Raw genomic sequence first — 114,762 nt, 5'->3', positions numbered from 1 at the left:
TCGATATTCATCGCGGCACCGGCGCGTTCGCGTGAAGCAGACCTTCGGCACGCAACGCGTCCCATAGCGCAGGCGGAATCGGCGTCGCGAACGATGCCGCGTTCTCGCGCACTTCATCCGGCGTGCGCGCGCCCATCAGCACCGTGGCCACGACTTTATGCGCATAAGGAAACTGGATGGCCGCGGTGGACAGCGCAACGCCATGCGCACGGCATACGCGCTCCAGCTTGCCGACGCGCTCGACGATGTCCTTCGGCGCATCGCCGTAGTTGAACTTGAGATCGCCGTGCGCGTTCGCATCGAGACCGCGCGCGAGAATGCCCGAATTGAACGCGCCGCCGAGCAGGATACTCACGCCGCGTTTTTCGCATTCGGGCAGAAGATCGTCGAGCGTGTTTTGTTCGAGCAGCGTGTAGCGGCCCGCGAGCAATGCGCAGTCGATGTCGAATTCGGCCATCGCTTCCATTACCGCCGCGCCTTCGTTCACGCCGAGGCCCACCGCCTTTACGCCGCGCGACTTCTTCAACTCTTCGAGCGCGCGAAAACCGCCTTCGTCGGTGAGTTGCTTCCAGTAATGGGCGTTCTTCTCGCCATGCGTGACGCGGCCGATGTCATGAATCAGCACGATGTCGATATCGATCATGCCGAGCCGCATCTGGCTGTCTTCGAACGAGCGGATGATGCCGTCGTAGGTGTAGTCGTAGATCGCCTGGAAGGGCAGCGGCGCGGCCCAACCTTCGCTGCCGTCGTCGGGCCTCGTGCGCGGGACGAAGCGCCGGCCGACTTTCGTCGAGATGACGAAATCGCCGCGCGGATGGCGCCGCAGGGCATCGCCCAGACGATGCTCCGCCTTCGTGTGACCATAGTGCGGCGCGGTATCGAAGCAGCGGATGCCGGCTTGCCACGCGGCATCGACAGTTGCGCGCGCCTCGCCTTCCGTCAGTTCGTGATATAGCCCGCCGAGCGGCGCGGTGCCGAGCGACAGCGCCGTGACTTCAAGCGCCGTGCGGCCGATCTTGCGCCGGCGCGAAACTGCCTGCGTGTCTCCAGTCATGTGTGCGACCCTCAGTCGATACGTTCAGTTTGAAACGATCTCCACGGTGCGAGACGCCACAGTAACGCGTCCCGCGCCGCCGGGCAAACACGCCGGGCCGACCGGTTCGAAGGTTTTGTAAGTCAGGATGAATTCCTGATGCCCGAGCGCCTCCGACTTCGACGCCGCGCCCGCCGCCACCGCAACCGTGACATCGAAAACTTCGCGCCCTACTTCGTCGAGCGTCGCGCGGCCTTCGAGGATTCGGCCGGCGTCGACGTCCATGTCGCCGGACAGATTGCGATACGTCGATGGATTCGCGCACACCTTGATGACCGGCGATATCGCCGAGCCGACCACCGAGCCGCGCCCCGTCGTGAAGAGGACGACGTGACAGCCGCACGCGATCAGTTCGCCGATCTCCGCGTTGTCGCTGATATTGGGAAAGCCGAAGCGCGGTTCGCCGTCTGGGACAACATCGAGCAGATAGAGTCCGCCCGTCGGCGGCACATCGCCCGGCTTGATGATGCCGACGATCGGCGACGCGCCGCTCTTCGAATACGCGCCGAGCGATTTCTCTTCCTGCGTCGTCAGCCCGCCGTCCGCGTTGCCGACGGAGAACGAGCCGTGGCCCATCGTCGTGTAATAGCGCGCGGCCTTCTGCACGCATTCGACGATCGCGTCGCCGAGTTCGGGCCGCGCCGCGCGACGCTTCATATGGAATTCGCAGCCGACGAGCTCGCCCGTTTCCTCGAAAACGCACGACGCGCCCGCATCGATGAACGCATCGAATGCGCGGCCCACCGCCGGATTCGCCGTGATGCCGCTCGTGCCGTCCGAGCCGCCGCAAATCGTGCCGACGATCAGTTCGTCGAGCGCCATTGGCACCTTCTGTTGCGCCGCGAGCGTCGCGCGCGCCTCGCGCACCCAGTCGAGTCCGTTCTGGATCGTGCTGCGCGTGCCGCCTTTTTCCTGGATCGTCAGCACGGCGGCGGGCCGCCCGCTCGCGCGCACGGCGTCGGCGAGATAGTGCTTGTTCATGCTCTCGCAACCGAGCGATACGAACAGCACCGCGCCGACGTTCGGATGCGTGCAGATGCGCTCCAGCATTTTTTCGGCGTAGCTGTTCGGGTAGCAACCCGGAAAGCCGATCAGATGCACGGGCGATTCGGCTTGCGGATCGAAGGAATCGAAATCATCGAACGATGGCCGGAAGTGCGTGACGATCTCGCGCGCGACGTGATGCGCGCATTCGACGAGATACGCCACCGCGACGACATTGCGGATGCCCTTCCTGCCATCCGCGCGGAGATAGCCTTGCAGTGCGGGACTGTTCATGAGTGTTCTTCAGTGCTGTACGTAGGCGTGCCCGGCGTCGTGCGTATATGTCGGGATGTAGTCGCTTTCCAGATTGTGCGTATGCAGATGCTCGCCGCACGCGACATCGGCATTCACGTGGCCGATGATCGCGCCGTAGCGCAGCACCTTTTCGTCCTTCGACAACGCCCGCCTCGCGAGCTTGTGCGCGAGCTCGATGGTCGTCGCGAGCGTGACGGACTCGCCTTCGATCATCAGCGTTTCGCCTGCTGGCAAACGCGCGCCGGCGATCAGGCAGTTGTCTTCCGGACTCAGCAGAATGAGGCGCGGGTCGGTGGTTTTTTGCATCGTCGATATCGTCAGTTTTGCGCTTCGCCGCCCGCGATTCGCGCGACCATCAGCGAGCCGAGGATGATCGCGCCGTAGATCGCCTGAATCCAGAACGAAGGAACTTGCGCAAGTGTCAGGAGGTTTTGCACGACGCCCAGCAGCAAAACGCCTGACAGTGCGCCGAGCATCGTGCCCTTGCCGCCATCGAGCGAAATGCCGCCGATGACCGCCGCGGCGAACACCGTGAAGATCATGCCGTTGCCCTGATTCGCGTTGATCGCGCCGACATAGCCCGTGACGACCAGCCCGCCGATCGACGCGAGCACGCTGCCGAGAACGAACACGCCCCACGTGATGCGCTCGACGCGAATGCCCGCCGCGCGCGCCGCTTCCGGATTGCCGCCGATCGCGTAGAGCGCGCGTCCGAGGCGGTGGTAGCGCAGCATGAACGCGGCGGCCGCGAACGCCGCCGCCGCGAGCCACACGGAAACGGGCAGGCCGAGCACGAGCGTCGTCGCGAGCGTGAAGAACGACGGCGGCATGTCGAACAGCGTGCCGCCCTTCGTCGCGCCGACGAGCATCCCGCGCAACACGATCAGCATCGCGAGCGTGACGATGAACGCGTTCAGTCGCAGCCGCACGACCAGAAAGCCGTTGACGAAGCCGATCAGCGCGCCGACCACCACGATCGCCGCGAGACCGGCCGCCGCCGGCCACTCGAGACCGAAGCCCGCCGATGCCGCGGGCATCACGAGCATCGCACCGACGGCGGGCGCGATGCCGACCGTCGATTCGAGCGACAAATCGAACTTGCCCGTCAGCACGATCAGCGATTCGGCCAGCACGACGAGCGCGAGCGCCGCCGACGCGCCGAGAATGCTGATCAGATTCGCCTGCGTCAGAAAGCTCGGGCTGACGAACGCGCCGATCGCGAGCAGCAGCGCGAGCGCGGGCAAGAGCGCGAGATCGCGAAACCGCGCGAGCTCGATGCGCGGACGCTGACGCTGCATCGGCAGGCCGGCCATCGCGGAACTGGAAACGTCATGCTTCATGGAGACTCACTCCTTCGACGGATGCGATGAGTTCATGGTCCTGCCAACCGGCAGGGAATTCGGCGGCGATCGCGCCGCGGAACATCACGAGGACGCGGTCGCAGGTGCGCAGATCATCGAGTTCGCCGGAGACGACGAGCACCGCCTTGCCTTCCTCGCGCACCCGTTCGACGACGCCGAGCAGCGCTTCCTTCGATTTCACGTCGACGCCCGCGGTCGGATCGATGAGCACGAGCACGTTCGGATCGGTCGCGAGCGCGCGCGCCATCACGACTTTTTGCTGATTGCCGCCCGACAGGCCCGACACGACATGCTCCGGCCCCTGCGTCTTGATGCCGAGCGACGCGATCATGCGGCGCCCGAACGCGTTCTTCTTCGCCGGCGACGCGATGCCGAAGCGCCCGAGCGTGCGCGCGATCGTCATCGACGCGTTCTCCGCGACGGACTGCGTGAGCACGAGACCTTCGCGATGCCGGTCCTTCGGCACGCAACCGAGGCCGCTCGCCAAGGCGCCGGGCACGTCGCCGGGCGTGAGCGTGCGGCCGTCGACGGCGATCGTGCCGCTGCGTTGCGCCTTCAATCCGGCGATGGCTTCCGCGACGCTCGTGCGACCGCTCGTCGTCGCGCCCGTCAGGCCGATGACTTCGCCGCGTCGCACGTCGAAGCTGACGTCGTCGTAGTCGCCGCCCGAGAGCGCGGACACGGAAAGCGCGATCGGTGCATCGGCGGGCAACGGCGCGCGCGTTGCGGCATCGGTGACGGCGAGACCGCCTTTTTCGCCCGTCATCGCTTCGATCAGCTTGTCGCGCGGCAACGCCGAAACCGGCGCGCTGACGATATGCCGCGCATCGCGCAGAACGGTCACCGCCTGACAGATTTCGTACACCTCCTGCAAGTGATGGGAAATGAACAGGAAAGTGACACCTTCTGTCTGCAACTCTTCGATACGCCTGAAGAGACGCTTGATTTCGTCGCCGTCCAACTGTGCAGTAGGCTCGTCGAGGATGATGAAGCGCGCGCCATACGACAGCGCCCGCGCGATCTCGACGAGTTGCCGCGCCTCGACGGTCAGATCGCCGGCGCGCGCGTCCTCGCGCACATCGATCTTCCAGTGATCGAGCAAGGCACGAGCGTCACGGCGCATCGTGCGCCAGTCGATCACGCCGCCGCGCCGATGCTGCCGGTTGATGAACAGGTTCTCGGCGACCGACAACTCGCGGATGATCGTCGAATGCTGATAGACGCACGCGACGCGCTCGCGCCATCCATCGCGATCCGCAAGCGGCGGCGCGGGCTCGCCGCCGAAACGGATCTCGCCGGCGTCGGGACGGCGCAAGCCGGTGATCATCGAGACGAGCGTCGACTTGCCGGCGCCGTTGCGCCCGACGAGCGCGTGCGACTCGCCGGGCAGAACGCGCATCGTGACGTCCGACAGCGCCGCCGTCGAACCGTAGCGCTTGGTCAGCCCAAGCGCTTCCACCACGGGCGCGCTCATTTGATGTTGTTGCCCCAGAGGGACTTGTCGTCGACGTTGGCTTTCGTCACAAGCGGCGCGGGCAACTGGTCTTCCAGAATGCCGGGCGCGCGCTGGACGATCGTGCTGCCGTGATCCGTCGGGCCGGGCTTGAAGGTCTGTCCGGCGAGCGCCGCCTTGATATAGAAGAGGCCGTACTTCGCGTACAGATCGGCGGGCTGCGAGATGGTCGCGTCGATTTCACCGCGGCGGATCGCATCGTACTCCTGCGGGATGCCGTCATTGCTCACGATCACGATGTGCTTCGGATCGCCCGCCTTGACGAGCAGTTGCTTGCGCCGCAGCGTCTGGAGCGTCGGCGACAGATAGACGCCGCCCGCCTGCATGTAGATCGCCTTCACATCGGGATTCGCCGTCAGCAGGCTGTCGAGCGCGGTCGCGGCGGCGTCGCCCTTCCATGCGGCCGGGATTTCCAGAAGACTCAGCGACGGATATTTCTTCAGGCACTCGCGAAACGCCTCGGACCGGTCGCGGCCGTTCACCGACGCCAGATCGCCCATGATCTGCACGACCTTGCCCGATTTCACGTGCTCGCCGATGTACTCGCACGACTTCGAGCCGTACGCGCGGTTGTCGGCGCGCACGACCATCGCGACCTTGCCCTGCGTCGGCGCGACGTCCACCGCGACGACCGGCACGCTCTTCGCCGACGATGCATCGAGCGCCCGGCTGATCGCCGCCGAATCCAGCGGCCCGACGACGATGCCCTTCGCGCCGAGGTTCAGCAGGCTGTTCATGTCGGTGATCTGCTGCGCGGGGTCGCCGTTCGAATTGACGGGCGCGAGGATGTCGAGGCCCATCTCCTTCGCGTATTTCGGCAGGTAGTTGTTGTACGACTGCCAGAACGGCGATGTCAGCAGCGGCAGGCCGAGGCCGACTTTGCCGCTCTCGGCTGCCTGCGCCAAGCCGATGGTGCCGATCGCGGCGATGGCGACGGCGAGTGTCTTCGTGAATCTCATGCGTTTGTCTCCTGATGTGTGCGGTTCTTCGTGACTGCGACGTGGGGCTTCGGGAAACTGCCGGTGCATCTATTCATCAGTGAACGTATTATTCATATACGCACAAACCGAAGTCAAGGACGACGCGCGGCGAAACCGGTCGGTAATTTCCCTAGCCGGTTTTCGTCGGCTGACAGAAGGCTTAAACTCGCGCGAATTCATGAACCGACCCAGACCGCCCATGGACGTGGAAGACAACGACGCCGACCGCTATCGCGCGCCCGCCCTCGACAAGGGGCTCGATATCCTGGAACTGCTTTCGGAGCAGAAGTCGGGACTCACGCGCGCGGAAATCACGAAGATGCTCGGGCGCAATGCGAGCGAGATGTATCGGATGCTGGAGCGGCTCGTCGCGCGGCAGTACGTCGTGCGTTCGCCCGAGGGCGATCGCTATTCGCTGAGCCTCAAGCTCTATGCGCTCGCGCATCGTCATCCGCCGATGAACCGGCTGATTGCCGAAGCGTTGCCGGTGATGCAGCGTTTCGCCGATGCGGCGGAGCAGTCGGTGCATCTCGCCGTCTACGATCGCGGCAATCTGCTCGTCATCGCGCAGGTGGATGGCCCCGGCACGTGGGGCATTTCGGTGCGGCTCGGCTCGCGCGTCGGCCTGATCGACACCGGCTCGGGCCGCGTGATGCTCGCGTTCCAGACCGAGGAGCAGCGCGAGCACATGCTCGCGGAGCACACCAAGGTCAAAGGCGAGCTTGCGCTGGATCGCGCCGTGCTCGACGCCGACTACGAACGGATTTGCGAACTCGGCTATTCGCAGAAGGAAAGTCAGCAGACCTTCGGCGTGACGGACGTGACCTTTCCGCTGCTCGGGCCGTCGGGCCAGGCGATCGCCGCCCTCACCTGCCCGTATATGCGACGCATCGATGAGTACGTGGCGCCGTCGATCGACGACGTCACGGCATTGCTGAGAGACGCCGCGGCATCGCTTTCGATGATGCACGACTGAACGGTGCGGGCGCCGCGCGTTAGAATGGCGGCCCTCTCAAAAAGCCGGCGCGCTGCGTTCAGCGTGCCGGCGTGTTCAATTCGACGCACTCCCGATGGCGAAACTCCTTTCCGATTCCGAATTCCTCCGATTCACCGAACTTCAGCAAAAGCAGGCGAACTTCACGATCTCGTCCGACGAAGCCGATGAGCTACGCGAGATCGTCGCGCGTGCGCAGAAAACGCGCGACGACCGCGCGGCCGCGATGCAGGCGATCGAAACGTATATCGCGCAATTCGACATCACGCCCGACGAGCTTTTCTCGGCCGAGCAGATCGGCGATGCGGCGCGCACCTTCGGCCTGATTCCCGCCGCGAAGAAGGAGCGCACGCTGCCACCGCAACTGACGCACAACGGCAAGCCCTATCAGTGGACGTCGCGCGCGCTGCCCGATGACATCCGCGTGCCGCTCTTCGACGCGTTCACGTCGGGTCAATCGGTCAAGCCGTTCATCGCGACATTGAAGGACACGTCGCGCTGCGCTTTGACGATCGCGCGGCTCGAAAAGGAAACGGGAAGTACGTACGCCGAAGCATTGCTCGACGAGCTTTCGCTGTCGCGCGCACAGATCGAGGAAGCGCTGACGAAGCTCGCGGCCTAATCCGCGCGCGGCTGTGCTGGTGCATCGCACAGTCGCATCCTGAAACCGACGACGCCCGGATCTTCCGTCTTCGTCAACTCGAAGCCGCTATTGCGTGCGAGCGCGATCATGCCGGCGTTCTCGCGCAAGGCTTCCCCGACCATCCAGCGCGTGCCGCGCTTCTTCGCGTAGTCGATGATGCGCGACAACAGCAGCGATCCCAATCCCCTCCCCTTCATATCCGAGCGTGCGGCGACGGCGAACTCGGCGGTCTCGTTGTCGGGATCGGCAATCGCGCGCGCGACGCCGAGCGTCTCGCCCGTGCCTTCGCCATTCGCCCGCGTGACGATCAGCGCCATCTCGCGGTCGTAGTCGATCTGCGTCATGCGCGCGAGTTGCGAGTGATCGAAGCTGCGGACGGCGCCGAAGAAACGCAGACGCAAATCTTCGGCCGTATTGGCGGCGACGAACGCCGCATGCGCTTCTTCGTCTTCGGGGCGAATCGGCCGCACGGTGACGCGCATGCCGCGCCAGTCGAGCGTCTCTTCGAGGCAGCGCGGATACGGCACGATCGCAAGCGGCTTGCGATGCGCGCCGAGTGTGAGTTGCGGCTCGTGAACCGCAACCGAATCGCGGGTGACGCGCAGGGTGAGCCGCAGCGCGACGATTTCCTCGACATAGCAAACCAGTTGCGATAGCGCGGTCAGCGCGTTGAGCAGCGTCTCGGCGGGCAGCTCGCGCGAGCGCGGCGAACGCATGACGAGATCGCGCGCCAGCACGGGATTGAGCGGCGGTAACGCGAACTCGTGAAGCGCGTCCGCGAGTCCCAGCGCGCCCTCGGCCCTGAATTCGAACACCGGACCGAACACGCGATGATTGAGCAGCCGCGTCTGAATTTCGACGGCATCGCTCGTGAGCGAGTCGGGCGGTCCCGGCTTAACCGTGATGCCGAAGCGACCGAACACGCGCGCCGCACGTTCGCCATTCAATTCGGCGATGCCGTTTTCGAGTGCGCTTCGAATCTCGCATTGCGCGGCGTCGATCTCTTCCGGAATGTCGACGGGGAGGCCGTCGGGGGTTTGCATCAACAGTTCGCGGCCTTGCCGGAAATCGACGAGGCGCGCGAAGCCGCGTGCAAGCCGATGCGGCGTCGTGTGCACCGGAATGCCGTTCGCGTGCAATTCGTCGCGTGTGGCCGCATCGACGCAGCCGAAAAAGCACGCCAGCAATCCGCGATAGGCGTGACGCCGCTCGGCGATCAATATGCGCGCGACGTCCGCGACGGGCGCGCTGTGCGTCGGCGCATGCACGACGAACACGGTGCCGGTTTCGCGATGCGATGCGAGCGCTTCGAGCGCGGCGCCGAAGTCGGCGGGCGTGGCATCATCGCCGAGAAGAAGCGGGTTGCCCGCACGGGCGCGAGGCAGCGCGGCGGCAACGGCATCGCGCGCAGCGGTCGGCCAATGCGCGAGGTCATCGCCCGAGGCGCTGAACGCGTCCTGCGCGAGCGTCGCGACGCCACGGTCGCTCGTGATGACGGTCGCGACATCGCTCGCCGCCACACGGCCGATGCCGAGCGTTTCGATTTCGTCGAGCAGGTCGTCGAGCGAGTCGACACGGACGAGTCCGGCACGACGGAACGCCGCGCCGTAGAGACGATCGAACGGATCGTCGCGGCCGGTGCGAAGCACGAGCACAGGTTTGTTTCGCGCGGCGGCGCGCGCGGCGGACATGAACTTGCGCGCCGAGCGGACGGTTTCTATGGCGAGCAGGATTGCACGCGTCGATGCATCGCTCGCGAGGAAGTCGAGGATGTCACCGGAATCGACATCGGCTTCATCACCGAGCGCGACGATGCGCGAGAATCCGAGCCCACGCGCGCGCGCCCAGCCCAGCACGCCGTTCGTCAGCGCGTTCGATCCGGATACCCACGCGACGCCGCCTGATTTGACGCTGCATGCGGGCGCGCCGAGACATGCGCCGATCGCGGGCGTCACCACACCGAGACTGGCAGGCCCGATGATGCGCACGAGGAAAGGACGCGCGGCCGCCAGCGTACGAACGGTCCATTCATCCGCTTCGGCGGCGAACGATTGCTGCTTGTCCGGCGATGATGACGCCCTTCCTCGCTGCGTCGCTTCGCCGACGATCACCACCGCTTTCGTTCCACGCCGGCCCAGACGCTCGACCAGGTCCGGCCACGTGCGCGGGCGTGTGCAGAGTACGGCGACGCTCGGCGCTTCGGGCAGCGCATCGATGTCCGCGTACACGACTTCGCCACCCAGCGAGTCATGCTTCGGATTGACCGGCCAAAGAGCGCCTTTGAATCCCGCGCACTGAGTCCGCGTCCATACCATCTCGCCGATGCTGCCCACGCGCGACGAGGCCCCCACGATAGCGATCGATTTCGGCGCGAACAGGATATCCAGGTTGCGAACGGTCATGACGGCTCCGGCGCGAGCGGCAGTTGGGTCAGCGCTTAGGATAGGCGATTTTGTTTTGGGGGTGATGGCTGAGATTGGGTTCCTGGGGGGCGACTTTATGCGCATAAAGTCTGGCGGGCACGGAGGGGAATTCCCGGTTGATCCTTCGAGGCTCCGTCGCCGTCGACACGGCTGCGACGACTTTATGCGCATAAACCTCGGCCGAATGGCTAACGAAGTTCATTGGTTGCGTTTATCACTGGAAAAATAACTACGCCAATGTAGAATTCAACGAACTTCAAAATTCGGAGCAAAACGTGGCGGCGGAAATCATAGCGATCACGCAGCAGAAGGGCGGTGTCGGCAAAAGCACGATTGCGATGCACCTCGGTGCGGCCTTTCACGAAAAGAAGAAGCGTGTGCTGGTGGTCGACGCGGATGGTCAGAACACCTTGATACATTGGTCGAGCGCCGCATCGGATGGGTCGAGCGGCATCCCGTTTCCGGTGGTCAATCTGTCTGAAGCGGGAGGGCAGATCCACCGCGAGATCAAGAAGTTCGTCAACGACTACGACATCATCGTAGTGGATTGCCCACCGTCGATTACCGAGAAGGTGTCCGGTGTCGTGCTGCTGGCGGCGAGCGTCGCGGTGATTCCGACTTCTTCGTCGCCGGCGGACTACTGGTCGAGCGTCGGTCTCGTCAAGCTCGTACAACAAGCACAGGTCATGAACGAAGACCTACGCGCTGTCTTCCTTCTCAACAAGACGGAAGAGAAGCGCATGCTCACACGCGAACTCAAAGTCGCGCTCGAAGAGCTCGGCTTCCCATTGCTCAAAACCCAGATCCCCACACGCGAGTGCTACAAGCAGGCGATGGCGCTCGGAGTGACCGTCCTTCAAATGAGCGATCGCGGGTCGCGCCTAGCGGCGGCGGAAATCCGCGCCGTGGCGGATGAAATCCTCGGCATGCTCGCCTGACTTTATGCGCATAAAGGACCCTGTATGAAACCATCCCAGTTTGCGAAGGGCTTCAAGGCTCGCCCCGATTCGACAAGCAGCGAGAAGCGCACGGCGCTTGATCGTCTCAATGCGATCGATGGCATCGTCGACATTCAGCACGCAGGGCAGGCTGCGGCGAATGGTCGATCGAGCGCCTTCGTCGGTGAAGATCCCGCCGACGTCAACTCTGGGCCGGAATCCGACGAATATCGGACCTGGAGGCGCGCCAACCGTTATACGAGCGGCCAAGTGATCGAGTTGCCGCTCAAGTCGATCAAGCCCAGCCCGTTCAACCCGCGCCATTTTTATCTCAAGACTTCCATTGCGGAACTGGCCGTCAACCTCGCAAAGCAGGGACAGCAGCAGGCGATTCACGTCATCCCCGACTATGAAAGTCCGGGAACGTTTTTCGTCAGCGATGGCGGCCGGCGCGTGCGAGCGCTGAAAGAGGCGAATAAGGATACGGTCAAGGCGGTGGTCGTCGATCTGCCGATCGGCATTCAGAGCTACAAGCTGGGTTATGACCTGAACGTCCAGCGCGACTCGCAGACCGTGTTCGACAACGCGGTAGTCTGGCGGCGCTTCCTCGACGAACAGCACTTCCAGAGCCAGCGCGAACTGGCCGATCACCTGGGCCTTGACGAATCCACGATCGCCGTAGCGTTGTCCATCGCGAAGCTTCCGGAAAACGTCATGCACGAGATGGTCGCGCGACCAGATCGATTCGGCTCGAACATGGCCTATCAGATCGCCCGCTATCACACGGCCCGCGGCAGCGACGCCACGCTGCGGCTTATCAACAAGATCACCTCGGACGACCTGAGTACGCGTCAGGTCGCCGACATCGTCAAGGGTCGCGCGAGCGCTCAGGAAACACCGAAGACGCCGAGCCGCCAACGCTATGCGCAACGTCTCGAGATCAAGCTGGATGGCATTGCGGTCGGCGATCTGAAGTCATACGGTGAAGATCGTCTCGAACTGCGCTTGCGGGGTTTGTCGCGGGAGAAGCGGGACGCGCTCCTGCATCAGATCGAACTCATGCTTCAACCGGTCGATGCCGAGAAGTGATGTAACGATGGCCGCGGAGATGATTCTCTAGCGGCCTTTTCTGGTTTAGGGGTCCGCCCTCGGAACGTTCCGGCAGCAGCAGTCCTTACGCGATGAGATCAGCGCGACTGACTCAGCGTAAATGCCAGCAAGTCGCCGTCTGTCGGCTCACCCCATGTCCTTCGGGCCAGCCAGTCGAAAAAGGACGTCTCGGCGAGCTTTGAATCCAGTCCGCGCTTGCGCCAATCGTCGCGCATGTGCGTGCCCAGGCCCGGCAGCACATCTTCCTCGAATGACTGGCGCGCGATCTCCCGTTCTTCCTCACCTTGCTCGTCGTACAGCACGCGCGCTTCCTTGCGACGGTAAGCGGAAAATTCGCTCAGCAATCGGGCTTTGAGATCGTCGGCGCCGGAAACGGTCGCTGGGGTGCGCGTCGCCGTACCGCTCGTTGCCGGAGGCAGCGCCTCGACCGGCGGCGCGTAACCCTTCTTGAGCGCGTCTTTGAAAAGTGCGGCCGCGCTGCGAACCGGCGGCAAGGTCGTGCTGCGCATCCGCTGCTCCGTCATCTGCAAGGCGGCGCGGATACGGTTTTCCTCGCTGTCCGCGTAGAGCGTCTGCGCATCCTTCAGCGGAATGCCGATCTTCACCATCCGATCCACGAGCGTGCTGTCGAAAACATTCGGATGTTCGTCGAGCGCGAGCATCGGCTGCTTGCGTTCGGTCACGCGGAACTGAATTTCAGCGACTCGCCGTCCTTCACGATGTTCGACCAGTTCGACGAAGATGTTCGTCACCGCATTCACTTCAGCAATCGCGGGGCGAAGATAATCGCGCTTGAAGTATTTGTACTCGCGCTTGGCTTCGTCGCCGGCTTCGGTGTCAGGGGTGCCGGAAAGAATGGGCCGCCACCACTCCCACGTTTCGCGCATCGTCAGATGACTGGGGTTGGTCAGATAGCGAACGCAGATCTCGTAGAGCGCGAGGCCAGCGCTGCTACGCAACTGGCTTTGGAATTGCAGGCTCAGCCGCGCATATTGGACGGGGTCCAACAGCTTCTTCTTGATCTTGGGCGCGAACGAGAATTCGACCCACACCCGGCGTGTCGTTGGATCCTCGAGAATTTCGGCGTCGGCGATCAGCGTAGAAATTCCCCATTTCCGACCGGGCTTCTGGCTCGATGTGCCAGTACTCCACTCGACCTGCACTGACACCATGCGACGCAAATGCTCTTTGACGAGTGCAGTATCGTTCGAATCGAACGCAGAGTTCGCGACAATATCGGATAGCAGCGCGCGATACGTATCACCGGCGTCGTCGGCTTGCTGAGCAACCGCGAGGAGCACGTTGAAGAGCTTTCTCGTGAGCAGCGTAATCTTGCCGCTCTTCGGTTGAATCGCAATGGCCTCGACCGCCTTGCGCAATTCCGCCGAACTCGGGCTGACTACGTCGGTTTTCTTCGCGCGCTTGGTGGCCATGAAATGGTCAGAATCGATGTTGCGAGCAAGGATACCGACCGGGGTGAACCACGTCTATAGGGGAGTCTTCACCTTAGCGGGGTGATGGTGGACCGAGCGATTCGACTCACTGCGGTGCGCTCCCGTAAACCCTCACCGCTCACCAATCGGAGTCTTCTCATACCTGCAGATTCCACGCGGGTAAACGAATTGCGGCGATCCTGGTGCGTTTTCGGAACGGTCAAATCAGGATCCCGAAAGCCCTCACCTGAAAAATTTTTTGCGTGTTGTTGACTGTGGTGCGCCGGAGACAGCACCGCCGTCGACTGCGCTTTCGCTCGACATTGTGACCCTCGCGGTGCACATCTTGCGACGCGAGCACTCACTTTTAGTTGGAAACGGAGGAAACTCCCGAAAATCCTCACCTTTGCACAACTCCGTTCAGTCCCGTACGGCATTTCGGGCCTTGATCCAAGGCGCGTCCCAACGAAATAGCTCCCGAAAAACCTCACCTTGACGGGTTTCAATACTGTACCGCGTCACCTGAAGGAAAGGGCCACGGCTCCTGAAAACGCTCACCTTTGCGCGTGGCCTCTTAAAAAGGCACACCATTCCAGGCACTTATCTCGCTTTCTTCACGTAATTAGAAGCAAGCACACTCCCGCAAACTCTCACCAATCGAAGCGTCGTCACACGCCGCGCCGATGTTTGCTTCTCCCGAATTTGCTCACCTTATCTCGAGGCATGTACGCTGACGTTCGGCTATATCATTGATTTCAAGTGATTTTTAGCATCGAAACGTCGTAGAGGTTATCGCTCCCGACCCGCCGTCTCCAAAACTCTTCCCGCATCTCCTCACCGTCGAACTGCGGCACCTTCATAAGGAAACCACGAAAGAACCTTCCGTCAGCTCCTGAAAACGCTCACCTCAGTGACAAACATCGACGAATCTTGGCTTCGACGTGCAGTCCTGAAAGTCAGCCCGGCCCATAGTCCGGCTTTTCGCTCCCGCAAACTCTCACCTTGGGGCCACAATGCGCAGAGATTTCGGGCCAAAGGCACGTAGGCGCCCGAAAATACTCACCTTCATCCCCGTTTGTCCCCCGCAAACGCTCACCGATCGGTAAAAAAGACCCAATCTGATGGGCGAACACTGTCGTTTGCATGCTCCCGTGAATCCTCACCTTTCCACATCAACTCATCGCGAGAGAGATACCGAACATCAATGCTGCCATGGAAGTTTTCTCCCGTATCCGCTCACCTGCGGGTTTACGCGCTTCCCTGAACCCGCTCACGATCCTTCCTGCGGCTACTCACCGAGAATCCCGAAGCCCGTCACCAATCCCTCCCGAAGAGCTTCACCATAGTTCCCGTACAATCTCACCTGACCACCGGCAAAGCCTTATCCCATAAGGCTTTGCCTTGGCGTTAACAGGGTTAACAAGGGTTCAAGGGTGTTTACTTCTAATACTCTCAAGCGTTACTGAGTTTCCGCGAATAGAGCAACCAAACCGAAATCGCGTGAAACAACGACAGAAAGCGATATACGAGCTAGAATCGTTGATAAATCATGTGTTTGCAGAGATAAGCTCAGGATGTTTCACGATAGGCCTCGCGGCATATAGGCCGAATCCATCTGAACGCAGAAAGTCGTCAATCTGAAGCGCGGCTGCACATCAATCAACGAAATCGATCACGTACGACACGTAAAACGTTATGATCGTCACGTTGAACTGCCTCTTTCTCCGCCATGAATCAATACACTCGCGACAGTCTGCGTCAAGAAATCGAAGCGATGCGAACCGCAGGCGCCCGCCGCCAGGATCTTTCTCAACACGCGTGCAAGCGACTTTTTTTCGACCTCGGCATCCGTCCGTCGGTGATGACGGTCCGCGAACTCACTCAAACGGGTAGCGCGAGCGACATCCCTAAAGACATCGAAGCTTTCTGGGACAGCCTTCGCTCGGCGCTGCGCGTGCGCATCGATGCCGGCGCGATGCCGGAGTCGTTGCAGCAACGCGCGGGTGAACTGCTGGCGGCGCTCTATGACGAGGCCCAGAAACTTGCACTTTCCGCTCTCGACGACGACAAAGCCCGTCTCGACGCCGCCGTGCAAGCGGCCCAGGCGCAGGTTCGAGATGCCAACGTGCGCCGCGAAGCGATCGAGCAAGCCCATCAGCGTGCCGAGGCGCGAGCCGAAGCAAGCGCTGCGCAGATTGCCGCGCTGGAAGCCGACCTGAAGGCGCTGCGCAATCAGGGATCGGGCGCTCAGGCGGGCTTACGCGAAGTCATCGCGCGTTGCGAAAAGGAAAATGAGACGCTGTCGGAACGTCTGCAGAACGAGCAGGAGTCTGCTGCGCGGCTTCGCGATCGTATCGACGAACTGCAGGACGAGCTGCGCCACAATACGGAGCACTACGCCCAGCAGATCAAGGACGCGATCAAGGAAGCCGAGCGACGCGTTCATCCGATGCTGGTCGAGCTCGACTCTTTGCGTGGCATGGCAGCGACCTATCAGGCAGGCGCCCGCGAGGCGAGCCAGAAAGAATTCGATTTTATTCAACAACTTAGCGCCGCGAGGAGTCGCGCCGATCGGCTTGAATCTCAAGTGCGGACACAGTCCGACGAAATCGACGCACTCGTTCTCGAGCGCGATGCGCAGCGCGTCCAGTCCGGGGCCAGCGCGGAAGTCGGTGCGCTGATCGCATCGCTGGTGGCCGAGGGCCGCTTAAGTAACGCCGAAATCGCCGCGCTTGGAACGCAAATGGATGGGCATATCGTTGCGCCGACCGCCTGTCCCGCATGCGAGGCCGGCGAGCCGGAACTCCAGCGGCACGAAGACGAGTACGAACTTTCCTGCCCAAACTGCGAGCGGACGTCGGGCGCGGCGTCATCCAAGCTCGCTGCCATCGACGGCTTCCTCCGATCAGCGCGTGTCGGCGCAACGGATCAAAGGTGAGAGTTTTCGGGATCTGTGGTTAGTCCCTGCGAACCCTCGTCCGGCGTGCCGCTGGCGCGCGCCTGAGCGATATCCCGCTCCCGTATTTGCTCACCCATCCATTCCTGCCACGCGCGAAGCAGGCGGTGAACGGAGATCGTCTGCTGAAATCCGAGCCATTGCCCGACGCGATCGGGGTCCGTTCCGTCCTCGAAATGTTCCGCGGCGTAGGTGTTGCGCAAAGTCTGCGGACTCGCCCGCGCGACGCGTGACGCAGCGATGCCGGACGCGGCCACGACTGCGTCGATCGCGCGCAGCATCGTCGCCTTGTGCATGGAGCGGCCCGACGGCGCCGCCGGGAACAGCAACTCGCCCGCGAGATCCGCCGTCTTGCGCTCGCTGATCCAGTTGTCCAGCAATTCGATGGCGAACGGCGCAAGCCGCGCTTGCCGGATCAGCAGCGGATTCGCCGCATCGACGGTGATGTACGGCGCGCCCGCCGCGTAGCAATCGACGGTCAACTGCGCCGCCTCGCCCGTTTTCACGCCTCCGCCCAGAAATACGGCGACCAGCGCTCGATCGCGCCGCTCGCGCCAGCGCTGCGCGCCTGGCAATGCGCCCATCGGCGAAAACAGATGCGCGACGAGCAGCGCGCGCTCGTCGTGAGTCAGAAATCCGGTCGGCTCGTTGTCGCGAGCCTTGCGCCATGCCGCGTCGCCGTCCTGGGCGATGAATCGCGCCGGGTTCGTTGCCGCCGATTCCACTTCCCGCACGTGATCCAGCACGCGCTCGATCAGCCTCAGGTAGCGCATCCGCTGCGGACGGCGAATGTCCAGTTGCGCGACGAACTGCTCGATGACGGGACGTTGCACCGTATGCAGCGTCGCGCGCTTCGCGGCCAGCCATTCGAGAAAGTTGCCCCACTGCGCGCGATACACATCGGCCGACGACGCCCGGAACGACTGTTGGGCGAGCCATGCATCGAATGCGGCGTGCGGATCGGCCTGCCAGTCAGCGCGCTGTTGGTCGAAGAGATCGGAAGTGTTCGGCATGGTGTCAGAAGGCGCAGTGCGCGCTGTGTTGCACTGCGCACAGGGTCGGGCTTCGAGCGCCGAACGTCAAGCGGAGGTGTTCGCCGAAGTGTCAATCACTGTCTTGCCGCGGATGCGTTTTGTCCTCTACTGTCATCCATACGGCTTCCTTCGACCCGCAAGCACAAGAGCAAAAAGGAGTGAGCGATGGCCCGACAATCCTGGCAGGAACGCCGCGCGTTGGGACGCGCCGCGCGTGAGCGCACGCCGCGCGGCGCGCACGATGCGATTGGCGATGTCGATCGCGATCCCATCGAACTATTGCGGATGAGCAGCAAAGGTCGTGTCGATGCGCTGATTCCCTTGCGCTACGGCCGGATGCTGGTTTCGCCGTTCACTTTCTATCGCGGGAGCGCCATCCTCCAGGCGCATGATCTGGCCACCACGCCTGACAGCGGCATCGCGATCCAGATTTGCGGCGACTGTCATTTGTCCAACTTCGGCGGCTTCGCGACACCCGAGCGCGCGCTCATCTTCGATCTCAACGACTTCGACGAAACCGCGCTCGGCCCCTGGGAGTGGGATTTGAAACGACTCGTCGCGAGCTTCACGATCGCCGGCCGCCATCTCGGCCACGGCGATCTCGCCGCCGACGAGTTCGCGTTTCTCGCCGCGCGCAGCTATCAGACGCATCTGCGCGAATACGCCGAAATGAGCGTGCTCGATCTCTGGTACGAGCGCATCACGTTCGATCGCATGTACGACGCCGTGCAGAGCGAAGACGCGCGGCGGCGCATCAAGCGCGGCATCGAACGGGCTTCGCGCCGTACGCACGAGTCGATGCTGCCGAAACTCGCCGAGCGAACCGGCGACGCGTGGCGCATCCGCGATGCGCCGCCTGCCGTGTTCCACATTCGCGGCAAAAGCACGCTGATCGACAAGAACGATGGCTGGATGACGCTGAAAGGCAGCCCACAGGAGATTTTCGGGGCGCTCATTCTGAAGTATGTGGCCACGCTGACGCCGGAACGGGCGAGGCTGCTATCGCAATTCACGTTGCAGGACGTCGCGTTCAAGGTGGTGGGCGTGGGCAGTGTCGGCACGCGTTGCCTCGTTTTATTGCTCACCGATCACCACGACAAACCGCTTTTCCTGCAGATGAAGGAAGCATCGACATCGGTTGTCGCGAGATACGCGAACCATGCGAGAGACGCCGACGATTCCGGCCACGACGGTCAGCGCGTCGTCTCGCCGCGTGCCGGGCGTGTGCGCGTCAGTGCGCGGCGATGACGGCCTGCGGTTGTCGCTGTCGGGCCGCTCGCTCGTAGGCGTCCACGGCGAAGCCGAAAACGGCGGGCAAGGCATCGGACGCTGCGACGTCGACTACGTCGTCAGTTTCGGGAAAATGGAAGTCGTCGGGACGCGCGAACAGTTCGCGCAATGCGGCTTCGTGCCGTCCGGCAAATCCGAGGTCCGCCACAGCCTCGGCCTCGATCGCATGCAGCAGCCGCCAGGTCAACGGCACGCCTTTGTCGATGTAACGCCCCGCTATCTGACGCGTGATCTGCTCCAGATCACGCACAGCGCGGGCAAACTGCCGCCTGCTGAGATTCTCGCCATTCGACTCCATGATTCACCCCCTTCGCCAACTGGTCTTATTGTACTGTATAAACATACAGTACTTGTTGCAATGAAACTAGCGTCGCGCTACTCGACCCGGGTGTATGTGCGATTCCGCCTACGTGCGTTTCAGACATCCACTGCTATGCGTGCCGGCCAACGAAGCGCATCGTAGAACCATGCTTAGGAAATCCCCTGAGCGGAACGCGCAGGCACTACTGCGTACGTTCGACGGCACTGCGCGGCCAACAGCGCTGCAAACCACGGGAGAACTGACATGAACAAGGATCAAGTCGAAGGCGTCGGCAAGCAGGTGAAGGGCAAGATCAACGAGGGCGTCGGGAAAGTGACCGGCGACACGGCTCAGGAAGCCAAGGGCGATCTGCAACAGGCTGCGGGCAAGGTCCAGAAGGGCGTGGGCGATGCGCGCGAAGATCTGAAGGACGCAGTGAAGAAGCCGTAAGCCAGGCGTTGAGCGCCGCGACGGCGGCGCTGCTTAAAGCGGGACGCACTCGACGTGCGTCCCGCTTTTCATTTGAGGTGGCAAGACTTTGTGCGCATAAAGTTGCGCTCGCGCCCCTACGTCAGCCGTGAATCACCACCAGAAGCGCCTTGGCGTCGGCGCGTCCTACATTGCGGATCGCGTGCGATTCGTCCGCTGCGTAACGTGCCGTTTCTCCCGCCTTGAGTCGCCGCGTCGCCCCCGATGCATCCACTTCGATCGATCCGTTCAGCACCGTGAGATGCTCGCGCGTTCCCGGTTCGTGCGCATTCGATGTGAGCGCAGCGCCCGATTGCAGCGTGAGTTCGTACCATTCGAACTTGCCGGCGAGTTCTATCGGTCCCCACACACGCAGTTGATAGCCACCGTTATCGCCGGTCAACGTCGGTATTTCATGCGGACCTGCGACCCGGATCGCTTCAACGGGCCGTTGTTGCGCGAACAATTGATCCAGGCTGATGCCAAGCGCGTTGGTCAATCGCCACGCGACCGCGATCGTCGGATTCGCCTTGTCGCGTTCGATTTCCGAAAGCATCGACTTCGACACACCTGCTGCCCGCGATAGATCGTCCAGCGTCAGTTTTCGTTCACTGCGCAGGCGTTGAATGATCTCGCCGACGCGCGGCGGCGTTGCGCCCGCTCCCGCGAGATCGCCCGCTTTGCCTTCTGAACCCGTGCTTGCCATGAATCGATCAATCCCTTAAAGTGTTCGGCATATCGGAAATGCGTTCGAAATATCGAACATGTCCGATGCGATGAATGCACTATAACAGGGCTATGGGCCGCTTGCGGGCGCCGCGCGGCCGAACACTACGATCAGCCTAAAACAAGGATTGCGATGAAAGACCGGTATCTCTCCCATCTGCGTTCGACACTCGACGAAATCCGCGCTGCGGGCTTCTACAAAACGGAGCGCGTCATCGCGAGCCCGCAGTCATCGGCTATCCGGCTCGCGAACGGAAGCGGTGTGCTGAACTTCTGCGCGAACAATTATCTCGGTCTTGCGGACGATCGCCGTCTCGTCGAAGCCGCGAAGGCCGGTCTCGATGCCGACGGCTTCGGCATGGCGTCCGTTCGGTTTATTTGCGGCACGCAGACCGTACACAAGGAACTCGAGCAGTCGATCGCGAAATTTCTCGGCACCGACGACTCAATTCTCTATTCGAGCTGCTTCGACGCGAACTGCGGCCTTTTCGAGACGCTGTTGACCGAGGAAGACGCGATCATCAGCGACGAGCTGAATCACGCCAGCATCATCGACGGCGTGCGGCTCTCGAAGGCGCGGCGTCTGCGCTACAAGAACAACGATCTCGCCGATCTCGAAGCGCGCCTTCAAGAAGCCGACGCCGCCGGCGCGCGCTTCAAACTGATCGCGACTGATGGCGTCTTCTCGATGGACGGCATCATCGCGAATCTTGCCGGCATCTGCGATCTCGCCGACCGTTACGGCGCGCTCGTGATGGTCGACGATTCGCACGCCGTGGGCTTCATCGGGGAAAACGGACGCGGAACGCCGGAGCATTGCGGCGTACTGGATCGCGTGGACATCATCACCGGGACGCTCGGCAAGGCGCTCGGCGGCGCATCGGGCGGTTATGTCGCCGCGCATAAGGAAGTGATCGATTTGCTGCGTCAGCGCAGTCGTCCGTATCTGTTCTCGAACACTTTGGCGCCGAGTATCGCGGCGGCATCGTTGAAGGTGCTCGAACTGCTCGACAGCGACGAAGGCGCGACCCTGCGCCGGCGTGTCCGCGAAAACGGCGCGCACTTCCGCAGCGCGATGTCCTCGCTAGGCTTCGATCTCGTCCCCGGCGAACATCCGATCATTCCGGTCATGCTCCGCGACGCGCAACTCGCCTCGAAGATGGCGGATGCATTGCTCGAAGAAGGCGTCTATGTGATCGGCTTCTCCTACCCTGTCGTGCCCAAGGGACGCGCACGTATCCGCACACAGATGAGCGCGGCCCATACGCCGGAACAGATCGATCGCGCAGTCGATGCATTTGCGCGCGTCGGCCGGTCGCTTGGCGTGATCCGCTGAGCAGCACCGCCGACTTTATGCGCATAAACCCAGGGACCGGACCACGAGCCCGCGACCGTCGAAGCAGCACCACGAAGACCAAACGTCAGGATCAACGCAATGAAAGCCCTCGCCAAACTCGAACGTGCACCTGGCCTTACCTTGACGCGCGTGAAGCGGCCTGAAGTCGGCCACAACGACGTTCTCATCCGTATCCGCAAGACAGCGATTTGCGGCACCGACATCCACATCTGGAAATGGGACGACTGGGCGCAGAAGACGATTCCTGTGCCGATGCATGTCGGGCACGAATACGTCGGCGAGATCGTCGAGATGGGTCAGGAAGTGCGCGGGTTCGCAATCGGCGATCGCGTGTCCGGTGAAGGCCATATTACGTGCGGCTTCTGTCGCAACTGTCGCGCGGGCCGTCGTCATCTGTGCCGCAACACGGTCGGCGTCGGCGTGGACCGTGAAGGCGCCTTTGCGGAATTTCTCGTGATTCCGGCGTTCAACGCGTTCAAGATTCCGCCCGATATCTCCGACGACCTCGCCGCTATCTTCGATCCGTTCGGCAACGCAACGCACACAGCCCTTTCGTTCAATCTCGTCGGCGAGGATGTGCTGATCACCGGCGCAGGGCCGATCGGCGTGATGGCCGCCGCGATCGCGCGGCATGTCGGCGCACGCAACGTCGTCATCACCGACGTCAACGACTATCGCCTCGAGCTCGCCCGCAAGATGGGCGCGACGCGCGCAGTCAACGTGGCGAACGAAGACCTGCGCGACGTGATGAGCGAACTCGGAATGACCGAGGGCTTCGACGTAGGTTTGGAAATGTCCGGCGTGCCGAGCGCGTTCACGGCGATGCTCGAATCGATGAATCACGGCGGCAAGGTCGCGCTGCTCGGCATTCCGCCCGCGCAGACCGCGATCGACTGGAATCAGGTGATCTTCAAGGGTCTCGAAATCAAGGGGATCTACGGACGGGAGATGTTCGAGACCTGGTACAAGATGGTCGCGATGCTGCAAAGCGGCCTCGACCTATCGCCAATCCTCACGCACACGTTTCCCGTCGACGACTATCAGCAGGCGTTCGACACGATGCTGTCCGGAAACAGCGGCAAGGTCGTACTCGACTGGACCGCGGCCTGAACGCCGCACGTCATTGAGCGGAATCAGCCGGCGCTTTCGAAAACTCGGCCTGAATGGCGACGTGCACATCGTCGCCGACGGCCGGATACCACGTCGTCAATCCGAACTGCGCGCGGCTGAAATGTCCGTCGGCGGAAAAGCCCAGGGTTTCCTGCTTCGTTAGCGGATTGACCGCGTGGCCGTTGAAGGTCACGTTCAGCGTCACCGGCTTCGTCGTGCCGCGTATCGTCAGATCGCCGGTCAATACGCCTTTGTCGTCGCCCGTGCGCTGAAAAGCCGTGCTGACGAACACGATGCTCGGATAACGCTCGACATCGAACATGTCGGGCCCTTTCACCATGCGATCGAGCAGCGGCACATTGGTATTGACGCTCGACGCATCGATGGTCGCTCGCACCGAGCTTCCGGACATTCCGTCCGCATTCCAGTCCAGTTGCGCAGTCGTCTTGTCGAATCGGATGACGAAACGCGAGTAGCGAAAATGATCGACGTCGAAGCTCACGTTCCAGTGATGCGGATCGAGTTGATAACGCCCCGGCGGCACGCTCGATTCGCTCGACGACACATGATGCGTGACGACCTGCAGCGGCGTGCACGCCGTCAATGCAACCGTCGCCAGAAAAGGAACGAGACGCTTATAGACGTTCATCGGGCTTTGCCTCGAGTACAAGAAAAACTTCGACAAGTTTCGCCGAGATTGCAAAAACTTGCGCAAGCCGTCACGCGCTTTTCGTCAGCACACACGAAAATCGCGCGATCAGGTAGAGTTCGCCTCGACCTCCATCTCAAAAAAAGGCGCCATCGTAGACGCGCGATGGCGGAGAACCCATGCGCACATGGCTGTCCCGTTTTCGAACCTTCCGCGCGAACCTGTTGACCGTTGCCGCCATCGCCGCGTCGGCCTGGGCGCCCGCCGCGCACGCGAGCTGGTGTGGCGACGGTTTCTGGCTCGATGCGATGGTCGCATCGCATCACTTTCACCCGGACAAGGATTTCGAGCAGTTCAATCCAGGCATCGGCGCGGAATGCTGGGTCGCGCCGCAATGGGCGGTGACGGGCGGCTACTTTCGCAACTCGCTGTCGAAGCCGTCGTTCTATGGCGGCGGCGTTTGGGGCCCGGACTTTCTTCACTGGCACTACATCAGGCTCGCCGTCATGGCCGGCCTCATCTCCGGCTACGACTACGGCAGTTATGGCATCGGGCACAACCATACGGTCGGACCCGTGGCCGCGCCGCTCATCATGCTCGAATACAAGCGCGTGGGTGCGAACATCATCCTGATTCCGCCGATTCCTTCGAGCGATCTTCCATTCACGCTCGGCTTCATGCTCAGATTGAAATTCTAGGGAATCCGAACTAAATCGATAAGAGTTGTTCGGCGCATGTCATTTCGAACGCGCCGCGTGTTGCAGGCATTCCAGCAACACCGTCGCTGCGGGCGTCAACGGACTATCTCGCCGCGTCACGACTCTCACCGACACCGCGGGCAACGGATCGGCGATCGGAAAAATGGCGAGCCCTTCGCTAACCCACGAATGTTCGAGCAAGGCGGCAGGCAGCGCGGCCAACACATCCGATCCGCGCAACAAGCCATGCGCGATGATGAAGCTCGGGCACTCGATCACGCGGTTCGGCACCGTCAGACCGCGCTCGGCATACGAGTGAAGCAGCGCCTGCGTCGAGCTTTCCGGCGACGGGTTCAGCAGCCACTCCGCATCCGATAGCTCCGCCAGCGACGTGCAGTGCCGCAACGGATGATCCGCGCGCCCGACGATAGCCGAGCGGCTCTCATACAGTTCGATGTGATCGAACTCCGGCGCGAGATGCTCGGGCACGACGACCGCGACGACGAAGTCGAGCGTGCCGTCGCGCAAACGCGGCATGGCGACACCCGGAAAGCCTTCGATGAAACTCACGCGCGCGTTCGGCATCTGCCGCCGGAACGCGCGATACGCCTGCGGCAGTATCGATAGCGCGGCCATTGGCGTGATCGCCGCGCTTACGCTTCCCGAACCCGCGCTTTTCATCTGCGTGATGTCGTCTTCGGCGCGGCGCATCTCGCTCAAGATCAGATGCGCGCGCACGCGCAATTGCTGGCCGAACGCGGTCAACTGCACGCCGCGCGCGGTGCGCAGAACCAGCGGCACGCCGAGATCCTGCTCCAGTTCCTTTATCGCCTTCGTCAGCGCCGCCTGCGACAGATGCAGGCTGCGCGCAGCCGCACGGATGCTGCCCTGCTCGGCGGTCGTCAGGAATGCGCGTATCTGATGAATCTTCATGCTCATGAGCGACACCTAAGGGTTAGCACCGACGACTGATGGTAGTCACGCAATAAATTTACCGTCTTTTGGTTTGCTTTTCGGCTTTATATGCTTGGATCACGTTGATCACGCATCGAGCAAGGAGTGTCTACATGTTGTCAGTCGAGCCCGTCATCCCCGGCATTGCCGCCATCGCATCGGAATTCGTGGATGTGCGTCGTCGCATTCATGCGCATCCGGAACTCGCGTATGAAGAAACGCAAACGAGCGATCTCGTCGCCGGATTGCTTGCGCAATGGGGCTACGAAGTGCATCGCGGGCTCGGCAAGACGGGCGTCGTCGGCGTATTGAAGGAGGGCACGGGTGGCAAGCGCATCGGCCTGCGCGCGGACATGGATGCATTGCCGATCGAGGAAGCGACCGGCCTGCCATATGCCAGCAAGCACGCGCGCACGATGCACGCGTGCGGCCACGACGGCCACACCGCGATGCTTCTGTGCGCCGCGCGCTATCTCGCCGAAAGCCGCCAGTTCTCGGGCACGCTGATCGTGATCTTCCAGCCCGCCGAGGAAGGCGAGGCGGGCGCGCGCGCGATGATCGAAGACGGCCTCTTCGAAAAGTTTCCGTGCGATGCCGTGTTCGGCCTGCACAACATGCCCGGCTTGCCCGCGGGCGACATGTTCTTCACGCCGGGCCCGGGCATGGCCTCGTCGGACCGCGTGAACATCACGGTGCGCGGCGTCGGCGGTCATGGCGCAATGCCGCATGTCGCATGCGATCCGATGCCCGCCGTCGCGTCGATCATGCTGGGCCTGAACAGCATCGTCGCGCGCGAAGTGGATGCGCAAAAGCCCGCCGTCGTCACTGTCGGCAGCGTGCAGGCGGGCGAGGCGTGCAACGTGATTCCCGAGACCGCGCTGATGAAGCTCTCGGTGCGCGCGCTCGACGCGGGCGTGCGCAAGCAGCTCCAGGAACGCATCACGGCGCTCGTGAACGCGCAGGCGCTCGCATTCGGCTGCACGGCGGAGATCGATTACGAACTCGGTTATCCGGTGCTCGTGAATCACGAAGGGCCGACCGCCTTCGCCACCGATGTCGCGACGAAAATGCTCGGCGCGCAACGCATCGATCCGGCCGCGCGGCCGCTCATGGGCAGCGAGGATTTCGCGTTCATGCTCGAAGCCTGTCCGGGCACGTATGCGTGGATCGGCAACGGCGTCGGCTCGAAGGGCGGCTGCATGGTCCACAACCCGGCCTACGATTTCAACGACGACATCCTCGCAGTCGGTGCGAGCTACTGGGTGCGCCTGGCCGAAGCCTGGCTCGCCGACTGATCCCTTCGGAGCACATCATGAACGCACCCACGATCGCCAGCGCGCCGGCGAATGCATCGACGCAGACCAGCCGCGCAGCGCGCACGCGGCTCGTGATGGCGGCCGCCGTCGGCAACGCGCTCGAGTTCTACGACTTCACGGTCTATGCGTTCTTCGCGCTCGTCATCGGCAAGCTGTTCTTTCCGGTGCACGATCCGGTCGGCCAGTTGTTGCTCGCGGTGGCGAGCTTCGGCGTCGGCTTTTTCACGCGGCCCGTGGGCGGCCTCGTGATCGGCATGTACGCCGACCGCGCCGGCCGCAAGAAGGCGATGCTGCTCACGCTCGGCCTGATGGCGCTCGGCACCGCGATGATCGCGGCCGCGCCGACGTTCGCGCAGGTCGGTATCGCCGCGCCGGTCATCCTCGTGATCGCGCGGCTGATTCAAGGCTTTTCGGCGGGCGGTGAAGTGGGTGCATCGACGACGCTTCTGCTCGAACAGGCGCCGTCGAATCGTCGCGGCTTCTACGCTTCGTGGCAGTTCGCGAGTCAGGGACTCTCGGCGCTCGCGGGCGCGTTGACGGGCGTCGCGCTGACGGCGACGCTCACGATCTCGGAACTCGAAAGCTGGGGCTGGCGCGTGCCGTTCATCATCGGCACCGCGATCGTGCCGGTCGGCTGGTGGCTGCGCCGCACGATGGAAGAAGCGCCGCGCGAAAGCATCGAAGCCGCGCCGAAAGCGCCGAAGCTGCCGCTCGTTACCGTGCTTCGCGAGCATGGCCGCGCGGTGCTCAACGGTCTCGGTCTCACGATTGGCGGCACGTCGGCGCACTTCATCATCGTGTTCTATCTGTCGATCTACGGCGTGAAGACGCTCGGCCTGCCGGGCTGGACGGCGATGCTCTCCGGCTGCGTATCGGGCGCGATTCTCTTTATCGTCGCGCCGATCGGCGGCTATCTGTCCGATCGCATCGGCCGCAACAAGCTCGCGCAGACGACGCGCATCCTGCTCATGCTCGCGATCTGGCCGGCCTTCGCGCTCCTGAACAAGTCGCCGACGGCAGGCACGCTGCTCGCGGTCGTCACGGCGCTCTCGATCGTGCATTCGCTCAACGTCGGCCCGACCGGCGCGATGCTCGGCGAACTGTTCCCGCGTTCGGTACGGGCGACAGGCGCGGCGATCGTCTACAGTCTGGGCGTCGCGATCTTCGGCGGTTTTGCGCAGTTTTTCGTGACGTCGCTGATCGTCATCACGAAGAGCGTAATGGCGCCCGCGTGGTATGTGATCGGCTGCGGCGTGTTCTCCGTGATCGCCGTGGCGTGCATGCGCGACAGATCGAAGGAAATGCTCGACTGATCGTGAAATCGCGCGCGCCGGATGCGATGCGAGGTGTATAACTCGACGTATCCGGGTTTCGAAAAGGCCGCCCATGCGGCCTTTTTTCACTGGATCCCACACTATGAAGAACGCGCGATAAAAGGGGACGTCCATGCGCAAGCTACGCTCGCAAAGCTGGTTCGGCGGCAACGATAAAGACGCCTTCATCCACCGTTCGTGGATGAAAAATCAGGGCATCCCTCACGATCAGTTCGATGGCCGGCCGGTCATCGGCATCTGCAATACATGGTCGGAGCTCACGCCCTGCAACGCGCATTTCCGCGAGCTCGCCGAGTACGTGAAGCGCGGCGTGCGCGAGTCGGGCGGCCTGCCGCTCGAATTCCCGGTGATGTCGCTCGGCGAATCGAATCTGCGGCCCACGGCGATGCTGTTTCGCAATCTCGCGTCGATGGATGTGGAAGAGTCGATTCGCGGCAATCCTATCGATGGCGTCATTCTGCTCGTCGGCTGCGACAAGACCACGCCCGCCTTGCTGATGGGCGCGGCGTCGTGCAATCTGCCCGCGCTCGCGGTATCGGGCGGACCGATGCTGAATGGGCGCTTTCGCGGCGGCACGATCGGCTCGGGCACGGGCGTATGGCAGATGTCGGAGGAAGTGCGCGCGGGCAAGATGACGCAGGCAGAGTTCGTCGAAGCCGAGTCGTGCATGAACCGCTCGCGCGGCCATTGCATGACGATGGGCACCGCTTCCACGATGGCGTCGATGGTCGAATCGCTCGGCATCGGCTTGCCGCACAACGCCGCGATTCCCGCCGTCGATGCGCGCCGTCAGGTGCTCGCGCATATGGCGGGGCGGCGCATCGTCGACATGGTCAAAGACGATCTCACGATGGACAAGATCCTCACGCGCGAGGCCTTCGAGAACGCTATCCGCACGAACGCGGCCATCGGCGGATCGACGAATGCGGTCGTGCATCTGATCGCGCTGGCGAAGCGTATCGGCGTGGAACTGAAGCTCGAAGACTGGGAGCTCGGCTCCGACGTGCCGTGCCTCGTGAACCTGCAACCATCGGGCGAATACCTGATGGAAGACTTCTACTACGCGGGCGGTTTGCCCGCTGTGCTGCGTCAGCTCGGCGAGCAGGGCTTGCTGCATCGCGACGCGCTCACGGTGAATGGCCGCACGCTGTGGGACAACGTGAGTGACGCGCCGAACTACGACGAGAAGGTCATCACCCGCTTCGAGCAGCCGTTCAAGCCGCATGCGGGCATCGCGGTGCTGAAGGGCAATCTCGCGCCGAACGGCGCGGTCATCAAGCCATCGGCGGCGACGCAATCCTTGCTGAAGCATCGCGGGCGCGCGGTCGTGTTCGAGAACGTCGAGGAGTTGCACGCGAAAGTCGACGACGATTCGCTCGATATCGACGAGCACTGCATCATGGTGTTGAAGGGCGCGGGACCGAAGGGTTATCCGGGATTCGCGGAAGTCGGCAACATGCCGCTGCCGAAGAAGGTGCTGCAAAAAGGCATCACCGACATGGTCCGCATTTCCGATGGCCGCATGAGCGGCACGGCATACGGCGCGGTCGTGCTGCATGTGTCGCCGGAAGCGGCGGCGGGCGGTCCGCTCGCGCTCGTGCAGACAGGCGACATGATCGAACTCGATGTCGAGGCGCGCCGTCTCAATCTCGAAGTCTCCGACGAAGAACTGGCGAAGCGCCGCGCCGCGTGGCAAGCGCCCGAGTTGCCGAAGCGCGGCTATTATCGCCTGTATGTGGAGCACGTCTTGCAGGCGGATCAGGGCGCGGACCTCGATTTCCTCGTCGGTTCCAGCGGCGCGCCCGTGCCGCGCGACTCGCACTGAACGGAGGCGTCGATGTCCGATCATCAAACGCCGCCATCCGGCATGTGGCCGGTGCTCTACGCCTACTTCGACACGCTGAACCGGCTCGACAGCGACGCCACGCGCAGACAGATCGACGCGACCATCGCGGCGGGCGCGCCCGCCATTGTCACGCTCGGTCTCGCCACCGAAGTGAATCGCCTGTCCGATACCGAAAAGCGCACGATGATCGACGACTGCGCCGCGCACATCGCGGGCCGCGTGCCGCTCGCGGTCACGATCACCGGCGACAGCATCGAGTCGCAAGTCGCGCTCGCTGATTACGCGCTCGAACGCGGCGCGTCGTGGCTCATCCTTCAGCCGCCATCGATGCGCGGCGAGCCCGAAGCCTTCTACTACGACTTCTTCGCGTCAGTGCTCGAACGGACCGGCGCGAACGCGGGCATTCAGAACGCGCCGGAATATCTCGGCGTCGGTCTGTCCGCGGAATCGATCGCCGCGCTCGCTGCCGAGCAGCCCAACTTTCGCTTGCTCAAAGGCGAAGGCCCGGCCGTGACGATCCGCGCGACCATCGAACGTCTGCGCGCGCTCGAACAGACGCTCGCGGTGTTCAACGGGCGCGGCGGTCAGGAGCTCATCGACAATCTGCGCGCGGGTTGTGATGGCCTCATCGTCGCGCCGGATGCGTACGATCGTCAGGTCGCGATTCATCAGGCGTTCGCCGACGGGCGCGAGCACGACGCCGAATCGCTGTATGCGGAAACGCTGCCGGAAATCGTCTTCGTGATGCAGTCCCTGGAAACGCTCACCTGTTACGGCAAGCGCATCGCGGCATGGCGCATGGGCTTCGATGTCCTGCACGATCGCGGCGCGCGTCCGAGCCCGTTCGGCATCGAATGCGCGCGGCGTTTCGCGCAACGCCTCGGGCCGACGTCGCGCGCTCTGCGTCGATGAATCATCGAACCGGGCGGCGCGTGAAGCGCTGCTCGGTCACCGAGGTGCCCCATTGCGTGCCTTCGGCTTCATCGGTCAATGTGAAACCGAAGGATTCGTACAAGTGGCGCGCGGCATCGAGACTCTTGAAGGTCCAGAGATACGTCTCGTCGTAATGCGCATCGACGAATTCCATCGCGCGCGCCATCAATTGCCTTCCCATGCCGCTGCCACGCAAGGCATCGTCGATGATGAACCAGCGCAGATGCGCGACGCGCGTCGCAGCGTCGCCGTCGATCGCAAGCGAGCCGAGCGTGCGCTCGCCGTCCATGACGAGCCACAACGCCTTGTCTGGCGCGGGCAGGCTTTCGGCGAACGCGGCCAGCTCGGTGGCGACTCTGCGCTCGAAGAACACGCCGAAGCCCGCATGATGCGCGTAGAAGCGCGCGTGCAGGCTCGCCACGTCGCCGATGCAGCCCGGCCGATATCCCTCGACGATGCGCGCGCTGTGCGTATGCGCGGCGTGCTGCGTCTTGTGGTCGTGACCGTGCGCGAGCGCATCGGCGTAGAGCGCGAGCGAGCGCACGAGCGTCTGCTGATCTTCGGGCACCATGCGGCGCAGCGCGTCGGAAACCTGATCGGTCGCGAACTTGTCGATCTTTCTGCGCAGCTTCTGACCTGACGTAGTGAGGTAAAGCTCGGAAGAGCGCGCATCCTCGCTCGATGTCTGCCGCGTGATGAGTCCAGCCGCTTCGAGCCGCGCGATCTGCCGGCTCGCGTTGGACTTGTCAAGCCGCAAAGTCTGCGCGATATCGCGCGCTTGAATGCCGGGCGTCGCGCCGATCTCGATGATCGCGTGCACCGCCGACGGCGCGAGGCCGCTATCCGCGAGCGTGTTGCGCATGAAGCCCAGTTCGCGCACGAGCTTGCGCGAGAACTCACGCAGTTCGAGGATGGTTTTGTCGCGCGATTGAACGGGTGTGTCGATGAAATCCATGACGTCTCCATCGGTTGCGAAGTGCAACCACATCCGTTCAATTTAGTTGCGTATTGCAACTTTCGCAAGAAAAATCGTGCTCCCGAAAGTTCTCACCTTCAACCGCGATCGCGTGCGAATGTCTCCGCGCGTTCCGGTTCCGCGGCGCGCAGCAGCAAGAGCGCGATGCCGCCCCACACGAACTCGCGCACGCGCCGCAGCAGCGCGAAGGACAGCGCGGCCTGTCGATCGACGCCGAACGCCGACGCGATCGCGACGATCGTCGCTTCCTGCACGCCGAGCCCCGCGGGCGCGATGAACACTGCGTTGCGCACGGCCTGCGTGAGCGTTTCGATCGCAATCGCGCCAGCGATGGAAACCGGATGGCCGAGCATATCGAACGCCGCAAAGACTTCGATCGCGCCGAGCACGTATCCCGCGAACTGCCACGCGAACGCGCGCGCGAGCAGCGGCGTGCGATGCAACAACGCGCGGATGTCATGGTCGAGCCGTTTGCCGTCGAGCTTCGCTGCGAGCGCGTGAGCGGGATCGAGCCAGCGCCGCGCCATCGCTTCGAGCCGATGAAACGGCGCGCCCTTGTGCGCGACGACGAACGCCGCCACGCAGATCGGCAGCGACGCCACCAGACCCGCCCCGATCACGTTGCCGATGCCGCCGCCCGAATCGCTCGCATGAAAGCGCAGCAGGAAGAGGCCGAGCATCGCGAGCGTGTATTGCACCGCGATCGTCACGAGCATCTCGACGATCACGGATGCGCTTACGCGACTCACATCCGGCAGATAGCGCGTGCCGAGCCGGATGCCCGCGAGCTCGCCGCCGATGCCGAGCACCGGCAGCAGGCGTCCGACAGCTTCGCGCACGACCGCGATCCACCAGAGCGCGAGCAGATCGATACGCTTGTCGAGCAGAAGCTGCCATGCGCGCGCATCGAGCAGCAACGGCAATGCGTGCAGCGGCACGAGCCACAGAAGCACCGGCCCCGTATGCGCGATGAGCGTGAACGCATCCGCGATGCCTTCGTGCAACGCGAGCGCAATCAGCAGCGCGATGGCCGCCGGCCAGCGCAGCCACGCGATGCGTTTGAGCCATGTCGTCACGTAGTTGGCTCCGGCATGCGGGCGTGTCCGAACACATCCGCGAAGCCGCCGTGCATCGCCCCTGTCGATTCGATGGCGCGCGCGACGCGCGGCGAGCACAAGGCCTCCAGTTCATCCACATGACGATAATCGTGCATCGATGGCGTCAAGGGCGCGCCTTCCGTCGCGGGATGACTATAGATTTCGAGCACGCCTTCGCGCGGTTTTGCGAGCGCCGCGAGCAAAGCGGATTCGTCCATGCGACCCGTCGCGGCGATTCCCGCGACCCAGTCGTTATGAGCGATGCCCGCATCGTCGAGCCGCTTTTTCATCAGCGCGACCCACGGCCTGAGAAAGAGCGAGCCGTGCATCTCGCGCGGCAGGCGCATCGCGCGCATGCCGAACTGCGGCCCGATTTCGAGGATCAGCGCGAGGATCGTCGGATGCAGATGAAAATGCTTGTGCACGTTGACGTGATCGAGTTCGAGACCGGTCGCGGCGAATGCCTTGAACTGCGCGTAGATCTCGATGGCGAGCTGCCGCCGCACGCGTTGCAAAAAGAAGAAGCGCACGCCGTTCTCGAACATCGAGCCTTCGAACGAGCCGCGCGCATCGACGAGATCCGGGATCGACCAACGCGGCAGCGTCGCGGCGCCATCGGTCAATACGAGGTGCAGGCCGACGCGCAACGACGGCAGATCGCGCGCGATCTTCACGGCGTGGTGAGCGGCGTTCGCGCCGACCATCAGGCTCGCGCACGTGAGCACGCCTTCGCGATGCGCGCGCGCGACCGCATGGTTCACGCGTTCGTGCAGCCCGAAGTCGTCGGCGGTGACGATGATTCCACGCACGGCATCATGCCTCGTGTGCGCGCAGGAAGCGGAAGAACTCGACGCCTTCGCGCAGGCGCCGCGTCATCATTTCCCAGCTCGTGAGCATTTCGCGCACGATCTCCCAGATCTTCGACGGACGGAAATAGAAGCGTTTGTAGAAGCGTTCGAGATCATGATAGATCTCTTCGCGCGACAGATGCGGATAGCCGATAGCGGCCAGTTGCACGCCTTCCTTGCTCACGAGATTGATGACCTTGTTCTCCGCGAGCCAGCCGTTCTCCACCGCCTGGTTATAGAGCGTCGTGCCGGGATAGGGCGCCGCGAGCGAGACCTGGATCGTATGCGGGTTGATCTCCTTCGCGTATCGAATGGTCTTTTCGATCGTCTCTTTCGTTTCACCCGGCAAGCCGAGGATGAACGTGCCGTGCACCTTGATGCCGAGCTTGCGGCAATCGTCCGCGAAGCGCCGCGCGATATCCGTGCGCAGGCCCTTCTTGATGTTCAGGAGGATTTGATCGTCGCCGGATTCATAGCCCACGAGCAGAAGCCGCAAGCCGTTTTCCTTCATGATCTTGAGCGTCGCATAAGGCACGTTCGCCTTCGCGTTGCATGACCATGTGACGCCGAGCTTGCCGAGCCCGCGCGCGATCTCTTCGACGCGCGGCTTGAAGTCCGTGAAGGTGTCGTCGTCGAACATGATCTCTTTCACCTCGGGCATGTTGTCGCGTATCCACTTCACTTCGGCGAGCACGTTTTCGACCGAGCGCACGCGATAGCGATGTCCGCCGACCGTCTGTGGCCACAGGCAGAATGTGCAGCGCGAACGGCAGCCGCGTCCGGTGTAGATCGACACATACGGATGCTTCAGATAGCCGATGAAATAGTTGTCGATCTTGAGATCGCGCTTGTAGACCGGCGCGACGAACGGCAGCTCGTCCATGTTTTCGAGGATCGGGCGCGCTTCGTTGTGTTCGATCGAGCCATCGGGCAGGCGATAGCTGAGTCCCTTGATATCGGCGAACGCGCGGCCCTCGGCAATCTCCTTGCAGGTGAAATCGAATTCCTCGCGGCACACGAAGTCGATCGCTTCGCTCGCGGCGAGCGAGTTGCGCGCATCGACGGCCACCTTCGCGCCCACCATGCCGATCATGACGCCCGGCGCGCGCGCCTTCAGTTTCTCGGCGAACAGCGCATCCGTGGGAAACGAAGGCGTGCTCGTATGGATGATCACGAGCTCGTGCTGCGCGGCGATATCGAGCGTGGCTTCGACGGACACGCCGTCGGCGGGCGCGTCGAGCACGCGTGAACCGGGCACGAGCGCGGCAGGCTGCGCGAGCCACGTCGGATACCAGAATGAGCGGATTTCGCGCTTCGCCTGATATCGCGAGCCGGCGCCGCCGTCGAAGCCGTCGAAAGAGGGCGCCTGAAGGAAAAGCGTGTGCTTCATGGTGCGAGGTCCGGTGAATAGGTTATTGACTGTCGGAGGCGTTGGCGTCGTAGCGCTCGCGTGCGTCGTCGAGCGGAATGCGCACGCCGCGCCACATGACGCTCGATCCGAACGATGCGGCGAGCCATTGCAGCCACATCAGCAGGTCGCGCAACGGAATGAACGGGAGATCGCGCCAGAACGCGCGCCATGAGCGTGCGGCGCGCCAGTGCAGCAGAAGCCGCGCGGAAAGACCGAGCGACGTGCTCAGATCGACGATGGTGTCCGCGATGCTTTGCGCGGTCTCGGTGCCGTGCTCGAAGCCGAGTCCGAGGATTGCGCTCGTCAGAAGCCAGGGCGTGGTGAACGTGACGCACAGGCACGCGAAGCCGAGCGGATTGACCGAGCGGATCGTGCGCAGCCAGCGCGTTTCGCGGCGCCAGAGCGAGGCCAGATCGTGTTCGATCACGTCGGTGGTGACAACCACGTCGGACAGCAGCGTGCGCAAGCCGAGCGCGCGCACGTGCTCCGCGAGCCAGTAATCGTCCGCGAGACAGTCGCGCACGGCCTCGAAGCCGCCGCTCTTCACGAGCGTGTCGCGCCTGAGCGCGAGCGTCGCGCCGAAGCCGAAGCGATTCTGTCCGAGCACATTGGCCACATGCACCGAAGGCGCGAACCATTCGTCGATGAACAGCGCGCCGATGCGCGACCAGAAGCCGCCCACGCGCCGCGCGCGATACAGGCAGGTGACGACGCCCACGTTGGCATCGGCGAGCGGCCCGGTCACGCGCACGAGATAGTCCGGCTCGACGGCGATGTCGCTGTCCGCGATCACGATGAGATCGTGCTTCGCGCGCGCGGCGAGATTGATGAGATTGCCCACCTTGCGATTGCTGCCGTGCGCGGTGCCGTCGATCACGAGTTCGATGTCGAGCTTCGGGAAGGCGCGCGCGAGCCGCTCGACCACGCCCGCCGCCGGATCGGACGCGCTCGCCACGCCGAACAGCAGTTGGTATGACGGATGCGTTTGCGTGCAGAAGGTTTCGAGGTTGGAGTACAGGCGCGGCTCGGTGCCGCACAGCGGTTTCAGCACGCTGACGGAGCCGGGCGTGTCGTCGCCGCGCCGCGCGCCGGCCGCGCCGCGCAAGCCGGGAAACACGAGCGCGGCGAATGTCGCGTGGCACGTCGCGGCGCAGCACAGCGCGATGACGAGCCATACGAACAAAGGAACCGAATGCGCCATCATGATCGTCGCGTCCGGATGCAGCACATGAACCACGGCATGAGGATCTCCACAGTTGCCCTGCACATCGCAAGGATTCGAATGCGTGTCGAGAACCCGAAGCCTGCCTTCGCGAACCTTAAGAGATGCTTAGATAAGCGAACGAATGCACATTGAAATACGCGTGAAAGCGGCTTGTATCGCCGCGCTAAGAAACGGCCGTGGGCAAAAAAAACCCGGCGGAGAGGCCGGGTGAAGGGGATCGGGCGAGATCCGAGGTCACGCCCGACCGCGTGGCACTCTGCAGGACGCCACTGCGCGCGGACAGGCTCGCGCGGCGGCGTTTAGCCGGGAGCTGGCGGGATGAAGTTCTGCATGAAGCTGCACCAGCCAGTCGCCGGGGGAGGTTCCGTCGATCACGAGCCTGTCGGCGGCCCATGCGATGCGACGCGCCGTTCGGGCGGCATCGAATGCGAGCTTCGCGATGTGCCGCACGACGAGCACGATGCCTACCGCGCTCGCGAGCGTCGCGAGGCGCACCGCGGTGTTTTCGAGCGCATGCACGTGACCCGTGCAGCCGCAGACCGTGAGCCACGCTGCATCCGACGCGGCGATGCACAACGCGATCAGCACCGTGTTCGCACGCAGGGAAACAAGAGTGGACGATCGCATCGGCATCTCCGGGCCGCGCGCCCGCGAATCGGCGCGCTCGACGGTATAGTGCGGGGACGAAGCTTATGCAATGCTTAAGCAGGACGCGCGCAATGCCGATAACGGGGCCACCATGTGCGGCAGCGCGCAAAGCTTAAGTGGCGCTTAAGCATGCAGGCCGGAGAATCGGTGAGCCCCTGTTCGAGCCTGGAGAAAGCGCATGCGCCTGTTATTGGTGGAGGACGACGAGATGATCGCGGAGACCGTGCTCGCCGCGTTGCGTCGCGCGAGTTACACCGTGGACTGGGCGCAGGACGGCCGGGCCGCGGAGCTTTCGCTCGGCAATGGCGTATATGACCTCGTGCTGCTCGATTTGAATCTGCCTAAGCGCGACGGCCTCGACGTGCTCGGTACTTATCGCAAGAACGGCGGCAATGCGCCCGTGATGATCCTGACCGCGCGCGATGCCGTCGATGACCGCATCCGTGGCCTCGATGCCGGCGCGGACGACTACCTGATGAAGCCCTTCGATCTCGATGAGCTCGCGGCACGCGTGCGCGCGCTTCTGCGACGCCGCACGGGTCACAAGCATCCGGTGTATTCGCACGGCGAGCTGTCCCTCGATCCCGCCGCGCACGAAGCGAGCAAGGGTGGTGTCGCGCTCAATCTCGTGCCGCGCGAGTTCGCGCTGCTCCAGGCGCTGATCGAAGAGCCGTCGCGTGTGTTTCGCCGCTCGGAGCTGGAAGAGAAGCTGTACGGCTGGGGCGAGGAAGTGGGCAGCAACGCGATCGAAGTCCACGTGCACAGCTTGCGGCGCAAGATCGGCGCGGAGGAAATCGTGACGGTGCGCGGCGTGGGTTATCGCCTGAAGAGGATCGGATGACATCCATTCGCCGATGGCTGCTCGGATGGCTTATTTGCGGCCTCGGCGTCGCGTGTCTGATCGCGGGCGTCGGCATATTCAGCACCGCGCGGCTGGAAGCGGGCGAGCTCTTCGATTACGAGCTGCGCACCGTCGCGCTTTCGCTGCCGCACAACATCAACGCCGACGACGTCGCGCAAGGGCGCGATCACGAGTTGCACGGCATTTCGGACGACAGGCTCGTCATCGACATATGGGACCGCTCGGGCCGGCTCATTTATCACTCGCCGCGCGAGCCGGCGCTGCCGCGCTTTGGCGTCGGCTTCGAATCCGCCGAGCGCGAAGGCTTTCGCTGGCGCGCGTTCGGTGTCGCGCAGCCGGACCGCTTCGTGCAGGTGGCTCAGCCTTATTACATCCGCGACGACCTCGCCATCTCGCTCGCGCTGCGCACGATCTGGCCGCTTACCTTGCTCATACCCGTGATCGTCGTGATCGTGCTTTTCGTCGTCGCGCGCGGGCTCTCGCCGGTGCGCTGGCTGTCGGAATCGCTCGCCGCGCGCTCTCCGGAGTCGCTCGAACCCATTGCATTCGACAAGCCGATGCCCGTCGAACTGCATTCCCTCGTCAATGCATTGAATGACCTGCTCGCGCGCCTGGGCGACGCATCGCAGGCGCAACGAACGTTCGTCGCGGACGCCGCGCACGAGCTGCGCACGCCGCTCACGGCGCTCAAGCTGCAAATCCAGGGCGCAATCGGCGACGGTTCGCTTCAGGTCGATGCCGCGACGCTCGCGAAAATCGATGGCCGCCTGAACCGGCTGATCCACCTCGCGCAGCAACTGCTCAGCATGGCGCGAGAAGATGCCGCGCGCGAGGCGGCCATCGCGCCGATGAGCCTGCGCACGCTGTGCGAGCTACGCGTGAGCGATTTCTCCTTGCTGGCCGAAGCCCGCTCGATCGACCTCGGCCTCGAACTCGAACAGGCGCGGGACGAACACGACGCGTTCACCGTGATGGGCGATGTGCAGGCGCTCTCCGTGCTCGTGAACAACCTGCTCGACAACGCGATCCGCCATACGCCGCACGGCGGCCGCGTCGACGTGACCTTGCGGCGCGAAACGGAAGGCATCGCGCTGACCGTGCTGGACTCCGGCCCGGGCATTCCGGAGAGCGAGATCGGCCGCGTATGCGACCGCTTCTATCGCTGCGTCGGCACCTCGGGGCACGGCAGCGGCCTCGGGCTCGCAATCGCGCTGCGCGTCGCGCAACGGCATCACGCGACGCTCGAAATCACGAATCGTGACGATGCGAGCGGGCTGATCGTTCGGGTGCGCGGCTTGCGCGCGGTTGCATCGACGGCGCACGCGAAGGATATCGTCAGCGGAATGCATGCGTGAATGAAAGCGCAAGAAGCGGGGCGTCGCATGTCTCGTGCGCGACGAAGCTTGTCGTTTCCTCCCTTCATGCCGGGCCTATCATGAAGAAGTTTGTCCTCTTGTGCGCATGTCTCGCGTGGACCGGCACCGCGCTTGCAGCCGATGCAGCCGCGCCCGCTGCCGCCCCGGCTGCGGCATCCGAGCCCAAGACCCTGAAAGAGCGCCTGGGCGACAAGGCGAGCGATGAGCAACGCGTCGACAATTGCCATGTGCCCGCCGACCGGCGCGGCACGAAGGTTCGCCCCGACCGGTGCCCGCCCTGACGCATGGGCGAATGTGTTACCTTTCGAGGATGAACCATTTGGTACAAACTCAAGGAGCCCGCCTTGTCTTCCACTCAAGCTTCATCCGTCCTGCGCCTCGGCATTCTCGGCGCCGCGAACATCGCAAAGCAATTCACGCGTGATGTCAGGCCGAGCGAGCGCGTGCGCGTCGTCGCCGTCGCGAGCCGCAGCGACGATAACGCGAAAGCCTACGCGGAAGCGAACGGCATCGAAACATGGTTCGGCAGCTATGACGCGCTGCTCGCGAGTCCGGATATCGATGCCGTCTATATTCCGCTGCCCAACAGCCTGCATGCCGAATGGGCGATCAAGGCCGCCGATCACGGCAAGCACATCCTGTGCGAAAAGCCGCTCGCGCTCGATCGCGACGAAGCCGTGCGCATGTTCGAGGCCGCCGATCGCAACGGCGTGATGCTGCTCGAATCGTTCCCGTATTACTTCCAGCCGCAGACCGCCGCGATGATGACGCTGATCGGCGAAGGCGCGATCGGCGAGGTGCGCGCGATTCAGGCGAGCTTCGGCTTCACGGTGGGCAATCCCGGCGCGAATATCCGCATGAAGCCCGAGCTCGGCGGCGGCGCGCTGCTCGACGCGGGCAGCTATCCGCTGAGCCTCATTCGGCTCGTGATGGGCAGCGCGCCGCAGCGCGTCGATGCGGTCGCGACGTGGGCGGACAGCAAGGTCGACATCAGCCTCATGGCGACGCTCGTCTATGCCGATGGCCGTCGCGCGCAGGTCTCGTGCTCGATGGATGCGGCGAATCATCGATACGCGACGATCATCGGCTCGAAGGGCACGATCGACACCGAGTATCTCAATCACACGAGCGCGCAGACGGCCGGCGATCAATACGGCTATCTGCCGAGCCAGATGCGCGTGCGTCGCGGCATTCCTAATTCGGTGCCGTTCGAGCCGGTCGCGTCCGATGTGGGCAGCGGTTTCCTCTTCGCGGCGGAAAGCTTCGCGCGCATGATCGAGACGCGCGACGCCGCCGCGATCGAGTACTACGCGCAGGTGAGCCTCGACAATGCCGCGACGCTTGCGGCGATCATCGAAAGCGCGCGCAGTGAAAAGCCTGTCACGCTGTGAAGTGAATTCGGATTGACGTCGGCCAATTCTCTGACTAGAGTCAGAGATATGAACCCGACCGACATCAACCAGATTCGCAGCTTCAACCGCACCGTTGCCGAGGGCATCGGTGCGCTCAACGATCATTTCCTCGGGCGTGGCCGTCCGATGGGCGAGTCGCGGCTCGTCTGGGAGATCGGGGCTCAGGGTGTCGATCTTCGCGTGCTGCGCGAGCGCCTCGGCCTCGACTCGGGCTATCTGAGCCGCACGCTCGCCGCGCTGGAGCGGCAGGGTCTCGTCGCGATCGAGTCTCGTCCCGAAGACCGAAGGGTGCGCCGCGCCAGCCTCACCGAAGCGGGCCGCGCCGAACGCGAGGAACTCGAACGGCTTTCCGATGCCGTCGCGGGCGGCATGCTGGCGCCGTTGAACGAGGCGCAGCGCCAGCGGCTGATCGCGGCGATGGCCGAAGTCGAGCGCTTGCTGCTGCCGTCGCTGATACGTTTCGAGATCGAAGATCCGACGAGCGTCGATGCGCAATGGTGCATCGATCAATACTTCGCCGAGTTGAACGCGCGCTTCGATGGGGGCTTCGATCCGTCACTCAGCCTCTCAGCCGACGCGCGTGAACTGACCGCGCCGCAGGGCGCGCTGATCGTGGCGAGGCTTCGCGGCGCGGCGGTAGGCTGCGTCGCCCTCAAGTTTCACGGCACGGCTCCCGCCGAGTTGAAGCGAATGTGGGTGAGCGCCGACGCTCGCGGACTGGGCGTAGGACGCCGATTGCTCGAAGAGGCCGAAAGGCACGCGCGGCAGAGCGGCGCGAAACTCCTGCGCCTCGAAACGAACAAGGCGCTCGCGGAGGCGGTCGCACTGTATCGGCGATCGGGTTATGTCGAGGTCGCCGCGTTCAGCGACGAGCCTTATGCCGATCACTGGTTCGAGAAAGCATTGAACTGAAGCGTTTCGTTCAACTCGCGCCCGTCAGCGCGATGACGAGATCGAGAAACGCGCGCGTCTTCGCAGGCGGATGATGCCGCGACGGATAAAACGCATAGAGCGGAAAGCGCTCGTCGGGCCAGTCGGGGAAAAGGTCGACGAGCTTGCCATCGGTAAGCAGGTGTTCGTGGCCGAGCAGCAGAATCTGCGCGATGCCATAGCCCGAGAGAATCGTGCTGAGCATCGTGCCGGGATCGTTGAGCGTAAGCCGGCCGCGCGTCTGCACGGTCAGACGCTTCTTCTTGCGATGAAACTCCCACGCGAACGGCCGCGCCGTCTCGGGATCGCGAAACTCAATGCAGGTGTGCGTATCGTCGGCGAGCGCCTGCGGCGTCGCGGGCTTGCCGTGCCGTTCGATGTACGAGGGCGTGGCGACGGTGCGCACCGGCGTATCGAGCAGCTTGCGCGCGATAAGGCTCGAATCGCGCGGCTCGCCGAAGCGCACGGCGAGGTCGAAACCATCCGCGATGATGTCGCCGAGACGATCGCTCGTGATGAGCTCAAGTTGCAGATCGGGATGCGCGTTCAGGAACGCGTCGAGCTTCGGGCCGAGCAATAACCGCGAGAAGATCGGATCGACGTTCACGCGCAGGCGGCCGCGCACGGCCGTCGCGCCCTCCGATGCAGTGGCCGCGGCTTCCTCCAGTCCCGCGAGATGCGGCATGACGTGCTCGAAGAAACGCCGGCCATCGTCGGTGAGAGCAACGCTGCGCGTGGTGCGATCGAACAGACGGATCTTCAGGCGCGCTTCGAGACGCGCGATCGCACGGCTCACGCCGGGCTGCGACATGCCGAGCCGATCGCCGGCTGCGGCGAACGTGCCCGCATCGACGATCGCGGCGAACACGCTGATGCCGTTGAGGATGCGTTCGTTGAAGGCGGGCATTCGTGCCTCTGCGTCATCGATGAGAGGGCATTCATGTTATCGCGATGCGGGGTGAAGATGCGATTGCCAGCCGCGCGCAAAAAAAACGGGCCCCGAAGGGCCCGGCAAATCACTCCAACACGGTCACCTTTACGCGTGGCGCGCCTTCGCCACCTTGTCCACGGAAATCGAATCGGCACGCAGACGCTCGTATTCCTGCTCGCTCATCGGCACGGCGTCCTTCTTGCCCAGATCGTTCAGGCGGATGCGATACGTCTCACGCGCCGAGTAAGCCGCGATCGCCGCGATGATCGTCACGCCGAAGGCAATCGCGCCGACCGTCACCGGAATGTTGTTCGATCCCGGGGGCGCAACCGCTGCGAACAGGGCGGGCAGGAGCGCGGTGATCGTCGTGCCGATGTTCTGCGCAATCGCCATCGCCGAGACACGCGAGCGGGTCGGGAACAGTTCCGGATAGAAGCTCGGGAAGATCGCGTTGTAGCCTTGATACACGACGCCCCACATCAGAAGCGACATCAGGAACGCGAGCGGGACGCTGTGGATGCTGATCGCATAGAGATAGGCGAAGGCCAGCATGCCCGAGATCAGCGAGCCGCCGATCATCATCGGGCGACGGCCGATCTTGTCCGACAGGTTGCCGACGAACGGAATCACCAGCACGGCGACGATGTTGCCGACCACCGGAATCCACAGGTACACGCTCTTGTGAAAGCCGATGCCATACGAAGACTGCACCGCATACGCCGCACCGAAGATCGTCGCGACGACGGGAATCACGTTCATCAGCGCCATGCAGACGACGCGGATCATGTCGGGCGTGCTGTTGGCGAAGGCTTCCTTGATCGGCGACTTCGGCAGATCGCCGTGCGACTCTTCGGACGTGAACGCCGGCGTTTCATGCACTTCCTTCCGGATGATGTAGCCCGCGACCAGCACGAACGCCGACAGCAGGAACGGGATGCGCCAGCCCCAGGAATTGAACATGTCTTCCGGCATGAACGTGGCGAGCGGCAGGAACACGGCGGCGGCGAGAATCTGGCCGGCCTGCACGCCCTGCAACGTGAAGCTCGCGTAGTAGCCGCGGCGTCCGAACGGCGCATGCTCCAGAATCATCGAGCTTGCGCCGGAGATTTCACCCGCCACCGCGAAGCCCTGAACCAGACGCAGCACGACGAGCAACGCCGGAGCCAGCATGCCGACGCTGTGATACGTCGGCAGGAGACCGACGGCCATCGTCGAGAAACCCATCAGGAACATGCAGATGAGCAGCACGTTCTTCCGGCCGTGCGTATCGCCCAGATGGCCGAGCACGAATGCGCCGATCGGACGTGCAACGTAACCCACGCCGTACGTCGCGAGCGACGCGATGATCGCCACCTTCGGATTGCCCGACGGGAAGAACAATTGCGGGAAAATGAGTGCTGCTGCCTGGGCGTAAATGAAGAAGTCGTAATACTCCAGCGCCGAGCCGATCCAGCCGCTCGCGGTGGCCTTCTTCGCCTGGCGTCCGCTGTGCGCGTCTTCCTTGGGGCTAGCCATAGAGATGTCTCCGAACAATGGGTTTATGGAGTTGAGCCTGAAACCTGGTCGAGCGGCGGGGCGTTTGAAACACCCGAATTTCGCGTCGCTCTGAAAGTGATTGGAGAATAAGAGCGCAACCCCTTTGGATCAACGCTTTATGATAAATTTTGCGCGATTATCGTACGCGTGTGTCCGATAATCGATCACTTTGGGGGTTAGCACTAGCAAAAGGCTTTGCTTGAGCGCCGAAACACTTGGCGATCCATAACTAAACAAGCATGTCAGCATGACTAAACCGGAACTCGACAAACGCGACTGGATTGCCGGTGTGGAGAAGGGTCTCGCGATCCTCGAAGCCTTCGACGATCAGCACGCGCGCATGACGCCCACGCAAGCCGCGATGCGCACCGGCCTCACGCGCACGGCGGCGCGCCGCTATCTGCTGACGCTCGCGCATCTCGGCTACGTGCAGACCGACGGCAAGCTCTTCAACCTGACGCCGCGCGTGCTGCGCATGGGCTGGTCGTATTTCGAGTCGGCGCGGCTGCCGCGCATCGTGCAGCCGTACCTGCAGCAGTTGAGCGCGTTGATTCACGAGTCGGTGTACGTGAGCGTGCTCGATGACTGGGATCTCGTGATCATCGCGCGCAACGGTTCGACGCGCGTGATGACGACGGGCTTCGTGCTCGGCGCGCGCGTGCCGGCCGCGCTGATGTCGGGCGGCATCGCGATGCTCGCGTACATGAACGAGACAGCGGTGCGCGGCTGGCTCGACGCGACCGAGTTCAAGCCCTTCACGCCGCTCACGATCACCAACAAGGAAAGGCTCTACGAAAAGATCCGGCAGGCGCGGATCGATGGCTATGTCGCGATCGAGCAGCAATTGCAGATGGGCGTGCGCGGTATCGCAGTGCCGATGAAGAACCGGCACGGTGAAGTGGTGGCGGCGTTGTCGGCGAACATGCCGATCGGAAAGGAAACGGGCGAGGCCGCGCTCGCTCGCGTGTTGCAGCCGTTGCAGGAGACGGCGTTGTCGATGTTGAACGTGATCTAGCTGCGTCGGGTTGAGGGTTGAGGTGAGGGTTTTCGGGATCGTGTGGTCTGGACGCTGCCGACGCCCGTATTCAAAGGCTTTGCGGCGGGTGTCAACGGCTCAGAGGTGAGGATTTTCGGGAGCGCCGCACGGCGGACGAACGCCCTCACTTTCACCTAATTCCCCCTCCCTACACTCCTTTCCATGGTTGCGGCGACACACCCGGTCAACCACATCCGCACATCGACAAAAGGAAAGGGGAAGGACATGACCCAGCTCAACGCATCGGCGAACGCGCGCAAGGCACGAAGCACCGGCTTGCTTCTCAAGCTCTCGGCGTTATCCGTCGTCACCGCGCTTTCGCTCGGGCTCGGCTCCGCGCCGGTCTACGCGCAGGCACTGCCGATGGATAACGCCGCGGCCGCCCGCGTGCGGCCATTCGACGTGCGCACGCTCCACGATCGATTGAATCTCACCGCCGATCAGGAAGTGCAGTGGCAGGCCGCGCTCGACGCGATGCGCGAGAGCCATTCGTCGGAGCGCATGAACGCGGACCAGATGCAGGCGCGCATCCAGACGATGCTCAAGCAGCCGATACTCGATCTCCCCGCGCTGCACGCGCTGGACCAGAAAATCCGGCAGCAGGACGCGCCCCTGTCCGAGCAATCGGCGAAAGCCTGGCTCAAGTTCTACGGCAGCCTGAACGATCAGCAGAAGACCACCTTCAGCGATGCGATCCGGCCGCAGTTCGAGAACATCGCGCATCATCCGGCGCGTCCCTACGATCCGCGCACCGGACTCTGACGCGAACAAGCTCAGGACGCGCCCGTGAAGATCGGACCTTGTCCGCCCGGCACGAACGTGCGCGGTGCATGGTCGATGCTCGTGCCGGACTGATCGCGCCCGGCCGACGACGGCGCGGGATCGCGCAACGTGACGGCGGTCTCCGATGTGATCGGCACGCTCGGTTGCGCGAGCAGTTCGGTCTTGCGCATCGAGCCCGCCGACGTCCCGAAGTAATACCCGATGATGCTGATCCATGCGGTCCCGAGCGCGCCGACCACGACGTTCACGAGATCGCGGTTCGGCTCGGGCAACGCGCGCAGCGCCATCAACAGCAGAATGCCGAAGAAGCCGGCCGTGACGCACATCGCGAGAACCTTCGGCACCCAGTCCTTGTTCGCGATGCCCATTGCGCGCGCATCGGCGCGATCGCCCGCCGCGATGCGCGCCATGTCCGCTTCGAACGACAGGCGCGCCTGCGCCGCCGCCACCACCAGTTGCTGCAACTGCAACGAGTTCGCGTTCTCCGCCTGACTGATCTTGTCGAGCGCGGCGGGATCGTTGAGCGCGGTCTCGACGACATCCGGATCGCTCGGCGTACCGAGCGCATGCGAGATGATCGCGGCCGCCGTGCTCACGCCGAGCCCGACCGGCCCGCCGATGAGACCCGCCAGAAGAGGCGCCTTCGCGCCGATGGTTGCCGCCACTTTCGTCCAGTCCATCATGCTGCTCCCAGAAGAAGATTCGTCGCCATGCGATCGGTCCAGCCGCGGCTGAACGTCGGCCAGGCATGCAGGCCCTTCAGATAACGCAATCGATATGCGATGAAACGCAGGACGAAGCGCATCGGATCGGCGGCTTTCACGGCATCGACGGTATCGGGGCCGAACTTGCCGTCTTCCTTCGCGCCCGATGCCTTCTGCATCCACAGCACGACGAGACCGCCGTTGTAGTTCGCATCGAAGATCTGGAACGCGACGCGCGGATCGAATTCGTCGAGATGCAGCGGATCCCAGTACTTCTGCTTCGCGATGCGCTTCGCGAGTTCGAGCGGCAGGTCCTTCATCGCGCCGGCATAACCGTAGCCACGCGCGACGCGCGCCGTCACGCCCCACATCGTTTCGCCGCCCGGGTCCGCGGGATGAAACGAGTAACCGCCTTCGCTGCCGATCAGCGCTTCGAAGGCGTCATCGAAATTGTTCATGGTTGTCTCCTTGGCGCCTGCGCGTGCCGCCGGTAACTCGCGATACGAAAGCCGCGGCGCCGGAAGAAACGGGCCGGCGCACGAGGCGGCCGGCCCGGTCGCGTCAAACAGTGGCAGGCAGTCATGACGCGACGGCAATGCCTTATGCATCGGCTATGCCAGGCGACGGGCGAAACGCGTCGGAGCCTTGTCCGGCAAGGATCTGACAGCGCTTGGACACGGACGGCGAAAATTGAACTGTCGTGCGTTGGCCAACGATTTTCAGTGCGATTGTTCGGTGCGCCCAGACATCGACTGCACACCGCACGCTCATTCGATGCTCATTGTCCGCGCCTACGATGCGAAGCATCCAGGCGGCGCGGTCCCGATCGAAACCATCGCACTGCCTTTCGTTGACGACGTTTCATCGAGGAGAAATGCCATGCGTCACTACCCATCGGACAGTCCCCGCGCGGCCGCGCGCATCGTCGTGATGTCGCTCATCGCGGACGGACATATCGGCAGTGCGGAAATCGAAGAGCTCGAAAAGCGCGGCTTCTATGCGCGGCTCGGGCTTCATGCAGGCGAGTTGCACGAGGTCGTGCGCGAAGTCTGCGAAGACCTCACGCGATGCTCCTATCTCACGTGGGACGACGCGTGTCGAGTCGATTCAGGCATCGTGCAGCAGCTCGCGGAAGAAGTGCGCGACGAGCGCATGAGACGCGACGTGCTCACGCTCTGCGAATCGGCGGTGGTCGCGGACGGCATGATGACCTGCACCGAAGCCGCCGTGATCGATGCCGTGAAGCGCACGTGGCGCATGCATTGAAGCGCGCGAACCATCGAACGGAGACGACATCATGCAAAAGCACATTCTCGTCGCAGTGGGCCCGGGATACAGCCACGCCGCGCTCGCGCTCGGCATCGCGCGGGCCCGCGAATGCAACGCGCGCCTTACCGCGCTTCATGTGGTGGACCGTACGCCGTTCTGGGCGATATCGTCCGCGCAGTACGACTGCGGCGCGGCGCTCGCGCATGTCGATGAACTCGCGCGCGGCGTCGAGAAGCGCACGCTTCAGGCGATACGCGCGTCGAGCATCAACGGCGTGTGCGTGACGATGGACCTGCCCGCGCGCACGACGCTCGGGCGCGTGATCGCGCAGGCGGCGCGCGAGTTCGATGCCGATCTCATCGTGATCGGCCGCACGACGGCGACGAACTGGCGCTTCTGGGAAGAGCGCGTGTCAGACGCGGTGAGCCGTTACAGCAATCGCCGCGTGCTGATCGCATCGAATCATGCGGGTCATGCAGCGTCCGTTGAAACAAAAGCGACACCGTTAAGATTTACCATCGTCGATTCGACGCAGCGCGTCACTACTCCATCGTAAAGTCCAATAGGAAGCTCGCCATGCCGGATCGCATCGTCAAGCCGTCCCGACGCACCTTGTTGAAGGGTCTCGTTTCCGGCACGGGACTCGCGCTTACGGGCGCGGGTCTCGCCGATGCCCTCGCGCAAGGCGTCGCGCCCGCCGTCGTCACCGCGGACAGGTTGCGTCCGCAACTGCCCGGCGGCGTGATGAGCGGCGATGTCACGGCGACGAGCGGCATCGTCTGGAGCCGCACGGACCGGCCGGCGCGCATGATCGTCGAGTATTCGACGAGCGAGCGCTTCGATACCTTCCAGCGACGCATCGGGCCGGCCGCGCTCGACAGCAGCGGCTTCACGGCACGCGTCGATCTGACCGGCCTGCCGCCTGCCGCCGACGTGTTCTATCGCGTGCGCTTTCAGGATCTCGTCGATGGCAAGGCATACAGCGAGCCGGTGACGGGACGCCTGCGCACGGCATCGCTCGATGCGAACAAGCCGGTCACGTTCGTCTTCTCCGGCGATGAAGCGGGGCAGGGCTGGGGCATCAACGAGCGCTTCGGCGGCTATCGCATCTATGAGGCGATGCGCCGCGAAGCGCCGGACTTCTTCATCCATCAGGGCGACCAGATTTACGCGGACAGCGTGATCGAATCGGAAGTGAAGCTGCCCGACGGTTCCATGTGGACCAACATCGTCACCGAAGGCAAGTCGCATGTCGCGCAGACGCTCGACGATTACCGCGCGGCCTTCGCCTACAACCAGCTCGACAGGAACAAGCGCCGCTTCGCCGCGGAAGTGCCGTTCCTCGTGCAATGGGACGATCACGAAGTGCGCAACAACTGGTATCCGGGCCAGAGAATCGGCGACGCGGAGAAGCGCTATCAGGTGCGCTCGATCAATTTGCTCGAAGCGCGCGCGAAGCAGGCGATGTTCGAATACAACCCGTATCGCATCAATCAGCTCGATCCGGAGCAGGTCTATCGCGGCTTTCAGTTCGGTCCGCTGCTCGATGTGTTCATGCTCGACGAGCGGTCGTATCGCGGCGCGAACTCGCCGAACAGACAGACCCGTCTCAATGCGGATTCGGCGTTTCTCGGCTCGCCGCAGACGGCGTGGCTGAAGGCATCGCTGAAGGCGTCGCGCGCGACGTGGAAGGTGATCGCGAGCGACATGCCGATCTCGCTCGTCGTCCCCGATGCGAACCCCGACGTGCCGAAGGGCACGTTCGAGGCGTGGGCCAACGCCGAAAACGGCGCGCCGCTCGGGCGCGAACTGGAGCTCGCGGAGATCCTGCGCTTCATCAAGCAGGAGGACATCAGGAACGTCGTGTGGATCACGGCCGACGTGCACTACGCACAGGCAACGCATTACGATCCGTCGCGCGCGAAGTTCACCGAGTTCAAGCCGTTCTGGGAATTCGTCGGCGGGCCGATCAACGCGGGCACCTTCGGACCCAACGATCTCGACACGACGTTCGGTCCGGAACTGCGCTACGTGAGCGTGCCGAAGGACAATCCGCAGAACCGCTCGCCCGCGTCCCTGCAACAGTTTTACGGCCGCGCGAAGATCGATCCCGCCAGCCGCGCGATGACGGTCTCGCTGCACGACCTGGACGGCAAGTCGCTTTACGAAGTGAAGCTCGACGTCGAAGCGTGAGCGCGGCGTCGATCGCTATCCGGCGAGCTTCGTCGCCAGTTCGGCGACATGCTTGCCCTGATAGCGCGCGATATCGAGTTCGTTCTGCGTAGGCTGGCGGCTGCCGTCGGCGGATGCCATCGTCGTCGCGCCATAGGGCGTGCCGCCTGAAATCTCGCTCATGTTCGTGAGTCCGGCGCAGGCATACGGCACGCCGACGATCACCATGCCGTGATGCAGCAGCGTGTTATGAAACGACGTGATCGTGGTTTCCTGTCCGCCATGCTGCGAAGCGGTCGATGAAAACACGCTGCCGATCTTGCCGACGAGCGCGCCCTTCACCCACAGCCCGCCGGTCTGGTCGAGAAAGGTGCGCATCTGGCCCGCCATGTTGCCGAAGCGCGTCGGCGTGCCGAAGATGATCGCGTCGTAATCCGCGAGTTCGTCGACTGTGGCGACGCTCGCCTGCTGATCGAGCTTCACGCCGATCTTCGCGGCCTAGTCGGCGGGAATCGTCTCGGGCACGCGTTTGACCGTGACTTCCGCGCCCGCGACGCCGCTTGCACCTTCGGCTATCGCCTGCGCCATCGTTTCGACGTGGCCGTACATCGAATAGTAGAGAACCAGTACCTTCGCCATGATGTGTCCTTGTGTGAGGGTGCATCGGATGGAGACGTGCGGCGCCTTGCGCGCCTTCAAAGATAGCACCGCCGCGCCGGTTCGCAAGGAACTGGCCTGCCCGCGCGAATGCCAGCCGTTCATGGACGCGCGCGCGTTTCTCCGGTCAGAATGTCGATAAATCGAATCGGAGACGCCAACGCCATGAACGGCCACGCCTTGCTCAGCGCCAATCTGCTCCTTGCCTACTCGGCTTATTTCGTCGGCACCGCGAGTCCCGGGCCGAGCAATCTCGCGATCATGTCGATTGCCAGCACGTCGGGGCGGCGCGCGGCATTCGCATTCGCGGCGGGCGTGATGTCCGGCTCGTTCTTCTGGGCGATGCTCGCGGCGCTCGGCCTGTCCGCCGCGCTGACCGCGTACTCGGGCTTTCTCATCGGCGTGAAGATTTGCGGCGGGTTATATCTGCTGTGGCTCGCGTTCAAATCGGGTCGCGCGGCGCTGAAGCCTCCGGTGCGGACTTCATCGGCGGATGCGCAGGGGCAAAGCGTGCGCAGGCTCTACGCGCGCGGCGCGCTCTTGCATCTCACCAACCCGAAGGCGATTCTCGTGTGGATGTCGGTGGCGGCGCTCGGCTCGTCGGCGGGGGAAGGGCCGGGACATATGCTCGTGGTCGTCGCGGGCTGTCTGTGCATCGGGGCGTGCGTGTTCGGCGGCTATGCCGCGCTCTTCTCGATGGCCTCCGCAAGGCGCATCTACACGCGCATCCAGCGCGGCCTCGATGCGTGCCTTGCGCTCGTGTTCGGCGCGGCGGGCATTCGCCTGCTGACTTCGCGTGTGTGATGCATGAACCGGCTTGCGCGGGCGTCGGCGCTTTCGGGTGAAACGGCGATCGCGTTTTTGACGCGACTGCCGACGGCGATGTTCATCGAGCAGGAAAAGCGCGGCTCGCCATTCTGGGTCGTGACGACCGTTCATGCGTTCTACAACCTCATCGCGCTGTTCGCACTTTCGCAGCTCGTGTAGCGGATTTGCCGCATCGCGTGCGGTTCGGCTTTGCATCTGGACGATCGGCGGCTACGCTCAAACAGACGCCCGATATCACCAGAACGATGCCGACCGACGATTCCTCCCGCAGCGCCCGCACGATCCCGCCCGAAAGCGCCGCGGCCGTGGGCGCTTTCGTCCACATCGTCGGCGATGCATTTGCCGCGCTCGGGCGCGAACTCATTGCGATCAGACCGACGCCCGCCCGCGCGCTCTTCGCCACGCAGGCGATGCTGTCCGTCGGGCTCGCCGTGGCGCTCGCCTATGCGTTCCACCTGAGCAACATCTGGTGGGCGGCGATCAGCGGCTTCGCGGTGATGCAGTCGAAGTTCTCCGCGTGCGCGCAGCGCGGCGTGCAGCGCGTGGTCGGCACGGTCGCGGGCGCGATCATCGGCGCGGTGGCTGGCGCGATGATCGGCGACGTGCCGTGGATCTTCGTGCCGTTCCTCGGCGTGATCGTGGGTGTGTCGGTGTATCGCGCGCTCGTGTCCGATGCGGGTTACGCGTGGGTGCTGGGCGCGGTGACGGCGCTGATGGTGACGTTCGAGGCGCATCGGCTCGTCTCCGCGGCGGCGACGGCGTCGTTCGCACTGTTGCGGGTCGCGGAAGTGGTGGTCGGAACGGTCGCGTGCGTGGCCGTGTCGGCGCTCTTTCATGCGGGCGTGCAGCACTATCGCAAGTCGCGCGGCGCGCCGCCGGTGCCGCGCGCGCAGGCGGCATCCACGGTCGATCGTGTCGATGGCGTCAACGCGCAGGCCGTCACCGTGATCCCGTCCGATGCGGCGCAGGCCGTGCAGGCGCTCGATGCGACGCACATCGCGCGCGCCGAGCAGATCGCGCTCGCGATGCGCAAGCGCCTCGCGTGGCAGAGCGCGTGGTCGGTGATGATCCTGGCGTCGCTCGCGTACACATGGAACCTGTCCGGCTTCGCGCAGGCGATGGTGACGGCGGTCGCCGTGCTGATTCTGCCGGCATCGGCGCTCGGCAAGCCGACGCACAAGCCGATCGCCGAGCGCATGATCCAGCGCTTCATCGGCTGCCTGCTGGCGGGTGCGGTGAGTCTCGCGCTTCTGCCGTTACTGGGCGATAACGCGTTCGCCTGCATGGCGGCGCTGTGCGCGGGCGTGTGGATCGGCTGTCACGTGCAGACGGGCACGCAAGGCGCGAGCTATGTCGGGCGGCAGTTCGGCATCGCGTTCATCATGGTGTTCGTGCAGGACCATCACTGGTCGTCGGACCCGATGCCGGCGCTGATGCGGCTCGTGGGGATTCTGGGCGGGATCGTGGTGTTGTCGGGCGTGATGGCGCTGGGCGCGGCGTGGGCCGCGAGACGGACATCGCACGTCGCGATGCGGTGAACGAACGTCACCGCATCGCGCGATGCCTTAAGCCTCTTCCGCCCAGGCCTGATTCTCCCGCGCCATCAACGCACTCGACGCCGCCGGTCCAAACGTCCCCGCCGTGTACCCGCGCGGCCGGTCGCCCAGCTCCTTCCAGCCGTTGAGAATCGGCTCGACCCACGTCCACGCCGCTTCCAGTTCATCGCGACGCATGAAGTGCGTGAGCCTGCCGCGAATCACGTCGATCAACAGACGCTCGTAGGCCTCGGCGCGGCGTTGCGTCATGGCCTGCTGGAGATCGAGATTGAGCGTGACCGGCTGCATGTGCATGCCGCTGCCCGGCTCCTTCGCCATCATCTGCAACTGGATCGACTCTTCCGGCTGCAACGTGATCGTCAGCCGGTTGCCGTAGTGACGCGGACCATCCGGAATGATCGAGAACGGCAGATCCGCGAAATCGATGACGATCTCCGAGCGGCGATTCTGCATGCGCTTACCGGTGCGCAGGAAGAACGGCACATTCGCCCAGCGCCAGTTGTTGATATGCGCGCGCACGGCGACGAACGTTTCCGCGCGGCTGTCAGGAGGCACGTTCTGTTCTTCGAGATAACCCTTCACCGCCTCGCCGCCCACCGCGCCCGCCGTGTACTGACCGCGCACGGTGTCGCGGGCGGTATCGGCGACGGTCATCGGCCGCAGCGATTTCAGCACCTTCAGCTTCTCGTCGCGCACGGCGTCCGGATCGAGGGATACCGGCGGCTCCATCGCGACGATGCACAGCAGTTGCAGCAAGTGGTTCTGCACCATGTCGCGCAATGCGCCGGTGTGATCGTAGAAGCCCGCGCGGCTGCCCACGCCGACCGTCTCCGACACCGTGATCTGCACGCTCTTGATGTACGGCGCCTGCCACAGCGGCCCGAAGATCGCATTGCCGAAGCGCAGCACCATCAGGTTCTGCACGGTTTCCTTGCCGAGGTAATGGTCGATGCGATAGATCTGCTCTTCCTTGAAATGCTTGCCGACGGCATCGTTGATCGCGCGCGCGGAGGCGAGATCGTGGCCGAGCGGCTTTTCCAGCACGACACGCGCGTGGTCGTCGAGAATGCCGGCGTTGTCGAGGTTCTCGCAGATGGTCACGAAAAGCTCCGGCGACGTCGACAGATAAAGCACGCGCTGCGAGCCGGGACGCACGGCTTGCGCGAGACGCTGGAAGTCGCCGGGATTCTCGACGTCGACGCGCACGTAGTCGAAGAGCGCGAGAAATTTGTCCCACGACTGCGCGTCGAACGCTTTCGCGTCGATGAACGGACGCGCCTGTTCTTCCATGAAATTCTTGAGGTAATCCTCGCGCGCCCAGTCCTTGCGGCCGATCGCGAGAATGCGCGTGTCGGCGGGCAGGTTGCAGTGCATATGCGCCATATAAAGCGCGGGCAGCAGCTTGCGCGCCGCCAGGTCTCCGCCGCCGCCGAAGATGATCATGTCGAGCGGGCGTTCATTCGAGGGAGCAGTTGGATTCGTCATGGTGCGTGAGCCGGTAAAGGTTCAGAAAAGCCGAAAGCGCGCCGATCGGTGCGATCGTTCGAGACAGCTATGTTGCATGTTTTGCCGCTACTTTGCACGGCAGTCGTGCTAACGCCCGTTCGATTCGCCGGACGATGGACGAAATGTCACTCGCGGCGCGTATGTTTAGCGCGCTTCAGCGCAACGAATCGTCCGCGCGCAGCGTCGACACGGCGAGATCGAGGAACGCGCGCACCTTCTGCGTGACATGGCGTCCCTCGCGATGCACGAGATGGATAGGCAAGGGCGGCGGTTCGAATTCGGGCAGCACGATCACGAGACGCCCTTCGCTGACATCCTGCGCGACCTGATACGACATGAGCCGCGCGATGCCGAAGTCCGCGAGCGCGGCGGCAATCGCGGAATCGTTGGTGGTCGTCGAGATGCGCGGATGAGCGCGCACGAGAAACTGCCGCTCGCCGTCCTGCAGGCGCCATTCCGGCGACGACGACGAGCCCGTCGACGCGATGATCACATGCTCCGCGAGATCGTCGGGATGACGCGGCGTGCCGTGCGCCTCGAGATAAGCGGGCGATGCGCACAGCACGCGCCGCACGCGTCCGACGTTGATCGCCTGCAGCGAGGAATCCGGCAATTGCGCGATGCGCACCGCCACGTCGATACCCTCATCGACGAGATTCACCACGCGGTCGACGAACCAGCAGCTCGCGTCGGCTTCGGGATAACGGCGCAGATAGTCGAGCACGACCGGCGTGACGTGCAGCCGGCCGAACATCACCGGCGCGGTGATCGAGAGCAGGCCGCGCGGCGACGAATGCGTGCCCGTCGCGGAAAGCTCGGCGGTATCGATCTCGCCGAGAATGCGCCGGCAGTCTTCGAAATAGCCGCTGCCGGCGTCGGTGAGACGCACGACGCGCGTCGTGCGCGTGAGCAGGCGCACGCCGAGATGCTCTTCGAGCTCCGTCACGACGCGGCTCACGACCGACGGCGAGACATCGAGCTTGCGCGCCGCCGATGCGAAGCCACCGGTTTCGACCACCGTGACGAAGGTCGTCATTGCCTGTAAACGGTCCATGGGAGAGCCCGAGGCATGCAAGCATGAAGGATGCCGTGCATTCTCGGGGATATATGCGCGGGGCACAATCCACGACCGCTTCACACAGGAATCAAAGATCGAGTTCCAGCTTGCCGCCGTCGTCCGCGGCGGGCACTGCGCAACAGATCAGCGCTTCGTCGTCGCCGACATGGAAAGCCGGCTCGCTTTCATACGACACCGCCCCCTGCGCGATGCGCGTCCTGCACGTGCCGCACGTGCCGCCCCGGCAGTTGAACTCCGGCGAAAGGCCGCTCGCTTCCGCGAGTTCCAGCAAGGTGCCGCTGCCGGGTTTCCATTGCGCGCTCGTGCCCGACTTCAGGAATTCGATTTTCACCGGCTCGGTCGCGGCGGGGCGCATCGGCTTCACGTCGGCGCCCCGATCGGCGGTGCGCTTCAGCGCCGAAGGACCGAACGCCTCCGCGTGAATGCGTCCGTCGGAGACATTGAGCGCGCGCAGGCCGTCGTAGATCGACTGCATGAACGTGCCCGGACCGCAAAGATAAAAGTCGTAGTCGTTGAAGGGCAGGCGGCTCGTCAGCAGATCGATGTCGATGCGCCCCGATGCATCGTAATCGCGCCCGAGTCGCGCGCCGTTCGTATCGCTCAGCACGCGGATCACATTCACCGCGCCGCCCGCGCTTTGCTCGAGCGCATCGATTTCCTGCGCGAACGCGCGGCTCGCGAGCGAATGCGACGACACGATCATCCACACCGGACGAACGCGGCGCTTTCTCAGGCCTTCATAGACCACGTGCCGGAGCATCGCGAGCATCGGCGTGATGCCGACGCCCGCGGCCATCAGCACGGCCGGGCGATGCTCCAGCGCATCGATCGTGAAGTCGCCGGCGGGCGCGCGCGCTTCGATCACGTCGCCGACTTTCAGCGTGTCGTGCAGATGCGCCGATACACGTCCGTCACGCTTCACGCTGATGCGATACAGCCCGTCCGATGGCGCGACCGACAGCGTGTACGTGCGAATCACCGGTTTCGCGTCGCCCGGCAGCGTGATGCGGATCGGCAGATGCTGGCCGGCCTTGTGAGGGACGATGCCCGCGCCATCGGCCGGTTCGAGATGGAAGGAACGGATCGCATCGCTTTCATCGACGATCTTGCTCACGCGGAACGTCCGCCATACGTTCGCGAGCGCGGCCGCCTTGAGGCGCTCGGCCACCTGATCCCAGTCGCCGGTCATCAGCGAATTGGGCGACGCGCCCTCGCTGCGCGCCTTCCATCGCAACGGCAGCGCGCCCGCGCGATACACGATGCGGCGCGGCGTGAAGCGCCACAGCCGTTCCGCGCCCTGGAACGCGGCGGTTTCCCGGGAATCGAGCAGCACTTCGGCGTCGCCTGCGAGTTGCAGCACGTCGCCGGTGTCGAAGTCCGCGAACACGAGTCCCGCGCGGCCGTTCACGAGGATATTGCCGAGCGTGTTGAAGAAGAGATTGCCCGCGAAATCCGGAATGGTGAGCGTGCCGTCGTCCGCGAGGCGCACGAATCCCGGCTTGCCGCCGCGATGCGACACGTCCACTTGCCGATGCCCGTCCTTGCGATCGAAATACGACGCGACGAAGAACGTGTCCGCGCCCGTGATCATCGCCTTTGCGCGCGGCGAAAGCGCGTCGAGCATGACCGGCTGCACGGACGAAGACACGGCCGGATCGCGCACGAATTCGAAGTCGCGCAACTGGATGTATTGCGGGCAATTGCCGTAACTCTGCTCGACGGCCACGTCGAATGCGACGTTCGCGCCATCGCGACGAATCACGCCGTTCATGCGGTTGCGGCGGCGCGTGTGCATCTCGATGCCGAGCAGGCCGATCGACGCGCCGTCGTTCATGCCGGCATCGGCGGGATCGAGCGGATCGCGCGCGCGGCTCATCGACAGGGTTTTCGAATCGGGCGTGCGCATGAAGCCGGGACGCCCGGCGAGCAGCGTCGCCCACGGATCGCCGTGTTCATCGACCGCGCCCGCCACGATGAACGGCAACTGCGCGAAGAACTGGCGATGCTGATCCGGCATGTGATCGCGCACGACGCGCCGCCCGACGCTGTCCATGCGCTCATCGACGCCGAAAGCCTTCTGGATGGCGATTTCGCCGGGATGCCACGGCGAGGGCGTGGCGACTCTTGGAACATTGGCGAGCGCGGAAGCGGACATGATCGTATGCCTCTTCGATTCAGGCGCGGCGGCGGAAGCCGCCGCGCTTACTTTACGCCGCGAGACCCGCGGCTGTCTTTTGGAACGGCACGAAGCCGGGCAACGCTTCGACGCGCGCAAGCCACGCGTTCACGTTCGCGTAGCCGGAGATATCGACGTTGCCTTCGGGGGCGCTCGAGATATAGCTGTAGAGCGCGATATCCGCGATGGTCGGATGCGCGGCGCCGGTATCCGCGATCCACTCGCGCTGCGCCAGTTCCGCATCGATCACCTTGAGCACGCCGTGCGCGCGGGCGATGACTTCCTCCGCGTTGAATTTCGCGCCGAACACGGTGATGAGACGAGCAGCGCCGGGCCCGAACGCGATCTGACCGGCCGCGACCGAGAGCCAGCGCTGCACGGCGGCGGCTTCGGCCGGGGTGTCGGGCAGCCATTTCGTGGCGCCTGCCTTCTTCGCGAGATAGACGAGGATCGCGTTCGAATCGGCGATGACGGCATCGCCGTCGATGAGCACGGGAATCTGGCCGAAGCGATTCAGCTTGAGGTACTCGGGCGTCTTGTGCGCGGCAGCCGCGAGATCGACGAATTCTGCTTCGTGATCGATTCCGAGCAGATTCAGAAAGAGACGCGCGCGGTGCGCATGCCCGGACAGCGGATGGTAGTAGATCTTCACGGCAGATTCCCTGATTCGGTTGGCGGCCGGGAGAAGTCCCGTCCTCTGAATCAAGTATCGGTTTTTGCCGTGAGAAGGAGAATAGCGGCGGAATTCAAATCACCATTCTCGAAACGAGAATGGTGATCGCGAGTTTCGTTGCTTCGCTCACGCGATATCTATTCGCCGCGCGGCACGTTCGCCTTGTTGCCCGCGAGCGGTGAGCCGTAGCCGCCGCTGTTGGCATTGTTCGGGAGACCGTTGACGAGCTGCGCGCGCGGATCGCTCGGATTGAGATTGAGCTCGCCCGCCTGCGCGTTGCCGTGCGTCGGATATTGACTGCCGAGCGGCGCGTTCGGCATGAGCTTCGTGCTGTTCTGCGGCGCGTTCATGTCGGTTTCGACGCTCGGATGCAACTGCGCGAAAGCCGATGTGGCGGCAAAGGCGGATACGAAAACGAATGCGGCACAAGTCACTGTCATGGTCGACTCCCTGCAAAGTCTGATTCAGTGTAGTCCGCGCGCGGGAAGAAACGCGGCATCACCCTTTCGCCGACCAGTCCAGCCTTTGTTCTTTCGCGATGCCTACTTCCGGTGCTTCTTGAGCTTGGCCCGGCGCCTGGGTCTTTCGTCGATGATGCGCGCGCGATGCTTGTCCTTCATCTTCTTCCATTGCCTGCATTCGTCCTTCGTGCGCAGACAGCCGATACAGAGACCGGTTTTCTCGTCGAACTTGCAGATGCTGATGCAGGGTGAATCGACTGCCATGATGTCCTTTTCCAAGAGCGGCGGCGAAAAGCCAATGTCGCACGCGCGCGGTTCGCGCATCCAACTGATTGTTTCGATCATGTCGATAGAGCACGGCGCGGACCCGCTTCGTTCCCGTATCGCCTCACCGTTGAACCGATTGCAGTAGAATTCGGCTCCCGAATAGACTCACCTCAACGGCGACGGGCGCTGTCGCGACGGCATGCGCCTTGCTTGACCGTTGCTTGCTCCGCACAGTCGTGCGCCGCCGGACTTCCTATAGAAAGCGAGCCATTCCCCATGCCGCAAGCACCCGGGCCGCGCCGGCCACCCGCGAAGATCCTGCCGCCCGAAGCGCCCGGCGTGCGCGCGCTGGCGTCGCTGGTGACGGGCGTCATCATCATTTGCGCGCTGTATTTTGGCCGCGCGGTGATGATCCCGATCATCCTCGCGATTCTGCTGAGCTTTCTGCTCGCGCCTTTCGTCGATTTGCTACGGCGGCTGCGCCTGGGTCAGGTGCCGTCGGTGATCGTGGCGGTGTTGATCGCGCTGTCCGTGCTGACCGCGGTCGGCGCGTTGATCGGCGCACAGGTCGCGCAGCTCGCGGGCGATCTGCCGAAGTATCAGGTCGCGGTCGAGCGCAAGATCGATTCCGTGCAGCGCGTGACGGTGGGCCGTGCCGACGAGTTTCTCGGCCGCGCGTCGCGTGCGTTGAAGCGGCTTTCGCCCGCGGCGCGCGAGCAGGAGCAGAAGAAGGAGGACAACCCGACCTCATCGCCGATCGATCAGCCGATGCCCGTCGAAGTCCACGAGCCCACGCCGACGCCGCTGGAACTGGCGCAGCGCTTTCTGTCGCCCATCATCAGTCCGCTGGAAACCACGGGCATCGTGCTCGTCGTCGCGGTGTTCATCCTTTTGCAGCGCGAAGATCTGCGCGACCGCCTGATACGGCTTTTCGGCTCGCGCGATCTGCATCGCGCCACTACCGCGATGGACGAGGCCGCCCGGCGTCTGTCGCGCTACTTCCTCGCGCAGCTCGGCATCAATGCGAGCGTGGGCATCATCATCGCGATCGGGCTTGCGATCATCGGCGTGCCGGGCGCGCTCCTGTTCGGCGTGATGACCGCGCTGCTGCGCTTCGTGCCCTACGTCGGCACGTGGATCGCGGCGATCGTCGCGGTCGTGTTCGCGGCGGCGGTCGGTCCGGGCTGGGCGATGCTCGTGTGGACCGTCATCCTCTTCGGCGTCACCGATATCCTCGCGGGTCAGGTCGTCGAGCCGCTGCTTTACGGGCACAGCACGGGGCTTTCGCCGTTCGCCGTGATCGTCGCGGCGATCTTCTGGAGCTGGATCTGGGGGCCGATCGGCCTCGTGCTCTCGACGCCGCTTACCTTGTGCCTCGTGATTCTGGGCCGTCATGTCGATCGCCTCGAGTTTCTCGACGTGCTGTTCGGCGACCGGCCCGCGCTCACGCCCGCCGAGAACTTCTATCAGCGCCTGCTCGCGAACGATCCCGACGAAGCGCTCGTGCAGGCCGAGACGCTGCTCAAGGAGCGTTCGCTGATTGCGTATTACGACGAAGTCGCGCTGGAAGGCCTGCGCTACGCCCACAACGACGTGCTGCGCGGCGTCGTGACGGCGGAACAGTTGAGGCGCATCAACGAATCCGCGCTCGACATCATCGAAGGACTGGAAGACGCCGACGATATCGCCGTGACCATCGAGCGCAAGGAAGGTCCGCCCGCGAGCCTCGATTCTCCCGACGACGCGCCTGGTGTGGTCCACGAAACGCCACCCGCGCGCTTCGACGCGCAGAAGGAAGGCCACACGGCGTCGGTGCTGTGCATCGCGGGGAGAAGCGAACTCGACGATCTCGCCGCGACCATCGCCGTGCAGCTTTTTCGCAAGCACGGCCTGTACGCGGATCTGGCGGGCTACGAGCGCTTCTCGCGTGGACGCTTCGGCGAAGTCGATCTCGCGGGCGTGACGATCATTTGCGTGGTGTCGTTCGATGCGGCCGAGTCGCCGCCGTATTTGCGCAACCTGCTGCGACGCCTGCATCAGCGGGCGTCATCGGCCGAGCTGATTGTCGGGCTCGTGTTTCCCGAAAGCCCGCTGCAAGGCGAAGTGCTCGTGCGCACGAGCTCGGCGGCGGTGTCGTTCAGGGAGCTGGTCGAGGCATGCGTGGCGGCCGCCCGCCGCCAGTCCGGCGACGGCGTGCCGTGGGCAGGACTCAGCGACACGACCGGCGAGGCCGCGCTGAGCGGCCCGAGCGAGGACGTGCCGGAATTGCGTAATGCCTGACCGTGACGGCGCGCCTAGCGGTTGCCGTCGAACAGATCGTTGAGCATGGTGTCGAAGGCGGCTTGCGCGTCTTCGAGCTCCTGAAGCGCGGCATCGAAAGTCTGCAGCGCCATCTGCGACGGACGGGCGTCGCCTTCGGGCGGAAAGTGCTTTTGCAGCGACAGGAAAGCGGACTGAACCTGACGCGTCGCGTTGACGATACGTTCCATCGCTCGCGCTTCTTCCGCGCGATTGTTCTCAGCGGTCATCGGACACACTCCTCGTTGGCAATGTCCCGATAGTACCAAGCGACGCGCTTTTCGACGCTGCCCGATCTCAAGCTTTCGCGACCGTGAAGAGCCGCACGGCTTCGTCGAGCACCACGGCGCGTTCCGCGAGGCGCTGCGCGGTGGCCGCCGCCTGTTCGACGAGCGCGGCGTTCTGCTGGGTCGAATCGTCGAGATGCGCGACCGCCTGATTCACCTGCGCGATGCCCTCGGCCTGCTCGCTGCTCGCCTTCGCGACTTCCATGATGATCGTCGATACGCGGTTGACCGCTTCGTCGATGGCGCGCATCTGGCTTGTCGTGCGCGTGACGAGGCTCGTGCCTTCCTCGATCTGCGCGACGCTCGTCGCCACCACGCCTTCGATTTCCTTCGCCGATGCCGCGCAGCGCTGCGCCAGATTGCGCACTTCGGTGGCGACGACCGCGAACGAGCGGCCCGCCTCGCCCGCGCGCGCCGCCTCGACGGCCGCGTTCAACGCGAGGATATTGGTCTGGAACGCGATGCCGTCGATGACATCGGTGATGTCCGCGATGCGCCGCGAGGCCGCCGTGATGCCCGCCATCGTCTGCTCGACCTGACTCGCGATGCGTCCGCCGTCGTCCGCCGCGGCCTGCGCTTCCTTGACGAGTTCGAGGGCGCGCACGGTGGCGTCGGCGTTGCCTTGCACGGTGGTGGTGAGTTGATCCATGGTCGCAGCGGTCTGTTCGAGCGACGCCGCCTGCATTTCCGTGCGGCGCGACAGGTCCGTGTTGCCGCTGGAAATCTCGTTGGCGGCGTCGAGCATGCCGCCGATCTGGCCGCGCACATCGAAGACGATCGCCGCGAGATTCGCCTTCAACTGGCCGAGCGCGCGCTGCACGTCGCCGAGATCGTCGTGGCGCGCATCGGGCATGTCGGCGGTGAGATCGCCTGCTGCCATGCGCGCGGCGAAGCCGGACATCGTGCGCACGGGGGCATCGACCTGACGCGAAAGCGCGAGCCAGCCCGCGAAGCTCGCCACCGAGCCCACGCCCAGCGCGATCCAGAAGGGCAGCGGCGGCGCGCCGCGCCAGCCGGCCAGCGCCGCGATCGACGTGGCGACGGGTACTGCGGCGAACGCGGTGCCCAGACGCGCGCTGACGGGCATGTTCGCGATCGCCGCGAGCTTGCCGGCGATGCCGTGCTTCACGAGCGCGCCGCGCACGAGCCTGTGCGACGCGTTGCCGGCTTTCATTTGCGCATAGAGCGCGGTGGCGTCGCGCACTTCCTCGCGCGTCGGCTTCACGCGCACGGAGAGATAACCGACGACCTTGCCGTGCTCCATCACCGGCGTGACGTTGGCGCGCACCCAATAGTGATCGCCGTTCTTGCGGCGATTCTTGACGAGCGCGGTCCACGAGCGGCCGGCGCGGACGGTCGCCCAGAGATCGGCGAAGGCTTCGCGCGGCATGTCGGGATGACGGATGATGTTGTGCGGCTGGCCGATCAGCTCCTCGCGCGAGAAGCCGGACACCGACACGAACGCCGGATTGCAGTACTGGATGTTGCCGGAGAGATCGGTGGCGGAGACGAGCATCTCCGAGGCGGGAAATTCGAACGCTTGCTGGGTGACGGGCTGGTTATTGCGCATGATGTCCTTGCTTCTTCCGATTCACGCGCCGTCTTTGGAAGGCGGCGCGCGTCTGATTACAAGGACATAACGGCTAAAGGCCCCACGTTCTTTAGGGGATTCCGAGTAAAACGCTCAAGTGTGGCGGAATGACGCCGATAGGCGTACGCCGCTTACTGCGCGCTCCATCCCCCATCGATTTGCAGCGCCGAGCCGCGCATCTCGCTTGCGGCGTCGGAGCAGAGGAACACGGTCATGTCGCCGATCTGCTGCGCGGTCACGAACTGCGCGGACGGCTGCTTGTCGCCGAGCAGCTTCGCGCGGGCCGCATCGGGCGTGAGCGAGTCGCGGGCGGCGAGATCGTCGATTTGCTTCTGCACGAGCGGCGTGAGCACGAAGCCGGGGCAGATTGCGTTGACGGTGACGCCGGTGCGGGCGTTTTCGAGCGCGGCGACCTTGGTCAGCCCGAGAATGCCGTGCTTGGCGGCGACATAGGCGGACTTGCCTGCCGAGCCGACGAGCCCATGCACCGACGCGATGTTGATCACGCGGCCCCAGTTGCGCGCGCGCATTTGCGGGAGCGCGACGCGCATCGTGTGGAACGCCGAGCTCAGATTGATGGCGATGATCGCGTCCCAGCGGTCGGTCGGGAATTCGTCGATGGTCGCGACATGCTGGATGCCGGCGTTGTTCACGAGGACATCGACAGCGCCGAAGGTTTCGTTCGCGAACGCGATCATCGCTTCGATTTCATCGGGCTTTGTCATGTCGGCCGGATGATGCATGGCTTTCACGCCGGTCGCTTCGATTTGCTTCAGGGCGCCGTCGATATCGCCGAAGCCGTTGAGCACGAGGTTCGCGCCGGCTTGCGCGAGCGCCGTGGCGATGGCGAGGCCGATGCCGCTCGTCGAGCCGGTGACGAGAGCCGTTTTGCCGGCGAGCGATTTGTTCGATGCGGTTTGAGTCATACGAGGGTTGTTTTCCTTCGGGTTTGATTGGGTGTTTGTGGAGTTTGGAGTGGCCGTTGGCTCGGCGTAAATTGGGGTTTTCGGGCGATTGATTTGGTTTTTGGTGGGTGTCCCGTATTCGCGTCGGTCTATTAGCACTGCCCCTCCCCGGGGCGGGGGTCACTTTCTTTGCTGCTGCAAAGAAAGCAACTGTATTGAGAGTCAAGCGGTAGTGAGCAAAGAATCAAGGTTTTGGGGGATTCCAGGCCGTGCCATCGCGCATCATGGCGTTGAGCTGCGTGAGGAGTTTTCGCATGCCTGCGACGAAGGCGACCTTGGTTTTTTTGCCTCTGGCGCGTAGCTGATCGCAGAACGCCTTGAGATAGGGATTGGCTCGTTGCGCGGCGACGCAGGCCATGTAAAGGGCGCGGCGCACGAAGTGACGCCCGCCCTTGGTATGGCGTTCGCCGCGGTGTGTGCCACTGTCGGAGTTGAATGGGGCAAGGCCGACGAGCGAGGCGATCTGTCGGTTGTTGAGGGAGCCCAATTCAGGCAGGAAGGCGATGAGCGTCGCGGCGGTTGTTTTGCCGATACCCGGAGTGGAGCGCAGCAGGGCTTCGTTTTTGCGCCAGAGTTCGTTGGTGTGGAGGAAGGAGTCGATGTCGCGATCGGCGTCCTTGATGCGTTGCGTGATGAACTGGATGAATTCATCGATGCTGGGCAGGGCCGATTTATGAGCGCGCTTGCGACGGTTTTGCTCGGCGGTGAGCATCTCGATGAGTTGTGTGCGGCGCAGGATAAGGGCCTGCAGCTGCTGGGTCTGCTCATCGGTCAGGGGTCGGACTTCGGGTTGCATGACGGCCCCGTAGCGAGCGATGACGCGCGCATCGATGCGATCGGTCTTGGCCAGTTGTCCGGCGGATCTGGCGAACTCGCGCACCCACGTGGAGTTGACCGCGACGGCGGGCAGACCGGCTTGGCAGAGGGCTTGAAGGACGGCGCGTTCGAGCTTGCCGGTGGCTTCGAGGACGATGAGTTCCGGCTTGAGAGGCAACAATCGGTTGATCAGTTCGGCGAAGCCTTCAGGCGCATTGGGTAGACGAAAGGTTTCGGCGGATCCGTGATAGGCGATGTCGAGGAAGGGTCCGCTGACATCGATACCGACGAACAAGGGCGAAGCGAAGGCGGAAGGAATTTGGTTCACCACAGCACCCATACTTGTAAAGATACGAGCTCGAGGCTCAGTCAACTGTCCGGGTTCAAAGCGGTAAGAAGAAGCGGCGCCACCAGCTTTCTTTCGGGCTGCGAGCCCATGTAACACAAACGGGCTACCGCTTCGGGTGAGCGGAGGAGATCAGTTTCCGCCCACCTGGAATCAATATACAAGTAACCAAAGAAAGCAGCTCGTTCAGGCCCGCGGTCACACGCACGTTGGCCATGCTTGCCAGCCCGCGGTGGCACTCGCCTAAGTGTCGCCCTCGAAGGCCCAATCGGGCTTGGCTCGCGCACGGTCTGCCGCATCGCATCGCTTGCGTTATTGGTTCAGCACCAAATAGCTCCGGCCCGCTACGCGGCCGATGGGTCAATCGGGTCTGCGCGTGCTTCTTTGCTGATGCCTCTCCTATAGATGGTTTCCCTTGCATCCCCAACGGCAGCGCGTAGCGCTGTGCCGAAGCTATTTGGTGCTGAACCAGCGCGCTTAAGGTTATGGATTGTCAGACCGTGCGCGAGCCAAGCCCGGTAAGTCCTTCGAGGGCGACACTTAGGCGAGGTCCACGGGCGGCTGGCAAGCATGGCCAACGTGCGTGTGACCGTGGGCGGTGAGAAGCTGCTTTCTTTGGTTACTTTCTTTGCAGCAGCAAAGAAAGTGACCCCTGCCCCGGGGAGGGGCAGCGCCAATAGACCGACACGAAAACAGGATTCCATCGAAACCCAAGCAACCACTAACCAAAAATCGGCGTCATACTTGACGCATGAAGGCCGATTATCTCCGCACAGCGCTTTCCTTCCGCCTCGCGCGCCCCGCCGACGCCGCGGAGATTGCGCGCATCCACGTCAAGGCCTGGCAGGCCGCCTATCGTTCCATTTTTCCCGCCGAATTCCTCGATTCCCTTTCCGTCGCAAAGCGTCGAGCGCTATGGACCGATCTTATCGCCCGCGGCACGCCCCGCGTGATGCTCGCGGAACGCGACGACGTGATGCTGGGCTGGATAGCATGGGGACCATCACGCGACCACGACAAAGGCAAAACGGACGCCGAAATCGAAGCCGTCTATATCGATCCGGCGCATTGGCGCAAGGGCGCGGGCAGGATGTTGATCGACGAAGCAATCAACGCCGCGGCGAGCGAAGGTTATCGGGAAATGACGCTCTGGGCGCTGGAAGAAAACGCGCACGGCCTGCGCTTTTATAAAGCGCTCGGCTTCGCACTGGACGGCGTGTTCCGGACGGAAAGAGTCGGCGGCTGCGAAGTCTGCGAAACGCGCCTTCACATGTCGATCTGAACGCTCACGCCACCATCGCAGGGACGGCAGATAGCGAAGGCAATTGCTTGCGCCGTTCGCGCGTCGGCGCCGTGCCGAAAGCATCGCGATAGCTTTTCGAAAAATGACACGCCGACTGGAAGCCGCACGCCATCGTGATATGCATGATCGACATGTCGGTTTGCAGCAGCAATTCACGCGCGCGCCGCAAACGCAAGGTCAGGTAGTAATGCGTCGGCGTCATGCCGAGATGCTCGCGAAATAGCCGCTGCAATTGCCGTTGCGACATCCTCGCGAGCCGCGCCAGTTCTTCGCGCGATAAAGGCTCTTCGATATTGTTCTCCATCAGCGAGATCACTTCGAAGAGCGACTTGTTCGCCGATCCCAGCCGCGCCACCAAAGGCATGCGCTGCTGCGCGCTCGTATCCCGCACATGCTCGACGATGAACTGCTCGGCAATCTGCGTGACCCGCGCCGTGCCGACGCGCGCGGCGATCAGATTGAGCATCATGTCGAGCGGCGCGACGCCGCCCGTGCACGTCACGCGATCGCGGTCGATAACGAAGAGTTCTTTGAGAAAGCGCGTATCGGGAAACTCTTCCTTGAGCGCCGACATGTTCTCCCAGTGGATCGCGCACGCGTAGCCTGCGAGCAAGCCCGCGCGGGCCAGCGCATAGGTGCCGGTGCAGAGCGAACCGAGCACGCTGCCGGTACGCGCGAAGCGGCGCAAGGCCGAAAGATGCGCGGGCGTCGTCGCGCGCTGCACGTCGATGCCGCCGACCACGAACACGATGTCGGGCTGTCCCACGCACTCCACCGGACCCGTATCGACGGAAAGTCCGTTGCTCGCCGTCACGGGGCCGCCCTCCGGACTCACGATCGACCATCGATAGAGCGGCTGCCCCGTCAGATAGTTCGCCATGCGCAGGACTTCGATCGCATTGGTGAAAGCGATCATCGTGAAGTTGGGAAGCGGCATGAACGCGAAGTGTGACAGCGACGCCGTGCGATCGGAGGACATGTGAGAACTGATTCCTTGGAATCTATTTGTTGGCGCCGTCAGTGCGGCGCTTCGCCACTTTTTTAATTTTGGTTGTTAGTGCAACTACCATGCCATCAGGCTAAACCCTGAGCAATGTATGGCGCAGCGCATGCTTCGCTGCGGGCGCGCACCGGCGCGGGGCCAAGCGCCACAAGCCGCGCACTGCGATAGCGCACGATCGTTCCGACGCAGTGCAGCAAATCACCTAGGTAAACGCGCTACACCGAATCGCAATTCGCCACTTGTCGAAAACAGACGCCGATGTCGGAAAAGGTAAAGAACACGTCTAAATTCATAAATTGACCGGCAGGGCAAAAGTCAAGAATAGACGCAACGACGAAGGCATCGATCAGGCGCTGCAAAGCCCGTCAGACCTGCGTCTTTCCCCCTCTACCCGGCAACGCGGAGCACACCCAGATGAGCACCCTCCACAACGACAGCATCATCATCGACGGACTGAACATTTCGAAGTTCGAGCGCTCCGTGTTCGAGGATATGAGGAAGGGCGGCGTCACCGCCGTGAACTGCACCGTGTCGGTGTGGGAAGACTTTCAGAAGACCATCGACAACATCGCGGAAATGAAGCAGCAGATCCGCGAGTACAGCGAGATTCTCACGCTCGTGCGCACGACCGACGACATCCTGCGCGCGAAGAAAGAAAACAAGACCGGCATCATCTTCGGCTTTCAGAACTCGTATGCGTTCGAGGACAACCTTGGTTATATCGAAGTATTCAAGGAACTCGGCGTCAACGTGGTTCAGCTTTGCTACAACACGCAGAACCTCGTCGGCACGGGTTGCTATGAGCCGGACGGCGGCTTGTCGGGTTATGGCAAGGAAGTGATTCATGAGATGAATCGCGTGGGCATCATGGTGGATCTCTCGCACGTCGGCGCGAAGACTTCTTCCGATGCGATCGCCTGTTCGAAGAAGCCCGTCACGTACTCGCACTGCTGCCCGTCGGGGCTCAAGGATCATCCGCGCAACAAGACCGACGAACAGTTGAGAGAGATTGCCGATGCGAACGGCTTCGTCGGCGTGACGATGTTCTCGCCGTTCCTCAAGAAGGGTCCGGATGCGACCGTCGAGGATTATCTCGAAGCGATCGAATACACGATCGATGTGATCGGCGAAGACAAGGTCGGCATCGGCACCGACTTCACGCAAGGCTACAGCACCGAATTCTTCGACTGGATCACGCACGACAAGGGCCGCTATCGCCGTCTGACGAACTTCGGCAAGGTCGTGAATCCGGAAGGCATCCGCACGATTGGCGAATTCCCGAATCTCACCGCCGCGATGGAAAAGGCGGGCTGGAGCGAGTCCCGCATCAAGAAGGTGATGGGCGAGAACTGGATGCGCTTCTTCGGCGAAGTCTGGAACGTCTGATCACTCACGACAAATACAAAGGAACCCTGCGATGCAACCTCAACTGCCTATCGACGTCGATGCGCAAACCGGCGTCTGGACCACCGACGCGCTGCCGATGCTCTACGTGCCGCGCCATTTCTTCACGAACAATCATGTCGCCGTCGAGGAAGCGCTCGGCCGCGAAGCGTATGCCGAGATTCTCTACAAGGCCGGCTACAAGTCGGCGTATCACTGGTGCGATAAAGAAGCGGAAAAACACGGCATCAGCGGCATGGCCGTATTCGAGCATTACCTGAAGCGTCTGTCGCAACGCGGCTGGGGCCTGTTCGATATCGTCGAAGCCGATCCGGCGACGTCGCATGCGCGCATCCATCTGCGTCACTCGTCGTTCGTGCTCCAGCAGCCGGGCAAAGAGGGCAAGCTCTGCTACATGTTCGCGGGCTGGTTCGCCGGCGCGATGGACTGGGTCAACGACACCGCGCCCGACAGCGCGAAGAAAGGCCCGCGCTCGAAGTCGATCGAGACGCAATGCGCCGCCGAAGGACACGATCACTGCGTGTTCGAAGTGTCGCCGCTGTAAGCGCCACGCACCGAAGCAAATTCATTCCGAGGTCGATCGCAATGCGTTACCCGAACCTTTTCAAGCCTCTCCAGCTGAACAAGCTGACCCTGCGCAACCGCATCGTCAGCACCGCGCACGCCGAGGTCTATGCCGAACCGGGCGGCCTGCCCGGCGACCGCTATATCCGTTATTACGAGGAGAAGGCGAAGGGCGGCGTCGGCCTCGCCGTGTGCGGCGGTTCGAGTCCGGTTTCGATCGACAGCCCGCAAGGCTGGTGGAAGTCGGTGAATCTCGCGACCGACAAGGTCATCGATCCGCTCTCGCGTCTCGCCGAAGCGATGCATCGTCATGGCGCGTTCATCATGATCCAGGCGACGCACATGGGCCGCCGCTCCGCATGGCACGGCGAGCACTGGCCGCATCTGATGTCGCCCTCGGGCGTGCGGGAGCCGGTGCATCGCGGCAACGCGAAGATCATCGAAGTGGAAGAGATCAAGCGCATCATCCAGGACTTCGCGGCGGCCGCGAAGCGCGTGAAGGACGCGGGCATGGACGGCATCGAGATCTCCGCTGCGCATCAGCATCTGATCGATCAGTTCTGGAGCCCGCGCACGAACTTCCGCACGGACGAATGGGGCGGCTCGCTCGAGAACCGTCTGCGCTTCGGTAAGGAAGTGCTGAACGCCGTGCGTGAAGCAGTGGGCGCGGACTTCTGCGTCGGCCTGCGCATGTGCGGCGACGAGTTCCATGAAGACGGCCTCTCGCACGAGAACCTGAAGGAGATCGCCCAGGCGATGGCCGAAAGCGGCCTCATCGATTACGTCGGCGTGATCGGCTCCGGCGCGGATACGCACAACACGCTCGCCAACTGCATGCCGCCGATGGCGCTGCCGCCCGAGCCGTTCGTCCATCTCGCTGCGGGCATCAAGTCCGTCGTGAAGCTGCCGATCATGCATGCGCAAAGCATTCGCGATGCAGGTCAGGCCGAGCGTCTGCTCGCGAACGGCATGGTCGATCTCGTCGGCATGACGCGCGCTCAGATCGCCGATCCGCACATGGTCATCAAGATTCGCGATGGCCGGGAAGATGAAATCAAGCAGTGCGTCGGCGCGAACTATTGCATCGACCGTCAGTACAACGGGCTCGACGTGCTGTGCGTGCAGAACGCGGCGACCTCGCGTGAAGAGACGATGCCGCATGTCATCGAAAAGACGCGCGGACCGAAGCGCAAGGTCGTGGTAGTCGGCGCGGGCCCCGCGGGTCTGGAAGCGGCGCGCGTCGCGCGTTCGCGTGGCCATGATGTCGTGCTGTTCGAGAAGAACGATTACGTCGGCGGCCAGATCATGCTCGCCGCCAAGGCGCCGCAGCGTGAGCAGATGGCCGGCATCGTGCGCTGGTTCGACATGGAGACGAAGCGTCTGGGCGTCGATCGCCGTCTCGGTGTCGCAGCCGACGACAAGATGATCATGGCCGAGAAGCCGGACATCGTCGTGCTCGCGACGGGCGGCTCGTCGTTCACGAGTCAGGTGCCAGCCTGGGGCGTCGAGCAAGGCCTCGCGGTCAGCTCGTGGGACATTCTTTCGGGCAAGGTCGAGCCGGGCAAGAACGTGCTCGTGTACGACGGCGTATCGACGCATGCGGGCGCGGGCGTCGCGGACTTCATCGCGTCGAAGGGCAATAACGTCGAGATCGTCACGCCGGACGTGAAGGTCGCCGACGACACCGGCGGCACCACGTTCCCGATCTTCTATCGGCGTCTCTATGCGCAAGGTGTGATTCACACGCCGAACTACTGGCTCGACAAGGTGTACGAGGAAGACGGCAAGAAGATCGCCGTGATCCGCAACGAGTACACGGAAGAGCAGGAAGAGCGCGCGGTGGATCAGGTCGTGATCGAGAACGGCATCACGCCGAACGACGCGCTCTACTGGAAGCTCAAGCCCGAGTCGCTCAATCGCGGGCAGATCGATGTGCACACGCTCTTCGCATCGCAGCCGCAGCCGTCGTTGAGCGAAGAGCTTGGCAACGGACGCTTCCTGCTGTTCCGCGTCGGCGACTGCATCTCGATGCACAACATCCACAGCGCGATCTACGATTCGCTGCGCCTCTGCAAAGACTTCTGACGAGGTATTCGACGATGAACCCCGTGTTTGTCATCACCGCGCTGCTGTGGCTTTCGATGGCGGGCCTCGCGTTCGCCCTGCTCAAGCGCGCAGCCTACTGGCGCGAAGGCCGCGCGACGACGGCCGGCGCATACGGATGGGCGAATCTGCTCACCATCCCGAAGCGCTATTTCGTCGATCTGCATCATGTCGTGGCGCGTGACCCGTATATCGCGAAGACGCACGTCGCGACCGCCGGCGGCGCGATCCTCGCGATGGCGCTCGTCTTGATCAACTACGGTCTCGCGATCTACTCCGTCTGGCTCGACCGCGCGATCTTCATCGCGGCGATCATCATGCTGGTCGGCGCGGTGTTCGTGTACCGGCGCCGTCGTGCGAAGGACGTGCCCGCGCGTCTGTCGCGTGGACCGTGGGACAGCCTGCCGCTGCTGCTCGGCTCGTTCGCCGTGGGCCTCGCGTTGTTCATGCTGTTGCCCGCTTCGTGGATGTCGGGATCGCTCGCGATCATCGTCGCGTTGCTGATCGCGGCGGGCGCATACACGATGACCTTCGGCGCGGCGCAAGGCGGCCCGATGAAGCACGCGATGGCGGGTCTGCTGCATCTCGCGTTCCATCCGCGTCAGGAACGCTTCAGAGCGAAGACCGAGCATGAAGTCGTGCCGCCGACCGCCCTGAAAAAGCCCGTGCTCGATGCGAAGGAATACGGCGTCGGCAAGCCGGTCGAGTTTCGCTGGAATCAGTTGTTGAGCTTCGATGCCTGCGTGCAATGCGGCAAGTGCGAAGCCGCGTGTCCCGCGTTCGCATCGGGTCAGCCGCTCAATCCGAAGAAGCTGATTCAGGATCTGGTCGTCGGCATGGTCGGCGGTTCGGACTCGCAATACGCGGGCAGCCCGACGCCGGGCATTCCTGTCGGCAGGCACACCGGCGGTCCCGCCAAGCCGCTCATCTCGCAGATGATCGAAGCGGACACGATCTGGTCCTGCACGACATGCCGCGCCTGCGTGCAGGAGTGCCCGATGCTGATCGAGCACGTCGATGCGATCGTCGATATGCGCCGCAATCAGACGCTGGTCGAAGGCATCGTGCCGGGCAAGGGTCCGATAACGCTCTCGAATCTGCGCGAGACGGGCAGCCAGAACGGCTACGACATCGGCGCGCGTTACGACTGGTCGGTGGATCTGCAAGTGCAGGTCGCGCAACCGGGCCGTCCCGTGGATGTGCTGCTGATCGCCGGCGAAGGCGCGTTCGACATGCGCTATCAACGCACGCTGCGCGCATTGGCGAAGGTGATGAACAAGGCGGGCGTCGATTACGCGGTGCTCGGCGGCGTCGAAACGGATACCGGCGACACGGCGCGCCGTCTCGGCGACGAAGCCACGTTCCAGCAATGCGCATCGAAGCTGATGAACACGCTTTCGCAGTATCAGTTCCGTCGCATCGTCACCGCCGATCCGCACGTGCTGCATAGCCTGCGCAACGAATATCGCGCGCTCGGCGGCTATTACGAAGTGCAGCATCACACCGCGTTCATGGCCGAACTGGTCGAGAGCGGCAAGCTGTCGCCGAAGGCCGCCGCCGTGCTCGCGGACAAGAAGATCACGTATCACGATCCGTGCTATCTCGGCCGCTACAACGGCGAAACGGAAGCGCCGCGCAAGCTGTTGAAGACCATCGGCATCAAGGTCGTCGAGATGGAACGTCACGGCATGCGCGCGCGCTGCTGCGGCGGTGGCGGCGGCGCGCCGCTGACGGATATCCCCGGCAAGCAGCGTATTCCCGATATCCGCATCGCCGATGCACGATCGGTCGGCGCCGAAGTGGTCGCGGTCGGTTGCCCGCAATGCACCGCAATGCTGGAAGGCGTGGTCGGTCCTCGTCCCGAAGTGCTCGACGTGGCGGAACTCGTCGCCGCAGCGCTGGAGTGAAGCCATGAACGACATCAAAAGAATCGATCCGCGGCGGCCTTTCATCGTCACGGCGGCCGGGCTGAAGCGCATCACGCTCGGCGAAGTCGGCAACGGCATCGTGCTGGATTTCGCGCATGGCGGTCACAGGGAAGCGGTGAAGCCACGCCGCACGACGAAGGCCGCGACGCGCTCGCTGCTCGTCGCGGCGCATACGGATCGCGGCGCGCTCGACGATCACGCGCGCCAGGCGCTGGCCGCCGCCGCCCTGCTCGCCGACGATCAGACCGAAGTCGTGCTGATCGCGTTCGGCGAATTCAAGGACGATGCCGCGGCGCTGGGCGCGGATCGTCATATCGCGCTGCCCGCGTTCGACCGGCGCAATTACGCGCCCGATGAAGAAGTGCGCGCGTTGACGGCATGCGTCGCGGCTTTCGCGCCGGCGCATATCTTCATGCCCGACAACGCAACCGGCGACGGCGATCTCGGCCGCCGCTACGCCGCGCGCGCCGATGCATCGATCGCGACGCAAGTCGTCGAGATCGATGCAGCGCGTGTCGCATCGTATGCGCATGCGGGCCGCGCGCTCGCATCGCGGGCCTTGCCCGATGTGGTTTTGCTCGCCGCCAATGCCGTCGATGCGAAGCTGCCGTTCGTCGGCGCGGGCGAGGCAGTGAGTCCGGAAGGCATCGTGCCGGCATCGAAAGTAAGCGCTTATGTCGATCTCGGCATCGAGGAAATGGATGCCGCGCAGGTCGCGCTGGAAGAAGCGGACTTCATCGTGTCGGCGGGCAACGGCGTGTCCGATATCGCCGCTTTCGAAGCGCTCGCGGGCACGCTGGGCGCGGCGATCGGTGCGAGCCGCGTCGCCGTCGACGATGGCAAGTTCACGCGCGACAAGCAGATCGGAGCAACGGGCAAGACCGTCGAGGCGAGCGTGTATATCGCGTTCGGCATTTCGGGCGCCGTGCAGCATTTGCAGGGCATCAAGGATTGCCGTCACGTGATCGCCGTGAATCTCGATGCGAGCGCGCCGATTGCCAAGCGCGCGAATCTCACGATCGTCGCGGACACGCAGGAAACGATCAAGGCGCTGAGCGATGCCGCCGCCGCCGCGCGCGCCGCGCGTGCCAACGGCACATCGATCGTCGAGACCGCGCACGTTGCCGAAGGAGTTGCAGCATGAAGATCGCCGTTCTGGTTTCCACCGGCCGCCATCCCGTAAGCGGCACGGCGCGCTACAGCCGCAACGATGCGGCGGCGCTTGCGATCGCTATCGACATCGCGAAAGCGCAGCGCGCGCAACTCGACGTGCTGCATGCGGGCGATCCCGCGAATCCGGCGCTCGCCGAATATCTCGCGCTCGGCGCGCCGAAGGTCGAAGTGCTCAATACGCAAGGCGACGCGTGCGCGGCGCTTGCAGCAAGGCTCGCGGGCTACGACCTCGTGTTCACCGGCACGCGCGCCGAAGGCGCATTCGACAGCGGCACGCTGCCCTACAAGCTCGCGGATGCGCTGAACGTTCCGCTCGTCGGCGCGGCCGTCGATGTCAGCGTGACGAAGGAAGGCGTCGAAGTGCGGCAGTTCATGCCGAAGGGCTTGCGCCGCCGCGTGCGGGCGCCGCTGCCCGCGCTCGTCGCGGTGCATCCGCTCGCCAATGCGGCGCCGCGCTACGCGTATGCGCGCATGCGTGAAGGCCACGTCGCGCCGGTCGCGGCGAGCGCGCCTGTCGACCGGGAAAGCACGGCGTGGAACATCGGCCCGATCACGGCGAAGCCGAAGAAACTGGCCGCGCCCGAGAAGCGCTCGGGCCACGCGCGCATGCTTGGCGCGACGACGACGGAAAGCCGCGGCGGCAGCGTCGTAATTGAAGGGAGTTCCGTCGAAAAAGCACAAGTGATTCTGGCGTATTTGCGCGAGCATCAACTCGTCGATTATTGATTTTCGGCCCCACCGGGCGACCCACATACGAAAGCAGCAGCCCGCGTTCAAAGGTGTTTGGCGGGGCACCAGACGTGACGCAAAACGGAGCACACGATGAAAGTTTCGGCAGACGTTCGCGCTTTGATCGAACGCCGCAAAAAGGGCCACACGCTCGAGGCGCCGTTCTACACGAGCGACGAGATTCACGCGCTCGACCTCGACGCCATTTTCCGCAAGACCTGGATTCAGGTCGCCATCGAACCGGACATTCCCGAACCGGGCGATTACACCACGGTCGAGATCGGCAACGATTCGATCCTGATCGTGCGCGACGACGACATGGAGATCCGCGCCTTCTATAACGTGTGCCGTCATCGCGGCGCGCGCCTGTGCAATCAGGAGAAGGGTTCGCTCGGCAATATCGTGTGCCCGTATCACAGCTGGACGTACAACCTCTCCGGCGATCTGATGTTCGCCGAGCACATGGGCGACCAGTTCGACCGCTGCAAGCACAGCCTGAAGAAAGTGCACGTGCAGAATCTGGCCGGCCTCATTTTCATCTGCCTCGCCGACGAGCCGCCCGCCGACTTCGCCGTGATGCGCGAAGCGATGGAGCCGTATCTCGCGCCGCATGGCCTGAAGGACTGCAAGATCGCGGCGAGCATCGACATCGTGGAGAAGGGCAACTGGAAGCTCACGATGGAGAACAATCGCGAGTGCTATCACTGCGTCGCGAACCATCCGGAACTGACCATTTCGCTCTATGAATACGGCTTCGGCTATCAGCGCTCGCCGGCCAACGAAGAAGGCATGGCGGCGTTCGAGAAGACCGTCGAAGAGCGCACGAAGCAATGGGAAGCGATGTGCCTGCCGTCCGCCGAAATCGAACGGCTCGCCGATCTCGTGACGGGTTTTCGCACGCAACGCCTGCCGCTCGACCGTGAAGGCGAATCGCAGACGCTCGACGCGAAGGTCGCATCGAAGAAGCTGCTCGGCGGTTTCGAGCGCGCGGACCTGGGCGGCCTGTCGTTCTGGACGCAGCCGAACTCATGGCATCACTTCATGAGCGATCACATCGTGACGTTCTGCGTGCTTCCGCTTGCTTCGGGTGAAACGCTCGTGCGCACGAAATGGCTCGTGCATAAGGATGCGCGCGAGGGCATCGATTACGACGCCGACAACCTCACCGCCGTGTGGCGTGCGACGAACGATCAGGACCGCACGCTCGTCGAGTATTCGCAACTCGGCGTCGCGAGCAACGCATACGAGCCGGGTCCGTATTCGCCCTTCACGGAAGGACTCGTCGAGAAGTTTTGCGAGTGGTACATCGGACGTCTTGCCGATTACGCCGACACGCCGGTACACGGTGTCGATGCGTCGCACGGCGAGAAAGTCGTTTCCTTCATGCGCTAAAGCAGTCGTAGCAGGAGCAGAACATGATGCGCGATCAGGCTACGTTCGAGCCGACCCAAAGCCGCGTGACCCAGCCGAAATTCTGGAGAACGCTGCCCATGCGCTGGGATTGCGACACGGACGAGACGCTCGTCTGCTGTCACGTCCGGCAGGAAACGCACGACGTCAAAAGCTTTTTCTTCAAGGCGCCCGGCGAACGCACGTTCGTGTTCGAGCCGGGGCAATTCATCACCCTGGAACTCGATATAGACGGCGAGCAGATCAACCGCTGCTACACGATCTCGTCCGCGCCAACGCGCCCGCACACGATCTCCATCACGGTGAAGCGCGTGCCGGGCGGCAAGGTGTCGAACTGGCTGCACGATAACGTCGTCGCGGGCACGACCGTGCGGGTGCTCGGGCCGTCGGGCGAGTTCACGTGCGCGCGGCATCCGGCGCGCAAGTACCTCTTCTTGTCGGCGGGTTCGGGCGTTACGCCGCTCATGTCGATGAGCCGCGCGCATCACGAGCTCGGCGACGATGCCGACATCGTGTTCGTGCACAGCGCGCGCACGCCCGACGACATCATCTTCGCGCGCGAGCTCGATCTGATCGCGTCGAATCACAAGAACTTCCGTACGTCGTTCGTGTGCGAGCGCATCGGCGCGCGCACGAGCTGGCCGGGCGTGACGGGCTTTCTGAGCCTGCCGTTGCTGAAGCTGATCGCGCCGGACTTTCTCGACCGGGAAATCTTCACGTGCGGCCCCGCGCCGTACATGAAGGCGGTGCGTGATCTGCTCGATGAAGGCGGTTTCGATCGCAAGCACTATCACGAGGAGAGCTTCTCGTTCGGCGTCGTCGAAGAAGTCGCGGCGGAACTGACGACTGCGCACGTCGCCGATGCGCTCGCTACGCAGACGGATTTCGTCGAAGCGCGTGAGGAAGCGGTCGGCTTCGAACCGGCCCCGATCGAAACGATCGAGCCGATCGTAGAGCCGGCGGCGGAACCGTTGATCGAAACGAAGTTCAAGGTGAACTTCGCGAAGAGCCGGCGCGATATCGAATGCGGCAGCGGCGAGCACGTTCTCGATGCCGCGAAGAAGGCGGGCGTGCGTCTGCCTTCTTCGTGCACGCAGGGCATGTGCGGCACCTGCAAGGTGAAGCTCGTATCGGGCGAAGTGAGCATGAAGCATGCGGGAGGCATTCGTCAGCGCGAGATCGATCAGGGCATGGTGCTGCTGTGCTGCAGCAAGCCTTTGAGCGATCTCGTCGTCGACAAATAAGGTCCTCGGGCGACCCGGATGGTATGAGTCGTTTCTTGACAACTGAGTGTCGGAAAAGTGCGTTACGGGCTAATTCTGGCTGGTGATTCTGTTCGCTAGACGGCGTGGGGCCGCTAAGGGGAAACCAAATGAAACCGATGAGAAGAATGCTCGTGCTTGGGGCGATGACCGCCGCTCTCGCCGCGAGCTTTATGGCAAGCGCCGCAGATAAGCCGACGATCAAAATCGGTTACGTCGAGGGCTGGGACGATAGCGTGGCGACGTCGAATGTCGCTGCACGTGTCATCGAGAAGAAGCTGGGTTATCCGGTGCAGCTCGTGCCGGTTGCGGCTGGCGTGATGTGGCAGGGCGTGGCGCGCGGCGATCTGGATGCGACGCTCTCGGCGTGGCTGCCGGTCACGCATGGCGCGTACTGGAACAACTTCAAGGCGAAGGTCGTGAATCTCGGTCCGAACTTTCAGGACGCGAAGATTGGCCTGATCGTGCCGGAGAATGTCGACGTCAACAGCCTGTCGGATCTCGAAGCGAAGAAGACGGAATTCGATTCGCGCATCGTCGGCATCGACGCGGGCGCGGGCGTGATGCAGAAGACGAGCGAGGCGATCAAGGCCTACAACCTCGACTACAAGCTGCTGCCGAGTTCGGGTTCGGCGATGACGGCGGAACTGGCGCGTTCGGAGGCGGCCAAAAAGCCGATCATCGTGACGGGCTGGAAGCCGCACTGGATGTTCGCGAAGTACAAGCTGAAGTTCCTCGAAGATCCGAAGAAGGTTTTCGGCGAGTCGGAGCACGTGGATAACGTGATCAATCCGGAGCTCGAGAAGAAGGCGCCGCAGGTGGTTGCGTTCTTGAAGAAGTTTCAGTGGAAGCCGGGTGAGATCGATAGTGTGATGCTTGCGACGCAGAATGGAGAGAAGCCGCAGGCGGCTGCGGATGCGTGGATCAGCGCGCATGGGGATCGGGTGGATAGCTGGACCAAGTGATTGGGTTTGAGCGTTGGGCAACGCTAAGCGCCGTGGGGGTTTTATACTCGCGGCGCTTTTTTTTGTCGCCGGATCCCGTTTTCGTGTCGGTCTATTGGCACTGCCCCTGTGCGGGGCGGCAGTCACTTTCTTTGCTGCTGCAAAGAAAGTAACCAAAGAAAGCAGCTCGTTTAAGCCCGCGGTCACACGCAGTTTGGCCATGCTTGCCAGCCCGCGGTGGCCCTCGCCTAAGTGTCGCCCTCACAGGCCCAATCGGGCTTGGCTCGCGCACGGTCTGCCGCCCGAGAGGTTTCAGGGCGCTGGTTCAGCACGAAAGAGCTTCGGCACAGCGCTGCGCGCTGCCGTTGGGTGTGCGAGGGAAACCTTCGAAGAAGAAGCACACGCGCACCCGATTGACCGGTCGGCCGCGAAGCGGGCCGGAGCTATTTGGTGCTGAACCAGTGTGTCGTGTGGTGCGACGTGTCAGACCGTGCGCGGTCCAAGCCGCGTGAGACCTACGAGGGCACTCGCTACAGCCGGGCCATTAGGCCAATCGCCTGTGCCGCGGCCGGTGTGAAGTGCTTAGGCTGGGGATAGCTGTTTCTTTGGTTACTTTCTTTGCAGCAGCAAAGAAAGTGACCCCCGCCCCGGGGAGGGGCAGTGCTAATGGACCGACGCGAAAACAGGATTTCACGAACACGCAAGCAAGCAGGCAAGCAAACCACAAAACCTACCGCAAAACCACAGTCCGTTCCCCATTGATAAACACGCGCCGCTCGATAAACGCCTTAACGGCCCGCGCCAGCGTAATACACTCCACATCACGCCCAGTCGCCAACAACCGCTCCGGCCCATAAGAGTGATCGACCCGCTCGACTTCCTGCTCGATGATCGGTCCTTCGTCGAGATCATCGGTGACGAAGTGCGCGGTCGCGCCAATCAACTTGACCCCCCGCGTATGCGCCTGATGGTAAGGCTTGGCACCCTTGAACCCCGGCAAAAACGAATGATGGATATTGATCGCACGCCCAGCGAGCTTTCGACTCGTCTCGCCAGAAAGAATCTGCATATAACGCGCAAGCACCATCAACTCGGCGCCTGATGTCTCGAACAGATCGAGCAAACGCGCTTCCTGCTGCGACTTGGTATCGGCGGTGATCGGCAGATGATGAAACGGCAAGCCATGCTGCTCGGCCAGATGAGCAAGATCGGTATGATTCGACCCAATGCCGACGATATCCATCTTCAGCTCGCCCATGCGCCAGCGGAACAGCAAATCGGCGAGACAGTGCTCCAGCTTCGACACCATGAGAAGCACCTTCGGCCGCACGGCGAGATCGTGCATCGCCCAGGTCATCGAGAAGCGCCCGGCGATCGGCTCGAATTCCTGCTTCAGCATCGCGAGATCGAGCGTCTCTTCGGGTCGCGCACCATGAAACACGCAACGCACGAAAAAGCGTTCCGACAGATCGTCGTCGAAGACCGTGAATTCGTCGATATAGCCGTGATGCCGCTCCAGAAAACCGACGATGGCGGCCACCTGCCCCGCCGCGCTCGGGCACGAAACGGTAAGCACCAGTTGATCAAAGCGGGAATCGGCTGCCATGCGTGCTCCACATTCGAATGGTTGCGGGCCGCGAAATGCGGCGAGCGTACGCGCTAGTAGAGCAAACGCGAGCACATCCGGGATAGAAGCGAACCGCCGCGCAGATAGTACGAAAGCGTCAGCCGGCGACGTCGCATTCGTCAAGCAGCCACTCGCTGAACGCGCGCACAGCCGCAGCCGGCTCGCGCGGCGTGACGAGCACATAGCCGCGATCGGTGACGAGCGGCGCATCGCAGAGCGCGACGAGCTGGCCCGTCGCGATGAGTTCGTCGATGAGCGGCGCCCAGCCGAGCGCGACGCCCTGGCCCATCACCGCCGCGTGCGCGACGAGCGCATAGCTGTTGAACGTGAAGCCGCCGTGCGTCGGCGGCGCGGCGAGGCCCTGTGCCTCGAACCAGGCGCTCCACGATAGCCAGCGCTCCGGGAACGTCGGTTCGAGATGCAGCAGCGGCAATTTGAGGAGATCGGCGGGCGAAACAGGCGCGCTTCCGCCTGCGATCAGCGCGGGGCTGCACACCGGCATCACGCGCTCCGCAAAGAGCTTGACGGCGCTTTTAGTGCCCCAATCGGCCTGCGTATCGCCGAACACGATGACCACATCCGCATGATCGCCCGATGCGCTCGGCAGGCTCTGCGACGTGATGATCTTCACATCGACATCGGGCATCAGCGCCTTGAATTGCGGCAGGCGCGGCATCAGCCAGTAAGTGGCGAAGCCGAAGTCCGTCGAGAGCGTAAGCGTGCGCTGCGCGTGACGTGAGCGGATATCCGACGTGGCCGCGCGGATGAGATCGAGGCCCTGACGCACGGCATCGAAGAGACGCGCGCCATCTTCCGTGAGCGTGACGCCGCGATGCCCGCGCTCGAAGAGCGGCGCGCCGAGCGATTCTTCGAGCTGCACGACGCGCTGGCTCACGGCGGGTTGCGTCGAGCCCAGTTCGCGCGCCGCGGCCGTGAAGCTCGCGAGGCGCGCGGCGGATTCGAACATCGATAGCGCCTGCATCGGTGGCAGGCGGTCCGGCCGCGGCATAAGTGCTCCTTATATGCGCATAACGAAATGCCGTCTTCACAGTTGCAATCTGAACGGCAATAGTGACGCTGAACGCTCAATCAAAGATTCTATTCGAGGCACGCATTCATGCTTGAGACGAAACAAAATATCCTTGTGCTGATGGCCGATCAGCTCACGCCCTTCGCGCTCTCCGCATACGGCAACCGTGTGACGAAGACGCCGCGCATCGATGCGCTCGCGCGAGAAGGCGTCGTGTTCGAATCCGCGTATTGCGCGAGTCCGCTGTGCGCGCCGTCGCGCTTCTCCCTGCTCGCGGGCAAGCTGCCATCGAATATCGGCGCATACGACAACGCCGCCGAATTTCCCTCCGAAACGCTGACCTTCGCGCACTATCTGCGGGCCGAAGGCTATCGCACGATTCTCTCGGGGAAGATGCATTTCTGCGGCGCGGATCAGTTGCACGGCTTCGAGGAGCGTCTCACGACCGATATCTATCCCGCCGATTTCGGCTGGACACCCGATTGGCAAAATCCCGATGCGCGCCCGACGTGGTACCACAACATGAGCTCCGTCATCGATGCGGGGCCGTGCGTGCGGACCAATCAGCTCGACTTCGACGATGAAGTCACGTTCACCACGCGTCAGAAGCTCTTCGATATCGCACGCGAGCGCGATGCGGGCAGGGACGCGCGGCCTTTCATGATGGTCGCGTCGCTCACGCATCCGCATGATCCGTACGCCATTCCGCGCAAGTACTGGGACATGTACGCCGACGAGGATATCGACATGCCTTCCTACCGCGATTCGCTCGATGCATGCGATCCGCATTCGAAGCGCCTGCGTCACGTGTACGAAGCGGACCGCACGCCGCCGACCGATCGGCAGATCCGCAACGCGCGTCGCGCGTATTACGGCGCAGTGTCCTACGTCGACGATCAATTTGCGTCGATTCTCGAAGCGCTGGAGCAGGCCGGCCTCGCCGACGACACGATCATCGTCGTCACGTCCGATCACGGCGAGATGCTCGGCGAGCGCGGCCTCTGGTACAAGATGACGTTCTTCGAAGGCGGCTGCCGCGTGCCGCTGATCGTGCATGCGCCGAAGCAGTTCAACGCGCGTCGCGTGCCGGACTCGGTCTCGCATCTCGACGTGCTGCCCACGCTCGTCGAATTCGCGCGCGGGGAAGCGCCGCAATCATGGCCCGACAGCATCGACGGTCGGAGCCTCGTGCCGCATCTGCGCGCGACAGGCGGCCACGACGAAGCGATCGGCGAATATCTCGCGGAAGGCGCCATCGCGCCGGTCGTGATGATCCGGCGCGGACGCTTCAAGTTCATCCACACGAGCGTCGATCCCGACCAGCTTTTCGATGTGGCAGCGGACCCGTTCGAACGCGAAAATCTCGCGAACGATAAACGTCACGCCGCGCAAGTGGCCGAATTCCGCGCGGAAATCGCGCGCCGCTGGAACCTCGATGCGTTGCATCAGGACGTATTGAAGAGTCAGCGTCGTCGTCATTTTCATTTCGCGGCGACGACGCGCGGCACGATTCAGTCATGGGACTGGCAGCCGCATGTCGATGCGAGCCAGCGCTATATGCGCAATCACATCGATCTGGACGATCTCGAAGCGATGGCGCGCTTTCCCGCCGTCGAGCACTGACGACGCGAGACGCGATTTCCACTTTCATCATCCCCATATCCGACAGGAACGCACCATGAAAAAGGGCTTCATTCATGCGCTCTTCGCCGCCGCGCTGGCGTGCGTGGCTTCTCATGCATTCGCCGCCGAGCCGCAGGCCTGCGCGCAGGTGCGCATGGCGGGGCCCGGCTGGACCGACATCGACGCGACCAACGCGATGAGCGGCATCGTGCTCAAGGCGCTCGGCTACCGGCAGAACGTCGCGAACCTGTCGGTGCCGATCACGTATCAGGGCATGAAGAAAGGGCAGATCGATGTCTTTCTCGGCAACTGGATGCCCGCTCAGGCGCCGCTCGTGAAGCCGTTCTTCGAGGAGAAATCGATCGACGTGGTGCGCCCGAATCTATCCAACGCGAAGTTCACGCTCGCGGTGCCGGACTATGTGGCGGCGGCCGGCGTGCACTCGTTCGCGGACCTCGCGAAGAACGCCGACAAGTTCGATAACCGCATCTACGGCATCGAGCCGGGCGCGCCCGCGAATCAGAACATCAAGCACATGGTCGATGACAAGGCCTTCGGCCTCGGTGACTGGAAGCTGGTCGAGTCGAGCGAGACCGCGATGCTCACGCAAGTGGAGCGGGCCGTGCGCGACAAGAAGTGGATTGTATTTCTCGCGTGGGAACCGCATCTGATGAACACGAAGTTCAAGCTGGCCTATCTCGATGGCGGCGACAAATACTTCGGCCCGAACTACGGCGGCGCGACGGTCAATACCGTTGCACGCAGCGGTTACGAGCAGCAATGCCCCAACGTGGGCCGGCTGTTCAGGCAGATGGCGTTCAACGTCGATCTGGAAAACGGCGTGATCACCGAGGTGCTGGAGAAGAAGACGAATGTCGATGCAGCCGCGACGGATGCGCTGAAGCGTCATCCGGAACTGCTGAAGTCGTGGCTCGACGGTGTGACCACGGCGAGCGGCGGGAACGGGCTTGCAGCCGTTCAGACCGCGCTCGGCGTGAAGTGAAGGTGCAATGCCCGGCTAGACGTCGAAACGGTCGAACGCGGCGCTGGTCGCGGGAGAAACGAAGTGGCGGATCAACCGCACATGCGACGCGTCGACGAGGTTGTTGTCGCGATAGATGTCGGCCATTTTGCCCAGGCGATCGATGAGCATTGCGTGGACCACGGACGTGTCCTGCCCGAAGTCACGAGGCTTCGCGACCATGAGCTTGTCGATTGCACGCACGATGGTGCAGAAGGCGTCGGTGGAGCCCGGATAGACCTCGAGCAACGGGATGACGATGTTTTCGACATCGCGCGCATCGAGGTCGGGATACCAAAGCGACACGAGCCGACGCCGGGCGGTTTGAAGCCACGGCCCTGCTATTTCCGTCCGGCTGTTGGTGAAGCTGCCGCGATGGGACCGGTGCTCGGTGAGAACCTGGTCGACATTGGCGAGCTCGCCGCCGGCCGCCATGATCGAAGTGAGATAGTCCAGGTCTTCGGAGCTGGGGGCGCCCTCGTCGAAACGGATGCCATGTTCCCGAACGAAGGCGCGCCGCACCATGAGCGTGCCCCCGCTGATGGTGTTCAGACCGTCGAGGAGGCGCGCCTTGATGTTGCCGTCTTCCAGCGTGCAATGCGCGATGCCGTCCGGGATATCGCCGAATATGCGGACGTGCGACCCTGCCGCCGCGAGACGATCGTTTTCCCTGAAGGCAGCGACCTGAGTGGCCAGCCTGTGCGGGAGCGCTCTGTCGTCCGAATCCAGGCGAGCGATGAAGTCGCCGCGAGCCGCGTCGAAGCCGGCGTTCGACGCGGTGCTGATGCCCTGGTTCCGGTCGAAGCGGATGAGGCGAATGCGCGGGTCGTCGCCGGCGGCCTGACGTGCAGCGGACAAGGTTTGATCGGCGGAGCCATCGTCCACGACGATGAGCTCCCAGTCTTCGAGAGTCTGATGCTGGATCGAGGCGATTGCTTCGCCGATGAAGGCTTCCGAATTGAACGCGGGAATGACGACGGTGACGAGAGGTGAAGAGGGCGAGGCGGTTTTATGCGTCATGGTGCTTGCGAGGACAGACAGGTCTACGAACGAAATAAAGATGGGGATTGTCGGCTTTCGGCGGAATCGATTGCTGAAGCGACACGAACGAGATGCAGCTTTTTTACAGATTCGGAAGTATGGAAGCCGCGCCCCGTCACGCATATCGGGCATGTCCGAAATCGAAGTAGTTCTATCGACGCGAAACGTTGCATCGCATTGGTCGCAACTGGACAGATTTGCGTCGCAACGGGTCGAGCCGCGACATATATGGGGCCTTATTTTTAACAACGTCGACGCAAGCGTGTTTCTTCGCGTCCGATAGCGGCTCGAAGTCAGTCTTCCGCAGTTTCCGGCAACGTCAGCATGGCGCATTGTCCTCTCGCCGCGCGCGCGAGGCAGGGCATCGCTTTTTCCAACGCAATATCGATCAAGACGAGCAAAGGACCAGCACATGAGAAAAGGACATGCCGCGAAGATTGCAGGCCTCGCGTTCGCAGCGGGCACGGCGAGCGCGCCGATGGCCGCGCATGCACAAAGCAACGTGACGCTCTATGGCATTCTCGATGCGGGCGTCACCTGGGTGAGCAACACCGGCGGCTCGCACGTCGTCAAGTTCGACGACGGCATCTCCTACGGCAACCGCATCGGCTTTCGCGGCACGGAGGATCTGGGCGGCGGCTTGCAGGCGGTCTTCGTGCTCGAGTCGGGCTTTCATCTCGGCAATGGCCAGCTCGGATTCGGCGGCGCGGAGTTCGGCCGGCAGGCTTATGTGGGCCTGAAGAACCATTGGGGCACGGTGTCGCTCGGCAACCAGCTCGACATGACCGAGGAGTTCGTCTATCTCTACAACATCTCGGCGTGGGCGAGCGGCTACGCGATTCACCAGGGCGACTTCGACCGCATGAACGGCGACCGCCTGCCGAACTCGATCAAGTTCCTGTCGAACGACTTCGGCGGCTTCACGTTCGGCGGCATGTATTCGTTCGGCAATCAGGCGGGCAACTTCCATCGCAACAGCGCGTGGAGCGTGGGCGCGCACTATGCGGCGAACACCTTCAATGTCGGCGCGGCGTATACCCAGCTCAACAATCCGAACGGTATCTATGCGTTCGATCCCTACGCGATGATCGGCGCGCGCACCTTCCTCGGCCAGCCGACCGTATCCGTGGATCCGACGACGGGCGCGGTCACCGATCTCTACAGCGCGAATCCGTTCCCCGTCGATAAACAAGGCGCGTTCGCGGTGGGCGCGGCGTGGACCATCGGCAATCTGATGCTGTCGGGCAACTTCACGTACACGACCATCAAGGGTCTCGGTCAGACCTCGCACATGCAGGTGTACGAAGGCGGCGCGTCATACAGCTTCATGCCCGACCTGAGTCTCTACGGCGGCTATCAGCACACGCGCTTCGAAGGCAATCACTGGAATCAGGGCTCGCTCGGCCTGCACTATCTGCTCTCGAAACGCACGGACCTCTACGTGTCCGGCGACTATCTGCGCGCGTCCGGTCCGATCGATGCGGTCATCGGCTACAGCTTCACGCCGTCGTCGTCGAACACGCAGGCCGATGTCCGTGTCGGCATGCGGCACTCGTTCTAGGCGGCGGCGAGCCGCGCGGGGAGGACCGTGCGCAATGCGCTGCGGTCCTGCCTCGGGCTCGTGTGAAAGCGCGCGCGATACGTGCGCGAAAAGTGCGACGGCGATTCGAAGCCGCACGCGACGCAGACGGCAAGAATCGACATGTCGGTCTGCTGAAGCAGTTCGCGCGCACGCGTGAGGCGCAGGCCGAGATAGAAATGCGTCGGCGTGTCTTTCAATGACGAGCAGAAGAGCCGTTCGAGCTGACGCCGCGTCACGCCGATGGATTCGGCGAGCGCATCGGGCGACAGCGGCTCTTCCATATGCTGCTCCATCAGCTCGATCACCTGGATCAGCTTGCGATTGTGGATGCCGTAACGCGCGGCGATCTGCAGACGCTGGTGATCCGAGCGCTGCCTGATGCGCCCCAGCACGAACTGCTCCGACACTTTCGCGGCGAGGCTCGCGCCGTGCTCGCGCGAGATCACGTCGAGCATCAGGTCGATCGAGGCCGTGCCGCCCGCGCACGTGATCCGCCGCGTGTCGATTTCAAAGAGCTCCTGACTCGTCTCGATGGCCGGATAGCGTTCGCTGAACGCCGCCGCCGCTTCCCAATGCAGCGTCGCGCGCTTGCCCGCGAGCAGCCCCGCTTCGGCGAGGATGAAGCTGCCGGTATCGATGCCGCCGAGCGTCGCGCCCGCGCGATCGAGCCGCTTCAGCCAGTCGCCGATCGCGCGCGTGTAGCCCGAGAGCGGCTCGAATCCCGATACGACGAACACGGTGCGCGCGTCGCTTGCCTGGTCGAACGCGCATTCGGCATTGAGCGTGATGCCGTTGCTCGCGGCGACGGGCCCGCCATCGACGGTGAGGATATGCCAGCGATACAGGTCGCCCGCGAAGCGATTGGCGACTCGCAGCGGCTCGATCGCGGACATGAATCCGATCGACGAGAATTCGGGCAGCAGAAGGAAATGGAAATCGTTGGGAGCGGACATCGGATCGATCGATAAGGCCGGGTCGATGAGCAAGCCGTCCACATTAGCAAGCGCAAAAAGCGCGCGCAATCCGGCGCGCCCCGTAGGGCGGCCGGATTGCATACTGACATCGAAGCGGGTCAGGCGCTCGAGAGCGCGTTCGTGAGCGTCCGCGCGACGTTCGCGAGTTGCGGCTCGACGACGAGATCGGTGTGCCTGCCATCGATCTGCATGACCTGTAGGCCGTGCTTCGCGACGCGTTGCCAGACCGGCAGCGGATCGCTGCGCGAGTTGTCGAGCAGGCTCGCGCGCACGTAGACGATCGGGCCGCCTTCGTAGCGGCGCGGCTTGTAGGTCGACATCGCGACGCGCATCGATTCGCGCACGCGCTGAAGCACGGGCGGCAGTCCGGCCGCTTCGGGTGCGGGCTTGTGCGCCTGCTTGCCCATGCGCATGCGCACGCGGTCGGTGATCACTGCCGCCTTGCCGCGCATGTAGCCGAGACGCTCGCTGGCTTCGAGCGCGCGCAATTCGCGCAGCCGGTCCACGACCACGGCCGCCTGATAGCGCGTCCATTGCGAGAAGGGCAGGCAGCGCGTATGAACGTACGTGTCGAGCAGACAAAGCATCTCGATCTTCTCGCCCGCCGCGACGAGCTGCTGCGCGATCTCGAACGCAACCAGGCCGCCGAACGAATAGCCGACGAGCGCATACGGCCCGCTCGGCTGCACTTCACGCATGCGCAGCACGTAGCCGCGCGCCATCGCCTCGACGCTGTGCTGCGGGGCTTCATCGCCGTCGAGGCCGAGCGCCTGGAGGCCGTAGACAGGCCGTTCGTTTTGCAGCATGCCGGCGAGCGTCAGGCACTCCATCACCGAACCGGTGATGCTGTGCAGCATGAAGAGCGGACGGCCGCTGCCCGCGCGCATCTGCACGAGGGTCGAGTCTCCCGCGCGCGTGTCCGGACCGGCGGCGAGAACGGAAGCGAGGCGCGCGATGGTCGGCGCGACGATCATCGTCGAAAGCGGCAGCGTGCGGCCGGTCGCGCGCTGCACGTCGGCGAGCATGCGCGCGGCGAGCAGCGAATGGCCGCCCAGTTCGAAGAAATTGTCGTCGCGGCCGATCGGCGAGAAGCTGAAATGCTGCTCCCAGAGCGCGCACAGATACGCTTCGATAGCTTCAGCCGATTCGCCCGGCGCGGGCAGATCGCGTTTCATGCGCGTGAGCGACGGATGCTCGCGAATCTGATCGAGACACTCCGGATTGGCCAGCGACGACACGTTGCGCGCGGGCAGGCCGTTGACCGCATCGCGCGCGGCGGCTTCCGAAGGTTTGTTGTTGTGCGTGACGGGCAGGCCATCGACCTTTACGATCACGTCCGGCACGAGCGCGGCGGAGCCCTGGCGCGTGAGTTCGCGGCGCACGCGCGCGGCGAGCGCCGCATTCAGTTGCTCGCCCGGCCGCAACACGAGCAGAAGCACGATGCGCTGGCCTGCATCGCCCGCGTTGGCGCCGGTCTGGGCGACGACCATCGCATGACGGATTTCGTGAATCTCGCTCAGGATGCGATAGATCTCGCCCGGGCTCACGTTGATGCCGCGCACGTTGAGCACGCCGTCGCTGCGGCCGTGCAGGCGCGCGGAGCCTTCCGGCGAGAACTCGATCACGTCGCCGTGTGTCCACACGCCTTCGTTGGCGGCGAAATACGCCTTGTGAAAGCGCGAGCCGTCGTCGTCGCCGAAGAAACCGAGCGGCCGCGACGGAAACGGATTCGTGCAGACGAGCTCGCCCGGCATGATCGTGCTCGCGCCCTGATCGAACGCCTGCACGTCGAGGCCGAGGCTCTTGCACTGCGCTTCGCCCGCATAGACGGGCAGATTCGGATTGCCGAGCACGAAGCAGCCGATGATGTCCGTGCCGCCCGAAATCGATTGCAACTGCAACTGCTTCACGTGGTCGTAGACCCACTGGAACTGCGAGTCGTAGAGCACGGCGCCGGTCGACATCATGCCGCGCAGCGCGGACAGATCGAACTGCGCGGCGGGCTCAATACCCGCATCCTCGCTCATCTTCAGATAGGCGGGACTCGTGCCGAAGACGGTCGCGCGCTCGCGGGCGACGAGGCGCCAGAGCGTGTCGACGGCGGCGACGGGACCGTCGTAGGTAACGATCTCGACGCCCGACGCGAGCACCGACATCTGCCAGTTCCACATCATCCACGAGCAGCTCGTGTGGAAGAAGAGCTTGTCGCCGGGACCGAAGTCGCTGTGCAGGCGATGCTCCTTCACGTGTTCGAGCAGCGTGCCGCCCGCGCCGTGCACGATGCATTTCGGCTTGCCCGTCGTGCCCGACGAAAACATGATGAAGAGCGGATGATTGAACGGGAAACGCTGCCATGCGAAACGCATCGCGTCGCCGCTCACGATCAGCGCGTTCAAATCATGATGACGCTGCGTTACCGTGCTCGGCAGTTCCGTGTCGTCGAGGCAGACGATGTCCGTGAGCGTCGGAAGCTGCGCGGCCACCGCGGCGACGTGCCCCGAGAGCGAGCCGCCGGTATCGAACGGACGCTGCATCGTGTGTGCGAACATCATCGTCGGGTCGAGCGGCGCGAAGCGATCGAGAATCGCCTGCACGCCGTTTTCCGGCGCGGCTGTCGAGAGCGTTGCGCCGAGCGCGGTCACGGCGAGCGCCGCGGTGATCGCTTCGCAGTCGTTGCGCATGATCGCGACCACGCGGTCGCCGGGCTTGAGGCCGAGTTCGGAGAGCGCCTGCGCGAGGCGCACGACGCGCTCGCGCAATTCGCCGCGCGTGTACGTGACGCGGCGGCCATCGGCGAAACACGATGTGATGGCGGGGGCGTCATCGGGCGCAATGCGTTTGCCGAGCAGATTTTCTGCGTAATTCAGTTCGACGTTGGGGAAAAACCGTGCGGTTTCGCATTGATTGCCGATGCAGACCGGTTCATCCGATCCCGACCATTCGAGTCCATGCGCCGATTCGAGAAAGCATTTCCAGAATTGCCGATATTCACGGGCTGAATAGACATGCAATGCCGAATAGTCAGCGAAGTGCTGGCCGGTCGCTTTCTGGAAGGCCTCCGTAAAGGCCGTCATGCGCGATGCGGAAATCTGGTCGGCGGAAGGCGAGAACAGCGGTTCGCGTGCGTACAGCCGCGCGCTCTCTCGGATGGCGTCTTGACGGTCCATTTTCCAGGCACCTTTGATTGGAAGCGTGTAGTAAACAGCTGTGCTCGACGGCGTCGCAGGAAACCTCTCCATTTCCTATGGCCGAGCCATCGCCGAGCCGAGCATAGCCCTTTGCCGGCACATTACCCGGTTAGAAATCCTTGCTATGTGCGACCAACCACAGAGACCGTGGCGTTTCGGAAAAGATTGCCCTTGCACAAGCGGGTCGGACGTGTTTTCCGATGCTGAAGGGCGGGAATGAGCGCGTATTCGTTCCAGACTCATCGTTTCAATGCGCGTTAACGCTATGGTGCGAAACCGCCGGATATGAGCAAGCGCGTCGCGCGAAAGAGCATCCACAACGGCAATGTGGGGGGAGGTCGCAAGCGGTCAAGTCACGGTCGCAGGCGGGCGTTCGGGCGCCTTTATGCGGCGGTACTTTTGATGCACGCCGGCACTCGAACCGGCGCATCGATTCAACCCTCAACGGAAGGCTCGTCATGACACAACGCCTGATTTCCACTTTGCTGGTCGCCGCCGCGGGCGCCGCGTTCGCCGTCGCGCCGGTTGCGCACGCGGAGGATGCGAGTTGCCGCACGGTGCGCTTCGTCGATATCGGCTGGACCGACATCACGTCGACGACGGCGCTCGCATCGGTCGTCTTCGAGGGACTCGGCTATGCGCCGCGGACCACGGTGGCGTCGGTGCCGATTTCGCTCGCGGGCCTGAAGAGCAAGCAGATCGACGTGTCGCTTGGTTATTGGTGGCCGGTGCAGCAGAAGGCGGTCGAGCCGTTCCTCGAAGCGAAGAGCATCGAGAAGCTCGAACCGCCGAATCTGTCGGGCGCGAAGGCGACGCTCGCGGTGCCGTCGTATGCGTATGACGCGGGCATCAAGACGTTTGCGGATATCGCGAAACATCGCGACGAGCTGGGCGGGACGATCTACGGCATCGAGCCTGGCAGCAGCGCGAACGCGAAGATTCAGAAGATGATCGACACTAACCAGTTCGGGCTTGGCGGATTCAAGCTGGTGCAGTCGAGCGAGGCGGGGATGCTGGTGACGGTCGAGCGCGCGATCCGCGAGAAGAAACCGGTTGTGTTTCTCGGCTGGGAGCCGCATCCGATGAACATTCAGATGAAGATCAACTATCTCGCCGGCGGCGATGAGGTGTTCGGGCCGAATTATGGCGAGGCGCGGGTCTATACGCTGACGAATACGGATTTCCTGACGCGATGTCCCAATGCGGGGAAGTTCGTTTCCAATCTGCGCTTTACGACGGATCTGGAGAATCGGCTGATGCAGCCTGTCATGAATAAGGAGCGGCCTGCTGAGGCGGCGAAGGCTTATCTCAAGAAGAATCCGCAGGTGTTGGATGCCTGGCTTGCAGGCGTCAAGACTGTCGATGGTAAGGATGGGTTGCCGGCGGTTCGGCAGTATTTGGGGCTTTGAGGGTTTTGATTTCGCCGGATCCCGTATTCGTGGTGGTCTATTAGCACTGCCCCTCCCCGGGGCGGGGGTCACTTTCTTTGCTGCTGCAAAGAAAGTAACCAAAGAAAGCAGCTCGTTTAAGCCCGCGGTCACACGCAGTTTGGCCATGCTTGCCAGCCCGCGGTGGCACTCGCCTAAGTGTCGCCCCCAAAGGCCCAATCGGGCTTGGCTCGCGCACGGTCTGACGCACCAAACGTTTTGGCGCGCGGGTTCAGCACGAAAGAGTTTCGGCACAGCGCTACGCGCTGCCGTTGGGTCTGCAAGGGAAACCAACGGGATACATGTGCAGTGCATTGAGATGGAGGCATCAGCAAAGAAGCACATGCAAACCCGATTGACCGGTCGGCCGCGAAGCGGGCTGGAGCTATTTGGTGCTGAACCAGTTTGTTGTGTGGTGCGATGAGTCAGACCGTGCGCGGTCCAAGCCCCGCGAGACCTTCGAGGGCACTCGCTACTGCCGGGCCATTCAGCCAATCGCCTGTGCCGCGGCCGGTGTGAAGTGCTTAGGCTGGGGATAGCTGTTTCTTTGGTTACTTTCTTTGCAGCAGCAAAGAAAGTGACCCCCGCCCCGGGGAGGGGCAGAGCTAATAGACCGACACGAAAACAGGATTTCACAGAGAAAGAACAGGAAAACTAACCAAATCAGAAAAGGAGCAAAAACCGTGAACTACGAAGTGATAGTGACATGCGCGGTAACCGGCGCCGGCGACACGACAGCCAAACACCCGTCAGTCCCCATAACACCGAAGCAAATCGCCGAGGCAGCAATCGAAGCGGCCCGCGCGGGCGCAACCGTCGCCCACTGCCACGTCCGCGATCCCAAAACCGGCCGAGGCAGCCGCGACCCGGCGCTATACAGGGAAGTAGTAGACCGCATCCGTTCGTCGGAAACCGACGTCATCATCAACCTGACGGCAGGCATGGGCGGCGACCTCGAAATCGGCCCGGGCGAAGACCCGATGCGCTTCGGCAAGGGCACGGATCTCGTCGGCGGCCTGACGCGCCTCGCGCATGTCGAAGAGTTGCTGCCCGAAATCTGCACACTGGATTGCGGCACGCTCAACTTCGGCGATGGCGACTACATCTACGTATCGACGCCCGCGCAATTGCGCGCCGGCGCAAAGCGCATCCAGGAACTCGGCGTGAAGCCCGAACTGGAAATCTTCGACACGGGTCATCTGTGGTTCGCGAACCAGCTACTGAAAGAAGGCCTGCTCGATGACCCGCCGCTCTTTCAACTGTGCATGGGCATTCCATGGGGCGCGCCGCCCGACACCGGCACGATGAAAGCGATGGTCGATAACCTGCCGCCCGGCGCGCACTGGGCTGGCTTCGGCATCGGCCGCATGCAGATGCCGATGGTCGCGCAGGCGATGCTGCTCGGCGGCCACGTGCGCGTCGGTCTCGAAGACAACCTGTGGCTCGATCGCGGCGTGCACGCGACCAACGGCTCGCTCGTGCAGCGCGCCGTGGAAATCATCGAACGTCTGGGCGCACGCGCGCTCACGCCCGCCGAAGGACGCAGGAAGCTCGGACTTCCCCCGCGCGGCGAACGTCCGCTGGACAAGCGCAGCGCCGAACAATTCGCCTGAATCCAAGAGAACCCAAAGGACATATCGACATGCAAGTGAAGCAATTCGCCGCGCTCGGCGCGGGTGTGATCGGCAGCGGCTGGGTAGCGCGCGCGCTCGGAGCAGGGCTCGACGTCACCGCGTGGGACCCGGCGCCCGGCGCCGAGGCGCAGCTTCGCGCGAACGTCGCGAATGCGTGGCCGGCGCTCGAACGCGCCGGCTTGGCCAAGGGCGCGTCGCCGGAGCGGCTGCGTGTCGTATCGACGGTCGAGGACTGCGTGGCGCACGCGGACTTCATCCAGGAAAGCGCGCCCGAGCGCGAGGAACTGAAGCTCGCGCTGCACGAGCGCGTGAGCCGCGCGGCCAAGCCCGATGCGATCATCGCGTCGTCGACGTCCGGGCTCCTGCCGAGCGAGTTCTATGCGCGCGCCGTCAATCCGGAACGGTGCGTGGTCGGCCATCCGTTCAATCCGGTGTATCTGCTGCCGCTCGTCGAAGTGCTCGGCGGCGAAGCGACCTCGGGCGAGTCGATCGATGCCGCGATGAGCTTCTACGCATCCATTGGCATGCGGCCCTTGCGCGTGCGAAAAGAGGTGCCGGGCTTCATCGCGGACCGCTTGCTCGAAGCGCTCTGGCGCGAAGCGCTGCATCTCGTGAACGACGGCGTCGCGACGACCGGCGAAATCGATGACGCCATCCGCTACGGCGCGGGTATCCGCTGGTCGTTCATGGGCACGTTCCTTACCTATACGCTGGCGGGCGGCGAGGCCGGCATGCGACACTTCATGCAGCAGTTCGGCCCCGCGCTCGAATTGCCGTGGACGAAGCTCGTCGCACCGAAGCTGACCGACGAGCTCATCGACCGCGTGGTGGATGGCACGTCGCGGCAGACGAACGGGCGCGGCATCAAGGAACTGGAGCGTTATCGCGACGACTGCATCGCGAGCGTGATCGAGGCGATTGCGCAGGCGAAAGCGCGTCACGGCATCGAAGACTAGAGGAACCACGATGATCTATCGCGACACGGTCAAGCCCGAATGGGTCGACTACAACGGCCATCTGCGCGACGCGTTCTACATGCTGATCTACAGCCTCGCGACCGATGCGTTCATGGACCGCATCGGTCTCGACGACGCGGGCCGCACCGCGAGGCAGCGCACGCTGTACACGCTCGAAGCGCACATCAGCTATCTGCGCGAGATCAAGGAAGGCGCGGCGGTGCGCGTGGAAGCGCGGGTCGTCGCGCATGACAGGAAGCGCGTCCATCTCTATATGGAGATGTTCGAGGGCGATGCCGCCGAGCCGGTGTCGGCGTGCGAGCAGATGATGATGCACATCGATTCGAGCGGCGCGCCGAAGTCCGCATCGTTCGATGAAGACATCGCCGCGCGCATCGCCGCCGAGCCGGTCATCGCGCTGAAGGACGCGCGTTACGCCGGCCGCGTGATCGGTTTGCCGGCGCGCGCCTCGTCGGCCACCGCGCCGGCCTGAGCGCGCCAGGTTCTCAGCAACAGCGCGTTGGTCACCACGCTCACGCTGGAGAACGCCATCGCCGCGCCCGCGAACATCGGATCGAGCAAGCCGAATGCCGCTAGCGGAATGCCGATCAGGTTGTAGACGAACGCCCAGAAGAGGTTCTGCTGAATCTTGCGGTAGGTGCGCCGCGAGATGTCGATCGCATCGGCGACGAGCGCCGGATCGCCGCGCATCAGCGTGAGGCCGGCCGCTTCGATCGCCACATCGGTGCCGCTCGCCATCGCGATGCCGATGTCGGCGGCGGCGAGCGCGGGCGCGTCGTTGATGCCGTCGCCGGCCATCGCCACGATGCCCTTGCCCGACGCCTTCAGTTGCGTGACGACGCGCGCCTTGTCCTCGGGCAGCGTCTGCGCGAACACGAGATCCGATGGAATGCCCAGCGCGCGCGCGACGCTGTGCGCGCTGCCTTCGTTGTCGCCGGTGACGAGCGCGCTTTGGACGCCCATGCGCGCGAGGCGTTCGATCGCGGCGCGCGCGGTCGGCTTGATCGTGTCGCCGAACGCCATCAATGCGAGCACGCCGCCATCGAGATCGATGAGCCAGGAAATCGTATTGCCCTGCGCTTCGAGTTCGCGCGCGCGTTCGGCGAGCGTCGGCGGAACGTCGAGCTTCAGTTCCGCGACCCAGCGCGCGCTGCCGATCGCGATGCGCCGCGCCCCGACATTCGCCTCCACGCCGCGACCGGCGACCGCTCGCGCCGCGCTCGCATCGAGACGCGGCGCGTCGTTAGCGGCGGCGACGACAGCCTTCGCCAGCGGATGCTCGCTCATGCGCTGCACGGCGGCGGCGAGCCCGAGCGCTTCGGTCCGATCCTGCCCGGGCGCCGCATCGAACGCGATCAGGCTAGGTTTGCCAACGGTCAGCGTACCCGTCTTGTCGAACGCGACGATGCGGATCGCATGCGCCTGTTCGAGCGCCTGCGCGTCCTTGATGAGAATGCCCTGGCGCGCGGCGACGCCGGTGCCGGCCATGATCGCGGTCGGCGTCGCGAGGCCGAGCGCGCACGGGCACGCGATCACGAGCACCGCGACCGCGTCGAGCAGCGCCGTTTCCGCACTCGCGCCGTGCAGCAGCCAGCCGGCGAGCGTGACGAGCGCGATCGCCAGAATCGCCGGCACGAAGACCGCCGACACGCGATCGACGAGCCGCTGGATCGGCGCCTTCTCGGCCTGCGCCGATTCGACGAGCCGGATGATGCGCGCAAGCGTCGTTTCCGCGCCGATCGCCGTGGTTTCGATCGCAATCACACCTTCGCTGTTGATCGAGCCGCCGGTCGCGCGGGCGCCCGGTTCCTTCGCGACGGGCAGGCTTTCGCCCGTGATCAGCGATTCGTCGATATGCGTGCGGCCCTCGCGCACGATGCCGTCGACCGGCACGCGCTCGCCCGGCCGCACGATGGCGATGTCGCCGACGCGCACATCGGCGAGCGCGACTTCCCGTTCGCGCGCCGGGTCGTCGCGGTCGCGCACGCGCGCCTTGTCGGGACGCAGCGCATTGAGCGCGCGGATCGCGTCGGTGGTCTGCCGCTTCGCGCGCGCTTCCAGCCACTTGCCGAAGCGCACCAGCGTGATGACGACCGCCGACGCCTCGAAGAACAGATGCTCGGTCATGCCGCCGTGCGCGAACATCTGATAGACGGACAAGCCCCAGGCCGCCGACGTGCCGAGCGCGACGAGCAGATCCATGTTGCCCGCGAAAGCCCGCACCGCGCGATAGCCGCCGATATAGAAACGCGCGCCGAAGCCGAATTGCACGACGCTCGCGAGCGCGAGTTGCAGCCACGGGTTCAGCGCGAGGCCGAACATCGGCGCGAGCAGCGGCACGGTGAGCACGGCGGCGGCGAAGACCGTGGCGAGCTCGCGATCGAATGCGGGCGGCGCAGCGGCGGCGGGCACGGCTTCGGGCAAAATCGGCGCGGCGTCGTAGCCGGCTTTCGCGACGGCGGCGACGAGCTGATCGTCGGTCACGGCGCCGTTCGCGTGCACGGTCGCCTTCTCGGTGGCGAGATTGACCGCCACGCTTTCGACGCCCGGCACGCGCCTGAGCACTTTCTCGACACGCGCGACGCACGACGCGCACGTCATGCCGCTGACGGCCAATTCCGCGGTTCTCGGTTTCTCGGATGTTGCTGTGGACATGGTGAAACGCTCCGGTCTGGCTGGGATCGCGAAGATCCCTCACGAGACGAGTATCGACCTTCCAATGATCGGAAGGTCAAGGGCGGAATGAACGGCGTCGTGCGATCGTGGAACGCATCGGAAATAATCGTATTCGAAGGACGAAACGCGCGTCATTCAGTGCTTTTAGGCAGCATCTAGTGCATTCTTCGATTTGCCGGAGCGCTTTTATACGCTTCGTCTTGCCTATAGTCAGCGGATAAGTTAAAACCCGAATTTCGAGATAATGCTCGCGGTGCGCCGCGCGGGGATTCGAGGCGGCGTCGAGCCGTTCGCGAGCGTGCCGTGAATCGATCCCGGATCGAGTCGCGCGAGAACCCAAATCGAAAGAAGAACCGGATTTCCATTCGAATGAAGAACAACCGACGCTGGACTTTTCCGCTCAACCCCGCGATCTGGATGAGCGTGAGTCTCGCCGGCATGGCGGTCCTGGCTGGCTGCGCGACCAGGCAGCCAGAGGTGAAACCGACCACCACGGGCTGGGTGAAGAATCAGGTCGCCGACTCCTATACGTTCGGCTTTCCGCTCGTCGCCTCCGATATCGCCCGCGAACGTGCGAGCGGCCGCGCCGGTCAGCCCGGCCAGCCGGGTCAGACGCCGCTCAACACGTTCCGTCATGCGAGCGCGTTGCCGTCCGCCGGCGCGGCTGGCTGGCCGAGCGTCGACACGCTCGAATCGACCGCCTGGCTCGATGTCTCCGCCGATCCGGTGATCGTCTCGCTGCCCGCCGCGCCGCGCGGCCGCTATCTGGACGCCCGCGCATTCGATGCGTGGACCAACGCGCTCTATTCCAGCGCCGACACGACGCCCTATCCGAAGATGCAGCTGATCGCGTTCGTGCCCGCGGGCTGGACGGGCACGCTGCCCGCCAACGCGACGCGCGTCGAGACGCGCACGCGTTACGTGTGGCTCTCGGTGCGCGTGCGCGTGAACGGCCCGCGCGATGTGCCCGAGGCGCGCAAGCTGCAGACGTCGATGCGCATCGACACGCAGACGCCCGCGAAAGGCTCGGCGGCCGATCCGACGCCGGCGGTGGCCGGCGCGTGGCCCGCGAACGGCGCGCGGCAGCCTGCGGTGCCCCCGTTGCCGTCCGCGCTGGCGACGGTCGCGCCGGGCGCACAGGCCGAGGCGCTCGACGCGAATGCGTTCTTCGCGCGCCTTGCCCGCTCGCTCGACGACAACCCCGCCGCCACCGACGATGCCCACGCGATGAGCCAGCTCGCCGATCTCGGCGTGAAGCCCGGCGAGCCGGTGCAGTTCAAGAAGACCGATGCGCCGCTGCTCGATTCCGGTCTTGCCGATGCGCGCGAGCGGCTCGCGACGGTGCCGCCGAACGCGATCACGAAGAACGGCTGGACCTGGTTCGGCGATGGCGTCGGTATCTACGGCACGGACTACACGCTGCGCGCGTATCTCGCACGCCGCCAGACCGCGACGAGCACGAAGGAAGGCGAGGTGAAGGCGGTGACGCGCGTGGACAGCGAGGGCCATGCGCTCAACGGCGCGAACGCGTACACGCTGCACTTCACGCCCGACCAGTTGCCGCCGGTGCGCGGCTTCTGGACGATCACCGCCTATACGAAGGACGGCGCACTCGCGGACGAAAAGCTGCCGCGCCTCTCGCTCTCCGATCGCGACCGGCTGAAGAAGAATCGCGATGGCTCCATCGACGTGATCGTGTCGGCGAAGTCGCCGGGACGCGCACGCGACGCGAACTGGCTGCCCGCGCCCGATGGCGAATTCCAGCTCGCGATGCGTCTCTATGCGCCGAGGCCGCAAGCGAGCGACGGCTCGTGGGCGCCGCCGCGCGTCGAGCGCCGGTGAGTCAGCCGCGCGAAAGCAACCGGACCGAAACATAAAGGCCGCGATTTTTTCGCGGCCTTTATCTTTTGATGCACGGTTTGGCGAACGTTTGCGGGCCGCCTCGTCGTATACTCGAACATCATCTTTCCGGGACGGCGAAGCTCGGGCGGTGCTCACACGGGCAGCTCGTCGCCGCGTATCGAATGTCAAGCATCACCAAGTCTTCTCTTGCTTCCGCCGGCCAAACCCTGCGCGGCGTCGTGCACGCGCGGCGCACGCGGCGCATTTTCATCGGCTTGCTGATCGCGCTACTCGTGATCGGCGCGCTCGGCTTCTTCGTCGCGCCGCCGGTCATCCGGCATATCGCCGAGCAGCAACTCGCGAAGCAGCTCGATCGCCCGGTCAGCATCCGGCGCATTTCGCTCAATCCCTACACGCTCGATTTCGAAGCCGATGGCGTGCATATCGGCGAAGCGCCCGCGAATCTCGCGAAGACGCCGGGCGCGTCGCCCGATTTCGTCGATGTGTCGCGGCTTGTCGTGCGCACCTCGTGGGCGTCGGTGTTGAAGCTCGCGCCGGTCGTCAACGAACTGAAAATCGATTCGCCGCGCATCAACGTCGTGCGCTTCGACGGCGAGCATTTCAATTTCTCCGATCTGATCGCGAAATTCTCGAAGCCATCGCCGACGCCCTCGGACAAGCCCGCGCGCTTCTCAGTGTCGAACATCCGCCTCGAAAACGGCCAGATCACGTTCGATGACAGGCTGCTGAAGGCGAAGCACGTGATCGACCGCTTCGCGCTCGGCATTCCGTTTATCGCGACCTTGCCCTCCGCCACCGATATCTTCGTGACGCCGCTGTTACAGGCGCGCATCGACGGTTCGCCGCTCGTCGTGAAGGGGCGCACCAAGCCGTTCTCGGAGTCGCGCGAATCGGAGATCGCGCTCACGCTCGATGGCCTCGACGTGCCGCAGATGGCGTCTTACGCGCCGGCATCCGTGCCGGTCGCCGTGAAGAGCGGCAAGCTTTCGACGGACCTGAACGTGAACTTCGCGATCTCGGGCGATACCCCGACGATCCGCATCGAAGGCACCGCCGATCTCGCCGATCTCGCCGTCACCCACAAGTCGAACGCGCCGCTCGTCGCGGCCCGCGCGCTGCATGTGAAGATCGCGAACGCGGAGCCGTTGCGCGATATCTATCGCCTCGACGAAGTGACGCTGAGCAATCCCGACGTGCATCTCGCGCGCGATTCGTCGGGGCAGTTGAATGTGCAGAAACTGGCCGGTCCCGCGCCGAAGGCATCCGCGGAACCGGCGCGCACGGAAGCGCAAAAAGAAGCGCAGAAGGAAGCGCAGAAGGAAGCGCCGCCGCTCGATCTGACGATCCGTCATCTTGCGATCGACGGCGGCAGGATCGCGCTCGACGACCAGTTGCTGAAGGAACACGTGCAAGGCGCGCTGACCGGCCTCGCCGTGACGCTCGACGATTTCTCGACGCTCGCGAAGACGCCCGCGAAATACACGCTCAAGACCGCGTTCGACCACGGCGGCGCGCTCGATGCGTCGGGCAAGGTGACGCTCGCCGCGAAGACGGCGGACGCGAAGCTCGCGCTGAACGCGTTCGCGCTGCCGCCGCTGCAGCCATATCTCGCGAACGTGCTGGCCGCGCGGGTGACGAGCGGCACGTTCGGCGCGAACCTGCCGGTGTCGGTCGATTGGGGCAAGCCGGATGGCGGCGTGCAGGTCGGCGCGGGCGACGTGAAGCTCGACGCGCTCACGCTCGTGCCCAATGCGGGCGGCGGCGCGCCGATCAAGCTCGCGTCGGCGGTGGCGAAGATCGCTAAGGTCGACGTATCCGCGCGCAACGCCGCGCTCGACAGCGTGCAACTGAGCGGTCTCGCGCTCGATGCGACGCGCCGCAATGACGGCACCATCGATCTCGCCGCGCTCGCGGGGCCGCACGAGGCCGCGCCCGAGCAGACGGCGACGCACAAGATCCAGAAGGCGCAGGCGGCCGGCCCGGCGTGGCACTATCGCATCGGCGAAATCTCGCTCGCCGATACATCGGCGAATATCACGGACGAAACCACGCCGCAGCCGGTCAAGCTGCGCGTCGCGCCGCTCGCGGTGAACGTGAAGCAGTTCAGCGACGATCTGACGAAACCGCTCGCCGTCGATGGCAAGCTCACGCTGAACGGAAAGGGCGCGCTCGCGATCGCCGGCAATGTCACGGTCACGCCGCTCAAGCTCGCGCTGCACGTGAAGGGCGATCAGGTCGATGCCTCCGCGTTCGAGCCGTATTTCGGCGACAAGCTCAACATCGAAGTGGCGAGCGCGTATCTGAGCGCGAACGGCGATGTCGCGATGTCGGGCAGCGGCAAGACGCTCGCGGCGTCGTACAAGGGCGATGTGTCGCTCTCGGACGTGCGCATGCTCGACAAGGCGACGTCCGATCGCTTCGCCGGCTGGAAGCTGCTCGGCCTGACCAACGTGAAGGTGAACTACAGTGAGCGCGGCACCGATGTCGACGCGGCGCGCGTGACCTTCGCGAAGTTCTACGGCCGCGTGCTGCTCGACGCGCAGGGCAAGCTGAACCTGAAGAGCGTGGTGGCGGGCGAGGGCGGACCGCAATCGGTGACGCGCGGCAGCACGAAGGAACAGGGCGCGTCCGCGCCGGCGGCGGCGAGCGCAGCCACAACGGTGCCGGTGAAAACCGCGCCGAATTCCGGGCCGCCGGTCAATATGCGCTTCGGCCAGCTGGTGCTGCAGGACGGCCGCGTGACCTACACCGACAACTTCATCAAGCCGAACTACACGGCGAATCTCGTCGCGATCAACGGCACGATCGGCGCGTTCGGCACGCATTCAACGACGCCCGCGCCCGTCGATGTTTCCGCGAAACTGGCGGCGAACGGACCGGTCTCGATCAAGGGGCAAATCAATCCGCTGATCGACAAGCCCGCGCTGGATTTGACGGCGAGCGCGCACGGCGTCGAGCTGACGAACCTCACACCGTATTCGTCGAAGTACGCGGGCTATCCGATCACGAAGGGCAAGCTCAACGTCGATCTGCATTACATGCTCGCCGACAACAAGCTCACGGCGAACAACCATCTGTTCATCGATCAATTGACGTTCGGCGATCACATCGACAATCCGACGGCGACCAAGCTGCCGGTTCGGCTCGCGGTGTCGTTGTTGAAGAATTCGCGCGGCGAGATCGACGTGAATATTCCGATTTCCGGATCGCTGGACAATCCGGAGTTTTCGATCGGCGGGCTCGTGTGGCAGGCGATCGTGAATCTCGTGCAGAAGGCGGTGACCGCGCCGTTCACGCTGCTCGCGCACGCGTTCGGCGGCGGCAGCGGCGAGGATCTGAACTACATCGAGTTCGATGCGGGTTCGGCCACGTTGAACGACGCCGCGCAGAAGAAGCTCGATACGATTGCGAAGGCGCTGGTGGACAAGCCGTCGGTGCGGGTGGATGTGACGGGCCGCGTCAATCCGAAGACGGACGAGCCGGCGTTGCGCGCCGCGTGGCTCGACAATCAGGTCAAGCGTGCGAAGGTGCGCGACATGTCGGGCAACGGCGAGAACGTGGACTGGAACGCGATCAAGATATCCGATGCCGACTACGACAAGTATCTGACGAAGGTGTACAAGTCGGCGGATTTCAAGAAGCCGACCAACTTCATCGGCATGACGAAGTCCGTGCCCGATGGCGACATGAAGGCGGCGCTGACGAAGAACGCACCGGTGGACGAGGGCGCGTTGCGCGATCTGGCGCAGCGTCGTGCGCAGGCGGTGCAGGAGTATTTCGACGGGAAGATCGACAGCCAGCGGATATTCGTCGTCGCGCCGAAGATGTCGGCGGACGATATCAAGGACAAGGGCGCGGGTTCGCGCGTGGAACTCGGGTTGAAGTGAGCGGCGTTAGCCGTCTGGACGATCTGGATGAACAAAGGAATGCAAACTAGCATGGGCGATACCGAAAATTCGAATGAAAACGGGAATCCGCCGATGGGAACACCTTATGAGAAGGACGTGGTGGCGTGGGCCTATGAACAGGCCGCGCTGCTGCGTGCAGGGAAGCTTGCGTCCATCGATATCGAGCATATCGCTGAGGAAATCGAGGACGTGGCGAAAATTGAATCACGCGAGTTGCGAAGCAGGCTAGGCGTTCTGCTGGCGCATCTGCTGAAATGGATGTTTCAGCCGGAACGCCGAAGCAGAAGTTGGACGAGCACGATCCGCGTGCAGCGAAGAGAGGCGTTGTTCGTGTTGAAAGAAGCGCCGAGCTTGCGTCGACATTTCGATGACGACCAATGGCTCGATCTGGTCTGATCGAAAGCGCGGAAGCAGGCCGAAGCGGAGACGGGCATCGACTTCGATACGTTTCCGGAGGTCTGTCCCTGGCCGATGTCATCGGTGCTGGAGGAGGGGTTTTTGCCGGACTGAGCAGAGCACACTCGTCAACCGAATGGCAGGAAATCCGAGTTTCGTGTTTCGCACTTTGAATTTCCATTGGCAATTGCAATAATTACCTGTCGCGCTCACTTCCGTGCGCGAATAAGATAATTAATCTGCAATGGCTGAAGTTACGAGACAGCGAACAGGCGAGCTTCTCAGAAAACTGTTCGAAATCCTGAAGGCTCATCCGGAGGGCATGCCGGCAGCGCGGGCGTTAGAAGCACTGGCGAGCAGCGTCACGCTTACACCTTATGAAGCTGGCATCTACGAAAGCTCTGGCCTGAGGCGCTTCGAGAAGATTGTCCGATTTGCCACCGTCGCGTGCGTCAAGGGCGGTTGGATCGTCAAGCATAAGGGAATTTGGGCCGTTACCGACGAAGGTCTGACGGCGTACGAAAGATTCAAGGAACCTGCTGCATTCTGTCGTGAATCCGGGCGTCTATACGGACAATGGAAGGCAGCGCAGTCGCGTGAACCGGCGGGGCTCGCCAGTGTGTCGGCCAAGCTTGGCGAGCAGGTGGATCTGTCCTTCGAAGTCGACGCCGAAACGGCCAGTGTCACCTACGAGCAAGCTGAAGAGCAGGCTTGGGGTGAAGTCGAACAGCACCTGCGGAAGATGCCGCCGTACGATTTTCAGGACCTTGTCGCGGATTTACTGCGAGCCATGAACTATCACATCGGTTGGGTATCTCCGCCCGGTAAAGACGGCGGCGTGGATATCATCGCCAATACGGATCCGCTTGGAACTCGCTCACCACGTATCAAGGTGCAAGTGAAACGTATCAGCCATCGCGTCGACAAAGACGGTTTGAAGTCTTTTATCGCCATCATCAACGATGACGATGTCGGGCTTTTCGTTTCTCTGGGCGGCTTTACCCGCGATGCCGAAACTTTCGCGCGTGATCAGGAGCGGCGGAAAATCACGCTGATCGACTGCGAGCGTTTGATCGAATTATGGGTCGAGTTCTACGGGAAACTCGACGACCAGGCGCGAGCACGCATGCCACTGACGCCCATCTATTTTCTGACGCCCCAAAACTGACCGCGGCTGCGGCGCGGGTGTCGCACAGGTTCGTCAATGCGCCCCCGAAGCCGCCCCGCCACCACCCCCCTTCGCCACCTTCGTAATCCAGATCAGCGGAATGATCAGAATGAAGATCACCGCCGAGATCAGAAAGATATCGTTGAGGCCCATCATCGCGGCTTGCGTGTTGACGGTGAAATTGAACATGCCGCGTGCTTGCGCCTCACTGACATCGAGTGTCGATCGCGATAGCCCGAGCGATTGCAGGAACGCCGGATTGTAGACATTCGCCTGCTCGGTGAGCCGCTCGTGATGCAGCGCGATGCGGTTATCCCACTCGTTGCCCGCGAGCGATGTGCCCACCGCGCCGCAAAACACCCGCGCGAAATTCGATAGCCCCGCCGCCGCCGGAATCTTCGACGGCGGCAATCCCGACAGCACGATCGCCGTGAGCGGCACGAAGAACATCGCCATCGGGATGCCTTGCAGGAGCGTTGGTAGCACGAGGTGCCACGTGTCGATCTCGATCACGTACTTCGAGCGCAGCCAGAACACGAACGCGAAGCCGACGAACGCCATCGTCGCGATGATGCGCGCGTCGCTGCGCGGCAAGACCTTGCCCATCACCGGCGCGAGGATCACGGCGAAGATGCCGAGCGGCGCTGTGACCAGCCCCGCATCGACGGACCGGTAGTTCAGATACTGCTGCATCCATTGCGGCAGCAGCACGAGATTGCCGAAGAACACGCCGTACGCGACGGATATCGCCACCGTCCCGCCGAAGAAATTGCGCCCGGCGAAAAGCCGAAGATCGACGACCGGATTCGGGTCCGTCAGCTCCCACACGACAAAGAACGCGAACGCGATAACGGCGACGATCGCCAGCACGACGATCAGCGGCGACGAGAACCAGTCGAGGTCGCGTCCCTTGTCGAGCATGATCTGCAGCGACGCGACCCACGAGACGAGCAGCAAAAGACCGATCACGTCGATCGGCGCCTTGCGCGTCGGCGATTCGCGATCGCGGTAGATGAGCCACGTCACGCCCGCCGCGAAGATGCCCACCGGAATGTTGATGTAGAAGATCCACGACCACGAATAGCTGTCGGTGATCCAGCCGCCGAGCGCGGGACCGGCGATCGGCCCGACGGTCGCGGTCATCGCCCAGAGCGAGAGCGCCATCGACGACTTCTCTTTCGGATACGAGCCGAGCAGGATCGCCTGCGACAGCGGAATCAGCGGCCCGGCGACCGCGCCCTGCAACACGCGCGCGAACAGCAGCACCGGCAGGTTCGGCGCGAGGCCGCACAGCCACGACGACAGCACGAACATCAGAATCGCGCCGACGAACAGATGCACCTGGCCGAGCCGCTGCGTGAGCCAGCCGGTCAGCGGAATGGAGACGGCGTTCGACGCCGCGAACACGGTGATGACCCACGTGCCTTCGTTGACGGACACGCCGAGATTGCCGGAGATCGTCGGGATCGCGACATTGGCGATCGACGAATCCAGCACGTTCATGAAGGTGGCGAGCGCCACCGCGAAGGTGGCGAGGACGAGCTTGCCGCCCTGGAGCGGCGGAGGCGGCGACGGTGCGGCGGCGGGGCTGGACGTCGTCGGCGTGCTCATGCGGCTCCCATGTTCGGGGCCACAGTATCGCGATGAACGCGCCGCGGCCGAAGAAGGTCAAGCCGCCAGTGTGCCTGTGCTCAAAAAAAGCTGCTGAGCCCGCCGCCGCGCGCCCGCCGCCTCACTTCGTCGAAATATCGATATTCCCCAGATACTTCTTCGCGTACTTGTCGATCGTCCCGTCCGCCTTGACCTTTTCGATCGCCGCGTTGAGTTTCGTCTTCAGCGCATCGTCGCCCTTGCGCACGCCGTAGGCGATGCCGCTGCCGAGAATCTTGTCGTCGCGAACCGGCGCGCCGACGAACGCGAAGCCTTCACCATCCGGCTTCGAAAGGAACCCGCTCTGTCCCGCCGGCGCGAGCACGAGCGTCCCGTCGAGACGGCCGGACTTCAGATCCGCATACACCTGATTCTGGTCCTGATACGGCACGACCTTCACGCCTTCGTTCTCCCAGTGCGCCTTCGCGAACGTCTCCTGAATCGAACCTTGCAGCACGCCCACGCTCTTGCCCTTCAGCGATGCCGACGTCGGTTCCAGACCGCTGCCTTTCTTCGCGATCAGTTGCGTCGGCACGCGATACACGACCGTCGTGAAGTCGATCGCCTGGCGACGTTGCTCGGTCGCGTTCATCGCGGAGTTGATCGCGTCGAACTTGCGGCCCTGCAGCGCGGGAATCAGGCCGTCGAACGACGTCTCGACCCACTTGCACTGCATCTTCGCGGCGGCGCAAACCGCGTTGCCGACGTCGATGTCGAGCCCTTGCAACTCGCCCGTCGACGATTTCGATTCGAACGGCGGATATTGCGCTTCCAGTCCGAAGCGCAGCGTATCGGCGGCGAGCGCCGCACCGCTCGCGAACGTGCATGCGAAGAACAAGGCGCTGGCGATGTGTTTGAGTTTCATCGTGTTGGTCTCCAGAAAAATCGTCAGATCGAACAAAGGCGGCGCGCGCCTTCGACGAGCGTGTCGTCGTCCTTCGCGAACGAAAGACGGATCAGGTGGTTATCGGTGCCGTCGGTGTAGAACGCGGACAGCGGAATCGTCGCGACGCGCGCCTCGCGGATCAGGCGCAGCACGAAGTCGCTGTCGGATTCGTTCGAGATCGCGTCGTACCGCGCCAGCATGAAGAAACTGCCCGCGCTCGGCAACAGTTCGAAGCGCGAGCCCTTAAGCGACTCGGCGAGCAGATCGCGCTTGTGCTGGTAGAACGGCCCGAGATTCAGATAGCTCGATTCGTCCGCGAGCGCTTCGGCGAACGCCATCTGCATCGGCGTATCGGCGGAAAAGGTCATGAACTGGTGGATCTTGCGAATCTCGGATGTCAGCGCGGCGGGCGCGAGACAGTAGCCGACGCGCCAGCCCGTCACGTGATACGACTTGCCGAACGACGACACGATCACGCTGCGTTCCGCCAGCTCGGGATAGCGCGCCATGCCGTGATGCGGCGCGCCGTCGAACACGACGTGTTCATAGACTTCATCCGACAGCACGATGATCTTCGTGTCGCGCGTGAGTGCGGTCAGCCGTGCGATGTCGGCGTCCGTGAACGCGCTGCCTGTCGGATTGTGCGGCGTGTTGACGAGAATCATGCGCGTCTTCGGCGTGATCGCGGCGGCGACTTCGTCCCAGTCGATGTGGAAATTCTCGGCGGAGAGCTTGATCGCGACGGGCGTGGCGCCCTGCAACTGCACGATCGGCGCATAGCTGTCGAAGGAAGGCTCGAAGTAGATGACCTCGTCGCCGGGATGCACGAGCGCGCTGATCGTCGCGTACAGGCCTTCGCTCGCGCTCGCCACCACGGTGACTTCCGTGCCCGGATCGTAATGCGCGCCGTACAGCTTCTGTGTCTTCACGGCGATCGCTTCGCGCAGCGCGAGCACGCCGGACATCGGCGAGTACTGGTTATGTCCTGCCCGCATGGCTCGCTCGACGCCTTCGATCAGCTTCGGATCGCAGGCGAAGTTCGGCGCGCCCTGCGACAGGTTGAGCGCGTGATGCTCCTCGGCCAACTGGCCTATGACGGTGAAAATGGTCGTGCCGACATTCGGCAGCTTCGACTCGGGAATGCAGGCGCTATGCACGGCAAGTGTCTCCGGAATTGCGGTTCGGCGATGATTGCCGTCGATTCAACCGCAGCAATAAAGCGCGGACAATCGAAACTTTGTCATACTAGCCATGCTTGCAGATCATGGCTACATGCCAAAAACCCGATGCCTCCGATGAAACCGCTGCCCTCGCTCGACGTGCTCAAAACCTTTCTGGTCGTCGCCCAGAAACTGAATTTCACGCGCGCCGCCGAGGTGCTGAATGTGACGCAGGGCGCGGTCAGCCGGCAGATCGCCGGACTGGAGGCGCATCTCGGCTACGCGCTCTTCACGCGGCAGGCGCGCGGGCTCGCGCTGACGCATCACGGCGCGCTGCTCGTCGCGCCGCTGCAACAGGCGTTCACGCATATCGACGATGCGCTGGCGAAAGGCGGCGCGCAATCCGGCATTCTGCGCGTGAAGTGCCCGACCTGCGCGATGCGCTGGATCCTGCCGCGCGTCATCCGCTTGCAGAACGAGCGGCCGGAGCTGGTGGTGGAGGTGACGGCGTCGGTGTCGCACGGCGTCGACTTCGGCGCGGAGCCGTTCGATGCCGCGATCGTCTTCGGCGCCGCGCCGTCGCTCAAGGGCGTGACGGCGGATCATCTCTTCGATGAAGTGCTGACGCCGGTTTGCGCGCCGGAATTGTGGAAGCCGAAGAAGCACGCCGCGCCCACGCCCGGCGATCTCGCCGGCAAGACGCTGCTGCATCCCACGCGCGATCGCCGCGACTGGCTTCTGTGGCTCGGCGCTTACGGCTACACGGGCCTGCCGTCGACGAAAGCGCAGCATTTCGACACGCTCGATCTGGCGATGTCCTCGGCGATGCAGGGTCTGGGCGTGACGATCGGCGATCTCTCGCTGATCGAGGAAGACTTGCGCGCGAAGCGCGTGATCGCGCCGTTCCCGCTGTGCGTAACGAGCGGCGCGGCCTATTACCTCGCGTATCCGGAGCGGCCCGCGCCGTCGCCCGCGTTGCAGCAATTCGTGCAATGGCTGGGCGACGAGGCGGCGCACACGCGCAAAAGGCTGGAGGCCCGGACGCACGCGGCCCAGGCCTGAAGCGTCATTACATGCCGTGCTTGGTGACGACCGACGCCCACTGTCCGTTCTTCACCTGATACAGCGTCGACGAAGCGTTCTTCAGCGCGCCGTTGCTGTCGAACGCGATCGGCCCGGTGATGCCTTCGAACGAGTTCGACTTCAGCACCGGCCGGTACACGTTCGGATCGATGGAATTGGCCTTCTGCATCGCGTTGATCGCGGCCCACGCGGCGTCGTAGCCGAACGGCGCATACGAAAGAATCGCGACGCCGAAGCGCTTCTGGAACTTGTCGGCGAACGCCTTGCCTTCGGGCAGCTTGTCGAGCGGGCTGCCGTATTCCCACGCCTGCGCGCCTTCGGCGGCATCGCCCGCGAGCTTGAGGAAATCGGCGTCCATCACGCCGCCGCCGCCCACGAACTGCGCGTTCATGCCGAGCTGCTTCATCCGCTTGACGACCGCCGCCGCCTGCCGGTCGAGGCCGCCGAAGAAAATCAGATCCGCGTTGGCCGCCTTGATGCGCGTGAGCTGCGCGCTGAAATCGACGGTCTGGTTGTCGCTGTACTCGCGCGTGACGATCGTGCCGCCCTTCGCCTTCACCGCCTTCTCGAACTCGTCGGCCTCGCCCTGACCGAACGCCGTGCGGTCGTCGATGATCGCGATGCGCTTCGCCTTCGTCGTCGTCACCGCATAGACGCCGGCGTTGCCCGCGTTCTGCGCGTCGCTCGAAATCACCGTGAACATGTTCTCGAGGCCGCGCGTCGTGATGGTCGGATTGGTCGCTGCGGGGTCGATCGTCGGGATGCCGGCGCTGTTGTAGATCGGCGAGGCGGGCAGCGTCGTGCCCGAATTGAAGTGTCCGACGACGACCACCACGCCGTCATCGACGAGCTTCTGCGCCGCCTGCACGCCGACACGCGGGTCGGCCTGATCGTCTTCCGCGCGGATCTCGAACTTCGCCGTCTTGCCGCCGATCGTGATCTTCTTCGCGTTGGCTTCGTCGAGCGCGAGCTGCACGCCGTTCTGGAGGTCCTTCCCGTAACCCGCGTTCGCGCCGGTCAGCGGCGCGGCAAAACCCACTTTCACCGTCAGTTCGTCTGCGCTCGCGGCGAAGGGCGCGGCGGCGAATGCAGCCGTGGCGCATGCCACGAGCCACGCCAGAGGTTTGGTACGGATGCGCATGGTTTTGCTCTCCTTTTTGATTTGGCAATCGAATGGAACACGACCGGTTCAGTGCCGGCAAGACGGACTTGCCCTCAAAGGCCGGCAATCCGGCGATGAAAGCAGCCGCTTCGCGCGCGGCCCGGCACAGGCAGCGGACATGCGCAATGTAGAAAACCAATTTGGCCGCGTCTTGGTGTTAAGTCGCGCGTCCGATGCGGATTTCGGCACAGGCCCGATTCGCCCCGATCGCACGCCCGGAGCGGCTTGGCGCGTTTCGCCGCCGCGCCGCGCGCGACGATTCCCGACGATCTCCGAGCCGCGTCTATCGCGCCGATTGAGAATCCCTCGCTTGACAAAGTGCATATGCACTCATATTCTGCGGGACATGACTTCCAACTCTTCTCCTCTCGACTGCAACTGCTTCGCGATCCGTCAGGCGGCGCGTTATGTGTCGCAGATGTACGAGCGGCATCTGACCGCGGTCGGCATCACGGCGGCGCAGTTCACGATTCTCGCGTCGATCGGGCGCAGGCCCGGCGTGCAGATGGCCGAGCTGGCCGACTCGATGGTGATGGACCGTACCACGCTCGTGCGCGCGCTTAAGCCGTTGCAGCGTGACGGCCTGGTTGAGGCGGCGCAGGAATCGGCCAGCTCGCGCGCGGTCGGCTTGCGGCTGACGGCAACGGGCCGCGACACGCTCGTGAAGGCGTCGGCGCAATGGCGCGCCGCGCAGGCGGAATTCGAAGCGAAGTTCGGCGAGAAGCGCGCGAAGGCGCTGCGGCAGTCGCTGTTCGAACTGACGACGATGGAGTGAGTGGCATAGAGCAGGCTCGCCGTGCGCGAGCCTTTTTCGTATCGATATCAGTGCATATGCACAGTTTGATGGAGCACACCATGCAGATCAAAGGAAAAGTCGTTCTCGTCACCGGCGCCAATCGCGGCCTCGGCAAGCAATTCGCGAAGTCGCTGCTCGAAGCGGGCGCGGCGAAGGTCTATGCCGCCGTTCGCGATCCGAAGAGCGTCGATATTCCCGGCGTCCAGGCGATCCGCCTCGACGTAACCAACGCCGCCGATATCGCGGAAGCGGCCGCGACCTATACCGACGTGCAGGTGATCGTCAACAACGCGGGCGTGACGACGCGCGGCCTGCTCGTCGATCCGGCATCGACGCAGGGCATCCGCGATCTTCTGGAAATCAACACGTTCGGCCCGATCGCGCTCACGCAGGCGTTCGCGCCCGCGCTGAAGAAGAACGGCGGCGGCGCGGTCGTCAACGTTCTTTCGGTGCTGAGCTGGGTCTCGTTGCCGGCGGGCGGCGCGTATCACATCTCGAAGGCGGCGGCGTGGGCAGCCACGAACGCCTTGCGCGAGGAACTGCGCGAGCAGGGCACGCTCGTCGTGGCGGCGCACCCCGGCTATATCGATACCGACATGACCGCGCAGGTTACCGCGCCGAAGTCCACGCCGGAGCATGTGGTGAACGAAGTGCTCGCCGCGCTGGAAAAGAACCAGGAAGAAGTGCTCGTCGATGAAACCGGCCGCGCGGTCAAGCAGTCGCTCTCGACCGACACGCCCATCTATCTCACCGGCATTCCCCGCTAAGCGAGGCAACGACATGTTCGTGCAAGACATCGTTTTGTGTCATCCGGTGCGTACGGCGATCGGCGCGTTCAACGGCTCGCTTAAGGACACGCCCGCCGTCGATCTCGGCGCGGCGGCCATCGCCGAAACGCTGCGACGCGCAGGCAAGGCGCTCGATCCTGCGTCGATCGATTCGGTCGTGTTCGGCAATGTGATCCAGGCCGGCAACCGCATGAATCCGGCGCGGCAGGCGTCGGTCGGCGGCGGCGTGCCGGTTTCGGTGCCCGCGCTCGCCGTGAATCGCGTGTGCGGCTCGGGCGCGCAGTCCATCGCCACAGCCGCGACCGAAATCGCGGCGGGCGTCGCCACGCTCGCCATCGCGGGCGGCATGGAGAACATGGATCGCGCGCCGTATCTGCTCGACGGCGGGCGGCGCGGCTATCGCATGGGCAATGCGCAGATTTACGACAGCATGCTGCGAGACGGTCTCGTCGATGCGTTCTCGGGCGAGCATTCGGGCTGGCACACCGAAGACCTCGTGACGAAGCTGGATATCACGCGTGAAGCGCAGGATCGCTGGGCCGAGCGTTCGCAGCAGTCGTTCGCGGCCGCGCAGAGGGATGGCTTGTTCGATGCGGAAATCGTCGGCGTCGATGTGAAGGCGGGCCGCGAAACGGTCGCGTTCGCGCGCGACGAGCAGCCGCGCCCAGACACGACGCTCGCGACGCTTGCGAAGCTGCGCCCGGCGTTTCGTCCCGACGGCACGATCACGGCGGGCAATGCGCCGGGGCTGAACAGCGGCGAATCCGCGATGATCGTGACGAGCCGCAGGGAAGCCGAGGCGCGCGGCATCGAACCGTTCGTGCGGCTCGCGGCGTTCGGCGTGGCGGCCGTCGAACCGGGCATGTTCGGGCTTGGGCCGGTGCCCGCCGTGCAGCAGGCGTTGCAGCGCGCGGGCTGGACGCTCGCCGATGTCGAGCGCTTCGAGATCAACGAAGCCTTCGCGGCGGTGCCGATCGCGGTGGCGAGGACGATCGGCGTTCCGGAAGACATCGTCAACGTGGAGGGCGGCGCGATCGCGCACGGGCATCCGATCGGCGCGACCGGCGCGGTGCTCACGACGCGTCTCGCCCACGCGATGCGCCGCGACGGCGTGAAGCGCGCGATCGTGACGCTGTGCATCGGCGGCGGACAGGGCATCGCGCTCGCGCTGGAGACGATCGCGTAACGTGCATCAGGGCTTCGCCGCCTTCTGCATCTCATCGAATCCCGCCGCGGCCTGCTGCACGTCCGGCGGGAAGTCGTCCATCTCCATCACCTGGCGCACTTCGATCATCTCCGTGTCCGATCCCGGACAACGCTTCGCCCATTCGATCGCTTCCTCGCGCGACTTCACCTGAAGCATCCAGTAGCCGCCGAGCACTTCCTTCGCTTCGGCGAACGGTCCGTCGGTGACGCGCGGCTTGCCGCCTTCGAACGTGACGCGCGCGCCCATCGACGGCGGATGCAGTCCGTCGAGCGCGAGCAGCACCCCGGCCTTCTGCAGTTCCTCGTTGTACTTCATCATGGCGGCGACGGCGTCCGCGCTTGGCATCGTGCCCGGTTGCGCGCTTTCGTAGCCGCGCGGGATCATCAGCATCATGAATCGCATGTGGATCGCTCCTTCAAAAGAGTGTATTGGTGTCGGGCGTCATCGGCCCGCTCGCACATTACGACGAGCAACATCGCACGGGATCGACACATGCGTGTGAATTTCTGTCTTAAGCGTTTGTCCCTAGTCGATTGCTGTTGCCATCGCGCTCGTCCGATCAAATAATGTAATCCATTACATCTCGATCGCC

At 63.7% G+C, this 114,762-nt stretch carries 96 protein-coding genes and 5 pseudogenes (1 of these 101 only partly in view); 54 read left to right on the top strand and 47 right to left on the bottom strand.

Going from position 1 to position 114,762, the window contains the following annotated elements:
- The 7 genes in view from ACEN42_RS23445 to ACEN42_RS23415 are tightly spaced (at most 24 nt apart) and all read right to left on the bottom strand, a layout consistent with a single transcriptional unit that may run on beyond the window.
- Window positions 1–11 carry the beginning of an amidohydrolase gene (locus ACEN42_RS23445; RefSeq protein ID WP_371881646.1) on the bottom strand. 826 nt of this gene lie to the left of the window's left edge, so the window shows 11 of its 837 coding nt (coding positions 1–11); its start codon is at window positions 9–11; its stop codon lies beyond the left edge, outside the window.
- Window positions 8–1,054 carry an aldo/keto reductase gene (locus ACEN42_RS23440; protein WP_371881645.1) on the bottom strand — a complete coding sequence of 349 codons (1,047 nt, stop codon included), beginning with the start codon at window positions 1,052–1,054 and terminating at the stop codon, window positions 8–10. Before ACEN42_RS23440 ends, ACEN42_RS23445 begins: the two co-directional genes overlap by 4 nt.
- 24 nt (window positions 1,055–1,078) lie before the next feature.
- Window positions 1,079–2,371 (bottom strand): UxaA family hydrolase, encoded by a 1,293-nt coding sequence (locus tag ACEN42_RS23435; RefSeq protein WP_371881644.1) that lies wholly within the window; start codon window positions 2,369–2,371, stop codon window positions 1,079–1,081.
- 9 nt (window positions 2,372–2,380) lie between these two features.
- On the bottom strand, window positions 2,381–2,698 hold the full coding sequence (locus ACEN42_RS23430; RefSeq protein WP_035502721.1) for a UxaA family hydrolase: 318 nt from the start codon (window positions 2,696–2,698) through the stop codon (window positions 2,381–2,383).
- An 11-nt stretch (window positions 2,699–2,709) separates the two neighbouring features.
- A complete protein-coding gene (locus ACEN42_RS23425) occupies window positions 2,710–3,732 on the bottom strand; it encodes an ABC transporter permease (RefSeq protein ID WP_035502724.1) in 1,023 nt (340 codons plus the stop codon).
- A complete protein-coding gene (locus ACEN42_RS23420; protein WP_371881643.1) occupies window positions 3,722–5,227 on the bottom strand; it encodes a sugar ABC transporter ATP-binding protein in 1,506 nt (501 codons plus the stop codon). Before ACEN42_RS23420 ends, ACEN42_RS23425 begins: the two co-directional genes overlap by 11 nt.
- A complete protein-coding gene (locus ACEN42_RS23415) occupies window positions 5,224–6,225 on the bottom strand; it encodes a sugar ABC transporter substrate-binding protein (RefSeq protein WP_371881642.1) in 1,002 nt (333 codons plus the stop codon). Before ACEN42_RS23415 ends, ACEN42_RS23420 begins: the two co-directional genes overlap by 4 nt.
- A gap of 220 nt (window positions 6,226–6,445) precedes the next feature.
- Between ACEN42_RS23415 and ACEN42_RS23410 the strand changes: the two genes are divergently transcribed.
- Both ACEN42_RS23410 and ACEN42_RS23405 read left to right on the top strand, forming a co-directional pair.
- A complete protein-coding gene (locus tag ACEN42_RS23410) occupies window positions 6,446–7,222 on the top strand; it encodes an IclR family transcriptional regulator (protein WP_371882285.1) in 777 nt (258 codons plus the stop codon).
- Between the two features lie 94 nt (window positions 7,223–7,316).
- Window positions 7,317–7,862: a hypothetical protein gene (locus tag ACEN42_RS23405; protein ID WP_238214468.1), complete on the top strand. Its 546-nt coding sequence runs from the start codon at window positions 7,317–7,319 to the stop codon at window positions 7,860–7,862.
- Here ACEN42_RS23405 and ACEN42_RS23400 read toward each other — a convergent pair.
- The gene (locus tag ACEN42_RS23400; protein WP_187605403.1) at window positions 7,859–10,285 is read right to left on the bottom strand and encodes a GNAT family N-acetyltransferase; all 2,427 of its coding nucleotides are present in this window, start codon (window positions 10,283–10,285) and stop codon (window positions 7,859–7,861) included. The two genes, ACEN42_RS23405 and ACEN42_RS23400, sit on opposite strands and share 4 nt — an antisense overlap.
- 296 nt (window positions 10,286–10,581) lie before the next feature.
- On the opposite strand from ACEN42_RS23400, the gene parA reads away from it, so the two are divergent.
- The 3 genes and pseudogenes from parA to ACEN42_RS23385 all read left to right on the top strand — a co-directional run.
- Window positions 10,582–11,244: a ParA family partition ATPase gene (gene parA / locus ACEN42_RS23395; RefSeq protein ID WP_035502737.1), complete on the top strand. Its 663-nt coding sequence runs from the start codon at window positions 10,582–10,584 to the stop codon at window positions 11,242–11,244.
- 24 nt (window positions 11,245–11,268) lie between these two features.
- Window positions 11,269–11,374 (top strand): annotated as a pseudogene (locus ACEN42_RS23390) (chromosome partitioning protein ParB); the annotation flags it as partial.
- A gap of 86 nt (window positions 11,375–11,460) precedes the next feature.
- A pseudogene (locus ACEN42_RS23385) lies at window positions 11,461–12,333 on the top strand (ParB/RepB/Spo0J family partition protein); the annotation flags it as partial.
- A 98-nt stretch (window positions 12,334–12,431) separates the two neighbouring features.
- Here ACEN42_RS23385 and ACEN42_RS23380 read toward each other — a convergent pair.
- Entirely contained in the window at window positions 12,432–13,787 is a 1,356-nt protein-coding gene (locus ACEN42_RS23380; protein WP_035502741.1) for a replication initiation protein, read from the bottom strand.
- Between the two features lie 1,729 nt (window positions 13,788–15,516).
- Here ACEN42_RS23380 and ACEN42_RS23375 point away from each other — a divergent pair.
- Window positions 15,517–16,725 (top strand): DNA-binding protein, encoded by a 1,209-nt coding sequence (locus tag ACEN42_RS23375; protein ID WP_371881641.1) that lies wholly within the window; start codon window positions 15,517–15,519, stop codon window positions 16,723–16,725.
- On the opposite strand, the gene ACEN42_RS23370 is transcribed toward ACEN42_RS23375, so the two are convergent.
- Window positions 16,716–17,756 carry a tyrosine-type recombinase/integrase gene (locus ACEN42_RS23370; RefSeq protein WP_371881640.1) on the bottom strand — a complete coding sequence of 347 codons (1,041 nt, stop codon included), beginning with the start codon at window positions 17,754–17,756 and terminating at the stop codon, window positions 16,716–16,718. The genes ACEN42_RS23375 and ACEN42_RS23370 overlap by 10 nt on opposite strands.
- 186 nt (window positions 17,757–17,942) lie before the next feature.
- Between ACEN42_RS23370 and ACEN42_RS23365 the strand changes: the two are divergent.
- Window positions 17,943–18,983: pseudogene (locus ACEN42_RS23365) on the top strand (DUF2252 domain-containing protein); the annotation flags it as partial.
- 25 nt (window positions 18,984–19,008) lie between these two features.
- Here ACEN42_RS23365 and ACEN42_RS23360 read toward each other — a convergent pair.
- Window positions 19,009–19,365: a DUF2471 family protein gene (locus tag ACEN42_RS23360; RefSeq protein ID WP_371881639.1), complete on the bottom strand. Its 357-nt coding sequence runs from the start codon at window positions 19,363–19,365 to the stop codon at window positions 19,009–19,011.
- Window positions 19,366–19,632: 267 nt separating this feature from the next.
- Between ACEN42_RS23360 and ACEN42_RS23355 the strand changes: the two genes are divergently transcribed.
- Window positions 19,633–19,818, top strand: coding sequence for a CsbD family protein (locus ACEN42_RS23355; protein ID WP_371881638.1), 186 nt, complete (start codon window positions 19,633–19,635; stop codon window positions 19,816–19,818).
- A gap of 121 nt (window positions 19,819–19,939) precedes the next feature.
- Here ACEN42_RS23355 and ACEN42_RS23350 read toward each other — a convergent pair whose 3' ends face one another.
- Window positions 19,940–20,542 carry a helix-turn-helix domain-containing protein gene (locus ACEN42_RS23350; protein ID WP_238293553.1) on the bottom strand — a complete coding sequence of 201 codons (603 nt, stop codon included), beginning with the start codon at window positions 20,540–20,542 and terminating at the stop codon, window positions 19,940–19,942.
- A gap of 153 nt (window positions 20,543–20,695) precedes the next feature.
- Between ACEN42_RS23350 and ACEN42_RS23345 the strand changes: the two genes are divergently transcribed.
- Together ACEN42_RS23345 and tdh are read left to right on the top strand one after the other, a co-directional pair.
- Window positions 20,696–21,898 (top strand): glycine C-acetyltransferase, encoded by a 1,203-nt coding sequence (locus ACEN42_RS23345; protein ID WP_371881637.1) that lies wholly within the window; start codon window positions 20,696–20,698, stop codon window positions 21,896–21,898.
- A 99-nt stretch (window positions 21,899–21,997) separates the two neighbouring features.
- Window positions 21,998–23,029, top strand: a complete 1,032-nt coding sequence (tdh, locus tag ACEN42_RS23340) for an L-threonine 3-dehydrogenase (protein WP_035502771.1) — start codon at window positions 21,998–22,000, stop codon at window positions 23,027–23,029.
- A 10-nt stretch (window positions 23,030–23,039) separates the two neighbouring features.
- Here tdh and ACEN42_RS23335 read toward each other — a convergent pair whose 3' ends face one another.
- A complete protein-coding gene (locus ACEN42_RS23335; RefSeq protein WP_187605412.1) occupies window positions 23,040–23,678 on the bottom strand; it encodes a YceI family protein in 639 nt (212 codons plus the stop codon).
- A 179-nt stretch (window positions 23,679–23,857) separates the two neighbouring features.
- On the opposite strand from ACEN42_RS23335, the gene ACEN42_RS23330 reads away from it, so the two are divergent.
- Window positions 23,858–24,376, top strand: coding sequence for a hypothetical protein (locus tag ACEN42_RS23330; RefSeq protein WP_371881636.1), 519 nt, complete (start codon window positions 23,858–23,860; stop codon window positions 24,374–24,376).
- A 39-nt stretch (window positions 24,377–24,415) separates the two neighbouring features.
- Here ACEN42_RS23330 and ACEN42_RS23325 read toward each other — a convergent pair whose 3' ends face one another.
- Entirely contained in the window at window positions 24,416–25,309 is an 894-nt protein-coding gene (locus ACEN42_RS23325) for a LysR substrate-binding domain-containing protein (RefSeq protein WP_371882284.1), read from the bottom strand.
- A 134-nt stretch (window positions 25,310–25,443) separates the two neighbouring features.
- Between ACEN42_RS23325 and ACEN42_RS23320 the strand changes: the two genes are divergently transcribed.
- From ACEN42_RS23320 to ACEN42_RS23305, 4 genes are all read left to right on the top strand, one after another.
- Entirely contained in the window at window positions 25,444–26,625 is a 1,182-nt protein-coding gene (locus ACEN42_RS23320) for a M20 aminoacylase family protein (protein WP_238293560.1), read from the top strand.
- Window positions 26,626–26,642: 17 nt separating this feature from the next.
- A complete protein-coding gene (locus ACEN42_RS23315; protein ID WP_371881635.1) occupies window positions 26,643–27,959 on the top strand; it encodes an MFS transporter in 1,317 nt (438 codons plus the stop codon).
- A 133-nt stretch (window positions 27,960–28,092) separates the two neighbouring features.
- The gene (locus ACEN42_RS23310) at window positions 28,093–29,805 is read left to right on the top strand and encodes an IlvD/Edd family dehydratase (protein ID WP_371881634.1); all 1,713 of its coding nucleotides are present in this window, start codon (window positions 28,093–28,095) and stop codon (window positions 29,803–29,805) included.
- A 12-nt stretch (window positions 29,806–29,817) separates the two neighbouring features.
- Complete coding sequence (locus tag ACEN42_RS23305; RefSeq protein ID WP_371881633.1) at window positions 29,818–30,738, top strand: dihydrodipicolinate synthase family protein; 921 nt, start codon at window positions 29,818–29,820, stop codon at window positions 30,736–30,738.
- A 1-nt stretch (window position 30,739) separates the two neighbouring features.
- Here the strand turns inward: ACEN42_RS23305 and ACEN42_RS23300 are convergent, their stop codons facing one another.
- The 6 genes from ACEN42_RS23300 to ACEN42_RS23275 all read right to left on the bottom strand — a co-directional run bounded on the left by ACEN42_RS23300 (window position 30,740) and on the right by ACEN42_RS23275 (window position 36,943).
- Window positions 30,740–31,714, bottom strand: coding sequence for a GNAT family N-acetyltransferase (locus ACEN42_RS23300; protein ID WP_371881632.1), 975 nt, complete (start codon window positions 31,712–31,714; stop codon window positions 30,740–30,742).
- A 98-nt stretch (window positions 31,715–31,812) separates the two neighbouring features.
- Window positions 31,813–32,811, bottom strand: a complete 999-nt coding sequence (locus tag ACEN42_RS23295) for a lysylphosphatidylglycerol synthase domain-containing protein (RefSeq protein ID WP_371881631.1) — start codon at window positions 32,809–32,811, stop codon at window positions 31,813–31,815.
- Window positions 32,808–33,641, bottom strand: coding sequence for a hopanoid biosynthesis-associated protein HpnK (gene hpnK, locus ACEN42_RS23290; RefSeq protein WP_371881630.1), 834 nt, complete (start codon window positions 33,639–33,641; stop codon window positions 32,808–32,810). Before hpnK ends, ACEN42_RS23295 begins: the two co-directional genes overlap by 4 nt.
- Before the next feature lie 4 nt (window positions 33,642–33,645).
- A complete protein-coding gene (gene hpnJ / locus ACEN42_RS23285; RefSeq protein WP_371881629.1) occupies window positions 33,646–35,070 on the bottom strand; it encodes a hopanoid biosynthesis associated radical SAM protein HpnJ in 1,425 nt (474 codons plus the stop codon).
- 22 nt (window positions 35,071–35,092) lie between these two features.
- Window positions 35,093–36,295: a bacteriohopanetetrol glucosamine biosynthesis glycosyltransferase HpnI gene (hpnI, locus tag ACEN42_RS23280; RefSeq protein ID WP_371882283.1), complete on the bottom strand. Its 1,203-nt coding sequence runs from the start codon at window positions 36,293–36,295 to the stop codon at window positions 35,093–35,095.
- A 255-nt stretch (window positions 36,296–36,550) separates the two neighbouring features.
- Window positions 36,551–36,943, bottom strand: coding sequence for a hypothetical protein (locus ACEN42_RS23275; RefSeq protein WP_371881628.1), 393 nt, complete (start codon window positions 36,941–36,943; stop codon window positions 36,551–36,553).
- A gap of 199 nt (window positions 36,944–37,142) precedes the next feature.
- Here ACEN42_RS23275 and ACEN42_RS23270 point away from each other — a divergent pair, with 199 nt between their 5' ends.
- The 5 genes from ACEN42_RS23270 (at window position 37,143) to ACEN42_RS23250 (ending at window position 41,526) form a co-directional block, all read left to right on the top strand.
- Window positions 37,143–37,805, top strand: coding sequence for a response regulator (locus tag ACEN42_RS23270; protein WP_035502804.1), 663 nt, complete (start codon window positions 37,143–37,145; stop codon window positions 37,803–37,805).
- Window positions 37,802–39,181, top strand: coding sequence for an ATP-binding protein (locus tag ACEN42_RS23265; protein WP_187605422.1), 1,380 nt, complete (start codon window positions 37,802–37,804; stop codon window positions 39,179–39,181). Before ACEN42_RS23270 ends, ACEN42_RS23265 begins: the two co-directional genes overlap by 4 nt.
- 80 nt (window positions 39,182–39,261) lie before the next feature.
- Window positions 39,262–39,483 (top strand): hypothetical protein, encoded by a 222-nt coding sequence (locus tag ACEN42_RS23260; RefSeq protein ID WP_371881627.1) that lies wholly within the window; start codon window positions 39,262–39,264, stop codon window positions 39,481–39,483.
- A 63-nt stretch (window positions 39,484–39,546) separates the two neighbouring features.
- Window positions 39,547–40,593, top strand: a complete 1,047-nt coding sequence (locus ACEN42_RS23255) for a Gfo/Idh/MocA family protein (RefSeq protein ID WP_371881626.1) — start codon at window positions 39,547–39,549, stop codon at window positions 40,591–40,593.
- Between the two features lie 48 nt (window positions 40,594–40,641).
- On the top strand, window positions 40,642–41,526 hold the full coding sequence (locus ACEN42_RS23250) for a GNAT family N-acetyltransferase (protein WP_371881625.1): 885 nt from the start codon (window positions 40,642–40,644) through the stop codon (window positions 41,524–41,526).
- A gap of 10 nt (window positions 41,527–41,536) precedes the next feature.
- Here the strand turns inward: ACEN42_RS23250 and ACEN42_RS23245 are convergent, their stop codons facing one another.
- Window positions 41,537–42,451, bottom strand: coding sequence for a LysR family transcriptional regulator (locus ACEN42_RS23245; protein WP_371881624.1), 915 nt, complete (start codon window positions 42,449–42,451; stop codon window positions 41,537–41,539).
- Window positions 42,452–42,580: 129 nt separating this feature from the next.
- Window positions 42,581–43,990 carry an MFS transporter gene (locus ACEN42_RS23240; protein WP_187605426.1) on the bottom strand — a complete coding sequence of 470 codons (1,410 nt, stop codon included), beginning with the start codon at window positions 43,988–43,990 and terminating at the stop codon, window positions 42,581–42,583.
- Between the two features lie 268 nt (window positions 43,991–44,258).
- Here ACEN42_RS23240 and ACEN42_RS23235 point away from each other — a divergent pair, with 268 nt between their 5' ends.
- Both ACEN42_RS23235 and ACEN42_RS23230 read left to right on the top strand, forming a co-directional pair.
- On the top strand, window positions 44,259–45,026 hold the full coding sequence (locus tag ACEN42_RS23235; RefSeq protein ID WP_371881623.1) for an IclR family transcriptional regulator C-terminal domain-containing protein: 768 nt from the start codon (window positions 44,259–44,261) through the stop codon (window positions 45,024–45,026).
- A gap of 246 nt (window positions 45,027–45,272) precedes the next feature.
- Complete coding sequence (locus tag ACEN42_RS23230) at window positions 45,273–45,809, top strand: Spy/CpxP family protein refolding chaperone (protein ID WP_371881622.1); 537 nt, start codon at window positions 45,273–45,275, stop codon at window positions 45,807–45,809.
- Window positions 45,810–45,820: 11 nt separating this feature from the next.
- Here the strand turns inward: ACEN42_RS23230 and ACEN42_RS23225 are convergent, their stop codons facing one another.
- On the bottom strand, window positions 45,821–46,510 hold the full coding sequence (locus ACEN42_RS23225) for a hypothetical protein (protein WP_371882282.1): 690 nt from the start codon (window positions 46,508–46,510) through the stop codon (window positions 45,821–45,823).
- Window positions 46,510–46,992, bottom strand: coding sequence for a glycoside hydrolase family 108 protein (locus tag ACEN42_RS23220; RefSeq protein WP_035502886.1), 483 nt, complete (start codon window positions 46,990–46,992; stop codon window positions 46,510–46,512). Before ACEN42_RS23220 ends, ACEN42_RS23225 begins: the two co-directional genes overlap by 1 nt.
- Window positions 46,993–47,413: 421 nt before the next feature.
- Between ACEN42_RS23220 and ACEN42_RS23215 the strand changes: the two genes are divergently transcribed.
- Genes ACEN42_RS23215 through ACEN42_RS23205 form a run of 3 tightly spaced genes read left to right on the top strand, consistent with a single transcriptional unit; the run spans window position 47,414 to window position 49,996 of the window.
- A complete protein-coding gene (locus ACEN42_RS23215; RefSeq protein ID WP_035502822.1) occupies window positions 47,414–47,800 on the top strand; it encodes a hypothetical protein in 387 nt (128 codons plus the stop codon).
- 31 nt (window positions 47,801–47,831) lie between these two features.
- Entirely contained in the window at window positions 47,832–48,359 is a 528-nt protein-coding gene (locus ACEN42_RS23210; protein WP_238293591.1) for a universal stress protein, read from the top strand.
- A gap of 20 nt (window positions 48,360–48,379) precedes the next feature.
- The gene (locus tag ACEN42_RS23205) at window positions 48,380–49,996 is read left to right on the top strand and encodes an alkaline phosphatase (protein WP_371881621.1); all 1,617 of its coding nucleotides are present in this window, start codon (window positions 48,380–48,382) and stop codon (window positions 49,994–49,996) included.
- A gap of 15 nt (window positions 49,997–50,011) precedes the next feature.
- On the opposite strand, the pseudogene wrbA reads toward ACEN42_RS23205, so the two are convergent.
- Window positions 50,012–50,614 (bottom strand): annotated as a pseudogene (gene wrbA, locus ACEN42_RS23200) (NAD(P)H:quinone oxidoreductase).
- Window positions 50,615–50,797: 183 nt separating this feature from the next.
- On the opposite strand from wrbA, the gene ACEN42_RS23195 reads away from it, so the two are divergent.
- From ACEN42_RS23195 to ACEN42_RS23185, 3 genes are all read left to right on the top strand, one after another.
- Window positions 50,798–51,436, top strand: coding sequence for a LysE family translocator (locus tag ACEN42_RS23195; protein WP_187605430.1), 639 nt, complete (start codon window positions 50,798–50,800; stop codon window positions 51,434–51,436).
- 3 nt (window positions 51,437–51,439) lie between these two features.
- Entirely contained in the window at window positions 51,440–51,619 is a 180-nt protein-coding gene (locus tag ACEN42_RS23190) for a hypothetical protein (protein ID WP_371881620.1), read from the top strand.
- A gap of 86 nt (window positions 51,620–51,705) precedes the next feature.
- Window positions 51,706–52,998, top strand: a complete 1,293-nt coding sequence (locus ACEN42_RS23185) for an FUSC family protein (RefSeq protein WP_371881619.1) — start codon at window positions 51,706–51,708, stop codon at window positions 52,996–52,998.
- A gap of 27 nt (window positions 52,999–53,025) precedes the next feature.
- Here ACEN42_RS23185 and zwf read toward each other — a convergent pair whose 3' ends face one another.
- The 6 genes from zwf to ACEN42_RS23155 form a co-directional block, all read right to left on the bottom strand.
- Window positions 53,026–54,501: a glucose-6-phosphate dehydrogenase gene (gene zwf, locus ACEN42_RS23180; protein ID WP_035502837.1), complete on the bottom strand. Its 1,476-nt coding sequence runs from the start codon at window positions 54,499–54,501 to the stop codon at window positions 53,026–53,028.
- A gap of 175 nt (window positions 54,502–54,676) precedes the next feature.
- Window positions 54,677–55,576 (bottom strand): LysR family transcriptional regulator, encoded by a 900-nt coding sequence (locus ACEN42_RS23175; protein WP_187605433.1) that lies wholly within the window; start codon window positions 55,574–55,576, stop codon window positions 54,677–54,679.
- Window positions 55,577–55,667: 91 nt separating this feature from the next.
- Window positions 55,668–57,755, bottom strand: a complete 2,088-nt coding sequence (locus ACEN42_RS23170; RefSeq protein ID WP_371881618.1) for a pyridoxamine 5'-phosphate oxidase family protein — start codon at window positions 57,753–57,755, stop codon at window positions 55,668–55,670.
- A 52-nt stretch (window positions 57,756–57,807) separates the two neighbouring features.
- A complete protein-coding gene (locus ACEN42_RS23165) occupies window positions 57,808–58,428 on the bottom strand; it encodes a glutathione S-transferase family protein (RefSeq protein ID WP_371881617.1) in 621 nt (206 codons plus the stop codon).
- A 158-nt stretch (window positions 58,429–58,586) separates the two neighbouring features.
- Window positions 58,587–58,889, bottom strand: a complete 303-nt coding sequence (locus ACEN42_RS23160; protein ID WP_371881616.1) for a hypothetical protein — start codon at window positions 58,887–58,889, stop codon at window positions 58,587–58,589.
- Between the two features lie 102 nt (window positions 58,890–58,991).
- The gene (locus tag ACEN42_RS23155; RefSeq protein WP_187605437.1) at window positions 58,992–59,174 is read right to left on the bottom strand and encodes a DUF1289 domain-containing protein; all 183 of its coding nucleotides are present in this window, start codon (window positions 59,172–59,174) and stop codon (window positions 58,992–58,994) included.
- 279 nt (window positions 59,175–59,453) lie between these two features.
- Between ACEN42_RS23155 and ACEN42_RS23150 the strand changes: the two genes are divergently transcribed.
- Window positions 59,454–61,457, top strand: coding sequence for an AI-2E family transporter (locus ACEN42_RS23150; protein ID WP_371881615.1), 2,004 nt, complete (start codon window positions 59,454–59,456; stop codon window positions 61,455–61,457).
- Window positions 61,458–61,471: 14 nt separating this feature from the next.
- Here ACEN42_RS23150 and ACEN42_RS23145 read toward each other — a convergent pair whose 3' ends face one another.
- The 4 genes from ACEN42_RS23145 to ACEN42_RS23130 all read right to left on the bottom strand — a co-directional run bounded on the left by ACEN42_RS23145 (window position 61,472) and on the right by ACEN42_RS23130 (window position 65,474).
- Window positions 61,472–61,705, bottom strand: a complete 234-nt coding sequence (locus ACEN42_RS23145; RefSeq protein ID WP_035502848.1) for a hypothetical protein — start codon at window positions 61,703–61,705, stop codon at window positions 61,472–61,474.
- A 67-nt stretch (window positions 61,706–61,772) separates the two neighbouring features.
- The gene (locus ACEN42_RS23140; protein WP_371881614.1) at window positions 61,773–63,332 is read right to left on the bottom strand and encodes a methyl-accepting chemotaxis protein; all 1,560 of its coding nucleotides are present in this window, start codon (window positions 63,330–63,332) and stop codon (window positions 61,773–61,775) included.
- A gap of 152 nt (window positions 63,333–63,484) precedes the next feature.
- Window positions 63,485–64,279 carry a 3-hydroxybutyrate dehydrogenase gene (locus tag ACEN42_RS23135; protein WP_371881613.1) on the bottom strand — a complete coding sequence of 265 codons (795 nt, stop codon included), beginning with the start codon at window positions 64,277–64,279 and terminating at the stop codon, window positions 63,485–63,487.
- 223 nt (window positions 64,280–64,502) lie between these two features.
- Entirely contained in the window at window positions 64,503–65,474 is a 972-nt protein-coding gene (locus ACEN42_RS23130; protein ID WP_371880810.1) for an IS110 family transposase, read from the bottom strand.
- A 757-nt stretch (window positions 65,475–66,231) separates the two neighbouring features.
- On the opposite strand from ACEN42_RS23130, the gene ACEN42_RS23125 reads away from it, so the two are divergent.
- Window positions 66,232–66,762, top strand: coding sequence for a GNAT family N-acetyltransferase (locus ACEN42_RS23125; RefSeq protein ID WP_187605441.1), 531 nt, complete (start codon window positions 66,232–66,234; stop codon window positions 66,760–66,762).
- A 4-nt stretch (window positions 66,763–66,766) separates the two neighbouring features.
- Here ACEN42_RS23125 and ACEN42_RS23120 read toward each other — a convergent pair whose 3' ends face one another.
- Window positions 66,767–67,762: a GlxA family transcriptional regulator gene (locus ACEN42_RS23120; protein WP_371881612.1), complete on the bottom strand. Its 996-nt coding sequence runs from the start codon at window positions 67,760–67,762 to the stop codon at window positions 66,767–66,769.
- A 438-nt stretch (window positions 67,763–68,200) separates the two neighbouring features.
- Between ACEN42_RS23120 and ACEN42_RS23115 the strand changes: the two genes are divergently transcribed.
- From ACEN42_RS23115 to ACEN42_RS23075, 9 genes are all read left to right on the top strand, one after another.
- Window positions 68,201–69,172, top strand: coding sequence for a dipeptidase (locus ACEN42_RS23115; protein WP_035502855.1), 972 nt, complete (start codon window positions 68,201–68,203; stop codon window positions 69,170–69,172).
- A 31-nt stretch (window positions 69,173–69,203) separates the two neighbouring features.
- Window positions 69,204–69,734, top strand: coding sequence for a DUF5943 domain-containing protein (locus tag ACEN42_RS23110; protein ID WP_035502857.1), 531 nt, complete (start codon window positions 69,204–69,206; stop codon window positions 69,732–69,734).
- Window positions 69,735–69,775: 41 nt separating this feature from the next.
- Entirely contained in the window at window positions 69,776–71,839 is a 2,064-nt protein-coding gene (locus tag ACEN42_RS23105; protein WP_371881611.1) for an FAD-dependent oxidoreductase, read from the top strand.
- Window positions 71,840–71,853: 14 nt separating this feature from the next.
- Window positions 71,854–73,764, top strand: coding sequence for a (Fe-S)-binding protein (locus ACEN42_RS23100; protein WP_371881610.1), 1,911 nt, complete (start codon window positions 71,854–71,856; stop codon window positions 73,762–73,764).
- 4 nt (window positions 73,765–73,768) lie between these two features.
- The gene (locus tag ACEN42_RS23095; protein WP_371881609.1) at window positions 73,769–74,929 is read left to right on the top strand and encodes an electron transfer flavoprotein subunit alpha/FixB family protein; all 1,161 of its coding nucleotides are present in this window, start codon (window positions 73,769–73,771) and stop codon (window positions 74,927–74,929) included.
- Window positions 74,926–75,684 (top strand): electron transfer flavoprotein subunit beta/FixA family protein, encoded by a 759-nt coding sequence (locus ACEN42_RS23090; protein WP_238214526.1) that lies wholly within the window; start codon window positions 74,926–74,928, stop codon window positions 75,682–75,684. The genes ACEN42_RS23095 and ACEN42_RS23090 overlap by 4 nt, the downstream gene beginning before the upstream one ends.
- A 96-nt stretch (window positions 75,685–75,780) precedes the next feature.
- On the top strand, window positions 75,781–77,079 hold the full coding sequence (locus ACEN42_RS23085) for an SRPBCC family protein (protein WP_371881608.1): 1,299 nt from the start codon (window positions 75,781–75,783) through the stop codon (window positions 77,077–77,079).
- 23 nt (window positions 77,080–77,102) lie between these two features.
- Window positions 77,103–78,341, top strand: coding sequence for an FAD-binding oxidoreductase (locus ACEN42_RS23080; RefSeq protein WP_371881607.1), 1,239 nt, complete (start codon window positions 77,103–77,105; stop codon window positions 78,339–78,341).
- A 128-nt stretch (window positions 78,342–78,469) separates the two neighbouring features.
- Window positions 78,470–79,324 carry a glycine betaine ABC transporter substrate-binding protein gene (locus ACEN42_RS23075; protein WP_187605448.1) on the top strand — a complete coding sequence of 285 codons (855 nt, stop codon included), beginning with the start codon at window positions 78,470–78,472 and terminating at the stop codon, window positions 79,322–79,324.
- A 709-nt stretch (window positions 79,325–80,033) separates the two neighbouring features.
- On the opposite strand, the gene purU is transcribed toward ACEN42_RS23075, so the two are convergent.
- Together purU and ACEN42_RS23065 are read right to left on the bottom strand one after the other, a co-directional pair.
- On the bottom strand, window positions 80,034–80,909 hold the full coding sequence (gene purU / locus ACEN42_RS23070; protein WP_371882281.1) for a formyltetrahydrofolate deformylase: 876 nt from the start codon (window positions 80,907–80,909) through the stop codon (window positions 80,034–80,036).
- A gap of 118 nt (window positions 80,910–81,027) precedes the next feature.
- On the bottom strand, window positions 81,028–81,939 hold the full coding sequence (locus tag ACEN42_RS23065; RefSeq protein WP_371881606.1) for a choline sulfate utilization transcriptional regulator: 912 nt from the start codon (window positions 81,937–81,939) through the stop codon (window positions 81,028–81,030).
- A gap of 108 nt (window positions 81,940–82,047) precedes the next feature.
- Here ACEN42_RS23065 and betC point away from each other — a divergent pair, with 108 nt between their 5' ends.
- The gene (betC, locus tag ACEN42_RS23060; RefSeq protein WP_371881605.1) at window positions 82,048–83,583 is read left to right on the top strand and encodes a choline-sulfatase; all 1,536 of its coding nucleotides are present in this window, start codon (window positions 82,048–82,050) and stop codon (window positions 83,581–83,583) included.
- 55 nt (window positions 83,584–83,638) lie between these two features.
- Window positions 83,639–84,586 carry a choline ABC transporter substrate-binding protein gene (locus ACEN42_RS23055; RefSeq protein WP_187605452.1) on the top strand — a complete coding sequence of 316 codons (948 nt, stop codon included), beginning with the start codon at window positions 83,639–83,641 and terminating at the stop codon, window positions 84,584–84,586.
- Window positions 84,587–84,601: 15 nt separating this feature from the next.
- Here ACEN42_RS23055 and ACEN42_RS23050 read toward each other — a convergent pair whose 3' ends face one another.
- On the bottom strand, window positions 84,602–85,624 hold the full coding sequence (locus ACEN42_RS23050; RefSeq protein ID WP_371881604.1) for a glycosyltransferase family 2 protein: 1,023 nt from the start codon (window positions 85,622–85,624) through the stop codon (window positions 84,602–84,604).
- A gap of 433 nt (window positions 85,625–86,057) precedes the next feature.
- Between ACEN42_RS23050 and ACEN42_RS23045 the strand changes: the two genes are divergently transcribed.
- Window positions 86,058–87,206: a porin gene (locus ACEN42_RS23045; protein WP_371881603.1), complete on the top strand. Its 1,149-nt coding sequence runs from the start codon at window positions 86,058–86,060 to the stop codon at window positions 87,204–87,206.
- Here ACEN42_RS23045 and ACEN42_RS23040 read toward each other — a convergent pair.
- Both ACEN42_RS23040 and ACEN42_RS23035 read right to left on the bottom strand, forming a co-directional pair.
- Window positions 87,203–88,180 (bottom strand): GlxA family transcriptional regulator, encoded by a 978-nt coding sequence (locus tag ACEN42_RS23040; RefSeq protein WP_371881602.1) that lies wholly within the window; start codon window positions 88,178–88,180, stop codon window positions 87,203–87,205. The genes ACEN42_RS23045 and ACEN42_RS23040 overlap by 4 nt on opposite strands.
- A 119-nt stretch (window positions 88,181–88,299) precedes the next feature.
- Complete coding sequence (locus tag ACEN42_RS23035; RefSeq protein ID WP_371881601.1) at window positions 88,300–91,368, bottom strand: acetoacetate--CoA ligase; 3,069 nt, start codon at window positions 91,366–91,368, stop codon at window positions 88,300–88,302.
- Between the two features lie 479 nt (window positions 91,369–91,847).
- Here ACEN42_RS23035 and ACEN42_RS23030 point away from each other — a divergent pair, with 479 nt between their 5' ends.
- The 4 genes from ACEN42_RS23030 (at window position 91,848) to ACEN42_RS23015 (ending at window position 95,899) form a co-directional block, all read left to right on the top strand.
- Window positions 91,848–92,798, top strand: coding sequence for a choline ABC transporter substrate-binding protein (locus tag ACEN42_RS23030; RefSeq protein WP_250485166.1), 951 nt, complete (start codon window positions 91,848–91,850; stop codon window positions 92,796–92,798).
- A 701-nt stretch (window positions 92,799–93,499) separates the two neighbouring features.
- Entirely contained in the window at window positions 93,500–94,429 is a 930-nt protein-coding gene (locus ACEN42_RS23025; protein ID WP_371881600.1) for a 3-keto-5-aminohexanoate cleavage protein, read from the top strand.
- Between the two features lie 29 nt (window positions 94,430–94,458).
- Complete coding sequence (locus ACEN42_RS23020; RefSeq protein WP_371881599.1) at window positions 94,459–95,406, top strand: L-carnitine dehydrogenase; 948 nt, start codon at window positions 94,459–94,461, stop codon at window positions 95,404–95,406.
- Between the two features lie 10 nt (window positions 95,407–95,416).
- On the top strand, window positions 95,417–95,899 hold the full coding sequence (locus ACEN42_RS23015; protein ID WP_371881598.1) for a thioesterase family protein: 483 nt from the start codon (window positions 95,417–95,419) through the stop codon (window positions 95,897–95,899).
- Here the strand turns inward: ACEN42_RS23015 and ACEN42_RS23010 are convergent.
- Window positions 95,839–98,082, bottom strand: a complete 2,244-nt coding sequence (locus tag ACEN42_RS23010; RefSeq protein WP_371881597.1) for a heavy metal translocating P-type ATPase — start codon at window positions 98,080–98,082, stop codon at window positions 95,839–95,841. The two genes, ACEN42_RS23015 and ACEN42_RS23010, sit on opposite strands and share 61 nt — an antisense overlap.
- Before the next feature lie 390 nt (window positions 98,083–98,472).
- Here ACEN42_RS23010 and ACEN42_RS23005 point away from each other — a divergent pair, with 390 nt between their 5' ends.
- The 4 genes and pseudogenes from ACEN42_RS23005 to ACEN42_RS22990 all read left to right on the top strand — a co-directional run bounded on the left by ACEN42_RS23005 (window position 98,473) and on the right by ACEN42_RS22990 (window position 105,438).
- Window positions 98,473–99,945 carry a DUF1254 domain-containing protein gene (locus tag ACEN42_RS23005; protein ID WP_371881596.1) on the top strand — a complete coding sequence of 491 codons (1,473 nt, stop codon included), beginning with the start codon at window positions 98,473–98,475 and terminating at the stop codon, window positions 99,943–99,945.
- 182 nt (window positions 99,946–100,127) lie between these two features.
- The gene (locus tag ACEN42_RS23000; protein ID WP_371881595.1) at window positions 100,128–103,853 is read left to right on the top strand and encodes a DUF748 domain-containing protein; all 3,726 of its coding nucleotides are present in this window, start codon (window positions 100,128–100,130) and stop codon (window positions 103,851–103,853) included.
- A 93-nt stretch (window positions 103,854–103,946) separates the two neighbouring features.
- Window positions 103,947–104,384: pseudogene (locus tag ACEN42_RS22995) on the top strand (DUF29 domain-containing protein).
- A 130-nt stretch (window positions 104,385–104,514) separates the two neighbouring features.
- Window positions 104,515–105,438, top strand: coding sequence for a restriction endonuclease (locus ACEN42_RS22990; RefSeq protein WP_371881594.1), 924 nt, complete (start codon window positions 104,515–104,517; stop codon window positions 105,436–105,438).
- A gap of 33 nt (window positions 105,439–105,471) precedes the next feature.
- On the opposite strand, the gene ACEN42_RS22985 is transcribed toward ACEN42_RS22990, so the two are convergent.
- From ACEN42_RS22985 to ACEN42_RS22975, 3 genes are all read right to left on the bottom strand, one after another.
- A complete protein-coding gene (locus ACEN42_RS22985; RefSeq protein ID WP_371881593.1) occupies window positions 105,472–107,049 on the bottom strand; it encodes a DHA2 family efflux MFS transporter permease subunit in 1,578 nt (525 codons plus the stop codon).
- A gap of 121 nt (window positions 107,050–107,170) precedes the next feature.
- Window positions 107,171–107,953 carry an ABC transporter substrate-binding protein gene (locus tag ACEN42_RS22980; RefSeq protein ID WP_035506999.1) on the bottom strand — a complete coding sequence of 261 codons (783 nt, stop codon included), beginning with the start codon at window positions 107,951–107,953 and terminating at the stop codon, window positions 107,171–107,173.
- A 23-nt stretch (window positions 107,954–107,976) separates the two neighbouring features.
- Window positions 107,977–109,131, bottom strand: coding sequence for a methionine aminotransferase (locus tag ACEN42_RS22975; protein ID WP_371881592.1), 1,155 nt, complete (start codon window positions 109,129–109,131; stop codon window positions 107,977–107,979).
- 138 nt (window positions 109,132–109,269) lie between these two features.
- Between ACEN42_RS22975 and ACEN42_RS22970 the strand changes: the two genes are divergently transcribed.
- Window positions 109,270–110,196, top strand: coding sequence for a LysR substrate-binding domain-containing protein (locus ACEN42_RS22970; RefSeq protein WP_371881591.1), 927 nt, complete (start codon window positions 109,270–109,272; stop codon window positions 110,194–110,196).
- Window positions 110,197–110,203: 7 nt separating this feature from the next.
- Here the strand turns inward: ACEN42_RS22970 and ACEN42_RS22965 are convergent, their stop codons facing one another.
- Window positions 110,204–111,358, bottom strand: a complete 1,155-nt coding sequence (locus ACEN42_RS22965) for a branched-chain amino acid ABC transporter substrate-binding protein (protein WP_187605467.1) — start codon at window positions 111,356–111,358, stop codon at window positions 110,204–110,206.
- A gap of 367 nt (window positions 111,359–111,725) precedes the next feature.
- Between ACEN42_RS22965 and ACEN42_RS22960 the strand changes: the two genes are divergently transcribed.
- From ACEN42_RS22960 to ACEN42_RS22950, 3 genes are all read left to right on the top strand, one after another.
- A complete protein-coding gene (locus tag ACEN42_RS22960) occupies window positions 111,726–112,154 on the top strand; it encodes a MarR family winged helix-turn-helix transcriptional regulator (RefSeq protein WP_238214561.1) in 429 nt (142 codons plus the stop codon).
- Window positions 112,155–112,234: 80 nt separating this feature from the next.
- Window positions 112,235–112,942 (top strand): SDR family oxidoreductase, encoded by a 708-nt coding sequence (locus ACEN42_RS22955; protein WP_371881590.1) that lies wholly within the window; start codon window positions 112,235–112,237, stop codon window positions 112,940–112,942.
- 13 nt (window positions 112,943–112,955) lie between these two features.
- Window positions 112,956–114,149, top strand: coding sequence for an acetyl-CoA C-acyltransferase (locus ACEN42_RS22950; protein ID WP_371881589.1), 1,194 nt, complete (start codon window positions 112,956–112,958; stop codon window positions 114,147–114,149).
- 6 nt (window positions 114,150–114,155) lie between these two features.
- Here ACEN42_RS22950 and ACEN42_RS22945 read toward each other — a convergent pair whose 3' ends face one another.
- Complete coding sequence (locus ACEN42_RS22945; protein ID WP_238295562.1) at window positions 114,156–114,572, bottom strand: YciI family protein; 417 nt, start codon at window positions 114,570–114,572, stop codon at window positions 114,156–114,158.
- Window positions 114,573–114,762: the final 190 nt, after the last annotated feature.

It is taken from the genome of Caballeronia sp. S22 (assembly GCF_964261745.1).
Lineage (GTDB): Bacteria > Pseudomonadota > Gammaproteobacteria > Burkholderiales > Burkholderiaceae > Caballeronia > Caballeronia jiangsuensis.
This window is presented reverse-complemented; position numbering and strand designations above follow the sequence as displayed.

What these genes read in the sequence shown, in the direction of transcription:
- ACEN42_RS23345 (WP_371881637.1), top strand. Translation starts at nt 20,696, where the DNA reads ATGAAAGACCGGTATCTCTCCCATCTGCGTTCGACACTCGACGAAATC.
- ACEN42_RS23380 (WP_035502741.1), bottom strand. Translation starts at nt 13,787, where the DNA reads ATGGCCACCAAGCGCGCGAAGAAAACCGACGTAGTCAGCCCGAGTTCG.
- ACEN42_RS22955 (WP_371881590.1), top strand. Translation starts at nt 112,235, where the DNA reads ATGCAGATCAAAGGAAAAGTCGTTCTCGTCACCGGCGCCAATCGCGGC.
- ACEN42_RS23375 (WP_371881641.1), top strand. Translation starts at nt 15,517, where the DNA reads ATGAATCAATACACTCGCGACAGTCTGCGTCAAGAAATCGAAGCGATG.
- ACEN42_RS23210 (WP_238293591.1), top strand. Translation starts at nt 47,832, where the DNA reads ATGCAAAAGCACATTCTCGTCGCAGTGGGCCCGGGATACAGCCACGCC.
- ACEN42_RS23400 (WP_187605403.1), bottom strand. Translation starts at nt 10,285, where the DNA reads ATGACCGTTCGCAACCTGGATATCCTGTTCGCGCCGAAATCGATCGCT.
- ACEN42_RS23305 (WP_371881633.1), top strand. Translation starts at nt 29,818, where the DNA reads ATGTCCGATCATCAAACGCCGCCATCCGGCATGTGGCCGGTGCTCTAC.
- ACEN42_RS23075 (WP_187605448.1), top strand. Translation starts at nt 78,470, where the DNA reads ATGAAACCGATGAGAAGAATGCTCGTGCTTGGGGCGATGACCGCCGCT.
- ACEN42_RS23320 (WP_238293560.1), top strand. Translation starts at nt 25,444, where the DNA reads ATGTTGTCAGTCGAGCCCGTCATCCCCGGCATTGCCGCCATCGCATCG.
- ACEN42_RS23230 (WP_371881622.1), top strand. Translation starts at nt 45,273, where the DNA reads ATGACCCAGCTCAACGCATCGGCGAACGCGCGCAAGGCACGAAGCACC.
- ACEN42_RS23300 (WP_371881632.1), bottom strand. Translation starts at nt 31,714, where the DNA reads ATGGATTTCATCGACACACCCGTTCAATCGCGCGACAAAACCATCCTC.
- ACEN42_RS23350 (WP_238293553.1), bottom strand. Translation starts at nt 20,542, where the DNA reads ATGGCAAGCACGGGTTCAGAAGGCAAAGCGGGCGATCTCGCGGGAGCG.
- ACEN42_RS23110 (WP_035502857.1), top strand. Translation starts at nt 69,204, where the DNA reads ATGCAACCTCAACTGCCTATCGACGTCGATGCGCAAACCGGCGTCTGG.
- ACEN42_RS23090 (WP_238214526.1), top strand. Translation starts at nt 74,926, where the DNA reads ATGAAGATCGCCGTTCTGGTTTCCACCGGCCGCCATCCCGTAAGCGGC.
- ACEN42_RS23275 (WP_371881628.1), bottom strand. Translation starts at nt 36,943, where the DNA reads ATGCGATCGTCCACTCTTGTTTCCCTGCGTGCGAACACGGTGCTGATC.
- ACEN42_RS23270 (WP_035502804.1), top strand. Translation starts at nt 37,143, where the DNA reads ATGCGCCTGTTATTGGTGGAGGACGACGAGATGATCGCGGAGACCGTG.
- ACEN42_RS23175 (WP_187605433.1), bottom strand. Translation starts at nt 55,576, where the DNA reads ATGGACCGTTTACAGGCAATGACGACCTTCGTCACGGTGGTCGAAACC.
- ACEN42_RS23225 (WP_371882282.1), bottom strand. Translation starts at nt 46,510, where the DNA reads ATGGACTGGACGAAAGTGGCGGCAACCATCGGCGCGAAGGCGCCTCTT.
- ACEN42_RS23145 (WP_035502848.1), bottom strand. Translation starts at nt 61,705, where the DNA reads ATGACCGCTGAGAACAATCGCGCGGAAGAAGCGCGAGCGATGGAACGT.
- ACEN42_RS23245 (WP_371881624.1), bottom strand. Translation starts at nt 42,451, where the DNA reads ATGCCCGCCTTCAACGAACGCATCCTCAACGGCATCAGCGTGTTCGCC.
- ACEN42_RS23185 (WP_371881619.1), top strand. Translation starts at nt 51,706, where the DNA reads ATGCCGACCGACGATTCCTCCCGCAGCGCCCGCACGATCCCGCCCGAA.
- ACEN42_RS23000 (WP_371881595.1), top strand. Translation starts at nt 100,128, where the DNA reads ATGTCAAGCATCACCAAGTCTTCTCTTGCTTCCGCCGGCCAAACCCTG.
- zwf (WP_035502837.1), bottom strand. Translation starts at nt 54,501, where the DNA reads ATGACGAATCCAACTGCTCCCTCGAATGAACGCCCGCTCGACATGATC.
- ACEN42_RS23005 (WP_371881596.1), top strand. Translation starts at nt 98,473, where the DNA reads ATGAAGAACAACCGACGCTGGACTTTTCCGCTCAACCCCGCGATCTGG.
- ACEN42_RS23265 (WP_187605422.1), top strand. Translation starts at nt 37,802, where the DNA reads ATGACATCCATTCGCCGATGGCTGCTCGGATGGCTTATTTGCGGCCTC.
- ACEN42_RS23115 (WP_035502855.1), top strand. Translation starts at nt 68,201, where the DNA reads ATGAGCACCCTCCACAACGACAGCATCATCATCGACGGACTGAACATT.
- betC (WP_371881605.1), top strand. Translation starts at nt 82,048, where the DNA reads ATGCTTGAGACGAAACAAAATATCCTTGTGCTGATGGCCGATCAGCTC.
- ACEN42_RS23020 (WP_371881599.1), top strand. Translation starts at nt 94,459, where the DNA reads ATGCAAGTGAAGCAATTCGCCGCGCTCGGCGCGGGTGTGATCGGCAGC.
- ACEN42_RS22980 (WP_035506999.1), bottom strand. Translation starts at nt 107,953, where the DNA reads ATGAAACTCAAACACATCGCCAGCGCCTTGTTCTTCGCATGCACGTTC.
- ACEN42_RS23055 (WP_187605452.1), top strand. Translation starts at nt 83,639, where the DNA reads ATGAAAAAGGGCTTCATTCATGCGCTCTTCGCCGCCGCGCTGGCGTGC.
- ACEN42_RS23155 (WP_187605437.1), bottom strand. Translation starts at nt 59,174, where the DNA reads ATGGCAGTCGATTCACCCTGCATCAGCATCTGCAAGTTCGACGAGAAA.
- ACEN42_RS23430 (WP_035502721.1), bottom strand. Translation starts at nt 2,698, where the DNA reads ATGCAAAAAACCACCGACCCGCGCCTCATTCTGCTGAGTCCGGAAGAC.
- ACEN42_RS23150 (WP_371881615.1), top strand. Translation starts at nt 59,454, where the DNA reads ATGCCGCAAGCACCCGGGCCGCGCCGGCCACCCGCGAAGATCCTGCCG.
- ACEN42_RS23130 (WP_371880810.1), bottom strand. Translation starts at nt 65,474, where the DNA reads ATGGGTGCTGTGGTGAACCAAATTCCTTCCGCCTTCGCTTCGCCCTTG.
- ACEN42_RS22985 (WP_371881593.1), bottom strand. Translation starts at nt 107,049, where the DNA reads ATGAGCACGCCGACGACGTCCAGCCCCGCCGCCGCACCGTCGCCGCCT.
- ACEN42_RS22970 (WP_371881591.1), top strand. Translation starts at nt 109,270, where the DNA reads ATGAAACCGCTGCCCTCGCTCGACGTGCTCAAAACCTTTCTGGTCGTC.
- ACEN42_RS23335 (WP_187605412.1), bottom strand. Translation starts at nt 23,678, where the DNA reads ATGAACGTCTATAAGCGTCTCGTTCCTTTTCTGGCGACGGTTGCATTG.
- ACEN42_RS23330 (WP_371881636.1), top strand. Translation starts at nt 23,858, where the DNA reads ATGCGCACATGGCTGTCCCGTTTTCGAACCTTCCGCGCGAACCTGTTG.
- ACEN42_RS23440 (WP_371881645.1), bottom strand. Translation starts at nt 1,054, where the DNA reads ATGACTGGAGACACGCAGGCAGTTTCGCGCCGGCGCAAGATCGGCCGC.
- ACEN42_RS23315 (WP_371881635.1), top strand. Translation starts at nt 26,643, where the DNA reads ATGAACGCACCCACGATCGCCAGCGCGCCGGCGAATGCATCGACGCAG.
- ACEN42_RS23220 (WP_035502886.1), bottom strand. Translation starts at nt 46,992, where the DNA reads ATGAACAATTTCGATGACGCCTTCGAAGCGCTGATCGGCAGCGAAGGC.
- ACEN42_RS23085 (WP_371881608.1), top strand. Translation starts at nt 75,781, where the DNA reads ATGAAAGTTTCGGCAGACGTTCGCGCTTTGATCGAACGCCGCAAAAAG.
- ACEN42_RS23195 (WP_187605430.1), top strand. Translation starts at nt 50,798, where the DNA reads ATGAACGGCCACGCCTTGCTCAGCGCCAATCTGCTCCTTGCCTACTCG.
- ACEN42_RS23080 (WP_371881607.1), top strand. Translation starts at nt 77,103, where the DNA reads ATGATGCGCGATCAGGCTACGTTCGAGCCGACCCAAAGCCGCGTGACC.
- ACEN42_RS23325 (WP_371882284.1), bottom strand. Translation starts at nt 25,309, where the DNA reads ATGAAGATTCATCAGATACGCGCATTCCTGACGACCGCCGAGCAGGGC.
- ACEN42_RS23045 (WP_371881603.1), top strand. Translation starts at nt 86,058, where the DNA reads ATGAGAAAAGGACATGCCGCGAAGATTGCAGGCCTCGCGTTCGCAGCG.
- ACEN42_RS23170 (WP_371881618.1), bottom strand. Translation starts at nt 57,755, where the DNA reads ATGTCCGCTTCCGCGCTCGCCAATGTTCCAAGAGTCGCCACGCCCTCG.
- ACEN42_RS23405 (WP_238214468.1), top strand. Translation starts at nt 7,317, where the DNA reads ATGGCGAAACTCCTTTCCGATTCCGAATTCCTCCGATTCACCGAACTT.
- ACEN42_RS23205 (WP_371881621.1), top strand. Translation starts at nt 48,380, where the DNA reads ATGCCGGATCGCATCGTCAAGCCGTCCCGACGCACCTTGTTGAAGGGT.
- ACEN42_RS22960 (WP_238214561.1), top strand. Translation starts at nt 111,726, where the DNA reads ATGACTTCCAACTCTTCTCCTCTCGACTGCAACTGCTTCGCGATCCGT.
- ACEN42_RS23420 (WP_371881643.1), bottom strand. Translation starts at nt 5,227, where the DNA reads ATGAGCGCGCCCGTGGTGGAAGCGCTTGGGCTGACCAAGCGCTACGGT.
- ACEN42_RS23410 (WP_371882285.1), top strand. Translation starts at nt 6,446, where the DNA reads ATGGACGTGGAAGACAACGACGCCGACCGCTATCGCGCGCCCGCCCTC.
- ACEN42_RS23240 (WP_187605426.1), bottom strand. Translation starts at nt 43,990, where the DNA reads ATGGCTAGCCCCAAGGAAGACGCGCACAGCGGACGCCAGGCGAAGAAG.
- ACEN42_RS23040 (WP_371881602.1), bottom strand. Translation starts at nt 88,180, where the DNA reads ATGTCCGCTCCCAACGATTTCCATTTCCTTCTGCTGCCCGAATTCTCG.
- ACEN42_RS22945 (WP_238295562.1), bottom strand. Translation starts at nt 114,572, where the DNA reads ATGCGATTCATGATGCTGATGATCCCGCGCGGCTACGAAAGCGCGCAA.
- ACEN42_RS23250 (WP_371881625.1), top strand. Translation starts at nt 40,642, where the DNA reads ATGAACCCGACCGACATCAACCAGATTCGCAGCTTCAACCGCACCGTT.
- ACEN42_RS23310 (WP_371881634.1), top strand. Translation starts at nt 28,093, where the DNA reads ATGCGCAAGCTACGCTCGCAAAGCTGGTTCGGCGGCAACGATAAAGAC.
- ACEN42_RS23065 (WP_371881606.1), bottom strand. Translation starts at nt 81,939, where the DNA reads ATGCCGCGGCCGGACCGCCTGCCACCGATGCAGGCGCTATCGATGTTC.
- ACEN42_RS23125 (WP_187605441.1), top strand. Translation starts at nt 66,232, where the DNA reads ATGAAGGCCGATTATCTCCGCACAGCGCTTTCCTTCCGCCTCGCGCGC.
- ACEN42_RS23035 (WP_371881601.1), bottom strand. Translation starts at nt 91,368, where the DNA reads ATGGACCGTCAAGACGCCATCCGAGAGAGCGCGCGGCTGTACGCACGC.
- ACEN42_RS22950 (WP_371881589.1), top strand. Translation starts at nt 112,956, where the DNA reads ATGTTCGTGCAAGACATCGTTTTGTGTCATCCGGTGCGTACGGCGATC.
- ACEN42_RS23190 (WP_371881620.1), top strand. Translation starts at nt 51,440, where the DNA reads ATGAACCGGCTTGCGCGGGCGTCGGCGCTTTCGGGTGAAACGGCGATC.
- ACEN42_RS23140 (WP_371881614.1), bottom strand. Translation starts at nt 63,332, where the DNA reads ATGCGCAATAACCAGCCCGTCACCCAGCAAGCGTTCGAATTTCCCGCC.
- ACEN42_RS23370 (WP_371881640.1), bottom strand. Translation starts at nt 17,756, where the DNA reads ATGCCGAACACTTCCGATCTCTTCGACCAACAGCGCGCTGACTGGCAG.
- hpnJ (WP_371881629.1), bottom strand. Translation starts at nt 35,070, where the DNA reads ATGAAGCACACGCTTTTCCTTCAGGCGCCCTCTTTCGACGGCTTCGAC.
- ACEN42_RS23015 (WP_371881598.1), top strand. Translation starts at nt 95,417, where the DNA reads ATGATCTATCGCGACACGGTCAAGCCCGAATGGGTCGACTACAACGGC.
- ACEN42_RS23260 (WP_371881627.1), top strand. Translation starts at nt 39,262, where the DNA reads ATGAAGAAGTTTGTCCTCTTGTGCGCATGTCTCGCGTGGACCGGCACC.
- ACEN42_RS23050 (WP_371881604.1), bottom strand. Translation starts at nt 85,624, where the DNA reads ATGACGCATAAAACCGCCTCGCCCTCTTCACCTCTCGTCACCGTCGTC.
- ACEN42_RS23010 (WP_371881597.1), bottom strand. Translation starts at nt 98,082, where the DNA reads ATGTCCACAGCAACATCCGAGAAACCGAGAACCGCGGAATTGGCCGTC.
- ACEN42_RS23095 (WP_371881609.1), top strand. Translation starts at nt 73,769, where the DNA reads ATGAACGACATCAAAAGAATCGATCCGCGGCGGCCTTTCATCGTCACG.
- ACEN42_RS22990 (WP_371881594.1), top strand. Translation starts at nt 104,515, where the DNA reads ATGGCTGAAGTTACGAGACAGCGAACAGGCGAGCTTCTCAGAAAACTG.
- ACEN42_RS22965 (WP_187605467.1), bottom strand. Translation starts at nt 111,358, where the DNA reads ATGCGCATCCGTACCAAACCTCTGGCGTGGCTCGTGGCATGCGCCACG.
- ACEN42_RS23355 (WP_371881638.1), top strand. Translation starts at nt 19,633, where the DNA reads ATGAACAAGGATCAAGTCGAAGGCGTCGGCAAGCAGGTGAAGGGCAAG.
- tdh (WP_035502771.1), top strand. Translation starts at nt 21,998, where the DNA reads ATGAAAGCCCTCGCCAAACTCGAACGTGCACCTGGCCTTACCTTGACG.
- ACEN42_RS23415 (WP_371881642.1), bottom strand. Translation starts at nt 6,225, where the DNA reads ATGAGATTCACGAAGACACTCGCCGTCGCCATCGCCGCGATCGGCACC.
- ACEN42_RS23100 (WP_371881610.1), top strand. Translation starts at nt 71,854, where the DNA reads ATGAACCCCGTGTTTGTCATCACCGCGCTGCTGTGGCTTTCGATGGCG.
- ACEN42_RS23235 (WP_371881623.1), top strand. Translation starts at nt 44,259, where the DNA reads ATGACTAAACCGGAACTCGACAAACGCGACTGGATTGCCGGTGTGGAG.
- ACEN42_RS23425 (WP_035502724.1), bottom strand. Translation starts at nt 3,732, where the DNA reads ATGAAGCATGACGTTTCCAGTTCCGCGATGGCCGGCCTGCCGATGCAG.
- ACEN42_RS23030 (WP_250485166.1), top strand. Translation starts at nt 91,848, where the DNA reads ATGACACAACGCCTGATTTCCACTTTGCTGGTCGCCGCCGCGGGCGCC.
- ACEN42_RS23160 (WP_371881616.1), bottom strand. Translation starts at nt 58,889, where the DNA reads ATGACAGTGACTTGTGCCGCATTCGTTTTCGTATCCGCCTTTGCCGCC.
- ACEN42_RS23105 (WP_371881611.1), top strand. Translation starts at nt 69,776, where the DNA reads ATGCGTTACCCGAACCTTTTCAAGCCTCTCCAGCTGAACAAGCTGACC.
- ACEN42_RS23215 (WP_035502822.1), top strand. Translation starts at nt 47,414, where the DNA reads ATGCGTCACTACCCATCGGACAGTCCCCGCGCGGCCGCGCGCATCGTC.
- ACEN42_RS23135 (WP_371881613.1), bottom strand. Translation starts at nt 64,279, where the DNA reads ATGACTCAAACCGCATCGAACAAATCGCTCGCCGGCAAAACGGCTCTC.
- ACEN42_RS23120 (WP_371881612.1), bottom strand. Translation starts at nt 67,762, where the DNA reads ATGTCCTCCGATCGCACGGCGTCGCTGTCACACTTCGCGTTCATGCCG.
- purU (WP_371882281.1), bottom strand. Translation starts at nt 80,909, where the DNA reads ATGGCAGCCGATTCCCGCTTTGATCAACTGGTGCTTACCGTTTCGTGC.
- ACEN42_RS23360 (WP_371881639.1), bottom strand. Translation starts at nt 19,365, where the DNA reads ATGGAGTCGAATGGCGAGAATCTCAGCAGGCGGCAGTTTGCCCGCGCT.
- ACEN42_RS23435 (WP_371881644.1), bottom strand. Translation starts at nt 2,371, where the DNA reads ATGAACAGTCCCGCACTGCAAGGCTATCTCCGCGCGGATGGCAGGAAG.
- hpnI (WP_371882283.1), bottom strand. Translation starts at nt 36,295, where the DNA reads ATGATGGCGCATTCGGTTCCTTTGTTCGTATGGCTCGTCATCGCGCTG.